At 69.6% G+C, this 114,459-nt stretch carries 92 protein-coding genes and 4 pseudogenes; 50 read left to right on the forward strand and 46 right to left on the reverse strand.

Going from position 1 to position 114,459, the window contains the following annotated elements:
* Positions 1 to 17: 17 nt before the first annotated feature.
* Complete coding sequence (bioB, locus tag MSPGM_RS20210; RefSeq protein WP_003597522.1) at positions 18 to 1,025, reverse strand: biotin synthase BioB; 1,008 nt, start codon at positions 1,023 to 1,025, stop codon at positions 18 to 20.
* 193 nt (positions 1,026 to 1,218) lie between these two features.
* Between bioB and MSPGM_RS20215 the strand changes: the two genes are divergently transcribed.
* Entirely contained in the window at positions 1,219 to 1,605 is a 387-nt protein-coding gene (locus MSPGM_RS20215; RefSeq protein ID WP_003597524.1) for a hypothetical protein, read from the forward strand.
* A gap of 85 nt (positions 1,606 to 1,690) precedes the next feature.
* Here the strand turns inward: MSPGM_RS20215 and MSPGM_RS20220 are convergent, their stop codons facing one another.
* Positions 1,691 to 2,575, reverse strand: a complete 885-nt coding sequence (locus MSPGM_RS20220) for a fumarylacetoacetate hydrolase family protein (RefSeq protein ID WP_003597525.1) — start codon at positions 2,573 to 2,575, stop codon at positions 1,691 to 1,693.
* 253 nt (positions 2,576 to 2,828) lie between these two features.
* Between MSPGM_RS20220 and MSPGM_RS20225 the strand changes: the two genes are divergently transcribed.
* Complete coding sequence (locus tag MSPGM_RS20225; RefSeq protein ID WP_003597526.1) at positions 2,829 to 4,154, forward strand: OmpP1/FadL family transporter; 1,326 nt, start codon at positions 2,829 to 2,831, stop codon at positions 4,152 to 4,154.
* A gap of 107 nt (positions 4,155 to 4,261) precedes the next feature.
* On the opposite strand, the gene MSPGM_RS20230 is transcribed toward MSPGM_RS20225, so the two are convergent.
* Positions 4,262 to 5,062: a prephenate dehydrogenase/arogenate dehydrogenase family protein gene (locus tag MSPGM_RS20230; protein ID WP_003597528.1), complete on the reverse strand. Its 801-nt coding sequence runs from the start codon at positions 5,060 to 5,062 to the stop codon at positions 4,262 to 4,264.
* Between the two features lie 400 nt (positions 5,063 to 5,462).
* Here MSPGM_RS20230 and MSPGM_RS20235 point away from each other — a divergent pair, with 400 nt between their 5' ends.
* Positions 5,463 to 7,916, forward strand: coding sequence for an EAL domain-containing protein (locus tag MSPGM_RS20235; protein WP_003597530.1), 2,454 nt, complete (start codon positions 5,463 to 5,465; stop codon positions 7,914 to 7,916).
* A 101-nt stretch (positions 7,917 to 8,017) separates the two neighbouring features.
* Here MSPGM_RS20235 and MSPGM_RS20240 read toward each other — a convergent pair.
* A pseudogene (locus MSPGM_RS20240) lies at positions 8,018 to 9,660 on the reverse strand (B12-binding domain-containing radical SAM protein).
* Positions 9,661 to 10,433: 773 nt separating this feature from the next.
* Between MSPGM_RS20240 and MSPGM_RS20245 the strand changes: the two are divergent.
* Positions 10,434 to 11,942 (forward strand): porin, encoded by a 1,509-nt coding sequence (locus tag MSPGM_RS20245; protein WP_003597532.1) that lies wholly within the window; start codon positions 10,434 to 10,436, stop codon positions 11,940 to 11,942.
* Between the two features lie 43 nt (positions 11,943 to 11,985).
* On the opposite strand, the gene MSPGM_RS20250 is transcribed toward MSPGM_RS20245, so the two are convergent.
* Positions 11,986 to 12,135, reverse strand: coding sequence for a hypothetical protein (locus MSPGM_RS20250; RefSeq protein ID WP_003597535.1), 150 nt, complete (start codon positions 12,133 to 12,135; stop codon positions 11,986 to 11,988).
* Positions 12,136 to 12,808: 673 nt separating this feature from the next.
* On the opposite strand from MSPGM_RS20250, the gene rplJ reads away from it, so the two are divergent.
* The 4 genes from rplJ to rpoC all read left to right on the forward strand — a co-directional run bounded on the left by rplJ (position 12,809) and on the right by rpoC (position 22,550).
* Positions 12,809 to 13,327, forward strand: a complete 519-nt coding sequence (gene rplJ / locus MSPGM_RS20255; protein WP_003597538.1) for a 50S ribosomal protein L10 — start codon at positions 12,809 to 12,811, stop codon at positions 13,325 to 13,327.
* 57 nt (positions 13,328 to 13,384) lie between these two features.
* The gene (gene rplL, locus MSPGM_RS20260) at positions 13,385 to 13,762 is read left to right on the forward strand and encodes a 50S ribosomal protein L7/L12 (protein WP_003597539.1); all 378 of its coding nucleotides are present in this window, start codon (positions 13,385 to 13,387) and stop codon (positions 13,760 to 13,762) included.
* Positions 13,763 to 14,023: 261 nt separating this feature from the next.
* Positions 14,024 to 18,154, forward strand: a complete 4,131-nt coding sequence (gene rpoB, locus MSPGM_RS20265) for a DNA-directed RNA polymerase subunit beta (protein ID WP_003597540.1) — start codon at positions 14,024 to 14,026, stop codon at positions 18,152 to 18,154.
* Between the two features lie 178 nt (positions 18,155 to 18,332).
* Positions 18,333 to 22,550: a DNA-directed RNA polymerase subunit beta' gene (gene rpoC, locus MSPGM_RS20270; RefSeq protein ID WP_012255172.1), complete on the forward strand. Its 4,218-nt coding sequence runs from the start codon at positions 18,333 to 18,335 to the stop codon at positions 22,548 to 22,550.
* Positions 22,551 to 22,783: 233 nt separating this feature from the next.
* Here the strand turns inward: rpoC and MSPGM_RS20275 are convergent, their stop codons facing one another.
* Positions 22,784 to 23,887 (reverse strand): polyamine ABC transporter substrate-binding protein, encoded by a 1,104-nt coding sequence (locus MSPGM_RS20275; protein WP_003597542.1) that lies wholly within the window; start codon positions 23,885 to 23,887, stop codon positions 22,784 to 22,786.
* The gene (locus MSPGM_RS20280) at positions 23,884 to 24,243 is read right to left on the reverse strand and encodes a RidA family protein (RefSeq protein WP_003597543.1); all 360 of its coding nucleotides are present in this window, start codon (positions 24,241 to 24,243) and stop codon (positions 23,884 to 23,886) included. The genes MSPGM_RS20275 and MSPGM_RS20280 overlap by 4 nt, the downstream gene beginning before the upstream one ends.
* A 250-nt stretch (positions 24,244 to 24,493) precedes the next feature.
* On the opposite strand from MSPGM_RS20280, the gene MSPGM_RS20285 reads away from it, so the two are divergent.
* A complete protein-coding gene (locus MSPGM_RS20285; protein ID WP_012255174.1) occupies positions 24,494 to 24,760 on the forward strand; it encodes a GlsB/YeaQ/YmgE family stress response membrane protein in 267 nt (88 codons plus the stop codon).
* A gap of 98 nt (positions 24,761 to 24,858) precedes the next feature.
* On the opposite strand, the gene MSPGM_RS20290 is transcribed toward MSPGM_RS20285, so the two are convergent.
* A complete protein-coding gene (locus MSPGM_RS20290) occupies positions 24,859 to 25,752 on the reverse strand; it encodes an SDR family oxidoreductase (RefSeq protein WP_003597545.1) in 894 nt (297 codons plus the stop codon).
* 77 nt (positions 25,753 to 25,829) lie between these two features.
* Between MSPGM_RS20290 and MSPGM_RS20295 the strand changes: the two genes are divergently transcribed.
* Complete coding sequence (locus MSPGM_RS20295) at positions 25,830 to 26,321, forward strand: winged helix-turn-helix transcriptional regulator (RefSeq protein WP_003597546.1); 492 nt, start codon at positions 25,830 to 25,832, stop codon at positions 26,319 to 26,321.
* A gap of 56 nt (positions 26,322 to 26,377) precedes the next feature.
* Here the strand turns inward: MSPGM_RS20295 and MSPGM_RS20300 are convergent, their stop codons facing one another.
* From MSPGM_RS20300 to rpsO, 5 genes are all read right to left on the reverse strand, one after another.
* Positions 26,378 to 26,602 carry a YgaP-like transmembrane domain gene (locus MSPGM_RS20300; RefSeq protein WP_210279257.1) on the reverse strand — a complete coding sequence of 75 codons (225 nt, stop codon included), beginning with the start codon at positions 26,600 to 26,602 and terminating at the stop codon, positions 26,378 to 26,380.
* A gap of 90 nt (positions 26,603 to 26,692) precedes the next feature.
* Positions 26,693 to 27,334 (reverse strand): glutathione S-transferase family protein, encoded by a 642-nt coding sequence (locus MSPGM_RS20305; RefSeq protein ID WP_003597548.1) that lies wholly within the window; start codon positions 27,332 to 27,334, stop codon positions 26,693 to 26,695.
* A gap of 92 nt (positions 27,335 to 27,426) precedes the next feature.
* Complete coding sequence (locus MSPGM_RS20310) at positions 27,427 to 29,694, reverse strand: TonB-dependent receptor (RefSeq protein WP_043766510.1); 2,268 nt, start codon at positions 29,692 to 29,694, stop codon at positions 27,427 to 27,429.
* Between the two features lie 220 nt (positions 29,695 to 29,914).
* Positions 29,915 to 32,152 carry a polyribonucleotide nucleotidyltransferase gene (gene pnp, locus MSPGM_RS20315; protein ID WP_003597551.1) on the reverse strand — a complete coding sequence of 746 codons (2,238 nt, stop codon included), beginning with the start codon at positions 32,150 to 32,152 and terminating at the stop codon, positions 29,915 to 29,917.
* Positions 32,153 to 32,421: 269 nt separating this feature from the next.
* Positions 32,422 to 32,691, reverse strand: a complete 270-nt coding sequence (rpsO, locus tag MSPGM_RS20320) for a 30S ribosomal protein S15 (protein ID WP_003597553.1) — start codon at positions 32,689 to 32,691, stop codon at positions 32,422 to 32,424.
* 299 nt (positions 32,692 to 32,990) lie between these two features.
* On the opposite strand from rpsO, the gene MSPGM_RS20325 reads away from it, so the two are divergent.
* The gene (locus MSPGM_RS20325) at positions 32,991 to 34,457 is read left to right on the forward strand and encodes an amino acid permease (RefSeq protein WP_015857360.1); all 1,467 of its coding nucleotides are present in this window, start codon (positions 32,991 to 32,993) and stop codon (positions 34,455 to 34,457) included.
* Positions 34,458 to 34,703: 246 nt separating this feature from the next.
* Here MSPGM_RS20325 and xth read toward each other — a convergent pair whose 3' ends face one another.
* The 5 genes from xth to MSPGM_RS20350 form a co-directional block, all read right to left on the reverse strand.
* Entirely contained in the window at positions 34,704 to 35,513 is an 810-nt protein-coding gene (gene xth / locus MSPGM_RS20330; protein WP_003597559.1) for an exodeoxyribonuclease III, read from the reverse strand.
* Between the two features lie 167 nt (positions 35,514 to 35,680).
* Complete coding sequence (locus MSPGM_RS20335; RefSeq protein WP_003597563.1) at positions 35,681 to 36,127, reverse strand: BLUF domain-containing protein; 447 nt, start codon at positions 36,125 to 36,127, stop codon at positions 35,681 to 35,683.
* A gap of 16 nt (positions 36,128 to 36,143) precedes the next feature.
* Positions 36,144 to 37,835, reverse strand: a complete 1,692-nt coding sequence (locus MSPGM_RS20340) for a putative bifunctional diguanylate cyclase/phosphodiesterase (protein ID WP_209688315.1) — start codon at positions 37,833 to 37,835, stop codon at positions 36,144 to 36,146.
* Between the two features lie 217 nt (positions 37,836 to 38,052).
* Complete coding sequence (locus tag MSPGM_RS20345) at positions 38,053 to 39,000, reverse strand: LolA family protein (protein WP_003606886.1); 948 nt, start codon at positions 38,998 to 39,000, stop codon at positions 38,053 to 38,055.
* 199 nt (positions 39,001 to 39,199) lie between these two features.
* Positions 39,200 to 42,478, reverse strand: coding sequence for a DNA translocase FtsK (locus MSPGM_RS20350; protein ID WP_261925899.1), 3,279 nt, complete (start codon positions 42,476 to 42,478; stop codon positions 39,200 to 39,202).
* A gap of 437 nt (positions 42,479 to 42,915) precedes the next feature.
* On the opposite strand from MSPGM_RS20350, the gene MSPGM_RS20355 reads away from it, so the two are divergent.
* Complete coding sequence (locus tag MSPGM_RS20355) at positions 42,916 to 44,988, forward strand: NAD(+) synthase (protein ID WP_003599662.1); 2,073 nt, start codon at positions 42,916 to 42,918, stop codon at positions 44,986 to 44,988.
* A 23-nt stretch (positions 44,989 to 45,011) separates the two neighbouring features.
* Here MSPGM_RS20355 and MSPGM_RS20360 read toward each other — a convergent pair whose 3' ends face one another.
* Positions 45,012 to 45,476: a response regulator gene (locus MSPGM_RS20360; RefSeq protein WP_003599660.1), complete on the reverse strand. Its 465-nt coding sequence runs from the start codon at positions 45,474 to 45,476 to the stop codon at positions 45,012 to 45,014.
* Between the two features lie 133 nt (positions 45,477 to 45,609).
* Positions 45,610 to 46,710 (reverse strand): histidine kinase dimerization/phosphoacceptor domain -containing protein, encoded by a 1,101-nt coding sequence (locus tag MSPGM_RS20365; RefSeq protein ID WP_003599658.1) that lies wholly within the window; start codon positions 46,708 to 46,710, stop codon positions 45,610 to 45,612.
* 391 nt (positions 46,711 to 47,101) lie between these two features.
* Between MSPGM_RS20365 and MSPGM_RS20370 the strand changes: the two genes are divergently transcribed.
* Both MSPGM_RS20370 and MSPGM_RS20375 read left to right on the forward strand, forming a co-directional pair.
* A complete protein-coding gene (locus MSPGM_RS20370; RefSeq protein WP_003599657.1) occupies positions 47,102 to 48,550 on the forward strand; it encodes an AmpG family muropeptide MFS transporter in 1,449 nt (482 codons plus the stop codon).
* The gene (locus MSPGM_RS20375) at positions 48,547 to 49,473 is read left to right on the forward strand and encodes an EcsC family protein (RefSeq protein ID WP_003599654.1); all 927 of its coding nucleotides are present in this window, start codon (positions 48,547 to 48,549) and stop codon (positions 49,471 to 49,473) included. Before MSPGM_RS20370 ends, MSPGM_RS20375 begins: the two co-directional genes overlap by 4 nt.
* Before the next feature lie 9 nt (positions 49,474 to 49,482).
* On the opposite strand, the gene MSPGM_RS20380 is transcribed toward MSPGM_RS20375, so the two are convergent.
* Entirely contained in the window at positions 49,483 to 50,667 is a 1,185-nt protein-coding gene (locus tag MSPGM_RS20380) for a hypothetical protein (RefSeq protein WP_015857367.1), read from the reverse strand.
* A gap of 80 nt (positions 50,668 to 50,747) precedes the next feature.
* Here MSPGM_RS20380 and MSPGM_RS20385 point away from each other — a divergent pair, with 80 nt between their 5' ends.
* The 4 genes from MSPGM_RS20385 (at position 50,748) to MSPGM_RS20400 (ending at position 54,853) form a co-directional block, all read left to right on the forward strand.
* Positions 50,748 to 51,353: an NnrU family protein gene (locus MSPGM_RS20385; RefSeq protein WP_003599651.1), complete on the forward strand. Its 606-nt coding sequence runs from the start codon at positions 50,748 to 50,750 to the stop codon at positions 51,351 to 51,353.
* A gap of 289 nt (positions 51,354 to 51,642) precedes the next feature.
* On the forward strand, positions 51,643 to 52,353 hold the full coding sequence (locus MSPGM_RS20390; RefSeq protein WP_003599650.1) for a tetratricopeptide repeat protein: 711 nt from the start codon (positions 51,643 to 51,645) through the stop codon (positions 52,351 to 52,353).
* An 86-nt stretch (positions 52,354 to 52,439) separates the two neighbouring features.
* Positions 52,440 to 53,780 (forward strand): ribosome biogenesis GTPase Der, encoded by a 1,341-nt coding sequence (gene der, locus MSPGM_RS20395; protein ID WP_003599648.1) that lies wholly within the window; start codon positions 52,440 to 52,442, stop codon positions 53,778 to 53,780.
* A gap of 170 nt (positions 53,781 to 53,950) precedes the next feature.
* The gene (locus tag MSPGM_RS20400) at positions 53,951 to 54,853 is read left to right on the forward strand and encodes a sulfite exporter TauE/SafE family protein (protein ID WP_003599646.1); all 903 of its coding nucleotides are present in this window, start codon (positions 53,951 to 53,953) and stop codon (positions 54,851 to 54,853) included.
* A 3-nt stretch (positions 54,854 to 54,856) separates the two neighbouring features.
* On the opposite strand, the gene MSPGM_RS20405 is transcribed toward MSPGM_RS20400, so the two are convergent.
* Positions 54,857 to 55,981 (reverse strand): carboxylate-amine ligase, encoded by a 1,125-nt coding sequence (locus tag MSPGM_RS20405; RefSeq protein ID WP_003599641.1) that lies wholly within the window; start codon positions 55,979 to 55,981, stop codon positions 54,857 to 54,859.
* Between the two features lie 240 nt (positions 55,982 to 56,221).
* On the opposite strand from MSPGM_RS20405, the gene mutM reads away from it, so the two are divergent.
* The 4 genes from mutM to MSPGM_RS20425 all read left to right on the forward strand — a co-directional run bounded on the left by mutM (position 56,222) and on the right by MSPGM_RS20425 (position 59,052).
* Entirely contained in the window at positions 56,222 to 57,121 is a 900-nt protein-coding gene (gene mutM / locus MSPGM_RS20410; RefSeq protein WP_003599640.1) for a bifunctional DNA-formamidopyrimidine glycosylase/DNA-(apurinic or apyrimidinic site) lyase, read from the forward strand.
* 220 nt (positions 57,122 to 57,341) lie between these two features.
* Entirely contained in the window at positions 57,342 to 57,545 is a 204-nt protein-coding gene (locus MSPGM_RS20415) for a hypothetical protein (protein ID WP_003599639.1), read from the forward strand.
* Positions 57,546 to 57,689: 144 nt separating this feature from the next.
* The gene (locus MSPGM_RS20420) at positions 57,690 to 58,154 is read left to right on the forward strand and encodes an Rrf2 family transcriptional regulator (protein ID WP_003599638.1); all 465 of its coding nucleotides are present in this window, start codon (positions 57,690 to 57,692) and stop codon (positions 58,152 to 58,154) included.
* Positions 58,144 to 59,052: an NAD(P)/FAD-dependent oxidoreductase gene (locus MSPGM_RS20425; RefSeq protein WP_003599637.1), complete on the forward strand. Its 909-nt coding sequence runs from the start codon at positions 58,144 to 58,146 to the stop codon at positions 59,050 to 59,052. Before MSPGM_RS20420 ends, MSPGM_RS20425 begins: the two co-directional genes overlap by 11 nt.
* Before the next feature lie 165 nt (positions 59,053 to 59,217).
* Here MSPGM_RS20425 and MSPGM_RS20430 read toward each other — a convergent pair whose 3' ends face one another.
* Positions 59,218 to 59,367 carry a hypothetical protein gene (locus MSPGM_RS20430; RefSeq protein ID WP_158022414.1) on the reverse strand — a complete coding sequence of 50 codons (150 nt, stop codon included), beginning with the start codon at positions 59,365 to 59,367 and terminating at the stop codon, positions 59,218 to 59,220.
* On the opposite strand from MSPGM_RS20430, the gene MSPGM_RS20435 reads away from it, so the two are divergent.
* Entirely contained in the window at positions 59,347 to 60,906 is a 1,560-nt protein-coding gene (locus MSPGM_RS20435) for a serine hydrolase (RefSeq protein ID WP_003599635.1), read from the forward strand. The two genes, MSPGM_RS20430 and MSPGM_RS20435, sit on opposite strands and share 21 nt — an antisense overlap.
* A gap of 93 nt (positions 60,907 to 60,999) precedes the next feature.
* Here the strand turns inward: MSPGM_RS20435 and MSPGM_RS20440 are convergent.
* The 6 genes and pseudogenes from MSPGM_RS20440 to MSPGM_RS20465 form a co-directional block, all read right to left on the reverse strand.
* Positions 61,000 to 63,350 (reverse strand): annotated as a pseudogene (locus MSPGM_RS20440) (PAS domain-containing protein).
* 105 nt (positions 63,351 to 63,455) lie between these two features.
* A complete protein-coding gene (locus MSPGM_RS20445; RefSeq protein ID WP_003599630.1) occupies positions 63,456 to 64,184 on the reverse strand; it encodes a glutathione S-transferase family protein in 729 nt (242 codons plus the stop codon).
* A 19-nt stretch (positions 64,185 to 64,203) separates the two neighbouring features.
* Positions 64,204 to 64,878, reverse strand: coding sequence for a YidB family protein (locus MSPGM_RS20450; protein WP_003599628.1), 675 nt, complete (start codon positions 64,876 to 64,878; stop codon positions 64,204 to 64,206).
* Between the two features lie 89 nt (positions 64,879 to 64,967).
* Complete coding sequence (locus tag MSPGM_RS20455) at positions 64,968 to 65,279, reverse strand: hypothetical protein (protein ID WP_003599626.1); 312 nt, start codon at positions 65,277 to 65,279, stop codon at positions 64,968 to 64,970.
* Between the two features lie 117 nt (positions 65,280 to 65,396).
* Positions 65,397 to 68,147, reverse strand: a complete 2,751-nt coding sequence (gene uvrB, locus MSPGM_RS20460; RefSeq protein WP_003599624.1) for an excinuclease ABC subunit UvrB — start codon at positions 68,145 to 68,147, stop codon at positions 65,397 to 65,399.
* Between the two features lie 206 nt (positions 68,148 to 68,353).
* The gene (locus MSPGM_RS20465; protein ID WP_003599622.1) at positions 68,354 to 69,265 is read right to left on the reverse strand and encodes a LysR family transcriptional regulator; all 912 of its coding nucleotides are present in this window, start codon (positions 69,263 to 69,265) and stop codon (positions 68,354 to 68,356) included.
* A gap of 122 nt (positions 69,266 to 69,387) precedes the next feature.
* Between MSPGM_RS20465 and MSPGM_RS20470 the strand changes: the two genes are divergently transcribed.
* The 10 genes and pseudogenes from MSPGM_RS20470 (at position 69,388) to MSPGM_RS20515 (ending at position 79,139) form a co-directional block, all read left to right on the forward strand.
* Positions 69,388 to 69,783: a DoxX family protein gene (locus MSPGM_RS20470; protein ID WP_003599620.1), complete on the forward strand. Its 396-nt coding sequence runs from the start codon at positions 69,388 to 69,390 to the stop codon at positions 69,781 to 69,783.
* A 25-nt stretch (positions 69,784 to 69,808) separates the two neighbouring features.
* Complete coding sequence (locus tag MSPGM_RS20475; RefSeq protein ID WP_003599618.1) at positions 69,809 to 70,291, forward strand: VOC family protein; 483 nt, start codon at positions 69,809 to 69,811, stop codon at positions 70,289 to 70,291.
* A gap of 78 nt (positions 70,292 to 70,369) precedes the next feature.
* Positions 70,370 to 71,047: a hypothetical protein gene (locus tag MSPGM_RS20480; protein WP_003599616.1), complete on the forward strand. Its 678-nt coding sequence runs from the start codon at positions 70,370 to 70,372 to the stop codon at positions 71,045 to 71,047.
* Positions 71,034 to 71,477 (forward strand): transcriptional regulator, encoded by a 444-nt coding sequence (locus MSPGM_RS20485; protein ID WP_003599614.1) that lies wholly within the window; start codon positions 71,034 to 71,036, stop codon positions 71,475 to 71,477. The genes MSPGM_RS20480 and MSPGM_RS20485 overlap by 14 nt, the downstream gene beginning before the upstream one ends.
* Before the next feature lie 71 nt (positions 71,478 to 71,548).
* A complete protein-coding gene (locus MSPGM_RS20490; protein WP_003599612.1) occupies positions 71,549 to 72,259 on the forward strand; it encodes a di-trans,poly-cis-decaprenylcistransferase in 711 nt (236 codons plus the stop codon).
* Between the two features lie 89 nt (positions 72,260 to 72,348).
* Positions 72,349 to 73,882, forward strand: a pseudogene (gene bchE / locus MSPGM_RS20495) (magnesium-protoporphyrin IX monomethyl ester anaerobic oxidative cyclase).
* A gap of 70 nt (positions 73,883 to 73,952) precedes the next feature.
* Positions 73,953 to 74,492: an ankyrin repeat domain-containing protein gene (locus MSPGM_RS20500; protein ID WP_015857375.1), complete on the forward strand. Its 540-nt coding sequence runs from the start codon at positions 73,953 to 73,955 to the stop codon at positions 74,490 to 74,492.
* Positions 74,493 to 74,579: 87 nt separating this feature from the next.
* Complete coding sequence (gene glpK, locus MSPGM_RS20505; RefSeq protein WP_015857376.1) at positions 74,580 to 76,085, forward strand: glycerol kinase GlpK; 1,506 nt, start codon at positions 74,580 to 74,582, stop codon at positions 76,083 to 76,085.
* Positions 76,085 to 77,248 carry an alpha/beta fold hydrolase gene (locus MSPGM_RS20510; RefSeq protein WP_043766516.1) on the forward strand — a complete coding sequence of 388 codons (1,164 nt, stop codon included), beginning with the start codon at positions 76,085 to 76,087 and terminating at the stop codon, positions 77,246 to 77,248. The genes glpK and MSPGM_RS20510 overlap by 1 nt, the downstream gene beginning before the upstream one ends.
* Positions 77,249 to 77,453: 205 nt before the next feature.
* Positions 77,454 to 79,139 (forward strand): methyl-accepting chemotaxis protein, encoded by a 1,686-nt coding sequence (locus MSPGM_RS20515; RefSeq protein ID WP_015824204.1) that lies wholly within the window; start codon positions 77,454 to 77,456, stop codon positions 79,137 to 79,139.
* A gap of 65 nt (positions 79,140 to 79,204) precedes the next feature.
* Here MSPGM_RS20515 and MSPGM_RS20520 read toward each other — a convergent pair whose 3' ends face one another.
* From MSPGM_RS20520 to MSPGM_RS20535, 4 genes are all read right to left on the reverse strand, one after another.
* Positions 79,205 to 79,966 (reverse strand): glycerophosphodiester phosphodiesterase family protein, encoded by a 762-nt coding sequence (locus MSPGM_RS20520; protein WP_209688313.1) that lies wholly within the window; start codon positions 79,964 to 79,966, stop codon positions 79,205 to 79,207.
* Positions 79,963 to 80,436, reverse strand: a complete 474-nt coding sequence (locus tag MSPGM_RS20525) for a RidA family protein (protein WP_003601986.1) — start codon at positions 80,434 to 80,436, stop codon at positions 79,963 to 79,965. The genes MSPGM_RS20520 and MSPGM_RS20525 overlap by 4 nt, the downstream gene beginning before the upstream one ends.
* Positions 80,437 to 80,708: 272 nt before the next feature.
* On the reverse strand, positions 80,709 to 82,880 hold the full coding sequence (locus MSPGM_RS20530; RefSeq protein WP_004447057.1) for a peptidase domain-containing ABC transporter: 2,172 nt from the start codon (positions 82,878 to 82,880) through the stop codon (positions 80,709 to 80,711).
* A complete protein-coding gene (locus MSPGM_RS20535; protein WP_004447061.1) occupies positions 82,877 to 84,166 on the reverse strand; it encodes an HlyD family secretion protein in 1,290 nt (429 codons plus the stop codon). Before MSPGM_RS20535 ends, MSPGM_RS20530 begins: the two co-directional genes overlap by 4 nt.
* A 476-nt stretch (positions 84,167 to 84,642) precedes the next feature.
* On the opposite strand from MSPGM_RS20535, the gene MSPGM_RS20540 reads away from it, so the two are divergent.
* The 5 genes from MSPGM_RS20540 to MSPGM_RS20560 all read left to right on the forward strand — a co-directional run bounded on the left by MSPGM_RS20540 (position 84,643) and on the right by MSPGM_RS20560 (position 88,785).
* The gene (locus MSPGM_RS20540) at positions 84,643 to 84,855 is read left to right on the forward strand and encodes a hypothetical protein (protein WP_004447062.1); all 213 of its coding nucleotides are present in this window, start codon (positions 84,643 to 84,645) and stop codon (positions 84,853 to 84,855) included.
* A 346-nt stretch (positions 84,856 to 85,201) separates the two neighbouring features.
* Positions 85,202 to 86,104, forward strand: a complete 903-nt coding sequence (locus MSPGM_RS20545) for a helix-turn-helix domain-containing protein (RefSeq protein WP_015857379.1) — start codon at positions 85,202 to 85,204, stop codon at positions 86,102 to 86,104.
* Between the two features lie 213 nt (positions 86,105 to 86,317).
* A complete protein-coding gene (locus MSPGM_RS20550) occupies positions 86,318 to 87,508 on the forward strand; it encodes an aspartate aminotransferase family protein (RefSeq protein WP_004447066.1) in 1,191 nt (396 codons plus the stop codon).
* 28 nt (positions 87,509 to 87,536) lie between these two features.
* Entirely contained in the window at positions 87,537 to 88,487 is a 951-nt protein-coding gene (argF, locus tag MSPGM_RS20555; RefSeq protein ID WP_015857380.1) for an ornithine carbamoyltransferase, read from the forward strand.
* 160 nt (positions 88,488 to 88,647) lie between these two features.
* Positions 88,648 to 88,785, forward strand: a complete 138-nt coding sequence (locus MSPGM_RS20560) for a hypothetical protein (protein ID WP_182568870.1) — start codon at positions 88,648 to 88,650, stop codon at positions 88,783 to 88,785.
* A 173-nt stretch (positions 88,786 to 88,958) separates the two neighbouring features.
* Here MSPGM_RS20560 and MSPGM_RS20565 read toward each other — a convergent pair whose 3' ends face one another.
* Both MSPGM_RS20565 and MSPGM_RS20570 read right to left on the reverse strand, forming a co-directional pair.
* Positions 88,959 to 89,426, reverse strand: a complete 468-nt coding sequence (locus tag MSPGM_RS20565) for an SRPBCC family protein (protein ID WP_004447069.1) — start codon at positions 89,424 to 89,426, stop codon at positions 88,959 to 88,961.
* 19 nt (positions 89,427 to 89,445) lie between these two features.
* A complete protein-coding gene (locus tag MSPGM_RS20570; protein WP_004447070.1) occupies positions 89,446 to 89,868 on the reverse strand; it encodes a VOC family protein in 423 nt (140 codons plus the stop codon).
* Positions 89,869 to 90,153: 285 nt separating this feature from the next.
* Between MSPGM_RS20570 and MSPGM_RS20575 the strand changes: the two genes are divergently transcribed.
* The 4 genes from MSPGM_RS20575 (at position 90,154) to MSPGM_RS20590 (ending at position 95,762) form a co-directional block, all read left to right on the forward strand.
* Positions 90,154 to 90,960 (forward strand): SDR family NAD(P)-dependent oxidoreductase, encoded by an 807-nt coding sequence (locus MSPGM_RS20575; RefSeq protein ID WP_004447071.1) that lies wholly within the window; start codon positions 90,154 to 90,156, stop codon positions 90,958 to 90,960.
* Positions 90,961 to 90,963: 3 nt separating this feature from the next.
* Positions 90,964 to 92,346: a dihydrolipoyl dehydrogenase gene (locus MSPGM_RS20580; protein ID WP_004447072.1), complete on the forward strand. Its 1,383-nt coding sequence runs from the start codon at positions 90,964 to 90,966 to the stop codon at positions 92,344 to 92,346.
* Positions 92,347 to 92,569: 223 nt separating this feature from the next.
* The gene (locus MSPGM_RS20585; RefSeq protein WP_004447074.1) at positions 92,570 to 95,197 is read left to right on the forward strand and encodes a histidine kinase dimerization/phosphoacceptor domain -containing protein; all 2,628 of its coding nucleotides are present in this window, start codon (positions 92,570 to 92,572) and stop codon (positions 95,195 to 95,197) included.
* Between the two features lie 7 nt (positions 95,198 to 95,204).
* Positions 95,205 to 95,762 carry a biliverdin-producing heme oxygenase gene (locus MSPGM_RS20590; RefSeq protein WP_004447075.1) on the forward strand — a complete coding sequence of 186 codons (558 nt, stop codon included), beginning with the start codon at positions 95,205 to 95,207 and terminating at the stop codon, positions 95,760 to 95,762.
* Positions 95,763 to 95,825: 63 nt separating this feature from the next.
* Here MSPGM_RS20590 and MSPGM_RS20595 read toward each other — a convergent pair whose 3' ends face one another.
* Together MSPGM_RS20595 and MSPGM_RS20600 are read right to left on the reverse strand one after the other, a co-directional pair.
* Entirely contained in the window at positions 95,826 to 96,989 is a 1,164-nt protein-coding gene (locus tag MSPGM_RS20595) for a lysylphosphatidylglycerol synthase domain-containing protein (protein WP_043766518.1), read from the reverse strand.
* Positions 96,982 to 97,464, reverse strand: a complete 483-nt coding sequence (locus MSPGM_RS20600; RefSeq protein WP_015857383.1) for a hypothetical protein — start codon at positions 97,462 to 97,464, stop codon at positions 96,982 to 96,984. The genes MSPGM_RS20595 and MSPGM_RS20600 overlap by 8 nt, the downstream gene beginning before the upstream one ends.
* A gap of 255 nt (positions 97,465 to 97,719) precedes the next feature.
* Here MSPGM_RS20600 and MSPGM_RS20605 point away from each other — a divergent pair, with 255 nt between their 5' ends.
* The 3 genes from MSPGM_RS20605 (at position 97,720) to MSPGM_RS20615 (ending at position 100,677) form a co-directional block, all read left to right on the forward strand.
* Positions 97,720 to 99,066 (forward strand): capsule polysaccharide transporter, encoded by a 1,347-nt coding sequence (locus MSPGM_RS20605; RefSeq protein WP_003605985.1) that lies wholly within the window; start codon positions 97,720 to 97,722, stop codon positions 99,064 to 99,066.
* A gap of 154 nt (positions 99,067 to 99,220) precedes the next feature.
* Positions 99,221 to 99,505, forward strand: a complete 285-nt coding sequence (locus MSPGM_RS20610) for a hypothetical protein (protein ID WP_003605983.1) — start codon at positions 99,221 to 99,223, stop codon at positions 99,503 to 99,505.
* A 191-nt stretch (positions 99,506 to 99,696) separates the two neighbouring features.
* Positions 99,697 to 100,677: a phosphatase PAP2 family protein gene (locus MSPGM_RS20615; RefSeq protein WP_003605982.1), complete on the forward strand. Its 981-nt coding sequence runs from the start codon at positions 99,697 to 99,699 to the stop codon at positions 100,675 to 100,677.
* 32 nt (positions 100,678 to 100,709) lie between these two features.
* Here the strand turns inward: MSPGM_RS20615 and MSPGM_RS20620 are convergent.
* From MSPGM_RS20620 to MSPGM_RS20655, 8 genes and pseudogenes are all read right to left on the reverse strand, one after another.
* A pseudogene (locus tag MSPGM_RS20620) lies at positions 100,710 to 102,082 on the reverse strand (sigma-54-dependent transcriptional regulator).
* Between the two features lie 153 nt (positions 102,083 to 102,235).
* Positions 102,236 to 102,583 (reverse strand): flagellar motor switch protein FliN, encoded by a 348-nt coding sequence (fliN, locus tag MSPGM_RS20625; RefSeq protein WP_003605979.1) that lies wholly within the window; start codon positions 102,581 to 102,583, stop codon positions 102,236 to 102,238.
* 5 nt (positions 102,584 to 102,588) lie between these two features.
* Complete coding sequence (locus MSPGM_RS20630) at positions 102,589 to 103,215, reverse strand: FliH/SctL family protein (protein ID WP_015857385.1); 627 nt, start codon at positions 103,213 to 103,215, stop codon at positions 102,589 to 102,591.
* Entirely contained in the window at positions 103,212 to 104,267 is a 1,056-nt protein-coding gene (gene fliG, locus MSPGM_RS20635) for a flagellar motor switch protein FliG (protein WP_012255236.1), read from the reverse strand. Before fliG ends, MSPGM_RS20630 begins: the two co-directional genes overlap by 4 nt.
* Before the next feature lie 43 nt (positions 104,268 to 104,310).
* A complete protein-coding gene (fliF, locus tag MSPGM_RS20640; protein ID WP_261925900.1) occupies positions 104,311 to 105,933 on the reverse strand; it encodes a flagellar basal-body MS-ring/collar protein FliF in 1,623 nt (540 codons plus the stop codon).
* A 260-nt stretch (positions 105,934 to 106,193) separates the two neighbouring features.
* Positions 106,194 to 106,469 carry a DUF1153 domain-containing protein gene (locus MSPGM_RS20645; RefSeq protein WP_003607245.1) on the reverse strand — a complete coding sequence of 92 codons (276 nt, stop codon included), beginning with the start codon at positions 106,467 to 106,469 and terminating at the stop codon, positions 106,194 to 106,196.
* Positions 106,470 to 106,610: 141 nt separating this feature from the next.
* On the reverse strand, positions 106,611 to 107,291 hold the full coding sequence (locus MSPGM_RS20650; RefSeq protein ID WP_003607243.1) for a flagellar hook assembly protein FlgD: 681 nt from the start codon (positions 107,289 to 107,291) through the stop codon (positions 106,611 to 106,613).
* 9 nt (positions 107,292 to 107,300) lie between these two features.
* A complete protein-coding gene (locus tag MSPGM_RS20655; protein WP_261925901.1) occupies positions 107,301 to 108,041 on the reverse strand; it encodes a flagellar hook-length control protein FliK in 741 nt (246 codons plus the stop codon).
* Positions 108,042 to 108,182: 141 nt separating this feature from the next.
* Here MSPGM_RS20655 and MSPGM_RS20660 point away from each other — a divergent pair, with 141 nt between their 5' ends.
* The 5 genes from MSPGM_RS20660 (at position 108,183) to MSPGM_RS20680 (ending at position 113,639) form a co-directional block, all read left to right on the forward strand.
* Positions 108,183 to 108,761, forward strand: a complete 579-nt coding sequence (locus MSPGM_RS20660; protein WP_261925902.1) for a hypothetical protein — start codon at positions 108,183 to 108,185, stop codon at positions 108,759 to 108,761.
* A gap of 263 nt (positions 108,762 to 109,024) precedes the next feature.
* Positions 109,025 to 110,182 carry a tRNA 2-thiouridine(34) synthase MnmA gene (gene mnmA, locus MSPGM_RS20665; RefSeq protein ID WP_003606503.1) on the forward strand — a complete coding sequence of 386 codons (1,158 nt, stop codon included), beginning with the start codon at positions 109,025 to 109,027 and terminating at the stop codon, positions 110,180 to 110,182.
* A 255-nt stretch (positions 110,183 to 110,437) separates the two neighbouring features.
* Positions 110,438 to 111,094: a class I SAM-dependent methyltransferase gene (locus MSPGM_RS20670; protein WP_003606502.1), complete on the forward strand. Its 657-nt coding sequence runs from the start codon at positions 110,438 to 110,440 to the stop codon at positions 111,092 to 111,094.
* Positions 111,095 to 111,132: 38 nt separating this feature from the next.
* Positions 111,133 to 111,981, forward strand: a complete 849-nt coding sequence (locus tag MSPGM_RS20675) for a TVP38/TMEM64 family protein (protein ID WP_012255241.1) — start codon at positions 111,133 to 111,135, stop codon at positions 111,979 to 111,981.
* 173 nt (positions 111,982 to 112,154) lie between these two features.
* A complete protein-coding gene (locus tag MSPGM_RS20680; RefSeq protein WP_015857389.1) occupies positions 112,155 to 113,639 on the forward strand; it encodes a sensor histidine kinase in 1,485 nt (494 codons plus the stop codon).
* A 65-nt stretch (positions 113,640 to 113,704) separates the two neighbouring features.
* On the opposite strand, the gene MSPGM_RS20685 is transcribed toward MSPGM_RS20680, so the two are convergent.
* Entirely contained in the window at positions 113,705 to 114,445 is a 741-nt protein-coding gene (locus MSPGM_RS20685; RefSeq protein WP_015857390.1) for a carbonic anhydrase, read from the reverse strand.
* Positions 114,446 to 114,459: the final 14 nt, after the last annotated feature.

Genomic DNA, 114,459 nt, shown 5'->3' on the forward strand with positions numbered 1-114,459 from the left:
TGCCCCTTACCGTGCCCCTACTCCGCGGCGGCCAGCGTCACCTCGGGCACCGGCACGCCGATGTCGCGCAGCAGCTCGGCGTCGGCATCCGCCTCGTTGTTGGCGGTGGTGAGCAGGCGCTCGCCGTAAAAGATCGAGTTGGCGCCGGCCAGGAAGCACAGGATCTGCGCCTCGCGGGTCAAGCTCTTGCGGCCGGCGCTGAGGCGCACGCGGGCCTTGGGCATGACGATGCGGGCAGTGGCGCACATCCGCACGAGGTCGAGCGGATCGATCGGCGGGCGGTCTTCCAGCGGCGTGCCCTCGACGGCGACGAGCGCGTTGATCGGCACGCTCTCCGGGTGAGGGGCGTGGTTGGCGAGCACGAGCAGCATCTCGGCCCGGTCGCGCACCCGCTCGCCCATCCCGACGATGCCGCCGCAGCAGACGCCGATGCCGGCCTGCCGCACATGCTCCAGCGTCTGGAGCCGGTCGTCGTAGGTGCGGGTGGAGATGATGTCGCCGTAGAATTCCGGGCCGGTGTCGAGGTTGTGGTTGTAGGAGGTGAGCCCCGCTTCCGCGAGGCGCTGCGCCTGGCTCTGGGTCAGCATGCCGAGCGTCACGCAGGCTTCCATGCCGAGCCCGCGCACGCCGCGCACCATCTCCAGCACCGCATCGAAATCCGGCCCATCCTTGGGCTTGCGCCACGCCGCGCCCATGCAGAAGCGGTGCGCGCCATTGGCCTTGGCGGCGGCGGCCTCCTTCAGCACCGCGTCGACCGGCATCAGCCGCTCGCGGGGGAGGTTGGCGCCCTTGTGGTGGGCCGATTGCGGGCAGTAGGCGCAATCCTCGGGGCAGCCGCCGGTCTTGATCGACAGCAGGGCCGCCCGCTGGATGTCGGCGGGGTCGTTATGCGCCCGGTGCACGACGCCCGCCCGATGCACGAGATCGAGCAGCGGCATGTCGTGGATCGCCTGGATCTCGGCCAGGGTCCAATCATGCCGGATGGCGGCGGGGGAGGCGGTGAGGGAGACTACGGTGTCGCTCATGCGCTTCTTTGAGGGCGAAGGCGCGGAAAAAATCAAGCCTTGCGGCGGGAGAGCCCGGTCGCGAAGCGCCCGGCACGCGTTGCGCTCTGCCCTGATTCAGCAGGCATGCGCGTCGATCACCACGTAAGCTTGACCGTCATCGCATCCACAGGCAGCATGATCGGAGAAATGCAGATTTTAGGCGAGTCTTCTGATGTTCGCGGCCGATCGTCTGATCCTCGCAACGGCCGTCGCGCTGCTCTGTCCGTGGGCGGCGCAGGCCGCGTCGCTCTGCGAGCGCGCCGTGCTGCCGTTCCGTGCCATGGTGGCGGCCCTTAAAACAGAGCCGGGTGCCCAGGTGCTGCGGGATAACGGCTCGGTCATCGAGATCGAGGACCCGAAGCGCTTCATCATCTGGACGCTCTACAAGGCCCACGGCGATCAACCGGACGCCTATATCTGCCGAAGGGTCGTGCAGGAGGACGGGCAGGTGAAGATCTGGATGTCGGCCGAGTGCGTCGGACGGACCTTGAACTGCGACGGCCTGATCGGCCGCCTCCTCTTGGAGCAAAACCGCGCGACGGCCCCGCTGCGCCGGTGACCGGTCCGCCGCCGAGGAAGACGACCGGGCCGGTTCGACGGGGCCAAAGCCTCGTCGGCCCCGTCGGAGAGGCCTGTGCCGTGCGTCAGTTCGTCGGTTCGCCGGCGGCGACCTTGGCGGTCCAGTCGTCGAAGGCCACGACCCGCTGGCGCTGCTCGCCGAGGCCGTCGATGCGCAGCACCATCTCGTCGTCGCTTCTGAGGTAGCGCGGCGGCTTCATGCCGAGGCCAACGCCCGGCGGGGTGCCGGTGGTGATGACGTCGCCGGGCTCCAGCATCATGAAATGCGAGACGTAGGCGACGATCTGCGCCACGTCGAAGATCATCGTCGCGGTCGAGCCGGTCTGCATCCGCCGGCCGTTGAGATCGAGGCTCATCGAGAGGTTCTTCAGGTCCGGAATCTCGTCGAGGGTGACGAGCCAGGGGCCGAGCGGACCGAAGGTCGGGCAGCCCTTGCCCTTGGTCCAGGTGCCGCCGCGCTCCATCTGGAATTCGCGCTCGGACAGGTCGTTGCAGATGCACACGCCCGCCACGTAGCGCAGCGCCTCGTTGGCATGGACGTAGGAGGCGCGGGCGCCGATCACCACGGCGAGTTCCACCTCCCAGTCGGTCTTGGCCGAGGCTTTCGGCAGGATCACCGTGTCGTTGGGGCCGACGATGCAGGAGGGCGCCTTGTTGAAGATGATCGGCTCGGCCGGGATCGCGGCCCCGGTCTCGGCGGCGTGGTCGGCGTAGTTCAGGCCAATCGCCACGAAGTTGCGGGTGCCGCCGACGCAGGGGCCGAGGCGGGTGCCGGGCGGCAGCAGCGGCAGGGTTTCGGGGTCGATCCGCGCGAGCCGGTCGAGCGACTCCCGTGAGAGGCCCGGTCCGGCAAGATCGCGTAGGGTTCCCGACAGGTCGCGCAAGCCGCCCTTCGCGTCCACGAGGCCCGGCTTCTCGTCACCGCTCGCTCCGTGCCGGATCAACTTCATCGTCGGCGTCTCCGTCCTGCTCGAGGCTCAACTAGAGGTGCGCGAGCATGGCCGCGACCGATCCGGGGTGCAAGCGGCACCGCGCGATGACATTCACCGCACGGACAAGGGGAGGACCCTGGTTCCGTGACATAAATTCCTCAATTGATATATAATTCAGTTTTCGGTTTTCTTCCCCTAGACCGAATGCGCGTGATCCTCTTCCATCCCGGATGGGACTTGGGTCGCTAAGAAAACGCTTCGGAGAAAACGAATGACTGGGGGGACGATCCGCGCGCTCGGGCTCGCGGGGGCTGTCGCGGCCGTTTCGATGGCGGGCGCGGGCGGGGCGCAGGCCGGTGCCTTCGGCCTGCGCGAGCAGAGTGCACAGGGGTTGGGCGTCGCCTTCGCGGGTGCGGCGTCGGGCGGGGCGGGCGTCTCGTCGATCTTCTGGAACCCGGCGACGGTGACGATGCGGCCCGGCTTTGCCAGCGAGCAGAGCCTGAGCTTCATCAACCTGTCGGGGGAGATCACGCCGACGGTGGGGACCGCGCCGGGCCTGCTGCCGTTCGGCGCCTCCGGCGAGGTCGGGCAGGGCGCCGTGGTGCCGTCGGGCGCCACCTCCTACCAGCTCACCGACCGTCTCTGGGTCGGCATCCAGACCGGCGCGCCCTACGGCCTCGTCACCAAGCCGCGCCAGGATTGGGCGGGCTCGGTCTATGCCCGCTCCTCGCGGATCTTCTCGCTGGCCTTCAACCCGGTGGTCGGCTTCAAGGTCAACGACTGGCTGTCCATCGCCGCCGGCCCGAGCATCGAGTATTTCCGCCTGACCCTGCGCGCGGCCGTGCCGGTGTCCGGCACCTTCCCGGGCCTCTACCCGTCGGGTTTCATCAAGGGCGAGTCCTGGGGCGTGGGCTTCACCGCCGGTGTCCTGGTCACCCCCGCCGCCGGCACGGCGATCGGCGTCGGCTACCGCTCCTCGGTCCACCACGACATCGCGGGCTCGATCGGCTTCCCCGACCCGCGGCAGGCCATCGCCCTGGGGCAGGTGCGGGCCAACCTCAACACGCCCGAGAAGGTCAGCGTCGGCCTGACCCAGGCAATCAACCCGGTCACCCGGATCAATCTCGGCTTCGAGTGGGACAACTGGTCGAGGCTCGGCGATGTCGGCATCGTCTCGCGGGCGCTCGGCGTGACGGTCAACCACCTGCCGCTCAACTTCAAGGACTCGTTCTTCTACTCGATCGGTGCCGAGTACGACTGGTCGCCGAACCTGACCCTGCGGGCCGGCTTCGGCTACGACAACGTGCCGATCGACTTCTCGAACCGCTCGGCGCGCCTGCCCGACAGCGACCGCTACGTCGTCTCGATCGGCGGCAGCTATCGCTGGAGCGAGAAGGTGCTGCTGACGGCCAGCTACGCCCACGCCTTCTTCGACCGCGGTCTTCTCCTGGCGGGCCCCGGCCGCGATTACAACATCGGCAACATCCCGCTCGCGGCCTCCACCGATGTCAGCGCCGACGTCGTTTCGGTCGGGTTCCGCTACCAGTGGGACGCTCCCGCCGCCGTCGCCCCGGCCCCGCTGGTGCGCAAGTTCTGATCGGCTGATCGGCCGCGACACGCCCCGCGCCAGCCCGGCGCGGGGCGTTTTGATTCTCGAGCATCGTCCCGAAAGGTGGTTGCCGGCTTTCGGAAAAGGGCGATGCTCTAAGAGGCGAGGCGGACCGGCGCGGCGGGAACCGCCTCCCCGGCCAGCTCGGCATCGAGTTGCCCGGCGAGCGCGAAGAAGCGCTGCCGCACCTGCGCCGCGTGCGGGTTCGCGCGCTCGATGGCGTGGAACACGTCCGGCGCATCGTCCCGCACCATGCCGACCGCCTGCATCAGCAGATCGAAGCTGCGCGTCGTCATCCGCGTCGGCAGCGGCTCCATCGCCACCAGCACCTTGGCGATCAGGTGGGTCAGACCCTGGACCGAGGCCATCGCCCGGTCATGCGCCTCCGGGGTGGTCAGGATCACATCGAGCCCGAGCCCGCGCCGCAGGAAGGCCGCCGCCCTGAAGGCGCCCCGTCCGCGGATCGGGCAGACCGCGATCTTCAGGCCACGGATGCCGTCGCCCGCGCTCTGCGGCCCGAACAGCGGATGGGTCGCGAGGATCTCGACATCGGCGGGCAATCCCGCCGCCAGGATCGCGGCCGGCCCCGTCTTCACCGAGCCGACATCGACCACCAGCGTGCCCGGCCGCAGATGCGGGGCGAGGGCGCGCACCGCCTCGTCGAGGCGCGTCACGGGGGTGGCGAGGATCACCACGGGGCAGGCTGCCACACGCCGCAGGTCGGCTGCGACCGCCTCCGGCCCCGCCTGCGCCGCGATCAGCCCGGCCGGCAGGTACGGGTCGTGGATCGTCAGGCGGGCATGCGGCGCGAGATGGCGGGCGATCAGGCGGCCGAAGGCACCGAAGCCGACGAGACCGACCGACGGGGCAGGGAGGGAGGGATGCAGGGCAGACACTTTGTGACCTCGGATAAGGGGCGAGGTCGGCGGTCCGTTGCGGGATGTTCCATGATCCTCAAGCCGCCGACGACGCAGCGGCTGAAGACATGACGAGTCCGATGCCGCTTAAGGGAGCGGCGCGCGATACGCCTCGGAGAGGAAGAAGCCCGTCATGATGGCGCGGCTCTAGGGCAGGCGCGAGTCCGCCGTCAAGCGGCCTGCGTCCGGACGGTGGCGTCATGATGCTGTGAGAAAAAGGAATCTTCGGATTCGCAGTGTGGCGGCAGTGTTAGTACATAACCCAAGTTACGATGTGTGTTTCCGGTGTAAGAACGATAAAATTGAGCGGAATACCAACAGCATCACCTTAATCGGCGCAGCCTAAGCCGGCCTTTGGTTATCAGGCTTGCCGGTCTTCATGCTCAAAATCGTCGCCTGTGTCGCGAGCCAGCACGATTTCGGCCTTGTTGCCGTTTCGGCTGGGATCTGTCTGCTCGGCTGCTTCTCCACTGTCACCCTGATGGCCGAGGCTGCCAGGGCCGAGCGCCGGTCCGTTTCCCCCTGGCTGATCGCGGCGGCGTTCGTGTTCGGCTGCAGCGTCTGGTCGCTGCACTTCGTGGCGATGCTGGCGTTTCAGCCGGGTGCGCAGGCAGCCTACGGCCTTCTTCCCACCGCAGCCTCGATCGGGATTGCGGTCGCCGGGGCGCTGATCGCCTTCCTGATCTGGTGTCGGGCGGACCACGACCCGCTCAAGGTGGCGGCGGCCGGCCTAGTGCTGGCGGCGGCGATTTCGGGCATGCATTACGCGGGTGTGGGCGCGATGGCGGCCAACAGCCTGCTCGCCTTCGAGGAGGCCCTTGTCCACGCTTCGCTCGGGCTGTGCGCGACCCTTGCGGTGATCGCCCTCGCCCGGGCCGGCGATCTCGCCGGGCTCGGCCGCCGCATTGAGGTCAGCCTGTGGCTGGCGCTCGCGATCTGCGGCCTGCACTTCACCGGCATGACGGCGCTCACCGTCGCGCCCGCCACCCCGGTGGCGGGGGGCGGGGCCGTCCTCGGTTCGACGCAGCTCGGTCTCGCGGTAGGGCTCGTGAGCCTCGCCGTCCTCGGCGCCGGGCTCACGGCGCTGCTGATGCAGCAGCATCTCATGCGCCGCCGCATGGACGAGCTGAGCCGCATGCGCCTGCTCGGCAACCTCGCCCACGAGGTGCTGTTCATCCACCGCGAGGGCCGGGTGGTCGAGATCAATCAGGCGGGCCTGCGCCTGTTCGGGGCCCCGGCCTCCGAGATCATCGGCCGGCCGCTGCTCGACCTGTTCGCGGAGGCCGACGCTCCGGTTCTTCTGCGGCGCAGCCGGTGCCACCCGGAGGATCTGTTCCCGGAGGAGTTCGAGGTCCGTACCGCCGCCGGCATCGCCGTGCCGGTGGAACTCACCTGCCGCGCCATCGACTATCTTGGCCGGCCCGCCACGGCGGTGGCCCTGCGCGACCTCAGCCGGCGCCGCCGCGACGAGGCGCGCATCCGCCACCTCGCCTTGCACGACGCCCTGACCGACCTGCCCAACCGCACCCTGCTGGAGGAGCGCCTGGGGCTCGCCCTGGAGAATGCGGCCGAGAACGGGACGAGCGTGGCCCTGGCCTATCTCGACCTCGACCGGTTCAAGCCCGTCAACGATTTCCACGGCCACGCCGCGGGCGACGCCCTGCTGGTCCAGGCGGCCAAGCGCATGCTGGCCGAGCTGCGCCCGACCGACACCCTCGCCCGGATCGGCGGCGACGAGTTCGTCATCGTGCTGGCCCATACCCGCACCCTTGCGCAGGTTGCCGAGACCGCCGAGCGTCTGGTCGCGGCGCTCGGCCGCCCGTTCCAGATCGAGGGCCAGATCGGAGGCTCGGTCGAGGGCTTGCGCGTCGAGATCGGCGCCTCGGTGGGCATCGCTCTCTATCCCAGCGACGGCAGCACCGCCGAGAGCTTGAAGCGCGCCGCCGACACCGCCCTGTACCGGGTCAAGGACGAGGGCCGCGGCGCGGTGCGCTTCTTCGAGGCCGCGATGGACGAGCAGCTCCAGGCGCGCCGCCGGATCGAGCACGAGCTGAGCGGGGCGATCGCGCGGGGCGAATTGGCCCTCGACTACCAGCCGATCGTCAACGGCCGCACCGGCGAGATCGAGATCTTCGAGGCGCTGATCCGCTGGCACCACCCGGAGCGCGGCTGCGTGTTCCCGGCGGACTTCATCCCGCTCGCCGAACAGACCGACCAGATCGGGCGGATCGGCGCCTGGGTGCTCGACACCGCCTGCGCCGCCGCCGCAGCCTGGCCGCATCCCTGGCGGGTCTCGGTCAACGTTTCGCCGAAGCAGTTCCGCCAGCCGGGCTTCGCCGCCGGTGTGGCGGCGGTCCTCGGCCGCCACGGGCTCTCACCGGGGCGGCTGGTTCTGGAGATCACCGAGAGCGTGTTCATCCACGACGCGGCGACGGCGCTGACGGTGCTCACGGCGCTCCGCACCCTCGGCGTGCGCCTCGCGCTGGACGATTTCGGCACGGGTTATTCGAGCCTGAGCTACCTGCAGCGGTTCCAGTTCGACAAGATCAAGGTCGATCGGTCCTTCGTGCGCGGCCTCGGGCAGCACGCGGACGCCCTGACGATCGTGCGCGCGATCACCCATCTCGGGCACAATCTCGGCCTCACGGTCACGGTCGAGGGGGTGGAGACGCAAGAGCAGCTCACGGTTCTGCGCGAACTCGGCTGCGACCAGATGCAGGGCTACCTGTTCGCCCGGCCCGCTCCGATGACGAACCTGTCGGAGACCGGCCCCTCGGATCGGGCGCGGCTGCGGGCCTTGTTCTCGAACGAGGCCGCCCGGGCCTACGCGTGAGGGATGGGCGGACGCGATGGTCCGCCCAAGTTTGATCGGGGCCTTTTCGATCGGAGCTTTGCCTCAGGGCGCGCGATGACGAGCGCCCTGCCGGGAAACGCTCAGGCCGCTTCCCGCTCCGGCGCCAGGCGGCGGCGGGCGTTCTCCCACCAGCTCCGCTCGCGCTGCGCCTCCGCTTCCGCCGCCTTGGCGGCGTAGAAGGACGCGTTGTGCTCGCCGCGCAGCGCCTCGCGGGTGAAGCGGATCAGGTGGTGGGCGACGAAGCCCATGTTGAACACCGCCTCGATCTGCCCGCGCTTCAGCGCGTGGCCCGCCGCCCGCCAGAACGGCCGGCGGTAATCGGAGAACAACCCCACCCGCGTGATGATGTTGAAGCCGAGGATCAGGCCGCGGCGCAGGTTGGTCTTGGTGAGCTTGCCCTTGGTCGGCGTGACGATGCGGTTGCCGTAGGTCACGTCGCACTGGTGCTTGAAGCGCTCGAACAGGTGCTCGGGGTGTAGGCGTGGGCGATGGCCCGGCGCCAGGAGTTCACCACCGTGTCGTGCGGGCGCTTGAACAGCACGTTCGATTCCAGGCTCGCATCGTGCAGGAGCCGGCCCTCGCGCTGCAGCCGGTCCCAGAGCGGCGTCTTGGGCAGCGCCTGGAGCAGGTTGATCGTCAGCACCGGGATCGCGGACTTGTCGATGAAGTCGATCAGGTTCTGCTCGGACTTGTCGGAATCCGAGTCGAGGCCGAGGATGATGCCCGAGGTCACTTCCAGCCCGTAGCTGTTGAGCGTCTCGATCGCCTCGTACATCGGCACGGCGGCGTTGTGGGTCTTGTCGATGCCCTTGAGCGCGTCGGCCTCCGGCGTCTCGATGCCGACGAACACCGTCATGAAGTTGGCTTGCCGCATCAGCTCGAGGATCTCGGGCTGCTTGGCCATGTTCAGCGTCGCCTCGCAGGCGAACTGGAGCGGGTAGTTGTTCTTCTTCTGCCATTCCACGAGATGCGGCAGCATCTCGCGGGTCGCCTTGCGGTTGGCGATGAAGTTGTCGTCGACGAAGTAGACCACCGCCGGGTGGCCCGGCTGGCTGATGATCGCGTCGAGTTCGGCGCACATCTGCTCCGGGCTCTTCAGCCGCGGCTGGCGGCCGTAGAGCTGCGGGATGTCGCAGAACTCGCAGCGATACGGGCAGCCCGAGGAGAACTGAAGGGAGCCGATCAGGTAGCGCTTGAGCGGCGCGGCCTCGTAGGCCGGGGCCGGGAAGTCGGACAGCGCCAGCCGCTCCTTGGTGTCGAGCACGACCTGCGCCGCCGGCCGCGACAGGTCGCGGTCGAGGATCTCGATGAGGCGGTCGGTGGCGTCGCCGATCTCGCCGACATGCAGGTAGTCGAAGTCCGGGTACTTCTCCGGCGCGCCCGACACCGAGGGGCCGCCGAGCGCCGCGACCTTGCCGGCGGCGTGCGCCCGCCGGCCGATATCGTGGATCTGGCCCTCCTGGATATGCATGCCCGAGACGAACACGGCATCGGCCCAGGCGAAGTCCTTGGCCGAGGCGGGCCGGATGTTCTCGTCAACGAAGCGGCATTCCCAGGTCTCGGGCATGTAGGCCGCGATCAGCAGGAGCCCCTGGGGCGGCATGAACGCCTTCACGCCGCCCATCAGTGGGTAGGCGTGGGAGAACGTCCCGAAGGACGGCGTGTAGGCGGGAAAGACGCACAGGATGCGCCGGCGGGACGAGACGGAAAGGGAGCATCGCATGGCTTCCTATCTAGCACAGCCCAGCCCGTTGGCGTCCCCTCTTTCCGCATCGAAGCGCGTTCAAGACCCCGTGCGATGCAACGTCGCCGGGTCCGCGCGGAGCGACTGCGAACCCTCCCGCGTATCGGGGCCGCCGACCTGTCCGCGTGCCCGCAATGCGTGTTGCGCGAAGGGCACAGTGAGGATCTCGGGGAGCACTGGAAACGCCGCCATGCGGTGAGCGCATCGGGCGAGGGTTCCGACCTGGGGGACGGCGCCGCGCCGGAGGCGGGCGCGAGGATTCTTCGCCCTCTCTCGCCGTTCCCTGAGGGCCGGCAAGGCCTTGCCACCGGACGGAGAGGGGGTGGCGCGGACAGCCCTGGCCGGACCGATGGCTTCAGAATAATCGACTATATAAAACACAAACTCACGTCACTTTTATGACGAAAAAATAGTGAAAAATATTGGATTAAGTCAGTCTAGCAGCCGTAATATAAGTAATGAGCCCGGAAATCCCTCGGGTTTTATTCAAGATAACTTTTAATCCTTCCGGCGGGGTGCTATCGGCCAAGCATGGCTGTGGGGCAGGCCGCCGGGATCGCTAAGCGATTGAGCCGACTAACGACTTCGCCGGGCGCCGCAGATGCTGCGGGCCGGTCGGCGCGGGTGGTTCGATCGGCCGTCCGGGGTTCGCGCTGCGCCAGAAGATCCGCAACCGAGGACTGGGCGCGTTCCAACACAACACGGCGAGCGTCATCACGCCGGCCCGGAACGCGGCAAAGGGGGTTCGAGAGATGAAACGACGTCTTCTGACCGCGCTGCTCTTATCGAGCGCTCTGGTGCTGCCATGCGCTCAGGCGCAGGCTCAGACAGTCGCTGAGCTTCAGCGGCAGATCAACGAACTCAAGGCGCTGATCAAGGCGCAGTCGGAGGCGCAGGGCAGAGGTGGGCGGGGGCCGCTACGGCAGGCGAACGCCCGCAACACCGATGCCGGCACCTTCCCGGCAGCCGGGCGCCCGAAGGAATCCGCGATCGGGCAGCCGGCCGCGCCCGGCCCGGTCCCGCACCGCTTCGCCATCGACGAGCCGGAGACGTGGTACGACGCGCTGGTGCCGCCCGCGCCGCAGCTGCTGGCCGACGGGCCGAACCACAGCGCCCGGCCCAAGACCTGGTTCGAGCGCCTCTCGCTGCGCGGCTACACCCAGCTGCGCGGCAACGAGTTCCTGTCCGGTGACGACACCGCGCCCTCCGGCGTCTCGCGCCTGCGCTCGGTCCACGACAGCGGCATCACCGACCGCAACAACTTCACCTTCCGCCGCGTGCGCTTGGTCCTGCAGGGCGACATCCACGAGCGGGTGTTCCTGTACATCCAGCCCGACTTCGCGGTCGGCGTGGGCGACCGCCAGCACTTCACGCAGCTGCGCGACGCCTATGCCGACGTGTTCCTCGACGACGAGCGCCGCACCAAACTGCGCTTCGGCCAGCAGAAGGTGCCCTACGGCTGGGAAAACCTGCAATCCTCGCAGAACCGCCTGACACTCGACCGTTCCGACGCGATCAACAGCGGCGTGCCCGGCGAGCGCGATATCGGTATCACGTTCTACTACACCCCTGCGCACGTGCAGCGCATCTGGGATCGTCTGGCCAAGGGCGGCCAGAAGCTGTTCGGCAATTACGGTGCCCTGGGCGTCGGTATCTACAACGGCCAGACCATCAACCGGGTCGAGGGCAACAACGACCTGATGACGGTCATGATGGCGACCTGGCCGTTCGAACTCGACGGGCTCGGCGAGGCGTTCAAGGGGCAGGTGGTGGAAGTCGGCGGCTCGGCCTACCGCAACCGCTTCCGGCCCGAAGCGACCTTCGGTTCCTCCACCGCCCTGGGCAACACCTTCGACGACGAGCGCGTCGGCGTGCACGCGATGCTGTACCCGCAGCCCTTCGGCCTTCAGGGTGAGTGGAACTGGGGACGCGGCCCCGAATTCGATCCCGTGGCCCGGGCGATCCTGACCAAGCCGCTCCAGGGCGGCTACGTCCAGGCGATGTACAAGGTCGACCATTCGCCGGTCGGCCCGTTCATGCCCTACATCCGCTGGCAGACCTATGATGGCGGCTGGAAGGTCGGGACGAACGCGCCGCGGCTCGACACCGATGAGTTGGAGCTCGGCGTCGAGTTCCAGCCGATCAAGTCGGTGGAGCTGACGCTCGCCTACGCCAACATGAAGCGCCGCGAGGCCAGCAGCAGCCGCTTCGGCCGGGCCGAGGGCGACCTGTTCCGCGGACAGCTCCAGATCAACTACTGATCGCGGAGCGGGGCTCAGCGAGCCGTCCTGGGCGGTTCGAGGCTCAGGCCTCGGACCGCTTCGACAGCAGCGCGGCGCGGCTCGCGCCCTTGCCGCCCTCGCTGTCCGGGTTACGCAACTCGCGCATCCCCGGCAGGTGGCCGTCCACGAGGAACACGAACACCACCAGCGCCAACAACACCTTCGAGGCCATCGCCCGCAAGATCCCCTGCTTTTGTGCGCTGCGGTGTAAGGCCGCCGCCCATGGTCGGGGATGCGCTGGCGCACACGGGCTCCGCGCCGCGGCGGACGCGGCGCGGGCAGAGTCAAGGATCAGTTAAGGCGAGGGCGTGCCTCCGGCCGGGGCCCATGCCTGCCCGCACACGCTCGGGCCCTCGTCTGCTTCCTTGCCTGCGACGGAAAAGTCGCATTGCGGGACTTGGCAGGCGGCTTGCACGCCGCTATAGACCGCGCTCCACGATTTCAACCATTGAAAGGGATCGGCCAATCGGTCGGTTTCCATTCGAGATGCCGTTCGGGCAACCGGACGGTGATGGCCGGGATGGTCTTGGAGCTTCTGCTCCGAGCGCCGTTTCCGGCTATGTCCTGTCCGAGACTGCAGGCGCCGGGCGACCGGCTTAATCGGCGACAGCCTGCACAGACGGGGAAGACCGAATTTTTCTACGTCTTCCTCCGGGGCCGTCAGGCGCCGGCGGGAGACCTCGGTTTGAACCAATCTCACCCGCGAGGGGCCCCAGCGGCGCTTCAAAGGGACAGGGCCGTGAGACGTCGTCCGCGACGGTTCCGGCTTCTACGCCGAGATCCGTTCCGGGCGGCAAGTGCAACCGGCGGGCCTGTCTCAGGTTCCGCCAACCGGAGAGAGCACAGTGGACCGGACAGCTAAAGCTGATCTCGTCTCGACGCTCAACGGCGTGTTCAATGCGAACGCCGTGGTCGTCGTGGCCCACTACAAAGGCCTCACGGTCGCCGACATGCAGAAGCTGCGCTCGCAGATGAAGCAGGCCGGCGCCACCGTGAAGGTCGCCAAGAACCGGCTCGCCAGCATCGCTCTCGATGGCACGGACGTCGCCTCCATCAAGCCCCTCCTGAAGGGCCCGACCCTGCTCGCTTACTCGAGCGATCCGGTCGCGGCCGCCAAGGTTGCGGTGGACTTCGCCAAGACGAACGACAAGCTCGTGATTCTCGGCGGCGCCATGGGAACGACTGCCCTGAACCCGGACGGCGTGAAGGCGCTCGCCTCGCTCCCGTCCCTCGACGAACTGCGCGCCAAGCTCGTGGGCCTCATCCAGGCTCCCGCGACCAAGGTCGCCCAGGTCGTCAACGCGCCGGCGGCCAAGCTCGCCCGCGTGTTCGGGGCCTATGCCAAGAAGGACGAGGCGGCCTGAGCCGTTTCTCCCCCATAAACCGACCCGTTCAAACCGATACACCAAAGGAACACGCACATGGCTGATCTCGCCAAGATCGTCGAGGACCTCTCCTCGCTGACCGTTCTCGAGGCCGCCGAGCTCGCCAAGCTCCTCGAAGAGAAGTGGGGCGTCTCGGCTGCTGCCGCCGTCGCCGTCGCCGCTGGCCCGGCCGCCGGTGCTGGCGCCGCTGCCGTCGAAGAGCAGACCGAGTTCACGGTCGTGCTCGCTTCGGCCGGCGACAAGAAGATCGAGGTCATCAAGGAGGTCCGCGCGATCACCGGCCTCGGCCTCAAGGAAGCCAAGGACCTCGTCGAGGGCGCGCCCAAGCCCGTCAAGGAAGGCGCGACCAAGGACGAGGCCGAGAAGCTCAAGGCCCAGCTCGAGAAGGCCGGCGCCAAGGTCGAGCTCAAGTAATCCGTCGATGGGCCGAGACCGGCCCATCGCATCCGGCGCGCGCTCTTCGAGGGCGCGCCGGCCAGACGCCCGCGGGCTCCGGCTCGCGGGCTAACGCTGCTTCGGGCGGCCGTCGTTCCTGAAGGCAGGAATGGGCGGCGAACGGAGACAAATTCGGTTCGGGTGGGCTGATCGTCCGGCGGGACGGCCCTTCGGGTCCGGTGATGGGAGGCGGTCCGCCTTCCCCGGGCACCCTACGCTGAGGTGGTGGAGCGAGGTCTCATGGCCAATACGCTGGTCGGTCGCAAGCGCATTCGCAAGTTCTTCGGTAAGATCCGGGAAGTCGCCGAGATGCCGAACCTCATCGAGGTTCAAAAGGCGTCCTACGACCAGTTCCTGATGGTGGACGAGCCCGAGGGCGGGCGTGCCGACGAGGGCCTGCAGAGCGTCTTCAAGTCGGTCTTCCCGATCTCCGACTTCGCCTCGACGGCGCTGCTCGAGTTCGTGCGGTACACCTTTGAACAGCCGAAATACGACGTCGACGAGTGCCGCCAGCGCGGCATCACCTTCGCGGCCCCGCTCAAGGTGACGCTGCGGCTCATCGTGTTCGATGTGGACCCCGATACCGGCGCCAAGTCGGTCAAGGACATCAAGGAGCAGGATGTCTACATGGGCGACATGCCGCTCATGACGGACAACGGCACCTTCATCGTCAACGGCACCGAGCGCGTCATCGTCTCGCAGATGCACCGCTCGCCGGGCGTGTTCTTCGACCACGACAAGGGCAAGACCCATTCGTCCGGCAAGCTGCTGTTCGCCGCCCGCATCATCCCCTACCGGGGCTCCTGGCTCGACGTCGAGTTCGACGCCAAGGACATCGTGCACGTCCGCATCGACCGCAAGCGCAAGCTGCCGGTCACCTCGCTGCTGTTCGCGCTCGGCCTCGACGGCGAAGAGATCCTCTCGACCTTCTACAACCGCGTCGCCTACCAGCGTGACGGGGCGGATTGGCGCGTGCCGTTCGACGCCGAGCGCCTCAAGGGCTTCAAGGCCTCGGTCGATCTCATCGACGCCGATTCCGGCGAGGTCGTGCTGGAGGCGGGCAAGAAGCTCAACGCCCGCAACGCGCGTCTGATCGGCGAGAAGGGCACCAAGTTCCTGCGCGCCGCGGACGAGGATCTGATCGGCCAGTACATCGCTGAAGACCTCGTCAACATGAAGACGGGCGAGATCTGGGCCGAGGCCGGCGACGAGATTTCCGAGAAGCTCCTCAAGAGCCTCGACGATGTCGGCGTCACCGAGCTGCCTGTGCTCGACATCGACCACGTCAATGTCGGCCCCTACATCCGCAACACGCTGGCGGTGGACAAGAACTCCGCCCGCGAAGGCGCGCTGTTCGACATCTACCGGGTCATGCGTCCCGGCGAGCCGCCGACGCTCGACACCGCCGAGGCGATGTTCCACTCGCTGTTCTTCGATTCCGAGCGCTACGACCTCTCGGCGGTCGGCCGCGTGAAGATGAACATGCGCCTCGACCTCGACGCCGCCGACACCGTGCGGACGCTGCGCCGCGAGGACATGCTCGCGGTCGTCAAGGCGCTGGTCGATCTGCGCGACGGCAAGGGCGAGATCGACGACATCGACCACCTCGGCAACCGCCGTGTCCGCTCGGTCGGCGAGCTGATGGAGAACCAGTACCGTCTGGGCCTCCTGCGGATGGAGCGCGCCATCAAGGAGCGCATGTCCTCGGTCGATATCGACACGGTGATGCCGCAGGATCTCATCAACGCGAAGCCCGCCGCGGCGGCGGTGCGCGAGTTCTTCGGCTCGTCGCAGCTCTCGCAGTTCATGGACCAGACCAACCCGCTGTCGGAAGTGACGCACAAGCGCCGCCTCTCGGCGCTTGGCCCAGGCGGTCTGACCCGCGAGCGCGCCGGCTTCGAGGTGCGCGACGTGCACCCGACCCATTACGGCCGCATCTGCCCGATCGAGACCCCGGAAGGCCCGAATATCGGCCTGATCAACTCGCTGGCGACCTTCGCCCGCGTGAACAAGTACGGCTTCATCGAGACGCCGTTCCGCCGGGTGAAGGACGGCGTGGTGACCGACGAGGTCGCCTACCTCTCCGCCATGGAAGAGGCGAAGTACTACGTCGCCCAGGCCAATGCTGGCATGGACGAGGGCCGCAAGCTGACGGACGACCTCGTGGTCTGCCGCCGCGCGGGCGAGGTCATCGTGGTCGCCCCCGACCGCGTCGATCTCATGGACGTCTCGCCGAAGCAGCTCGTCTCGGTCGCCGCGGCGCTGATCCCGTTCCTTGAGAACGACGACGCCAACCGCGCGCTGATGGGCTCGAACATGCAGCGCCAGGCGGTGCCGCTGGTTCGCGCCGACGCGCCCTTCGTCGGCACCGGCATGGAGGCCGTGGTCGCCCGCGACTCGGGTGCTGCCATCGCCGCCCGCCGCTCCGGCATCGTCGATCAGGTGGACGCCACCCGTATCGTCATCCGTGCCTCGGAAGAGACCGACCCGACCAAGCCCGGCGTCGACATCTACCGCCTGCAGAAGTTCCAGCGCTCCAACCAGTCGACCTGCATCACGCAGAAGCCGCTGGTGCGCGTCGGCGAGCCGGTGAAGAAGGGCGAGATCATCGCCGACGGTCCCTCGACCGAGTTCGGTGAGCTCGCGCTCGGCCGCAACGTGCTCGTCGCGTTCATGCCGTGGAACGGCTACAACTTCGAGGACTCGATCCTGCTCTCCGAGCGGATCGTGAAGGATGACGTGTTCACCTCGATCCACATCGAGGAATTCGAGGTGATGGCCCGCGACACCAAGCTGGGTCCGGAGGAGATCACCCGCGACATCCCGAACGTCTCGGAAGAGGCGCTCAAGAACCTCGACGAGGCCGGCATCGTCTATATCGGCGCCGAGGTGCATGCCGGCGACATCCTCGTCGGCAAGATCACGCCGAAGGGCGAGAGCCCGATGACGCCGGAGGAGAAGCTCCTGCGCGCCATCTTCGGCGAGAAGGCGTCGGACGTGCGCGACACCTCGCTCCGGGTTCCCCCGGGCGTGACCGGCACGATCGTCGAGGTGCGGGTGTTCAACCGCCACGGCGTCGACAAGGACGAGCGCGCCCAGGCGATTGAGCGCGAGGAGATCGAGCGTCTCGCCAAGGACCGCGACGACGAGCAGACCATCCTCGACCGCAACACCTATGCCCGCTTGGCCGAGGTGCTGATCGGTCAGTCGCCGATCGCCGGCCCGAAGGGCTTCCGCAAGGACACCACGCTGACCCGCGAGATCATCAGCGAGTATCCCCGCTCGCAATGGTGGCAGTTCGCCGTCGTCGACGACCGTATGATGACGGAAATCGAGGCGATGCAGAAGCAGTACGACGAGTCGAAGAAGCGCCTCGAGCAGCGCTTCCTCGACAAGGTCGAGAAGCTGCAGCGCGGCGACGAGCTTCCGCCCGGCGTCATGAAGATGGTCAAGGTCTTCGTGGCGGTGAAGCGCAAGATCCAGCCCGGCGACAAGATGGCCGGCCGCCACGGCAACAAGGGTGTCGTGTCGCGCATCGTGCCGATCGAGGACATGCCGTTCCTCGAGGACGGCACGCATGCCGACATCGTGCTCAACCCGCTCGGCGTGCCCTCGCGCATGAATGTCGGCCAGATCCTGGAAACCCATCTGGGCTGGGCGGCTGCGGGCTTGGGTCGCAAGGTCTCCAAGGCGGTCGATGCCTATTTGAAGAACCAGGACATCGCGCCGCTGCGGGCTGAGATGGAAGCGATCTACTCGCCGTCCGAACTCGAGGGGCTGTCCGACGAGGCTCTGGCCGAGGCGGGCAACAACGTGCGCCGCGGCGTGCCGATGGCCACCCCGGTGTTCAACGGCGCCAAGGAAGCCGACATCGAGACGATGCTGGAGATGGCCGGGCTCGACCGCTCGGCGCAGTCGACGCTCTACGACGGTCGCACCGGCGAGCCCTTCGACCGCAAGGTCACCATGGGCTACATCTACATGCTGAAGCTGCACCACCTCGTGGACGACAAGATCCACGCGCGCTCGATCGGCCCGTACTCGCTCGTCACCCAGCAGCCGCTGGGCGGTAAGGCGCAGTTCGGCGGTCAGCGCTTCGGTGAGATGGAGGTTTGGGCGCTGGAGGCCTATGGCGCGGCCTACACGCTGCAGGAGATGCTCACGGTGAAGTCGGACGACGTGGCCGGCCGCACCAAGGTCTACGAGGCGATCGTCCGCGGCGACGACACGTTCGAGGCCGGCATCCCCGAATCCTTCAACGTGCTCGTCAAGGAGATGCGCTCGCTCGGCCTCAACGTCGAGCTCACCTCCTCCAAGCAGCAGCAGGCGGCCAACGACCAGATCGAGCCGCCGGCCGACGCCGCCGAGTAACGACAGCCATCACCTCCCGCGGCGGTGCCTTTCCCGAGGCCCCGCCGCGGTCGAGCAGGAAGGGGCGGGGCCTTCCCAAGCACGACGACGGCCAGCGGCGCTCCGGACGAGCGCGGCGCCATGAGGATCAAGCCGTGACTGCCCAGGCGCGGGGCAGCCGGCGAGCAAGGAGCGGATCATGAACCAAGAGGTCATGAACCTTTTCAATCAGCAGGCCCAGCCGCAGAGCTTCGACCAGATCAAGATCTCGATCTCGTCGCCCGAGAAAATTCTGTCTTGGTCCTACGGCGAGATCAAGAAGCCCGAGACGATCAACTACCGTACCTTCAAGCCCGAGCGCGACGGCCTGTTCTGTGCGCGCATCTTCGGGCCGATCAAGGATTACGAGTGCTTGTGCGGCAAGTACAAGCGCATGAAGTACAAGGGCGTCATCTGCGAGAAGTGCGGCGTCGAGGTCACCCTCGCGCGCGTCCGTCGCGACCGCATGGGCCATATCGAACTGGCCGCCCCCGTCGCACATATCTGGTTCCTGAAGTCGCTGCCGAGCCGCATCGGCCTGCTGCTCGACATGGCGCTCAAGGACCTTGAGCGGATCCTGTACTTCGAGTCCTACGTCGTCATCGAGCCGGGCCTCACCCCCCTGAAGGAGCGTCAGCTCCTCTCGGAGGAAGAGTACCTGCGCGCGCAGGAGGAGTACGGCGAGGATTCGTTCACGGCGATGATCGGCGCCGAGGCGATCCGGCGCATCCTGATGGAACTCGACCTCGAGGGCATCGCGACGTCGCTCAAGGAGGAGATCGCGACGACGACCTCCGAGCTGAAGCCCAAGAAGCTGATGAAGCGCCTCAAGATCATTGAGGCGTTCCAGCTCTCGGGCAACAAGCCCGAGTGGATGATCCTGACGGTCGTGCCCGTCATCCCGCCGGACCTGCGCCCGCTGGTCCCGCTGGACGGCGGCCGCTTCGCCACGTCCGACCTCAACGACCTCTATCGCCGCGTCATCAACCGCAACAACCGCCTCAAGCGGCTGATCGAACTGCGCGCGCCGGACATCATCATCCGCAACGAGAAGCGCATGCTTCAGGAAGCGGTCGATGCACTGTTCGACAACGGCCGCCGCGGCCGCGTCATCACGGGTGCCAACAAGCGTCCGCTGAAGTCGCTCGCCGACATGCTGAAGGGCAAGCAGGGCCGCTTCCGCCAGAACCTGCTCGGCAAGCGCGTCGATTACTCCGGCCGTTCGGTCATCGTGGTCGGTCCCGAGCTGAAGCTGCACCAGTGCGGCCTGCCCAAGAAGATGGCGCTCGAGCTGTTCAAGCCGTTCATCTACGCGCGCCTCGACGCCAAGGGTTTCTCCGCCACCGTCAAGCAGGCGAAGAAGCTCGTCGAGAAGGAGAAGCCCGAGGTTTGGGATATCCTGGATGAGGTCATCCGCGAGCATCCCGTCATGCTCAACCGCGCGCCGACGCTGCACCGCCTCGGCATCCAGGCGTTCGAGCCGAAGCTGATCGAGGGCAAGGCGATCCAGCTTCACCCGCTGGTCTGCGCCGCGTTCAACGCCGACTTCGACGGCGACCAGATGGCCGTGCACGTTCCCCTGAGCCTCGAGGCTCAGTTGGAGGCGCGCGTCCTGATGATGTCGACCAACAACATCCTGCACCCGGCCAATGGTCAGCCGATCATCGTGCCGTCGCAGGACATCGTGCTGGGCCTCTACTACCTCTCGATCGTCGCCGACGGCTCGGTCGGTGAGCACAAGGCCGACGACAAGAACAACCCGATGCAGGGTGTGTTCGGCGATATCGGTCAGCTCGAGCACGCGCTCGCAGCCAAGTCCGTCTCGCTGCACTCGAAGATCAAGTGGCGCTGGCGCGGCCTCGGTCCCGATGGCGAGCCCGTCTCCCGGATCTACGACACCACGCCGGGCCGCGTGATCCTGTCCGGTGTGCTGCCGATGCACCCGAAGGTGCCCTTCGACGTCGTCAACAAGCTGATGACGAAGAAGGAGATCTCGGCGATGATCGACACCGTCTACCGCCACTGCGGTCAGAAGGAGTCGGTGATCTTCTGCGACCGCATCATGGCGCTCGGCTTCAGCCACGCGTTCAAGGCCGGCATCTCGTTCGGCAAGGACGACATGGTCGTGCCGGAGAACAAGTGGTCGATCGTCGAGGATACCCGCACGCTCGTGAAGGATTACGAGCAGCAGTACAACGACGGCCTGATCACCCAGGGCGAGAAGTACAACAAGGTCGTCGATGCCTGGGCCAAGTGCTCGGACAAGCTCGCTGCCGAGATGATGGGCCGGATCTCCGCCGTCCAGAAGGACGAGAACGGGGCCGACAAGCAGGTCAACTCGATCTACATGATGAGCCACTCGGGCGCCCGTGGTTCGCCCGCGCAGATGAAGCAGCTCGCGGCGATGCGCGGCCTCATGGCCAAGCCGTCGGGTGAGATCATCGAGACGCCGATCATCTCGAACTTCAAGGAAGGCCTCGACGTTCTCGAGTACTTCAACTCCACCCACGGCGCCCGTAAGGGTCTCGCGGACACGGCGTTGAAGACCGCGAACTCGGGCTACCTGACGCGTCGTCTGGTCGACGTGGCGCAGGACGCGGTCATCCGCGAGGTCGATTGCGGCACGACCAACGGCATCAAGATGCGCGCCATCATCGATGCCGGCCAGGTCGTCGCCCCGCTCTCCATCCGTATCCTGGGCCGCGCCACGGCCGAGGATCTGGTGGCGCAGGACGGCACCGTCATCGTCAAGACGAACGAGACGATCGAGGAGCGTCACCTGCCGGCGATCAACGCCGCCGGCATCCAAGAGGTGAAGATCCGCTCGGTGCTGGTGTGCCAGACCAAGAGCGGCGTCTGCGCCACCTGCTACGGGCGCGATCTGGCCCGCGGCACGCCCGTCAACATGGGCGAGGCCGTCGGCGTCATCGCGGCGCAGTCGATCGGCGAGCCGGGCACCCAGCTCACCATGCGCACCTTCCACATCGGCGGTGCGGCGCAGATCGCGGATTCGTCCTTCGTCGAGTCGAGCTTCGAGGGCACGATCAAGATCCGCAACCGCTCGCTCGCCAAGAACTCGGACGGCGACCTCATCGCCACCGGCCGTTCGGTCGCGGTGGTGATCGTCGGGCCGGACGGCACCGAGCGGGCGGTTCACCGCCTGCAATACGGTGCCCGCGTGCGCGTGGACGAAGGCGACACGATCAAGCGCGGCCAGCGGATCGCGGAGTGGGACCCCTACACCCGTCCGATCGTCGCCGAGGTGGACGGCATCGTCGGCTACGAGGATCTCTATGATGGTCAGTCCATCACCGAGACCACCGACGAGTCGACCGGCATCGCCAAGCGCGTCGTCATCGACTGGCGCGGTTCGTCCCGCACCTCCGACCTGAAGCCGGCCATGCTCGTGCTGGATCAGGACGGCAAGCCGGTGAAGCTGGCCCGCGGTTCGGACGCCCGCTACTACCTGCCGGTCGATGCCATCATCGGTCTCGATCCGGGTGCGAAGGTGCGGGCCGGCGACGTGCTCGCCCGTGTCTCGACGGACTCGGCCAAGACCCGCGACATCACCGGCGGTCTGCCGCGGGTGGCGGAGCTGTTCGAGGCGCGTCGTCCGAAGGATGCGGCGATCATCGCCGAGAAGTCGGGCTCGATCGCCTTCGGCCGCGACTACAAGAACAAGCGTCGTCTGACGCTGACGCCGCACGACGGCTCCGATGCCGTCGAGTACCTGATCCCGAAGGGCAAGCACATCCACTTGCAGGACGGGGACGTGGTGGAACTCGGCGACTACATCGTCGACGGCAACCCGGCGCCGCACGACATCCTGGCGATCAAGGGCGTGGAGGAGCTTGCTGCCTACCTCGTCAACGAGATCCAGGAGGTCTACCGGCTCCAGGGCGTGTCGATCAACGACAAGCACATCGAGGTCATCGTCCGGCAGATGCTGCAGAAGGTGGAAATCACCGACGGCGGCGACTCCGACATCCTCACGGGCGATCAGATCGACCGCACCGAACTGGCCGACTTCAACGAGAAGCTCCTCGCCGAGGGCAAGAAGCCGATCCAGGGCGTGCCCGTCCTGCTCGGCATCACCAAGGCGTCGCTGCAGACGAAGTCGTTCATCTCAGCGGCCTCGTTCCAGGAGACCACCCGCGTCCTCACGGAGGCGGCGGTCAACGGCAAGGTCGATACCTTGGACGGCCTGAAGGAGAACGTCATCGTCGGCTCGCTCATCCCGGCCGGCACCGGCTCGCTCGCGGCGGACATCCGCTCCATCGCGCGCCGCCGTGACAACCTGATCCTTCAGCAGCGCTCCGCCGAGAACGCGGCCAACGCCGCTGAACTCAGCGAGCTGCCCCCGGCGGCGGCCGAGTAATCGGCCGCTCCTGTCCGGAGCCACGACATGAGAAAGGCCCCGGCTCGGAAGAGCCGGGGCCTTTCTCGTTCGGGCGGGGCGCTGCCCCGGCACCCCCGCCGAAGGGGTGATTGGGCTCCGAGAGAGGGCGCTTAGAGCATCGTCCTGGATATCAGATCCAGGACGATGCTCTAAGCTTTTGTTCTTGCATCATCTTTTTCCGAAAGCCGGCAACCACCTTTCCGGATGATGCTCTAGCGGCCGGTGCGCACCCGCGTCCAGGCTCGGGTGACGAAGCGCTGGGTCGAGTCGTTCCAGGCGGTGTTGACCGAGAGCCGCTGCATCGTCGTCTCGTCCGGGTAGATACCGGGATTGTTGAGAAGCTCCGGCTTCACGAGCTTGCGCGCGGCGAGGTTGCCGTTGGCGAAGGAAACGAAATTGGTGTTGGCCGCCGCCACTTCGGGGCGCATCATGTAGTCGATGAAGGCGTGCGCCTCGGCCGGGTGGGCGGCATCCTTCGGGATCGCGAAGGCGTCGAACCACATCAGCGCGCCTTCCTTCGGGATGAAGTAGGCGATCTCGATGCCGTTCTTCGATTCCTCGGCGCGCTTCTTCGCCTGCATCACGTCGCCGGAATAGCCGACCGCGAGGCAGACATCGCCGTTGGCGAGCCCATTGACGTATTCCGAGGAGTGGAATTTCCGCACCGCGCCGCGGACCTTGTAGAGCGCGTCGGTCACCGCGGTGATGTCGTCCCAACGCTTCGAATCCGACTTGAAGCCGTAGAAGGGCAGGATCGAGGGAATCAGATCCTCGGGGGAGTCGAGAAGCATGACTCCGCAATCCTTCAGCTTCGCGATCGAGCCGGGATTGAGCACGAGGCTCCAGCTATTCAGGGGGGCGTTGGCGCCCAGCCGCTCGCGCACGGCGGTCACGTTCACGCCGATGCCGGTGGTGCCCCACATGTAATCGACGGCGAACGTGTTGCCCGGATCATAGGCTTGAAGCCGGGTGCTGATCTCGGGCCAGGCGTGTTTGAGGTTCGGGATCTTCGCCTTGTCGAGCGGCAGAAACACGCCCGCCTTGATCAGGCGCTGAAGGAAGGGGCCGGAGGGCACGACGATGTCGTAGCCGGACTTGCCGGCCAAGAGCTTCGTCTCGAGGATCTCGTTGTTGTCGTAGGTGTCGTAGACGACCTTGATCCCCGTCTCCTTGGTGAAGTCGTCGAGCACCTTCGGGTCGATGTAGTCCGACCAGTTGTAGATGTTGACGACCCGCTCCTCGGCCCGCACCCCGCCGGCCGCGCAGAGGAGGAGGGGGAGGGCGGCGAGCCCTCCCAGCAGAAGCCGCCGGATCACGATTTGCCCCGGACAGCCGTGACCACGATCTCGACGAGGTATTCCGGCCCGGCGAGCCGCGCCTCGACGGTAGCGCGGGCGGGCGGGTTCCCCTTGTCGACCCAGGCGTCCCAGGCGGCGTTCATCTCGGCAAAGCTTCCGATATCGGCGAGATAGACGGTCGCCGAGAGGATGCGGGCCTTGTCGCTGCCCGTCGCCATCAGCAGCCGGTCGATCTGTTCCAGGATCTGCTGCGTCTGTGCGGTGACGCCGGTGCCGACCACGTCGGCGGCCACCTGACCCGCCAGGAACACGAGGTCGCCATGGGCGACCGCCTGGGACATGCGCGGGCCGGTCTCGTAGCGTTCGATGGTCATCGTAGGGTCGCCGGTCTCGATTCGTGAAGGAAGCGAACCCTTCTGCCGCCCGGAGCGGTACCCCGTAAAGGGGTTCGAGCGGCGCGTCGGAATGCCGGAGGCGGGGCCGGTCGCGCAGGCCCGGATTTTTTGGACGGTCCCGCATTTCCCAAGGCAACCGGCGTCGTCGCTCGCGCGTTTGTCATCCGAATACGGCCAAGTCTTCCGGCCGGAGCTTCAGATCGACGACGACTTTCGGGGTTGGGACGACATGGAAATTCTCTGGACCATCATCATCGGCTTCGTGGCCGGCATCATCGCCAAGTTCATCATGCCCGGTGACAAGGAGCCGTCCGGCTTCATCCTGACGACGATCCTCGGCATCGTCGGCGCCTTCGTCGCGACCTTCATCGGTCAGGCGGTCGGCTGGTACGGGCCCAACGAGGGCGCGCGCTTCATCGGCTCCATCGTCGGCGCCTGCGTGGTGCTGGCGATCTACGGCTTCATCGCTGGCCGGACCAGCAGCCGGTCGCTCTGACAGGCGGCAGCCCGCTTTGAAGAGAAATGAGGCGCTCCTCGCGGGGCGCCTCTTTTTCGTTGGGCCCGGAAGCCGCGGCCACCGGCGCGCCGGAAGCGTCAGGTCTGGGCCGCCGTCCCGCTGATCGTTCCGGCGATCGTGGTCCGATAGGGGGTCGTCGGCCGGCCGATCAGCCCGCTCAGCTGGCGGTTCGTATCGTTGAGTCCGCCCTTGGCCGCTGCCATATCCGAATCGGCGAGCAGCGCCGCGAAGTCCTCCGGCAGGCCGGCGGCGACCAGGGCCGCCTTGAACGCATCCTCCGTCAGGTTCCGGTAGACGATCGTCCGGCCGGACAGCACGCTCACCGCTGCCGCGAACTCGTCCAGGGTGTAGGCGTCATCCCCCGCCAGTTCGTAGACGCGTCCGTCATGGCCGTCAGTCGTCAGCACGACGGCGGCGGCCTCGGCGAAGTCCGCCCGCGCGGCGGAGGCGATCCGGCCCTCGCCCGCACTGCCCAGAAGTACCCCGTGGGCCAGGGCCGGCGCGATCGAGGCCGCGTAGTTCTCGGTGTACCAGCCATTGCGCAGCACGGCGAAGGACAAGCCGGAAGCCTTCAGCGCGTCTTCCGTCCGCCGATGCTCGTCCGCCAGGGCGAGTGGCGAGGTGTCGGCGCGAAGCAGGCTGGTATAGGCGATCAGGTTCACGCCGGATTGCCGGGCGGCTTGGATGACGTTCCGGTGCTGGGCAACGCGCTGGCCGATTTCGCTGGACGAGATGAGGAGCAGGCGGTCGATGCCGCGAAAGGCTTCCGCCAATGTCTCGGGACGCGCGTAGTCGGCCACGCGGAGCGTGACGCCTTGCGCGCGCAGGTCCTCAGCCGCAGCACTCTCCAGCGAGCGGACACCCGCCACGATGGTGTCGGCCAGCACCCTCTTCAGCAAGGCTTCGATCACCAGCCGGCCGAGCTGGCCGGTGGCACCGGTCACGAAGAGACGCGGCTCGGATGTGGTCATGACGGTGGTCCCACTCGGTTCCCATGCGGTACAAGGTACCTAATTGAGACCGCGTGAGCCGTGAAGGAGGCACTTCTTTGGGACAAGGTAACAGTGACGGAACCGCCCTCCGGCCGGGTCAAATCGAACTGGCACGGCGGTTTGCCGTTTGGCAGTCCAGTTTCGCGAAGATCGCGTCATGTCCGGTCCGCGATGTGCTGGATCGGGTCGGCGACAAGTGGTCGATGCTGATCTTGATCGCATTGGCCGCAGGGCCGGGCCGGTTCAGCGCGGTTGCCCGCATGATCCCCGACATCTCCAAGCGGATGCTGACGCAGACGTTTCGCGACCTCGAACGGGACGGCCTCATCGCACGGACGGTGTTCCCGACGAAGCCGCCGAGTGTCGAGTACAGGTTGACGCCGTTGGGAAGCGCGCTCCTTGATCCGCTCGCTCACCTCGTCGGCTGGGCCGAGCAGAACCATGCGGCCATTCAAGAGGCGCGGAGGCGCTTCGAGGCCGGCTCCGTTCCAGACGGGAAACCGGACGCGTTCGCGCCCCGGTCTTCGGCCGACGTCTCGGCCGATTGAGGCTGCGCCTGATCGCGTCGCGACCACGCGCAGCTTCGATCGCGAAACGCGCGAGATCAGCCGGTCAGGTCGCGCCCGCCCGCGGTGACCGCCTTGACCGCGCAATGGCCGGTGGCACCGCGCACGGCGAGCCCGACGCCGACCACCAGGGCGGCGAGGCTCAGGAGCTTGTTCGGCCGGGGCTGGGCCGCCGCGGCGGCGATGCCGAGCCCCAGCGCGACGGAGACCGCCCGCTCGGTCATGCTCAGGTTCGGCTCGCCCGAAAAAATGTCCTCGATCATCTCGTTCACGGTCAACGCACTCCTTCTCGACGCTCGTGCGACTTCGCGGGGCGAACGCGGGGCGGGCGGGGCCGTTCCGTCGGTCGGCGACTATGACGCCGCCTGCGCCTCGGCGAGCAAAGCGTCATCGATCGCCCGCGCCCGCGCGGCCGCCTCGCGGGCGAGGTGGCGCCCGGCATAGGCCTCGAAGGCCGGGCGCTTCGGGATCGTACCGAACTGCATGCCCCAGCCGAGATGCGCGGCGACGTAGAGGTCGGCGGCGCTGAACCGGTCGCCCGCCACGAACTCCACCCCGGAGACGGCTGTTTCGAGCGTGTCGAGGGCCGTCTCCAGGCTGCCGTAGCCGACCATGCCCTGCATGCGCGGGTCGTCGGGGACGCTCACCTTGAGCACGCCGTTCGTGACCGCCGCCTCGAGCGGCCCGGCGCAGAAGAACAGCCAGCGGTAATAGGGGCCGCGGTCGCGGTGGCCCGGCGCGGGGGCGAGGCCGGCCTGCGGGAAGGCGTCGGCGAGATAGGCGAGGATCGCGGGGCACTCGGTCACCACCGTCGCGCCGTGGCGCAGCGCCGGCACCTTCCCCATCGGGTTGATCGCCCGGTAGGCCGGCGCCTTCATGGAGGTGCCATAGCCGAGGATCTCGGTGCGGTAGGGCGCGCCGACCTCTTCCAGCATCCAGCGGACGATCCGGCCGCGGGACATCGGGTTGGTGTAGAAGACGAGATCGTCGGACATGGGGGCTCCGGGGCGAGGCACCCGCAGGGCGGGCGTCGCCCCGGTGTTAGGGGAGGGCGCGCGGGCGCGGAAGCCTCGGGCGCCCCCGCGGGTCAGAACCGCGCGATGAGCTGGAAGCGCACGGTCCGGGGCGCGCCGGGCAGGATGTTGTTGTTGTTGTGCGCGGAGATGACGTAGCGCCGGTCGAACAGATTCTCGATGTTGACCTGAGCGCGCATGCTCTCGCTGAACGCGTAGAACACGCCGGCATCGAAGCGCGAGAAGCTCGGCAGGCGCACTGCGTTGTCCGACGATGCGAAGCTGGCATCCTGGTAGAGGTAGCCGACGCCGACGGAGAATCGCTCGCCGATGTCGAATTTGTTCCACAGGCTGAAGGTGTTGAGCGGAACGCCGCCGACAAGGTTGCCGGCCTGGATCACGTCGCCGTCGTCATCGATGTCGGCGACGATGCGCGGCTCGGTATAGGCGTAGCCGCCGGAGATCTGCCACCAATCGGTTGCGTAGCCGGTGATGCCGATCTCGCCGCCCCTTGTGTTCGTCTTGCCCGGGCCGGCGGAGAAGCCCGCTTCGGTGGATGACGGGATCGGCTGGTTGTCGCGATCGAGGTTGAACAGCGCAGCGGTGAGGATCAGGGCCGGCGTGATCTCGTATTTCACGCCGATTTCCGCGTTCTCGAACCGCTCGGGTGCGGACAAAGCGGTCGTCGGGTCCAGCACGCGGAACTGATCGCCCGCGCTCGGCAGGAAGGACACCGAATAGCTGCCGTAGAAGGCGAGATTGGGCAGCGGTTTCACCACGACGCCGACCCGCGGCGAGACGAGATTGTCGATGCGGCTGTTCGGTTGGGCAGGGAGGCCGGTCGCGGCGTCGGGACGACGGTCGCGCGATTGGAAATCGAAGCGGTCGAAGCGTGCGCCGACGATGAACTGCAGATGCTCGTCGATCTCGATCTGGTCCTGGGCGAAGGCGGAGAACACGCCGAGCCGATAGGTGTTGTTGCGGCCCGACGCGAGATTCCGCAGCGTTGCACCCTCGGTCGTGGTCGGCGCGAAGGGATTGACGGGGAGGTTGCGGGTGCCGGTCGAATTCCAGATGAAGTCGCGCCGGAAGTCGATCCCCTCCTGAAAACCGAGTTCCAGGCCGGCCACCACGGTGTGGGCGAGGGGGCCGGTGTTGAATTTGTAGGTAAAGTCGGTCTGGTTGAAGGTGTTCGTGCGGTCAGTCTGGCTGCCGTAGCCGCGCATCACGAACGAGGTCTCGTCGGCACTGACCGGACTGTTGGGGTAGGCGTTCTGATGGTACTTCGCGTAGTCGGCGATCCGCGTCTGGCTGCGCATCACGACGCCGCTCTCGAAGACGTGGTCGAGCTGCGCGTTGCCGATATGGGCATCGACGGAGCCGTTCGAGATCAAGGGCGCGCCGAACAGCGTGCTGGTGTTCTCGCGATAGCGCCAGGGGCGCCCGAACTGCGAGGGGATGCCGCGGTCGGCGATGCGGTTGTCGGAGAAGAACTCGTAGGACAGGCGCAGGGTCGTCTGCGGCCCGAGCAGGAAGGTCATCGTCGGGTTCACGCCGTAGCGGCGGATGTCGATGAAGTCGCGATAGGTGCCGGTATCCTCGAACACGCCGTTGAGGCGAAAGAAGGCGGTGTCGGAGACGCGGTCGCCGAGATCGACCGCCATGCGCTTGTTCCCGAATTGGCCGCCCTGCACCAGCACCTCGCGGATCGGCACCCCGTCGGCTTCCTTGAGCACGCGGTTGACCACGCCGCCGCCGCCGCCGCGGCCGAAGATCATCGCGTTGGGGCCCTTCAACACCTCGATGCGCTGGGTGTTGTAGAGGTCGCGGAAGTAGCGCGCGTCGTCACGGATGCCGTTGACGAAGAAGTCGGCGGTCGTGCGCTGGCCGCGGATCAGGATCTCGTCGCGGTGGCCCTCGCCCTGGGCGATGGCGACGCCGGGGACGTAGCGCAGCGCCTCGCCGATGCTCTGCACGTTCTGGTCGCGGATCTGCGCCTCCGTCACCACCGAGATCGCCTGCGGCGTGTCGATCAGCGGCGTGTCGGTCTTGGTCGAGGAGCGAAGGCGCCGGGCGAGGTAGCCGACCTGCGAACCCGAGCTGTCGACGACGAGGCCGCGCCCGGCCCCGGACCCGGCGACGCTGATCATATCGAGGGTGACGCCGCCGACCGCGGGGGACGCGGCGAGCAGATGGACCGCCTGAGCGGTCGGCAGGCCGGTGTTGATGTCCGTGACTTGCGCCCGCGCCGGGTGGATGAAAGCCGCAGCGATGCTTGTACAGGCAACGGAGCCAAGCAGCATCGGCCGCAGCACAGCGCGGCTCTGGCGAGCGTTTCTCATAAGCTTCCCCCTTATTTTATTAGAATAGACGGGGAAGTCTTGGCCCTAATCCGGCTCAGCTTGGCGAAGGTTGAATTATTCCAGTTTTGCCGATTTCATATGGAAAATAGGCAGTCGATACTTTGCCATTGCGCAAAATGGCCGAGGGCCACAAGCAAAGAGCGCGGCCCCCGGAGGGACCGCGCTCTTCAAACGTCCGGTATGGCGTGCGGGACGGGGCTTACTCGCCCGACGATTCCCGGCGGCGCTCGCCGCGGTCGCGGCGGGGGCCGCGGTCGCCACGATCACCGCGGTCGCTGCGCTCCTCGCGCTCCGGCTCGCCGCGCTCAGCCCGCTCGGCCTTCAGCTTCTCGGTGAGGTCCTCGCCGGTCTCCTGATCGACGACCTTCATCGAGAGGCGGATCTTGCCGCGCTCGTCGGCACCGAGGAACTTCACCTTGACCTTCTGGCCTTCCTTCACGACGTCGCCGACCTTGGCGACGCGCTGGGCAGCGAGTTCCGAGATGTGGACGAGGCCGTCCTTGGCGCCGAAGAAGTTCACGAAGGCGCCGAACTCCATGATCTTGACGATCGTGCCGTCGTAGATCGTGCCGGCCTCGGGCTCGGCGACGATGGAGCGGATCCAGTTATAGGCCGCCTTGATCGCCTTGCCGTCGGAGGAGGCGATCTTGACGATGCCGGTATCCTCGATGTTGATCTTGGCGCCGGTCTTCTCGACGATCTCGCGGATGATCTTGCCGCCGGTGCCGATCACGTCACGGATCTTGTCGGTGGGGATCTGCATCGTCTCGATGCGCGGCGCGTATTCGCCGAGCTCCGGACGGGCCGCGGTCAGGGCCTTGGACATCTCGCCCAGGATGTGGGCGCGGCCGTCCTTGGCCTGGGCGAGGGCGATCTTCATGATCTCCTCGGTGATGCCGGCGATCTTGATGTCCATCTGGAGGGAGGTGATGCCCTCCTCCGAGCCGGCCACCTTGAAGTCCATGTCGCCGAGGTGATCCTCGTCGCCGAGGATGTCGGACAGCACGGCGAAGCGCTCACCTTCGAGGATGAGGCCCATGGCGATGCCGGCGACCGGGCGGCGCAGGGGCACGCCCGCATCCATCAGCGACAGCGAACCGCCGCAGACCGAAGCCATCGAGGACGAGCCGTTCGACTCGGTGATCTCGGAGACCACGCGGATCGTGTACGGGAACTCGTGGGCCGGCGGCAGAACGGGCCGGATCGCGCGCCAGGCGAGCTTGCCGTGGCCGATCTCGCGGCGGCCGGGCGAACCCATGCGGCCGGTCTCGCCGACGGAGTAGGGAGGGAAGTTGTAGTGGAGCAGGAAGCGCTCCTTGTAGGTCCCCTCCAGCGCGTCGATGAACTGCTCGTCCTCGCCGGTGCCGAGCGTGGCCACGACCAGCGCCTGGGTCTCGCCGCGGGTGAACAGCGACGAACCGTGGGCGCGGGGCAGCACGCCGACCTCGGAGACGATCGAGCGGACGGTCTTCACGTCACGGCCGTCGATGCGGCTTCCGGTGTCGAGGATGTTCCAGCGGACCACCTTCGACTGCGCTTCCTTGAAGGCCGCCTTGACCTTCTCAGGGCTGAACTTCTGCTCGCCCTCGGCCGGGCAGAGCGCGGCCACGACCTTCGCCTTCACGGCGTCGACGGCGGCGTAGCGCTCCTGCTTGACCGTCTTCTTGTAGGCCTCGCGTAGCTCGGTCTCGGCGACCGCGAGAACGGCGGCCTCGACGTCGGCGTTCTCCGGCGGGGTGAAGTCGCGCGGCTCCTTGGCGGCCTTCTCGGCCAGGCGGATGATCGCCTCGATCACCGGCTGGAAGTGCTTGTGGCCGAACATCACGGCCCCGAGCATCACGTCCTCGGAGAGCTCCTTGGCCTCGGACTCGACCATCAGCACCGCGTCCTGGGTGCCGGCGACGACGAGGTCGAGGGTCGATTCGGCGATTTCCGTCACCAGCGGGTTCAGCTTGTAGCCGCCGTTGAGGTAGCCGACGCGAGCCGCACCGATCGGGCCCATGAAGGGCACGCCCGAGAGGGTGAGGGCGGCGGAGGCCGCGACCATCGCGACGATGTCGGGATCGTTCTCGAGATCGTGGGAGAGGACGGTGACGACGACCTGGGTGTCGTTGCGCCAGCCCTCGACGAAGAGCGGACGGATCGGGCGGTCGATCAGGCGGGAGACCAGTGTCTCCTTCTCGGAGGGACGGCCTTCGCGCTTGAAGTAGCCGCCGGGGATGCGGCCGGCAGCGTAGGCGCGCTCCTGGTAGTTCACGGTGAGCGGCAGGAAGTCGATGCCGGCCTTGGGCTCCTTGCCCGCGACCACGGTGGCGAGCACGGTGGTCTCGCCGTAGGTGGCGACCACGGAGCCGTCCGCCTGGCGAGCGGTCTTGCCGGTCTCGAGGACGAGCTTGCGGTCGCCCCAGATCAGCTCTTCACGTTGTACGTCGAACATATGTCTCTCGCCTTCAAACATGCGGTGGGCTGAGCCCGGCGCCGCCAGAGGCAAGACGGCGAGACGCTTCGTCTTAAGGAAGCGTCTCGCGATCCTGCCCTGGCGCCCTGCGCCTTCAAGCCGCCCGGATCGGACCGGCCGGGCCCCATGCCCGAGCGATCCTTCTTGGTCTGCCGCGCTCTTCGACGCCGAACCGGCGTCCACTTCGTGCGAAGCGCGGCTTGTGAAAACGCGGCCCCGTGGGGGACCGCGCGAAGGTTCGGCAGGCCTTAGCGGCGGATGCCGAGGCGCTCGATGAGGGTGCGGTAGCGCGCCTCTTCCTTGCGCTTCAGGTAGTCGAGCAGCGAGCGGCGCTGCGAGACCAGCTTCAGGAGGCCGCGGCGGGAGTGGTTGTCCTTGCCGTGGGTCTTGAAGTGGGCGGTCAGGTTGGTGATCCGCTCGGTGAGGATGGCGATCTGGACCTCCGGCGAGCCGGTGTCCTTGTTGCCCTTGGCGTAGTCCTTGATGAGCGCGGTCTTGCGCTCTGCCGTGATCGACATCGCAGGCCTTTCAGATGGAGGTTTGGTCGGAGGCGCCGCCCATGGGAGGGAAGGGCACCTTTGAAAAACTCGCGGTCGGGCCGGTGCCGGGATGTCGTCCAGCACGGTCAGCCGCAAGCGGCACAAGCCCCGCCCGGTAACCGGGTCGAGGCGGCGCGGACCATACACGAAATCGCGGGATGTGCCAGTGGCGCCGCCCGTCGAGGCGAAATCCGCCCCATACTGCTTCCCGATCCCGCCCTGCATCCGGCCCGGCTTTCGCTTCGCCGGATGCAGTCCGGTCAGGCACGTGAGACCCTATGCCCCGTTCCGCCCTCGGCGCCCGAAAGCCCATCGCCGCCCTCGTCGCGGACGCCGCCGATTCGGGCGGTCCGGCGCTCGCCCGAAACCTCTCCGCCTTCAGCCTCGTCTGCATCGGCGTCGGCGCAACCGTCGGGGCGGGCATCTTCGTGCTCACCGGCACGGCGGCAGCGAATTATGCCGGGCCGGGGCTGATGCTCTCCTTCGTGCTCGGCGCGGTCGCAAGCGGGCTGGTGGCCTTGTGCTACGCGGAACTCGCCGCGATGATCCCCGTGGCCGGCTCGACCTATTCCTACACCTACGTCACGCTCGGCGCCCTGCCGGCCTGGATCATCGGCTGGGATCTGGTTCTCGAATTTGCCATGGCGGCGGCGACCATCGCCGTCGGCTGGTCGGGCTATGCGCAGAGCCTGCTCGCCGATGCGGGCCTGCGGCTGCCGGCGTGGCTGGCCGCGGGGCCGGGGGAGGGCGGGATCGTGAACCTTCCGGCGGCGCTGGTCGTGCTGGCGCTCACCGCCCTGCTGATGCGCGACAACCGGGAGGCGGCCCGCACCAATGCCGTGCTGGTGGCGCTGAAGGTCGCGATCATCCTCGCCTTCCTCGGCCTCGGCGCGGGGCATCTGCGACCCGAACTGTGGCAGCCGCTGGTGCCCGCGAATGAGGGTACGTTCGGCGCCTTCGGCTGGAGCGGCATCTTTCGCGGGGCGGGGGTCGTGTTCTTCGCCTATGTCGGCTTCGAGACCATCTCGACCGCCGCCGGCGAGACCCGCAATCCGCAGCGGGACGCGCCCCTGGGCTTGATCGGTTCGCTCCTCGTCACCGCGGCGCTCTACGTGGCGGTGGCCGCCGTGCTCACCGGGCTCGTGCCCTATCGCGACCTCGACGTGGCCGACCCGATCGCGCGGGCCATGGCGGTGACGGGACTGACCGGCTTCTCCGCGGCGATCAAGGCGGGCGCGTTGATCGGGCTCACCACCGCGGCGCTCACCGCGCTCTATGGCCAAGCGCGGATCTGCTACGCCATGGCCCGCGACCACATGCTGCCGGATCTGTTCGCCCGGATCGGGGCACGGAGCCGGACGCCGTTCGTCGCGCAAGGGGTGATCGGTCTCGCTACAGCCGTGGTGGCGGCTTTGGTGCCGATCGACATCCTCGGCGAACTCGTCAGCATCGGGACGCTGTTCGCGTTCATCCTCGTCTGCGCCAGCGTGCTGATCCTACGCCGTACGGAGCCGGAGCGGGCACGGCCCTTCCGGGTGCCGGGCGGCGCGATCGTGCCGGTGCTCGGCATCCTCGCCTGTCTCGCTCTGATGGCGAGCCTGCCCGGCGATACGTGGCTGCGCCTGCTGGCCTGGCTCGGCCTCGGACTGGCGATCTGGTTCGGCTACAGCCGCCGACGCGTCGCAGCACATTCAGGTTTTGAAAGGACGAGTCCTTTCACGGGTCCAGGGCAGCGCCCTGGTTGAAGGGAGGCCGGGGCTCAGCCCCGGCCTCGCACCAAAGGGATGATCCCTTTGGAAACCCCGGACTCAGTACGAGCGGTGCGAACCCGCCGCCCGTCCGCCGCCGAAGCGGCGACGCAGGTAGCCGATGGCCTTGGGTAGCAGGAAGACGACGACGATCTGGCGCAGGATCGAGCGCATGCGGTGGGACTCCATTGCGAAAGCTCAGATTGGAGACCCAATGCCTGGACGGGCGTCTGCGTTCCCGGCTCAGAGCTCCAACGTCAACGTCACCGGGACGTGATCGGACGGCTTCTCCCAGCCGCGCGCCTCGCGGAACACCGCGACCCGGCGCACAGTGCCGGCGAGATCGGGTGAGACCCAAGTGTGGTCGAGGCGCCGGCCCTTGTTGGCGAGTTCCCAGTTCGGCGAGCGGTAGCTCCACCACGTGTAGATCTTTTCCGGCTCCGGGGTGAGGAGCCGCGCCGCGTCGATCCAGCCGGCCTCGCCCCGCAGTGTCTCGAGCGCCTCGGTCTCGACGGGGGTGTGGCTCACCACGTCGAGGAGCTGCTTGTGCGACCAGACGTCATGCTCCAGCGGCGCGACGTTGAGGTCGCCCACCAGGATCGCCGGCCCGGAGACCCGCCGTCCGCCCCAGACTCGCAACTCCGACAGGAAGTCGAGCTTGTGCGCGAATTTCGGGTTGAGGTCGCGGTGGGGCATGTCGCCGCCCGCCGGCACGTAGAAATCGTGCAGCACGATCCCCGCCGCCGGTCCCGCCTCCGGCCCGAGCACAGCCGAGATGTGGCGCGCATCGGGCCGCTCGCAGAAGCTCATCACGTCGCGGGTCAGCAGCGGAAACCGCGAGATGATCGCGACGCCGTTATAGCCCTTCTGCCCGGCGAAGACGATGTTCTCGTAGCCCGATCCCTTGAACGCCTTGAGCGGGAACAGGTCGTCGGGGCACTTGGTCTCCTGCAGGCACAGCACGTCCGGTTGCGCTTCACGGAGGAAGCGCAGCACGGACTCGATGCGCAGGCGCACCGAGTTGATGTTCCAGGTCGTGACGGTGAGGCGCACGGGGATTGCCTGAGAAGCGTGGCGTGAAGAGCCGCTTCGATAAAGCGCATTCCGACGAAGTGGAAACCGGTTCGTCGAAAGAATGCGCGTTGAAACAGGAGCTGGAGGCGCCGACCTGATGCGATCAGGTTGGCGTCTCTAGCTCAACCTGCGCGCCTCGCAAACCGTCAGGCCTCGGCCGCCTCCTCCTCCAGGGCGAGCCCGTGCAGCATGGCGCAGAGCCGGTCTCCGGTCATCCGCGAGAGGTCGAAGCCGCTCTCGCCGGCCACGTCGCCGTAGCGGGCCGCGTCGTCCGGCGAGGCCCCGACATAGGCCATCGACCAATCGGTGAAGAGGCGCGTCTCCACCGCCTCGAAGGCAAGCAGCGAGACCTCGCCGTGGCGCTCGTCCTGCTGGATGCGCTCGAAGGTGGCCTCGACCGCGTCTTCCGGCCCCTCCAGCACCTGCGCGAAGCAGCCGGCGTTGAACATCAGCGCCCCGGTGACGTCGATGCGGGCGTTGTTGGTGCGGCTCGCGGCCAGGATGCCGCGGATCGTCTCGTCCATCGCCGCGGGGGCACCGGCGACCCGGTTGCGGCTGTAGTAGACGAGGCGGCGCAGGTCTTTCGGCTTCATTCGGCGGGCTCCTGGATCAGGCGGGCAAGGTCGAGGGCGAGGCCGACAACAGGGCGGCGGCCTGGGCGGCCGGCATCGGGCGTCCGGTCAGGTAGCCCTGGACCTCAGTGCAGCCCTCGGCGCGGATGGCGTCGAGCTGCGTTGCCGTCTCGACGCCCTCGGCGGTGGTGCGCATGCCGAGGCTGGCGCCGAGCCGGGCGATGGCCCGCACGATCGCTCCACACTCGGCATTGCCCTCCATGCCGCGGACGAAGGACTGGTCGATCTTGATCTTGTCGAAGGGGAATTTCTGCAGGTAGCTCAGGGACGAGTAGCCGGTGCCGAAATCGTCCATCGAGATCTTCACGCCGAGCGCGCGCAGGCCGTTCAGCACGTCGAGCACGCTGTCGGTGTTCTCGAGGAGCGCGCCTTCGGTGATCTCCAGTTCCAGCCGGGCCGGGTCGAGGCCGGTCTGGGCCAGCACGTTCGTCACCGTCTCGACCAGCCGGCCGCCACGGAACTGCACGGGCGAGAGATTCACGGCGATCGATGCGGGGTGCGGCCAGCGCGCCGCCTCGCGGCAGGCGGTGCGCAACACCCACTCGCCGATGCCGACGATGACGCCGATCTCCTCGGCCAACGGGATGAACAGGGCCGGCGAGACCGGTCCGCGCTCGGGGTGGTTCCAGCGCAGCAGCGCCTCGAAGCCCGTCACGTCCCCGCTCTCCAGCTGGATCTGCGGCTGGAAGGCGAGATCGAACTGCTTGAGGGCCATTGCCCGGCGCAGGTCGATCTCCAGGCCGCGGCGCGCCTGCATCTGCGCGTTCATCGCCGGCTCGAAGAACCGGTAGGTGCCCCGGCCCGCGGCCTTGGCCCGGTAGAGCGCGAGGTCGGCGTGTTTCAGCAGGTCGTCGGCGTTCTGGCCGTCGGCGGGGGCGATGGCGACGCCGACGCTGACGCCGACATTGAGCATGTGGCCATCGACGACGTAGGTGCGCCCGACGAGATCGACGAGGCGGCGTGCCAGCGCCTCGGCCGCGTGCGGCTGCTCGACCCCGATATGGGGGCTGCCTTGGGGACCAACTTGGGGATCGACTTGGAGGATGGCGAACTCGTCGCCGCCGAGCCGTGCGACCAGATCCCCGCTGCGGGTGGCCCGGCGCAGGCGCTCGGCGACCTTGCGCAGGAGCGCATCGCCGACCGGATGCCCGAGGGTGTCGTTGACCGTCTTGAACCGATCGAGGTCGAGCATCAGCACCGCGAGCGGTGCCCCCGTCCGGGCCGCCTCGATCAGCGCCGCGTCGAGGCGGTCGTGCAGGCCGACACGGTTGCACAGGCCGGTGAGCGGCTCCTGCCGGGCCAGGGCCGCGCCGCGGAGTTGCTCGGTCACGTCCTCGAAGGTGAGGGCGAAGCCGCCGGCCGAGAGCGGCGCCAGCGCCGCCTCGACGCGGCGGTCGCCGCCGAGGGTGAGCCGCACCCGGACGGGGCGGGCGGCGCGCACAGCCTCCAGAATGGGCTCGGCCTCCGGCTCCGCGGCGCCGAAGGGCACCAGCAGGGCGGGGAGGGGAAGGCCGACCGGTTCGGCGCAGGCGAGCAAGGCCGCCGCGTGGGCATTGGCGAAGACAACGCTGCCGCCCGCATCGAGCAGGAGCAGGGGCGCGGCCATCTCGGCCAGCGCCGCCTCGAACGGCAGGGCGATCGACAGCGACGGAGCGGCGAGGGCGGACATGCGGCCGGACAGCGTCCCATGGAGGCCGCCCCACCTGGACGGCCCACCTATAGGCCTGCTTTCCTCTCAACGGATGCTTAAAGCCGGGATGCGCCTGAGCGTATCCGGGGAATTATTCAAAGAATTTGAGAGCACTCAACACGAGGTGGGACAACACATTTCGGTGATGCGGAGGGGGGAGCAATCCATGTTGTTGCCGTCCCTCATCGCGCTCAGCTCAGGGGTTTCGTCCCTCGATCTGCTGCTGCATCGCCTTGTCCTCGGACCGGCCGTAATTGATGAAGAACAGCGACCCATCGACCGCCTTGCCCTTCTGCAGGTTCGAGAGCTGCACGGTGGTGAGATAGCCCTGCGGGTCGGTGATCCGCCATTGCGACAGGGTCTTCATCTCGGCGTCGAAGAAGAGCTGGATCTTCGAGGTGCCGCCCAGCGTCGAGCGGTCCTCCAGCCCGATGCGCACGCCGCCCGGATCGTTGGTCACCTCGCTCACCGTCAGGTCGCGGGCGAGGTCGATCTTCTCCCGCAGCAGGAATTTCAGCGGCGTCTGCGAGATGAAGTAGAGATCCTGGGTGCCGAGCTTGCGGTCGCGCACCGCGACCGAGGTGCCATCGGCCACCACTTCGAGCGGGGAGGGCTGGTCGTACTCGAAGCGCAGCCGTCCGGGCTTGGCGAGCGTGAGCTTGCCGCCGATGCGCCGCCCGTCGGCGCCGATCTGGATGAAGCCGCCGGTCAGGGTCTGGAAGCCGTTGAAATAGCTGTTGGCCGCCGCCACGACGGTGGCCGGGTCGGCGTCCTGCAGCGAGACGCCGAGGGACGGCGCTCCGACCGCCGCAACCCGCGTGCCGGACGGGGCTGCCGGGGTCGCCGAAGCGGGCGCGCCGGGCTTGGCCGCCGCCTTGATGCTGCCGGTCTTCTCAGCGGGTTTCTCTGAGCTCTTCTCGGCCGCCTTGTCCGTTCCTTTGCCGGGCTTGGCCGCCGCCTTCTTGGCCGGGGCCGGGGCGGCCTCCGGCTCGGGCGCCCGGGCCGGAGGGGCCGGCGGCTCCTCCTTGCGGCCGAACAGGCCGTCGAGGAAGGAGGAGACCTGCGCCTCCACGGGCTGCGGCTGGAGCGCCAGCGCGGCGACGAGCAGCGGACCGGCAGCGAGGGAGAGGCGTCGGCCAGTCATCGTGTGGGCATCTCCGAAAGCTTGCGGGTGCGCGGGGCACTTGCCGTCCCGGTGGGGCTCTTGCCGTCCCGGTGGGGCACTTACCGTCCCGGTGCGGACGCGCGCGATGGCGGCGCGTCCGGATGTCGTGTTCGCGGGTAGACCCGGCCCCTGTGGCGAATATGCGACGGGGGCCGGATCTGCGCGGTCGTGAGAGGTCTCAGTCGTCGTCGTAGCCGCTGGAGGGTGCGCTCGCGAGGCCCTCGACCAGGATCTCGCGCTTGCCCGCATGGTTGGCCGGCCCGACGATCCCCTCGATCTCCATCCGCTCCATGATCGAGGCGGCGCGGTTGTAGCCGATCTGGAGACGGCGCTGGATGTAGCTCGTCGAGGCCTTGCGGTCGCGCAGCACCACGGCGATGGCCTGCTCGTAGAGTTCGCCGCCCTCGGCGCCCGCGGTGGCCGCGAAGGCACCGATGTCGAAGACCGGAGCGTCGGACTCCTCGGCTTCGGCAAAATCGTCCTTCTCGGCCTTGGCCGTGGCCCGCCCGCCCTTGGCCGGCTTCTCCGGCTGCTCGGAGGAGCCGTCGTCCGCCGTGACCGCTTCGAGGTAGGACGGCCGGCCCTGGCGCTTGAGGTGGGCGACCACGGTCTCGACTTCCGAGTCCGAGCAGAACGGCCCGTGCACGCGCGTCGTGCGCCCGCCGCCGGCCATGAACAGCATGTCGCCTTGGCCCAGCAACTGCTCGGCGCCCATCTCGCCCAGGATTGTGCGGCTATCGATCTTGCTCGTCACCTGGAAGGAGATGCGGGTCGGGAAGTTCGCCTTGATCGTGCCGGTGATGACGTCGACCGAGGGACGCTGCGTCGCCATGATGAGGTGGATGCCGGCCGCACGCGCCATCTGGGCGAGCCGCTGGATCGCGCCCTCGATGTCCTTGCCCGCCACCATCATCAGGTCGGCCATCTCGTCGACCACGATCACGATGTAGGGCAGGGCCGAGAGGTCCATCTCCTGCTCTTCGAACACCGCCTCGCCGGTGGTGCGGTCGAAGCCGGTCTGGATCGTGCGGGTGATGATCTCGCCCCGCTCGCGCGCCTCCTTCATCCGGGCATTGTACCCGTCGATGTTGCGCACGCTGATCTTCGACATCTTCTTGTAGCGCTCCTCCATCTCGCGCACGGCCCACTTCAAGGCGATGACCGCCTTCTTCGGGTCGATGACGACGGGGGAGAGCAGGTGCGGGATGCCGTCATAGACCGACAGTTCCAGCATCTTGGGATCGACCATGATGAGGCGGCACTCCTCCGGCTTCAGCCGGTAGAGCAGCGACAGGATCATGGTGTTGATGGCGACCGACTTGCCGGAGCCGGTGGTGCCGGCCACCAGCAGGTGCGGCATGCGGGCGAGGTCGGCGATGATCGGCTCGCCGCCGATGTTCTTGCCCAGACACAGGGCGAGCTTGTGCTTGGTCTCGACGAAATCGACCGAGGCCAGCAGTTCGCGCAGGTACACGGTCTCGCGCACCGGGTTCGGCAGTTCGATGCCGATCACGTTGCGGCCGGGGACGACGGCGACACGGGCGGAGATGGCGGACATCGAGCGGGCGATGTCGTCCGACAGGCCGATGACGCGGCTCGACTTGGTGCCGGGCGCCGGCTCCAGCTCGTAGAGGGTGACGACGGGGCCGGGGCGCACGGCGAGGATGTCGCCGCGCACGCCGAAATCCTGCACGGTCTGCTGGAGGTTGAGCGCGTTCTGCTCCAACTCGTCCGCATCGACCTCCTCGCCGTCGTTCAGCGGCGGCTCGGCGAGCAGTTCCAGGTCGGGCAGTTCGTAGTCGGCATTGCCGACGAACGACGCCTCCAGGTGGCGGCCGGCGGGGATCAGCATCGGACGCTCGGGCAGGATCGCCCGCGGACGGTTTTCGGGTTCGGGCTCGATGGCCGCCACGGGCTCGGCGGCTTCCGCCTCGAACGCGTCGGCGGTGTCGAGGGCGGCCTCCTGCATCGTCTCGGCAGCCGGCTCTTCGACAAGATTCTGGGCAAAATCCTCGGCCAGATCTTCGCTCGGCTCGACCTCGGCACCGGGCTTGGTGCGCAGCAGGACCGGCCGGGCCGGGATGGTCAGCGGCGCCGTCGTCATCCCCTGGGGGGCAGGGGAGGGGGCCTGCGGGGCAGGCTGCACCGGGGCGGGGGCCGGAGCCGGATAAGCTGTGAAAGGCCGCGCGGCGACGGGCGCCGCCGCCATGGCGGAGACCGGGGCTGGGGCGGGCGCCACGGCTTGCGGTGCGACGGCTTGCGGTGCGGCCTCAAAGGCGGGCTGCGGCGCGGCCTCGGTGAAAGCCGAACGGGCCGGACGGATCGCGGCGCGGGCGGCCATGGCGTTCAGCACCGGGCGGGGCGCGGCGGGCGCGACCGGCTCGGCGACCTCGACCACCGACTCGGCCGGGCCGAACCAGCCGTGCAGGGCCGACCAGTCCGGCACGTCCGACCAATCGGACGGCTCGGCCGGGACCGGCGGGATGAAGGGCGCGTAGAATGCCGCGAAGAGGGCGGCCTCCGGCGTTTCCGCCGGGGCGGGGAGCGGCGCGACCGGCAGGGACTCGGCGGCGACGGCCTCGAAGCGCATCGCGTCGAACCGGATCTCCTCGATCGCCCGCGCGGGCTGCGATGCGATCTCGGCCTGCGGCAAGACCTCCGCCTGTTGCACTTGAACGACGGGCTTCTGCCGGCGGTCGGGGGTGCGGAAGAAGCTCACGCCGGGCGGCGGCACGAACGGGCGGCGCCAGCTCGGCACCTCGGAGGCGGCCTGCTCGGCGCGCAGCCGGGCGGCCTCGTCGCTCTCGGCACTGCGCTGCGCCGCGCGCTCGGCGGCTTCGCGCTCCGCTGCCTCGCGGGCCCGCTGCGCCTCCAGCGCCGCGGCCTCTGCGGCGGCCTGGGCGTCGAGCAGGGCCTGGGCCCGGAGTTGCGCCTCGCGCTCGGCTTCCAGGGCCTGGCGGCGGCGCTCCATCAGAACGGTGTCGGGGGTGCGGGTGAAGCGCACCGCCTCGGGCAGCGCAGCCTGCGGCACGCCGTAAGACCCATCCTGTGAAGCGGGCAGGGCGTGGGCCGCCGGGATCACACCGGCCTCGGGCGCGATCGCCGCCGGGCGGCGCGGTGTGCGCACGAGGACGCCGGGACCGGAAGCGCGGGGATCGATGCGGCTCTCGAACGGCATCTCCGGCTGAGCGCCGTAGGGCAGGGCGGGCGCGGGCATCTCGAACAGCCCCTCCTCCGTTTCGGGTGCCCACGCTTCCGAACCCCAGTCCTCCGGCGCGGCTGGCGCGCGGCCGAGCATCGCCCCCGGCGGCACCAGCCAGCTCGGCACGTTGCCGGCTTCGAACCCGTCCGTGCCGGGCTGCGGCAGCGCCGGATGCGGCAAGGCGTGCGGGAGCGCCCGCGGCGGGGCCGGCGGCGCCCCGGCGATGCGCCGGGCAAGGTTGGAACGCAGGCTCATCAGCCGATGGGCGATACCGCCGATCGACCGGTCCAGGCGGTCGCCGCCGCGGCTCGGCCGCGATGGATCACGATGGGAATGGGGAGGCCGTCCCGATGCGCGCATGATCTGTGAGATGACTCGAAACAAGGTCCGGCTCCTGCGGAGCGGTTCGAGCCCCAAGGTAGGCGAATCGTCGTTAACGAACGCTTGCCTCAACCTTGGCCCACGCTCGTCCCACAGGCGCCCTCCCCTCTTCCGGGGCGCCCCGGACCCGCCGGTGCAAGCGTGGCATGAACCGGATATCATCGAGCGCAGTTGGCTCTTGGCGGTGATGTTTCGAGGCCCGGTGACAGAGGGCGGCCCGGTCGCGGGCATCCCCTGAATTAGGCTTGAAATCGTGCTCTGAGAGGCGCTTGGCAGGGTTTCCTGCCGTATCAGGTGAGCTGCGAGATCCGGTGACGAATCCGAGCCAAGAGACCTTGAGTCCGAAAAACTTCCGCTCCCTCTACCGGCACGGCTTTGCCCGCGTGGCCGCCTGCACCGGCCGCAGCCATCCGGGCGACCCGGCGGCCAATGTCGCCGACATCTCAGGCCTCGCGCGGCAGGCGCATGGGGCCGGGGCGGCGCTCGCGGTCTTCCCCGAACTCTGCGTCTCCTCCTACGCCATCGAGGATCTGCTGTTGCAGGCCACCCTCCTCGACGCGGTCGAGACGGGCGTGGCGCGGCTGGTCGAAGAGAGCGCCGGGCTCACGCCGCTGCTCGTCGTCGGCGCGCCCCTGCGCTGGCGCAACCGGCTCTACAATTGCGCCGTGGCGATCCGGGGCGGGCGGCTGCTCGGCGTGGTGCCGAAGAGCTACCTGCCGAACTACCGGGAGTTCTACGAGAAGCGCCACTTCGCCTCCGGCGCCGGCATCACGGCTGAGACGATCCGCCTCGGCGGGCTTGAGGCGCCGTTCGGCACCGACCTGATCTTCGCCGCCGACGATCTGCCGGGCTTTCGCCTCGCGATCGAGGTCTGCGAAGATCTCTGGGTGCCGCAGACGCCGGGCATGGACGCGGTGCTTGCCGGCGCCACCGTGATCGCCAACCCCTCGGGCAGCCCGATCACCGTCGGCCGGGCCGATTCCCGCGCCCTGCTGACCCGCGCCGCCTCGATGCGCGGCCTGTGCGCCTACGTCTACGCAGCGGCCGGGACGGGCGAATCCACCACCGACCTGTCCTGGGACGGGCAGACCAGCATCGACGAGAACGGCGTGCGGCTGGCCGAAGGGCAGCGCTTCCCTCAAGCGCCGGTCGTGACGCTCGCCGATATCGACCTCGACCTCATCGCTCAGGAGCGGCTTCAGGCCGGCAGCTTCGACGACAACGCCCGCCGGCACGGCACCCCGTCCTGGCGCACGATTCCCTTCCGGCTCGATCCGCCGGAGAGCGATCTGGGGCTCGAGCGCCGGGTCGAGCGCTTCCCCTTCGTGCCGGCCGACCCCGCACGCCTCGCGCAGGATTGCTACGAGGCCTACAACATTCAGGTCGCCGGCCTCGCCCAGCGGCTTGCCGCAACCGGCACGAAGCGGGCGGTGATCGGCGTCTCTGGCGGCCTCGACTCGACCCATGCGCTGATCGTCGTCGCGAAGGCCTTCGATCGGCTCGGGCTGCCGCGAAAGGACATCCTGGCCTACACCCTGCCGGGCTTTGCCACCTCCGACGAGACCAAGACCAACGCCCACGCCCTGATGCGGGCGCTCGGCACCACGTCGGAGGAGATCGACATCCGCCCGGCCGCCCGGCAGATGCTGGCCGATATGGGCCACCCGTTCGGGCGCGGGGAGGCGGTCTACGACGTCACCTTCGAGAACGTGCAGGCGGGCCTGCGCACCGATTACCTGTTCCGGCTGGCCAACCAGCACGGCGGCATCGTGATCGGCACCGGGGATCTCTCGGAGCTGGCGCTCGGCTGGAGCACCTACGGCGTTGGCGACCAGATGAGCCATTACGGCGTCAATGCCGGCGTGCCCAAGACGCTGATCCAGCACCTGATCCGCTGGGTGATCGCGTCCGGGCAGTTCGGCGAGGCGGAGAACCGCACGCTCCGGGCGGTGCTCGACACCGAGATTTCGCCTGAACTGGTGCCGGCCTCGGAAGGCGAGGGGCCGCAGAGCACGGAGGCCAAGATCGGCCCCTACGCCCTCCAGGACTTCAATCTCTGGTTCACCCTGCGCCACGGCTTCCGGCCGTCGAAGATCGCCTTCCTCGCGCTCCATGCCTGGGGCGACGCGGCGGCCGGCGACTGGCCGCCGGATTTCCCGCAAGCCAAGCGCGTCGCCTACGATCTGCCGGAAATCCGGCGCTGGCTCGGCGTCTTCCTCGATCGCTTCTTCCGCTTCAGCCAGTTCAAGCGCTCGGCGCTCCCCAACGGCCCGAAGGTCTCGGCCGGCGGCTCGCTCTCGCCCCGCGGCGACTGGCGCGCACCGTCGGATGCCAGCGCCCGGGCGTGGCTCGACGAGCTGGAGCGGAACGTGCCGAAGGCGTGAGGGGGCGGCGCGGCGCCCGTCTCTTACGGCGCTCCGCCGGTCCAATCCCCGCCACCTGCGGCCGGAGCGAGGTGGAAGCCGTCGAGGGTCTCGGCGGAGGGCGGGTGGCCGGCACGGCGCTGGGCGACGTAGTCGAGGGCGCCCGCCACGGCGCGCTCGGAATAGGGCTTCGCGATCACCCCGAGCGCGCCCGCGAAATCCGGCGGGATGCGCTTGGCGTTGGCGGTCATGAACACCACGGTGACCCGCGGGTCGCGGCTCAACTGGCGCGCCACCTCCACCCCGGTCGGCCCGTCGATGAGGTGAATGTCCACCAGCGCCACGTCCGGCAGGGCGGTGCGGCCCAGCGCGATGGCGTCCGCCGAGGAGCCCGCGACGCCGACGCTGACATGACCGAGGTCTTCCAGCAGGCATTCCAGTTCGAGGGCGATCAGCACCTCGTCCTCGACAACGAGAATGCGCAGGGGCCCCTCCCTCACCTCGGGCATCGCGGTTCTCCCGGCGTCGTTTGTACCCCCGCCCCGAATCGATCCGCCGGATTGGCGGCTGAGGGAGCGGGCCCGGCCCGTCGCGGGGCCGGTTTCCGGTGGAAACGGCCCGGAGTGAAGAAACGCATGTCCGTCACAATGCGTCGGTCCCGACCAGCGGGATCGTGATCGTGATCCGGGTGCCGGGCCCGGCATCCGACCATTCGAGGGTGCCGCGCAACTGGCGCACCACCATCTCGACCAGGGTGCGGCCGAAGCCTGCGGGGTTGGACGGCACCGCGGCCATGCCGATGCCGTCGTCCTGAATGACGAGGCGCATCCCCGCCTCGAAACGGTGTGCCTCGATCGCGACTCGGCCGCGGCGCGCCTCCGGGAAGGCGTGGTGCAGGGCGTTCGTCGTCAATTCGTGGATCAGCAGCGCCAGCGGGGCAGCCATGGCGGCGGAGAGCGCCAGCGCCTCGATCTCCGTCTCGATCCGGGTGCGGTCCCCGTCGAGGCCGGCGGCGAGGTCGGCGATCAGGTCGGCGGTGAACTCCCGGAAGTCGAAGCGGGTGACGTCGCCCTCCGAGTACAGCATCCGGTGGGCCGTGGAGAGGGCGCCGATCCGGTCAGCCATGGCCTGGAGCGCGTTGCGGGCGTCGCCCTCCGGCGTGCGGCGGGCCTTCAGCAGCATCAGCGAAGAGATGACCTGGAGGTTGTTCTTGACCCGGTGATCGACCTCGTGGAGCAGCGCGGTCTTCTGCTCCAGGGCCGAGCGCAGGTCGGCGGTGCGCTCGCTCACCTCGCGCTCCAGCGCGTCGTTGGCGTCGCGCATCGCCAGTTCCAGGCGGTGCTTGTCGGTCATGTCGGCCTGGGCCGAGAAGAAGAACAGGACCTTGCCCGCCTCGTCGCAGACGGGGTTGATCGTCATGCCGTTCCAGAACGACGTGCCGTCCTTGCGGTAATTGAGCAGCTCGCCCTCGAAAGGCCGGCCTGTGGCGAGCGCCGACCGCATCGTCTGAAGCACCGCCGCATCGGTGAGGGGACCTTGCAGCATGCGGCAATTCTGGCCGTAGAGTTCCTCGCGGGCATAGCCCGTGAGCCCGAGAAAGGCGCCGTTGGCCCAGACGACCGGGTTGTCGCCCCGCCGCGGATCGGTGACCACCATCGGCGTCGGGCTGGCCTCGAAGGCTGCCGCGAAGACCTCCACCGTGACGCCCGAGGGCAGGCTCGCTCCTTTGGGAAAACCCGTCATCTCTACGCCAACACAGGCATGCCGCTCTCGATCGCGGCACGCGAACCGGAGTCACCCGACGCATTCCGTAGCGTCCGGCCCCGCGACTCCAACGAGCCGGCCCCTCCCCCGTTCCGTGCGGTGAAGCACGGAGCACCCTGCGGACCTGTCATCGTGCCGGAGCCTGCAATTACGGTTCTATCAACCATGTTGGCTCTATACGGGGGCCAGGATTCCGACTTTGCGCGGGACTCGCAAGAGACATGACGGGGGCTGCGGGCCGCAAGTCCGTCATGTTTTCTGCGGAGATCGGGATCAAAGATGCGCGAGTGTCCGGGCGCCCGGCTCCGCGCGGCGTCCCAGATCCATGCAACCCTGCCCGACGGGCGGGGGCTCCAGGGAGTTTTACGCGATGGCGGATGCGGCGAACTCCAAGACGTTTCCTAAGGATACGCCCCTGAAAGCGCAGCCGCGCAAGCTGCGCCTGCGCGACATCACCGAGGACAAGCGCGTCGCGCAGATGCTGGCGCTCGGCTTCTCCTCCGGCCTGCCGCTCCTGCTCGTGCTCGGCACCTTCACCCTGCGGCTCGCCGATTCCGGCATCGACATCAAGACGATCGGCCTGTTCAGCTACGTCGCGCTGCCCTACTCGCTGAAGTTCCTCTGGGCGCCCTCGATCGACCGCGTCGACGTGCCGTTCCTGGCCCCGCGCCTCGGCCGCAAGCGCGCCTGGATGATCGTGACGCAGATCGCCACCGCCCTGGCGCTGGTCCTGATGGCCTTCGCCGACCCGAAGGACCATCTCGCGCTCATCGGCCTCGGCGCCTTCCTCGTCGCCTTCTGCGCCGCCACCCAGGACGTGGTGATCGACGGCTGGCGCATCGAGGCGGCGGGCACAGACCTGCAGGGCATCATGGCCGCCACCTCGAACCTCGGCTACCGGTTCGGGCTGATCCTGGCCGGCGCCGGCGCGCTCTACGTCGCGGCCTATGGCGGCTGGACGCTCGCCTATCTCTGCATGGCCGCGCTGATGGGCGTCGGCCTGATCGCGGCCCTGCTCGCCACGCCCTATGACCGGCCGCGCGAGGCGGCGACGGGCAAGCGCGACCTGCCCGCCGCCGTGCGCCGCGCCGTGCTGGAGCCGCTGACGGAACTCTACGCCCGGATGGGCAAGGCCCTGTTCGCGGTGCTGGCGCTCGTCGCGCTCTACCGGATGCCGGACTTCGTCTCCGGCGTGATGGCCAACCCGCTCTACATCACGCTCGGCTACGGCAAGGCGGAGATCGCCACCATCGTCAAGCTGTTCGGCATCTGGGTCGGGATCGCCGGGGGCTTTGCGGGCGGCTGGTCGATCGCCCGGCTCGGCATGTTCCCGACCCTGGTGATCGGCGCCTTCATCGCCGCCGCCTCGCACCTGTCGCTGGCGTGGCTGGCGCTGGGCGAGCCGGAGCAATGGCGGCTCGCCATCGCGGTCTCGATCGAGAGCCTTTGCGGCTCCTTCGCCGGCATCGCGCTGATCGCCTACATGTCGAGCCTGACCACGCCGGGCTTTGCGGCCACGCAATACGCCCTGTTCTCCTCGCTCTACGCCCTGCCGGGCAAGCTGGTCGCCGGCACCTCCGGCTTCGTGGTGGCGGCTTATGGCTTCCCGGCCTTCTTCGCGATGACCGCGGCGGTCGGCATCCCCGTCGTCGCCCTGTGCTTTGCCGTGGGACGCATCCCGCAGCGCACGGCGCCCGCGGAAAGCCCGGCCGAGGCCACGCCCGAGGCCGTGCAGGGGAACCCAACCGGCCCCGTCGGTCTTGCCTCAGCCGAAGCGGGCCCCGAGATCCCGCCCAAAGTCGCGAGGGCGCAGACGTGAACGACCTTGCCGTTGTTGGAGAAACCCTGCCGGTTCCGATCGACCCGCCGGCCGGAAAGCCCCTGTCGGAGGAGGACCGTGCCGTCCTGCGGCGCGCGGTGACCGTATTGGAGAAGCCGGGGCTCGCCTCCCGGCTCTCGGCGGCCGCGGGCGCGCCCCTCGACATGATCGGCCGCGCGCTGCCGGCGCCCATTACCGAGACGGTGGCCAGCGCCACAGAAGGCGCGATGCGCACGGCCCTTCGGGTCGCGCTGGCGACCCTGCCGGACAAGGACGTGAAGCCCGCCGGCACGGCGCTGGAGCGCATCGAAACCGAGGCCGGCGGGCGCCTGAGCCGCCTGCTCGGGTCGAGCGAAACCCGCCACAAGGCGCTCGCCGCGGTGACCGGCGCGGTCGGCGGCGTGCTCGGCCTCGCGACGCTGGCGGTCGAGCTGCCGGTCTCCACGACGCTCATGCTGCGCTCCATCGCCGAGATCGCCCGGGAAGAGGGCGAGGATCTGAGCGATCCCGAGAGCGCGCTCGCCTGCGTGCAGGTCTTCGCGCTCGGCGGACGGGCCGGCGCCGAGACGACGGTCGCCGATAGCGGCTACTTCGCGGTGCGCGCCGCACTCGCCAAGACCATGTCGGAGGCCGCCCGCTACGCCGCCCACCGCTCGCTGCTCGATGCCGGCGCGCCGCCGCTGGTGCGGCTCACCGCGCAGATCGCCGCCCGCTTCGGCCTCGTCGTCTCGCAGAAGGTCGCAGCCCAGGCCGTGCCGGTGATCGGGGCACTCGGGGGCGCTGCCGTCAACGCCGCCTTCATGGATCACTTCCAGTCCATGGCCCGCGCCCACTTCACCGTGCGCCGGCTGGAGCGGGCCTACGGCAAGGACGCGGTGCACGCGGCCTATCTCGAGGAGAAGGCAGCGCTCGGCCTCGGCTGAGGCGAGCGCTCACGGCCAGACCTTGATCGATACCGGCCGTCGCACGAGGTCGCGGTCTGAGGTGATGGTGCAGCCCTCAAGGCGCTGGGTCGCGAAGGTGAGGAGCGCGCCTTCGCCGACATCGTCGAAGTTGCGGCCCTTGGCACCCGGATCGAGCAGGGACGGGTAGGCGATCAGCCTTCCCTTGGCCTTGCACGGATCGTCGTAGAGCGTGGCTCCGGCCAGCAGCAGCCGCGGCACGTCCCAGGTCAGCAGGTCGCGCGACGTGCTCCAGTAGAAGCCCGATTCCGGAAACACGCCGCCCTTGGCCGCCATGAACACCGCGATCCAGGCCCCCGTGCCGCGGTGGCGCACCACCGCGCCGACGGGGGCGGGGAATGGCCCGACCGGCCGGCAGGTGTCGGCGATCTTGGCCGTCTTGCGGTAGGGGTCGGGGAAGGCGGCGGTAAAACCGGTGCCGGTCCAGGCGCGCCAGCTTGTGGGATCCTCCGGCCGCTCCGTACGGAACAGGCAGACGCCCGCCGCCTGATCGCTGCCGGGCCGGTCCCAGCCCGTGGTCGAGGCGAGGAAGTAGCGGGTTCGCCCCTCACTGACGATGTTCGAGGGGTTGAAGAAGCCCCTGTGCCGACCCTGGCCCTCCTCCTGCCGGAACGGTGCGCCCGCCACCACCGCGGGCGGCGCCGCGCGGGTAAAGCTCAGGCCCCCGTCGCGGGAAAAGGCCGCCGTGACCGTGTTGTACCAGCACTCCCTATAGACCTTGGAGCGGCAGCGGCCCTCATGCTCGTTGGCCTGGTACTCGTGGTGGAGGAGGGCGGCGACGTTAGTGCCGTCCTCGGTCCAGGTGGCGGTGATCCACGAGCGGTCGTCGTAGAGCGCCGGGTCGGGCTTCTCGCCGGAATCGAGCACCACGCGGCAATCGATTGTGAGGCGCTCGAAGTCGGGGCCGCGCAGGGCCCGGTTGCGGTAGTGCAGGCCGAAGACCGCGATCTGACCTGACGCGTCGCGAATGGCGCGGGCGGGCGCATCGGGCACGTCGGCGTCGTCGCAGGCGTCGCGGGAGGCGGAGAACAGCGTCCGCTCCGGCCCCGTTAGGGTCAGCGCCGAGAGTGGCGGCTCCGCGGCGGCGCGGGCCGGCGGCACGGCGCCGCAGGAGAGCGCGAGCGCTGCGACGAGGAGGCGAGTCAGTCTGGACATCGCGAAAAGATTGCGTTTTGAACCGTTACAGGGAGCTTGTCCGCATCCGCCGGAGCGAGCGCCGTCCACAGGCTGCCCCCATGCTGGTTATGATCCTCGGCCTCGTGCTGTTTCTCGGCACGCACGCCTTCTCCATGGCTCGAGCCAAGCGCGGGGAGGTGATCGGCCGGATCGGCGAGGGCCGGTTCAAGCTCGGTTACACCCTGCTCTCGGTGCTCGGCCTGATCCTGACCATCTATGGCTACGGCCTCTACCGGCAGGAGGGCATGATCCCGGTCTGGTCGCCGCCGCTCTGGACCCGGCATCTCGCGGTGCTGCTGACACTGTTCGCCTTCATCAGCCTCGCAGCGGCCTACCTGCCTGGCCATCTCCGCGCCCGGCTCAAGCACCCGATGCTGCTGGCCGTGAAGATCTGGGCGACCGCTCACCTCCTGGCCAACGGCGATCTCGGTTCGATCCTGCTGTTCGGCTCCTTCCTCGCCTGGGCGGTGGTCGCCCGCATCAGCGCCAAGCGCCGCGCGCTCACGGCCGGCCAAGTGGCGCAGCAGCATGGCGGGCAGGCCGCGCCGGCCGGCTGGCGCAACGACGCCATCGCCGTGGTCGTCGGCGTCGTGGCGTGGTTCGTGTTCGGCAAGTACCTGCACCCGCTGCTCATCGGCGTCGCCGCCTGGCCGGGGCAGGCCTGACAGGGCGATCGCTCGAAGCGATCACCCTGGTTTGCCTCCGGCCTCAAGCGCCGGCGGTCGCCTCCGTGACCTCAGGCTGTCGCTCCGCTCGATGCTTTCCGAGGCTAAAGCCCCGAAAAGCCCGCTCCGCGCGGCGCTCTTCGCGCCGCGCAACCGCTCAAGCGGCTTCGAGCGATGGCCCTGACAGACTTGAGCCCCCTATTCGCCAAAGCGGGGGCGCTGTGCTAGGCGCCCTCGATACGACGACGAGCGAGGCGAGCGCGCTCCGCGAGGAGCGCCCGGATTTGTCATGGCCGAGAACAACGAGTTCATCCGCGAGGTCGACGAGGATTACCGCCGCGACCAGATCGCCAACATCTGGAAGCGCTACAACGCGCTGATCATCACCCTGGCGGTCCTCCTCGTGGCCGGCGTCGGCGGCTACAATTACTGGCGCCATGCCGAGCGCACCCGCGCCGAGGCGGCCTCCGTGCGTTTCGACAAGGCCAACCGCCTCGCCAAGGACGGCAAGGCGGAGGAGGCGGACCGCGACTTCGCCGCGATCCAAGCCGACGGGCCGGGGGGCTACGCCCTGCTCGCCCGCTTCCGCCTCGCCGCCGAGGCGACCAAGCGTGATGCGGCCGCCGGAGCCGACGCCTACGACAAGCTCGCCGCCGACACCGGCATCGGCGATGCCCTGCGCGACCTCGCCCGCCTGCGCGCGGCGCTGCTGCGCCTCGACGGCACCGATCCGAACGCGGCGCTGACCAGCCTCCAGGGGCTTGCCGCCCCGACCAACGCCTTCCGCCACACCGCCCGCGAGATGCTCGGCCTGACGGCGCTCAAGCGCGGCGACATCGAGGGCGCCGGCCGCTGGTTCGACCAGATCAGCGCCGACGGCGAGACGCCCCAGGGCCTGCGTCAGCGGGTCGAGATCTACCAAGCGCTTGTGGCCGGTGGCGCCGTCACCGTGACGGAAGCCAAGCCCGAGAATGCCGCGCCGCCGCCGATCACCCGCTGACGGCGCGGCCGGAACCGCCTATCTTCGAACTGGATGTTGCGCGTCGGGCTCCCTTGCCCGCGCGCCTGACGAGACTGTTATTTCCCATGGATCTGCCGACCGTCGCGATCGTCGGACGCCCGAATGTCGGCAAGTCGACCCTGTTCAACCGGCTGGTCGGGCGCAAGCTCGCCCTGGTGGATGACCGCCCCGGCGTGACCCGCGACCGCCGCGAGGGCGAGGGCTTCATCGGCGACGTCGCCTTCCGCGTCATCGACACCGCGGGCCTCGAAGAGGCGGACGCCGACTCGCTGCTCGGCCGCATGCGCGCCCAGACCGAGGCCGCCATTCTCGAAGCCGACGCGGTGCTGTTCGTCATCGACGCCCGCGCCGGCGTCCTGCCGTCCGACCGGCCCTTCGCCGAACTGGTGCGCCGCTCCGGCTGCCCCGTCATCCTCATCGCCAACAAGGCCGAGGGCGGCGCCGGCATGGCCGGCGCCTACGACGCGTTCTCGCTGGGGCTCGGCGATCCGATCCCGTTCTCGGCCGAGCACGGCGAGGGCCTGGGCTCGCTGCAGGATGCCCTGCGTGAGGTTCTGCCCGAACCCGACGAGGAGGACGAGGACGGGGAGGGCGGCAAGGGCCTGCGCGTCGCCATCGTCGGGCGCCCGAACGCCGGCAAGTCCACCCTGATCAACCGGATGATCGGCGAGGACCGCCTGCTGGTCGGCCCCGAGGCCGGCATCACCCGCGATTCGATCTCCCTCGATTGGGAGTGGCGCGGGCGCCGGATCAAGCTGCACGATACCGCCGGCATGCGCCGCCGGGCGCGCATCGACGACAAGCTCGAAAAGCTCGCGGTCTCGGACGGCCTGCGCGCCGTGCGCTTCGCCGAGGTCGTGGTCGTGCTCCTCGATGCGACGATCCCGTTCGAGAAGCAGGATCTCACCATCGTCGATCTCGTCGAGAGCGAGGGCCGCGCGGTGGTGATCGGCCTCAACAAGTGGGATCTCGTCGCCGACCAGCCGGGCCTGCTCAAGACCCTCCGGGAAGACTGCACCCGCCTGCTGCCGCAGGTGCGCGGCGTCTCGGTGGTGTCGCTCTCGGGGCTCGCCGGCGACGGCATCGACAAGCTGATGCAGGCCGTGGTCGATGCCTCCGAGGTGTGGAGCCGGCGCGTCTCGACGGCGCGGATCAATGCGTGGCTCACCGACGCGCTCCAGCGCAACCCGCCGCCCGCGGTCTCCGGCCGGCGCATCAAGATCCGCTACGCGACCCAGGTGAAGAGCCGCCCGCCGCACTTCGCCCTGTTCGGCAACCAGCTCGACGCCCTGCCGAAATCCTACACCCGCTACCTCGTCAACGGCCTGCGCGAGGCCTTCGATCTGCCCGGCACGCCGATCCGGCTGTCCCTGCGCACCACGAAGAACCCGTTCGAGAAGGGCTGAGACAGCCGCTCCGTCCGGGAAAGCGCGATCCTTGCGGGAAGGACATTCCCCCGCAGGGGAGCGAGGGAGAGCTTCGGCCTTGGCGCGCGTTGAACTTGGGAACTCCGCTCCCTTGCTCGCGCCGCCCGAGTCCTTAGCCTGTCGGCTCCCTCTCGCATGGATCGTTTCCGATGGCCGGATCGTCCTCCGCCGCCGCGCGGCCGACGAAGCGCGTCGAGCCGCGCACGCTGGCCCTGATCGGGCTCGCGGGCCTCGCTGTCGCCGCCGCCGCGGCCCTGTTCGCGACATTGGCCGATGCCGGCACCGTCCAGGCGGTCCGAGAGGGCCTCAGCAGTCGCGGCTTCTGGACCGCGGCGGCGGTCGGCCTCGCGGCGCAGACCGTCGATGGCGCGCTCGGCATGGCCTACGGCATCACCTCGACCACGTTCCTGCTGTCCACCGGGGTGCCGCCGGCGGCAGCCTCGGCCTCCGTGCATGTGGCCGAGATCTTCACCACCGCCTTCTCCGGCCTCTCGCATTGGCGGCTCGGCAATGTCGACGGGCCGCTGTTCCGGCGCCTGCTGATCCCCGGCGTGATCGGCGCGGTGGCGGGGGCGACCCTTCTCACCTCGGTCGATGGCGAGACCATCAAGCCGTTCGTCTCGGTCTACCTGCTCGGGATGGGGCTCTACGTCCTGTCGAAGGCGTTCCGCACCCTGAAGGCCAACCGCGCGCCGCCGCGTGCCGTGGTGCCGCTGGCGCTCGGCGGCGGCTTCGTCGATGCGGTCGGTGGCGGCGGGTGGGGCCCGGTGGTGACGGCCACGCTGGTCGGCGGCGGTCAGGATCCACGCACCTCGATCGGCTCGGTCAACGCGGCGGAGTTCTTCGTCGCGGTGGCGAGCGGGTTGTCCTTCACCCTGCTCGGCGGGCTGACCCACTGGACCACCATCGCCGGCCTCGTCGTCGGCGGGTTGTTCGCGGCACCCATCGCCGCCCTGCTGGTGCGGGTGATCCCGGCGCGGGTGCTGATGGTCGTAGTGGGCCTCCTGATCGCGAGCCTCAGCCTCGTGAGCCTCGCGGAGCTGTTCGGTTAGCCGTCACCCGTCCCGCGTGGTCTCGGCGAGCCAGTCCACCACCGCGTCGAGGGCTTGGCGGTTGCTGGTGTCGCCGCCGCGGGTGCCCTCGAACGCGGCGATCTGCCGGTCGGCGCTGGTGCCCTCGCGCAGGATGCGGCGGGCGTCGGCCACCTCTTCGGTGCAGCCCAGCGCCTCGGCATCCTCCGCGATCAGCGAGAGCAGCGTGTCGAGGGCGGCGTCGAAGGGGAAGGCCTGCTCGGACGCCTCGTCGATCAGCTCGGCCTCGATCCCGCTGCGCTGGGCCCGCCACAGGTTCTCCGCCGCGATCGCCCGCGAGACGCCGGTGAGCCCCGCATTGATGTCGGGCCGGCGCTCGATCAGCCGCACGAGGCAGCGGAACAGGGCCGCGACCACGATGGCGTCAGCGAGCCGGGTGCAGGAATCGGCGATGCGCAGTTCGAGCGTCGGGAACTTGATCGAGGGGCGCAGGGACCACCACAGGAAGCTCGCATCCTGGATCGAGCCGGCATTGGTCATGATCCGCACGTAGCGCTCGTAGGCTGCCGCGTCGCCCATCAGGTCGGGCAGGCCGGTGCGCGGCAGCTCGCCGAAGGCGCTGAGGCGGTAGGCGGCGAGCCCCGTCGGCTTGCCCTGCCAGAACGGCGAGGAGACGGAGAGGGCCAACAGCAGCGGCTGGAACGGCAGCAGCCGGTCCATCAGCGCGACGCGCCGGTCGGGGTCGGCGACCTCGACATGGACGTGCATGCCGCAGATCAGGCTGCGCCGCCCGGCGAGGCCGACATCGCGCAGGATGCCGCGGTAGCGGTCACCCTTGGTCGGCAATTGCCGCGCCCAGTCGGCGATGGGGTGGGTGCCGGCGGCAAAGACCAGAAGCCCGTGCTCGCGGCCCAGCTCCGCCAGCGCCTGCCGCTGCTCCCGCAGCGCGGCATGGGCGGCCGGGAACGCCGTGGAGGGCGGGGTGCAGACCTCGACCTGGCATTGCAGCAGCTCGCGCCCGATCTCGGGCAGCCGCTCCCCGGCCGCCTGATGGAACGGCTTGACCGAGCGGCGCGGCGTGCCGCGGGTCTCGGCATCGGCGAGGAAATACTCTTCCTCGATCCCGAACCGGTAGGGGTGGGCGCTCATGCCGTGCTGACTCCGACGATCGGCTGACGCGCTCTCACCGGAGGGGAGGCCGCTCCAGCCAGAGAGGCGCACCGAAAGGACCTTGGCCGGGAGCAAGCCGTGAGCCCCGATATCGGTTCCCGGGGAGGCCCGGCGGCAAGCGCGACACCGTGGCCCCCCGGCACGGGCCGGCGGGGCTCGCGCCGGGGCCGGGGAGGGCGCTACAGCTCTCTTTCCCGCCGCCGCTTCTCTCCCACGACCATGCCCGAACTGCCCGAAGTCGAGACCGTGCGCCGGGGGCTCGCCCCCGCGATGGTCGGGGCGCGCGTCGCCCGCGTCACCCTGCGCCGGCCGAACCTGCGCTTCCCCTTCCCCGAGCGCTTCGCCGAGCGGCTGGAGGGCACCACGGTGCTGGAGCTGGCGCGCCGGGCCAAATACCTCACGGCGCATCTCGATTCCGGCGAGAGCCTGATCCTGCATCTCGGCATGAGCGGGCGCTTCGATGTGCGGCTGCCCGACGGCTCGAACCTCTCGCCGGGCGACTTCTACCTCGAGGGGGCGCTCGGCACGCCCAAGCACGACCACGTGGTGATGGTCTTCGCCAACGGCGCCACCGTCACCTACAACGACGCCCGCCGCTTCGGCTTCATGGACCTCGTGGCCACGCGCGATCTCGAGACCTGCCGCCACTTCGCCAGCATGGGCGTCGAGCCGCTCTCCGACGCCCTCGACGCGCCCCTGCTCGCGCGCCTGTTCGCCCGGAAGATCACGCCGCTGAAGGCAGCACTCCTCGACCAGCGCCTGATCGCGGGCCTGGGCAACATCTATGTCTGCGAGGCGCTGCACCGCTCGGGCCTCCACCCGGCCCTGCCGGCGGGCGCCCTCGCCAAGCCCGACGGTTCGCCGGCACCCAAGGCGAAGAAACTCGTCAAGGAGATCAAGGCGGTGCTGACCGAGGCGGTGGCGGCCGGCGGCTCCACATTGCGCGACTACGCCCGGCCGGACGGGGAGCGCGGCGCCTTCCAGCACGGCTTCCGCGTCTACGACCGGGTGGGCCATGCCTGCCCGACCAAGGGCTGTACCGGCCGAGTCGGCCGGATCGTGCAGGGTGGACGCTCGACCTTCTTCTGCGAAACCTGCCAGGTCCTGCCGGTCCGGTAAGGTCTGAACGGCGGGGCCGCCGGTTTCATCCCGCTTATGTCTCCCTGAAATTCGGCGCTCATCCCCCGTTCTTCGGCTCACCGCCCACGCGAATGTTGAACGGTTCAGGGCCGCAACGCGTTCTCAGCTTTGCCACAGCACGGCAAAGACCGTTTCCGCTCTTCCGATGCGCCGGCCGTTCGCGGCAGCGCCTCAAGAGCTCAACGACACGGAGGAACACATGCGCGCCATCAAGCTGATCCCGGTTCTCGGCCTGCTCGCCCTCGGCCTCGCAGCCTGTAAGGACGAGAAGAAGGACACCACGGGCACGACCACGCCTCCGGCCAACACTACGACCACCGCCCCCGCGACGCCGCCCGCCGCCGGCCAGACCACGGCGCCGACCACCCCGCCCGCGACCAACAAGCCCGCTGGCCAGCCGTAGCTTTAGCGGATTTGCGACGTCGCCCGGTCGGTGACCGGGCGACATGAAAGGAGGAAGGCTCGCCGGGAGGCGGGCCTTCTTGCGTTCGGGGCCTGCCACCCGACGCGCTTGACAGCCGCCGTCTCATGAAACATGTAAAGTTACATGAGACGAGACAGCAAGCTTTCGGGCGTCCTCCACGTGCTCCTGCACATGGCCGAGATCGAGGGGCCGGTGACCTCCGAGTTCCTGGCCGGCGTGATGCAGACCAATCCCGTCGTGGTCCGGCGCATCATGGCGGGCCTCCGCGACCGGGGTTACGTCCGCTCGGAAAAGGGGCATGGCGGCGGCTGGCAGATCGCCTGCGATTTCGGGGCCGTCACCCTGCGCGACATCTACGACGCGCTCGGCGCGCCCGAAATCTTCGCCATGGGCAACCGCAGCGAGGCGCCCGGCTGCCTCGTCGAACAGGCGGTCAATGCCGCGATGGACGAGAGTTTTCGCGAGGCGGAGGCGCTTCTGATGGCGCAGCTCGGCCGGATCACCCTCGCCGCGCTCAGCGCCGACTTCCATGCCCGCCTCGCGGCGCGCGGCGGCGACTTCAACCTGGAGACGGCCCATGCGGTATGATGCGATCATCGTCGGCGGTAGCTTCGCCGGCCTCTCCGCGGCGCTCTACATCGCCCGAGGGCGCCGGAAGGTCTGCGTCATCGATGCCGGCGCGCCCCGCAACCGGTTTGCCGCCGCCTCGCACGGCTTCTTCGCGCAGGACGGCGAGAATCCCCTGGCGATGATCGCGACGGCCCGCGCGCAGCTCGCGGGCTACCCGAACGCCACCTTCGTCACGGGGGAGGCGGTGTCGGCGCGAGCCGCAGGCGACGGCTTCGCCGTCTCGCTGGCCGGGGGGCAACGCCTCGCGGCGTCTAAGCTCGTCCTCGCCTTCGGCATCAGCGATATCCTGCCCGATCTTCCCGGGCTTGCGGAGCGGTGGGGCGCGAGCGTGCTGCACTGCCCCTACTGCCACGGCTTCGAGTTTTCCGGGCGCGTCCTCGGCGTGCTGTCGGCCGGCGCCCTATCGGTCCATCAGGCCGAACTGGTCGCGGAATGGGGCCCGACCACGCTCTTCCTGAACGGACACCCGGCGCCCGACGCGGAGGCCTGCGCCCGGCTCGCCGCCCGCAACGTCGGAATCGAACCCGGCCCGATCCGGGCGCTTGCGGGCGAGGGGCGGGCCCTCTCGGCACTCGTTATGGCGGACGGTCGGACGCTCCCGCTGGAGGCCCTCTTCGCCGGCCCCCGCTATCGCCTGAACAGCCCGCTCGCCGAACAACTCGGCTGCGCCGTGGATGAGGGCATGCTCGGGCCGGTGATCCGCACCGACGCGATGAAGGAGACGACGGTTGCCGGTGTCTACGCGGCCGGGGACGCGGCACGGTCTCCGCATAGCGTGGCCTGGGCCTCGGCCGACGGCGTGACGGCCGGCGTGGCCCTGCATCAGACGCTGGTGTTTCCGCGCATGGCGGCGTGAGGGGAGCCGATCGGACGAGGCCGGGCCTCGGGACCGGCGACTGCGGTGCCCCTCCCGACGCTCGTCAGGGGTATGCGGCAAGCCGTTGTTGCTTTTCTCCGAGGCGACCCCGTCTCGACGCGGCCTCGCCGTGCAGGCCGGCACCGAAGCCGAGACGGCCCAAGTTCAGTTCGATCCCCCTTCAAGCGGAGCGACTGATTTCGGCTTGTCAGCAATTGTCGCGGCGATCAGTTTGGGGGCGGCTTCGGCGCGATTCTCTTTGCCCGAGCCGTCCTTGATGGGATCGACGATCAGATGCAGCGGCTTCGATCCCATCGGCGCATCGCGCCGGTCTGTGTCGCGCTCGGCGTCATCTCGGGCTGTTCCGGAAGCGCGTTCGGCCAAGCCGTCACCCGTGCGCAGGTCGAGGCGCGTTTGCCGGCGCTCGAAGCGCTGGCGCAGCAGGCCATCGATGCGGGCGACGTGCCGGGTCTCGCGATCGCGATTGTCTACGGCGACGAGACCCTCTTCCTGAAAGGCTTCGGCCACAGGGAGATCGGAAAGCCCGACTTGGTCGGGCCGGAGACGGTGTTTCAGATCGCCTCCCTGTCCAAGCCCGTCACCTCGACCGTGGTGGCCGCCCTCGTGGGCGAGGGTGTCGTCGGCTGGGATTCGCGCGTCGCCGATCTCGACCCCGGCTTCCGGCTTCACGAGCCCTATCCGGCCTCGCAGGTCACGGTGCGCGATTTTCTCAACCACCGCAGCGGGTTGCCGGGCAGCGCCGGGGACGACCTCGAAGGGATCGGATACGGACGCGACGACATCCTCCGCAGGTTGCGCCTCGTGCCGCCGTCCTCCAGCTTCCGTGCGGGCTACGCCTACAGCAATTTCGGGTTCACCGAGGGAGCCGTGGCCGCCGCGAGGCCGACCGGCAAGCGGTGGGATGTCGTGGCCCAAGAAAAGCTCTTCGGCCCGCTGGGGATGACCTCCACGAGCACGCGGCATGACGACTTCCTGACGCGGGCCGACCGGGCCGCACTCCATGTCAGGCGCGACGGCGTCTGGACGGCCGGGACCGAACGCGATCCCGACGCGCAGGCGCCGGCCGGCGGCGTCAGCTCGAATGTCCGCGACCTCGCCCGCTGGGTGCGGCTCGAAATCGGAAACGGCCTGTTCGAGGGCACGCAACGGGTTGCCGGCGCGGCCCTCGCTCAGACGCATGTGCCGCTCACCGCACGCGGCACCAATCCCGTGACGGGAGGCGCCTCCTTCTACGGCCTGGGCTGGAACATCGAGTACGGTCGCCACGGCCTCGTCTGGGGCCATGCCGGCGCCTTCAGCGTCGGCGCGCAGACCCTCGTCTCGATCCATCCGGAGGCGAAGCTCGGCATCGTCCTGCTCACGAACGCCTTCCCGTCCGGCGTCCCGGAGGGATTGGCCGACAGCTTCGCGGATCTCGTCTTCGACGGCCGGATCCGCAAGGATTGGCTGAAGGATTGGGGCGAAGCCTACACGAGCCTGTTCGGGCCGGGCGCGGCGGCGAACCGCGCCGTCTACGGCCGGCCTCCGGCGAACGCCTCGGCGTCGCTTCCCCTGGCGGCCTATACGGGGCGTTACGCCAACGCGTATGTCGGCAATGCCGAGGTGGCGGAGATCGACGGTCGCCTGACCCTCACGGTCGGGCCCGGCGGGGCGCGGACCTATCCGCTGCGCCACTTCGATCGCGATCTCTTCCTCTGCTTTCCCGATGCGGAGGCGCCGGACAATCCGTCGGCCATCCGTTTCGCGATCGGAAGCGGCGGCAAGGCCGATGCGGTGACGCTCGACGCGTTGAACGCGAACGGTCTCGGCACCCTCGATCGGGCGAGCGAGTGAGCGCCGAGGCGCGAGGCTGCGCCAGCGGCCGGACGTGGTCCGCTTCGTTGGAAGCACTCGCGGGATGGATGGCCGCGCGTCCGGCTTCGGCCGTTAGCGCGAGGCCGTCTCCCGCCTCCCCCGCCGCCCCGCCATCTCCCGCAGCACCCGCCCCAGCTCCTGCGCCGAGTAGGGCTTCCTCAGCAGCTCGAACCCGTGCGCGTCGTCCTGGGCCAGGACGTGGCTGTAGCCGGAGGTGAGGACCACCGGCAGATCGGGGTAGCGCTCGCGCAGGATGCGGGCGAGGGCGATGCCGCCCATTCCGGGCATCACGACGTCGGAAAAGACCGCCTCGAACGGCGTCTCGGTGCGTTCCAGCTCGACCAGAGCCGCCTCGGCGTTCTCGGCCCAGACCGGCTGGTGGCCGAGTTCTTCCAGGATCTGGGTGCAGAAGCGGCCGACTTCGAGGTTGTCCTCGACCACGAGGATCCGCAGATGCGCCTCGGCATCCGCATCCGGCCTCGGCCGGGTGGGGGCGGGGGCTTCGAGGGGGCGGCGACCTCGGGCAGGTAGAGGGTGAAGGTGGTGCCCTCGCCCGCGCGGCTCCACACGTCCACGTCTCCGCCGGATTGCTTGGCAAAGCCGATCACCTGGGAGAGGCCGAGCCCCGTGCCTCGGCCGACCTCCTTGGTGGTGAAGAACGGCTCGAAGATGCGGCCGAGGTCGGCGCTGGCGATCCCGGTGCCGGTATCGACGACCGAGACCGCGACGAAGGGCCCGGCCGCGCCGGCATGGCCGCGGATCGGCGGCATCGGGACGGCGCCGTCGAGGCGCAGGGTCAGGCGGCCCTCGCCGTCCATGGCGTCGCGGGCGTTGACCGCCATGTTGACCAGGGCCGTCTCGAACTGGCTCGCATCGGCGCGCACGAAGCAGGGGGCGCCGGGCAGGTCGGTCACCACGCGGATGCGCGCGCCGGTCACCGAGTCGAGCATCTCCGAGATGCTGCGCAGCCGCTCGCCGACATCGAAGGTCTCGGGCTTGAGCGCCTGCCGCCGGGCGAAGGCGAGGAGTTGACCCGTCAGCTTCGCCGCCCGGTCCACCGTGTCGGAGACCGCGTCGAGGTAGCGGCGCTTGCGCTCGGGCGCGAGGTCGGGCCGGCGCAGGAACTCGACCGAGGAGCGGATGATGGTGAGCAGGTTGTTGAAGTCGTGGGCCACGCCCCCGGTGAGCTGGCCCACCGCCTCCAGCTTCTGCGACTGGCGCAGGGCCTCCTCGGCGTGGCGCTGCTCGGTGATGTCGCGGCCGAAGCCGTAGAGCAGGCCGTCGGCCGGCACGATGGTCCAGAGCACGCGGCAGGTGCCGCCGTCCTTGGTCAGGCAGGTCAGTTCGAGATCGGTCGAGGCGCCGGCCGCGAGCCGTTCCAGCGCCGCTTCGGCGGCCGCGCGCTCCTCGGGCGCGAAGAAGTCGGGCACGTAGCGGCCCACCGTCTCGGCCGGCGACCAGCCCAGCGTCCGGCCCCACGAGGGGTTCACCGCCTCGATCCGCCCGTCGGGGGTGGCCACGACCTTGAGGACCGGCGAGAGCGTCCAGACGCGGTCGCGGTCGCGCCGTTGCGCCACCACCTCCGCCTCCAGGTCGGCAGCCTTGGAATGGAGCAGGTGCTCCACGCGCCGCCGGGCCGTGATGTCCTGGAACAGCACCGCGACCTGCCGCCGCGACGGCGGCTCGATGCGGAAGGCGGCGAGTTCGAGGTAGCGCCCGGTGGCGACCAGCTCGCGCTGGAAGCGGATCGGCCGGCCGGTGCGCAGGACGTCGCCGTAGAGCGCGAGCCAGCCCTCGGCCTCCTCGCCGACGATCTCGCGCAGGCGCTTGCCGGCCACGTTCTCGATGCCGGCATGCTGGGCGTAGGCGCGGTTGGCGGTGACGTGAACGTAGTCGCTCAAGGGGCCGTGCGGGCCATCGATGAACTCGATGACGGAGTAGCCCTCGTCCATCTGCTCGAACAGCGTGCGGTAGTGCTGCTCGCTCTCGGCCAGCGCCGTGCCCTGGGCCCGCTGCTCGGTCACGTCCCGCACCACGCCTGCGAGCCGCAGGGCCGCGCCGTCCGCATCGCGCTCGATCTCGAGGGTGCGGGCAATCCAGCGCGACGCCCCGGTCCGGGAATCGCGGACGCGGTAGACCGCCTCCTCGGACGACGTACCCGAGGGGATCGCTGTATCCTCCGCCGGGAAGCGCTCGGCGAGCGCGGCGAGGGCGTATCGCTCGCGCACCTCCAAGCCGTGCAGGCGGCAGAAGGCGGGGCTCGGATGCAGCACGCCCTCGCGCAGGTCGAGGGTGAAGACACCGATCCCGGCGGCATCCTGCACGCGGGCGAGCTGTTCCTGCGCCGCCCGCAACGGCTCCAGGATCCGAAAGCGCGCCGATTCGGCGTCGGATGGCACGGGAGAGGGAAGACTTTCGGGCATGTTCACAAGAGCACATGTAGCACGCCGCCAGCGGGCACAAGCGCGACGGTTTGGACAAAACGGCCTTCGTCGCTCCGCCCCGGCGCCGTGACCGGCACCGGCAGGTTAGCGGGCATCGAGTTCCGGATAATGCCGGAAGATGCCCTCTTCGTTGAAGGGGAGGCAGCGCTCGCTGGCCCGGTAGGCGGCGATGCGCGGCAGCCGCCCGATCCGCTCCGCGTGGGCGACGACATGCGGCGTCTGCGCCAGCGCCCGGGCCGCGGCCTTCGGAAAGGCGTAGCGAAGACCTTCCACGAGCTGGAACAGCGAGGTGTCGGCGTAGCTCACCGCGCCGCCCACCAGATGCTCCGGCCCCGCCGGGTTGCGGGTAAGCACGCGCTCGAACCAGTCCAGGAATTTCGGGATGCGGTTCTTGCAGAAATCCTCGGCGCGGCGGCGCGCCTCCGGCCGCTGGTCCTCGTAGTACAGGCCGACGCCGACCGGGTGATGGGTGTCGTGCGCCTCCGCCACCATGTCGGCGATCGTGAGCTGGATCTGGTGCGTCCAGATTCGGTCGGCCTCATCCGCTCCGACCAGGCCGAGGCGCGGCCCGAGATAGAGCAGGATCGCCGCGGTCTGGCCGATCACGCGGTCGCCGTCCTTGAGGAAGGGCGGAGCGAAGGGCGGGCGGATCGGCTCGTCCTCCAGCCGGTCCATCATCGCCGCGATGCCGCCGCCCGCCTCCACGGGCTGGCGGGCGACATCGACGTAATCCGCCCCGGCCTGTTCGAGGGCGAGCCGCACGAACTCGCCGCGGCCGGGGATCATCGGCCAGTAGTGCAACTCGTAGGCCATGACGGAAGCCTTCCTCGGACTACCAGCCGCCGCGCTCCTCGCGGCTCGGCGCCCGGCCCTGGGGTGTCAGCGCGTCGATCACGCCGGGCAGGGCCTGCGCCAGTTGCGCGAGCAGATCCTCGCGCGGCAGGCCGGTCTCGCGGCTCAAACTGTCGAGGGTGCCCGGGCCCAGGGCATCGGCGAGACGGTTCGGCGCGATCTCGCGGTTGGGGCCGTGGCCGATCCACGAGCCAATCACGTCGCCGAGACCGCTCCGCTCGAAGCTCTGGATCAAGCCGTCGAGCCCGTGGGAGGCGGCGCCGCTTCCGTCATCCGGCTCACGGTCGAGCCCGGCATAGGGGCCGCCTCCGGGCGAACGGCTGCCGGAGGCACCCCCGCCGGGACCGTCGAGCATGCCGGCAAGGTCGCCGAAATCGCCGCCGAGGTCGTTGCCGGCCTCACTTGCCTGAGACGGCGGCCCGCTGCGGCGGCCCTGGTTGAACCCGCCGAGATCGCCGTCGTCTTCGCCCGGGCCGGGGAAGGGTCGGCCGCCGGATTCCGGTGATCCGCGGCCGAGGATGTCGCCGAGGCCGCCGCCGCCCTTGGCGAGCAGCATGAGGAGCGCTTTCACCACCGGCGAGGCCAGCGCTCCGCCGCGTCCGCCCCCTAAAACCTGTCCGACGACTCCGCCGATGACCTGATCGAGCAGCCCCATGCGTTTCCTCCCGCCGGTTCACGCCGCCCTTCACGCCCCGTGTGGCGGCCGTGCCGGTCCAACGGCGAATGCGGGGGTGGGGTTGCGGATCAGTTTTCGTGGTTCGAGCGGAACGGCTTCGAGAGGTGATCGGACGGGTTGGTGCGCACGGTCTTTCCGCTCTTGCCTTCCGGCACCACCGCGGTCGAGGAGCGGATCGCGCTCGGGGGCGAGACCTCGCCGCTCGGCCGCTCGGCGGAGCGGTCGTTACCGCGCACCGTATCGGTGCCGGAGGGCAGGGTGCCGGCGGTGGGCTGGTCGTTGGGGTTGGCCGCGCTCTGGGCCAGGGCCGGCGCGGACAGGAGCAGGCTGCCGAGGAGGGCGCCCAGGGCGGCCCGGCTGAGGGGGGAGGGGGATCGCATCGGTCGGCTCCATCACGCTTGGCGCCGCCGGCCGGGCTCACGGCGGAGCGGACCGACGGTTGCAGGATCTGAAGAGCCAATCGCAGGCGACGGCCGAGGTTCCGCCGTCGCGCGCCCTCACCCCCGCTTGCGTCCACCGCCGCCCTTGTAGCGGGGCTTCTGGCCGCCGAGTCCTTGCGTCGAGCGCGCCTTCGGCCGTTCCTGCCAGGGCACGGCGTCGGCCGGGAGTTCGCGGTCGGTGCCCGGGCCCATATTGTCGAGGGTGGGCTTCGAGATGCGGCTGCCCTTCTGACCGTAGCGGCCGGCCTCGCGCTCGATGTCGCCCTGCCGGGCCATGGGATCGTCGGAGACCATGAGTTCGGTCGCCTGCAGGCGCTTGAGCTCGTCGCGAAGCCGCGCCGCCTCCTCGAAGTCGAGATCGGCGGCGGCTGCGCGCATCCGCTTCTCGAGGTCGGCCATGACCGCCTTGAGGTTGTGGCCGACGGTGATCGCGTCCTTGGCCAGCCCCGTATCGACGCGAACGTGGTCGCGCTCGTACACGCTCTCGAGGATGTCGCTGATGCCGCGCTTGACCGATTGCGGCGTGATGCCGTGTTCCTCGTTGTAGGCGAGCTGCTTCTGGCGGCGGCGCTCGGTCTCGGCCATCGCCCGCTCCATCGAGCCGGTGATGTTGTCCGCGTAGAGGATGCAGCGGGCATCGGCGTTGCGGGCCGCGCGGCCGATGGTCTGGATCAGCGAGGTCTCGGAGCGCAGAAACCCTTCCTTGTCGGCATCGAGGATGGCGACGAGCGCGCATTCGGGGATGTCGAGACCTTCGCGCAGCAGGTTGATGCCGATCAGCACGTCGAAGGCGCCGAGGCGCAGGTCGCGAATAATCTCGATGCGCTCCAGGGTGTCGATGTCGGAGTGCATGTAGCGCACCCGCACCGAGTTCTCGTGCAGATACTCGGTGAGATCCTCGGCCATGCGCTTGGTCAGCGTGGTCACCAGAGTGCGGTAGCCGGCCTGGGCGACTTCGCGGACTTCGCCCAGCAGGTCGTCGACCTGGGAGCGAGCCGGGCGGATCTCGATCACCGGATCGACCAGGCCGGTGGGGCGGATGACCTGCTCGGCGAAGACGCCGGCCGTGCGCTCCATCTCCCACTTGGCCGGGGTCGCCGAGACGTGGACTGATTGCGGGCGCATCGCGTCCCATTCCTCGAACCGCAGGGGGCGGTTGTCGAGGCAGGAGGGCAGGCGGAAGCCGTACTCGGCCAGCGTCGCCTTGCGGCGGAAGTCGCCCTTGTACATGCCGCCGATCTGCGGAACCGTGACGTGGCTCTCGTCGGTGAAGACGAGGGCGTTGTCGGGCAGGTACTCGAACAGGGTCGGCGGCGGCTCACCGGGTTTGCGGCCGGTGAGGTAGCGCGAATAGTTCTCGATGCCGTTGCAGGCGCCGGTCGCCTCGATCATCTCGATGTCGAAGGTGCAGCGCTGCTCCAGCCGCTGCGCCTCGATCAGGCGGCCCATCCGGGTCAACTCCTCGACGCGGAGCTTGAGCTCGGTCTTGATGCCCTTGATTGCCTGCTGGAGGGTGGGGCGCGGCGTGACGTAGTGCGAGTTCGCGTAGATTTTGACGAACTTCAGCTCGTTGAGCTTCTTGCCCGTCAGCGGATCGAACTCGACGATGGATTCGATCTCGTCGCCGAACAGGCCGATGCGCCAGCCGCGATCCTCCAAGTGGGCCGGCCACAGCTCGATCACGTCGCCGCGCACCCGGAAGGTGCCGCGGGCAAAGTCCGACTGGATGCGCTTGTACTGAAGGGCCACGAGGTCGGCGATGAGCTGGCGCTGCTCGATCCGCTCGCCGAGGCTTACGGTGAACGACATCGCCGTGTAGGTCTCGACCGAGCCGATACCGTAGATGCACGAGACCGAGGCGACAATGATGACGTCGTCCCGCTCCAACAGAGCGCGGGTGGCCGAGTGGCGCATCCGGTCGATCTGCTCGTTGATGGAGCTTTCCTTCTCGATGAACGTGTCGGACCGCGGCACGTAGGCCTCGGGCTGGTAATAGTCGTAATACGAGACGAAGTACTCGACCGCGTTGTCCGGGAAAAAGCTCTTGAACTCGCCGTAGAGCTGCGCCGCCAGCGTCTTATTGGGTGCCAGGATCAGGGCCGGGCGTTGCGTCTCCTCAATGACCTTGGCCATCGTGAAGGTTTTTCCCGAGCCGGTGACGCCGAGCAGCACCTGATCGCGCTCGGCGGTCCGGACGCCCTCGACCAGGGCGGCGATGGCGGTGGGCTGGTCACCGGCGGGCGTGAACTCGGATTTCAGCGTGAACTTCACGCCGCCCTCCGACTTGGCCGGGCGCTCGGGCCGGTGCGGCACCCAGGCCTCGCCGTTCTTGAACAGCGGGTTGCCCTCGACGAGCAGCCGCTCCAGCGCCTCGACCGTGGCCGAGACGCCCTCCGTCGCAAGCGAGGGCGTCTCGGCATCGGGCGCGGTTTCCGGTGCCGGGCCGTCGTCGGGCGGGACGAGGCCCAGCGCCTGGGCCAGCCGCGGATCGACGTCGGCCGCGTCGCCGATGGCGAAGCCCGCCTGCGGCGCCTCGGCGAAGCCGTCCTGCGCAATCTTCTTGTAGGCCTTCGCCTCGCCCTTCTGTCCGCGTCCCTTCCGGGGCGTCTCCGGCTCGGGCTCGACCGCCTTCAGGCGGTTGCGGTTGAGGGCCGGGTTGAGCAGCGCGGCGAGATGCTCGTCGAGCGGCATCAGCTCGGGCCGGTCGGCCTTCGCCGTCGTCTTCGAGGTCGCCTTGGCGGGCGCTTTGGCCGTTGCTTTGGCAGGCGCTTTGGCCGGACTCACGCGCGGTGTCTTGGGTGCGGGCATGGCGGCAATATGGGCCCGTCGGGCGGTCTCCGGAAGAGTCCGAACGGCCCAAGATTGTCCCGGCTTGCGGCCGTTTTGGGCCAGACCGGCTTCGGGACAATCTCACATCGGGTCAGGCGCCATGAAAATGGTCGATCTCGGCCTGACCGAGGCGGAGCGGCCGCGGCGGATCGCGGCAGATGCGGCGTGATCACCGGCCGATGGCCTCACCGCCGCACCGCCTCCGGCAGATCCCGCTCCCAGGCGGGCTCGCCCGCGAACCGCTGCACCAGAAACTCCACGAAGGCGCGCGTCTTGGCCGGGCGCCGGCCCGGCGGCATCAGGGCGTGGATCGGCAGAACCGGGGAGGGGGTGCCGAAATCGAGGGGGACGAGCGTTCCCGCCCGCAGGGCCTGCGCCACCAGAAAGGTCGGCTGGTAGATCAGCCCGAGGCCGGCCACGGCCGCAGCCGTCAGGGCGGCGCCGTTCGGCGCCCGCAGGTTGCCCGAGACCGGGTAGGCCTGCTCGCCGAAGTGCCAGCCGCTGGAATCCGACAGGGTGTAGCCCAGGCAATTGTGGTTCTTCAGCTCCTCGGGCCGGCGCGGCGTGCCGTGCCGCTCGAAATAGGCGGGCGCGCCGCAGGCCACGAGGCGGCTGGATGTGAGACGCCGGGCGATCAGCCCCGAATCGGCGAGGGTCCCGATCCGCACGGCGAGATCCCACCCCTCCTCGATCAGGTCGACCCGCCGGTCGTTGAGGCCGAGTTCGATCGTCAGCGCCGGATGCGCGGCGGAGAACGCCGCGAGCGCCGGGGCGATCTCCCGCACGCCGAAGGAGAGCGGCACGTTGAGCCGCAGGGTGCCGTGGGCCTCGACCCCTTCGGCACCGACCGCCGCCTCCGCGTCGTTGATCTCGGCGAGAATACGCTCGCAGGCCTCGAGATAGGTCCGGCCGGTTTCGGTGAGCGTCAGGCGGCGGGTCGTCCGGTGCAGGAGCCGCGTTCCGAGCCGCGCCTCCAGGGCCGCGACATGCTTGGTCACCCCGGTCTGCGAGAGGCCGAGCGCCCGCCCGGCGGCCGAGAAGCTGCCGAGTGCGGCGACGCGGCAAAAGACCTGCATTCCCGTCACGCGGTCGAGCACGACAGCCTCACTCTCTCAGAGTGAGGTGAATGGCAGCGAACGCGAATTATCGCAATCGCCTGAGAAAGGCATGGTCCGGTCACCGTAAACGCCCGCGATCGCGGCACACCTTCGAGACGATCATGACCGACACCCGCACTGCCCCCTACGCCGCCCTGCTGCTGCGGCTCACCCTCGGCGGCCTGTTCCTGGCCCATGCCGGGCTGAAGCTGTTCGTGTTCACGCCCGCGGGCACCGCCGCCTTCTTCGGCTCGCTCGGCCTTCCGCCCGCGTTCGGCTATGGGGTGATCGCCGCGGAAGCCGTCGGCGGCCTCGCCCTGATCCTCGGCCTCTACGCCCGCTTCGTCGCCCTGGCCCTGGTCCCGATCCTGATCGGCGCGATCGTCACCGTGCACGGCGCCAACGGCTTCTTCGCGCAGAATCCGGGCGGCGGCTGGGAGTTCGCGGGCTTCTGGGCGGTGATGCTGCTGGTCCAGGCCGGGCTCGGCGACGGCGCCTACGCCCTGCGGCGGGCGTGAGACGAAACCCATCGGGAGAGGGACCATGAGCGAACCGATCCATCCCGGCACCCGCATCGGCCACGTTCACCTCAAGGTGGCCGATCTCGAACGGGCACTGGGCTTCTATTGCGGCGTGCTCGGCTTCGCCCTCATGCAGCGCTTCGGTGCCCAAGCCGCCTTCGTCTCGGCCGGCGGCTATCACCACCATATCGGCCTCAACACTTGGGAGAGCGCGGGCGGCCCTCCGCCGCCGCCCGGCACGACCGGGCTCTACCACCTCGCGATCCTCTACCCGAGCCGGGCGGCCCTGGCCGACGCCCTGCGCCGGGTCGAGGCGGCCGGCCTCTCCCTCGACGGGGCCAGCGACCACGGCGTGTCGGAGGCGCTCTACCTGCGCGATCCCGACGGGAACGGGGTCGAACTGTACCGCGACCGCCCGGAGGCCGAGTGGCCGCGGGACGGGAAGGGCGATCTCACCATGGTCACCCGCCGGCTCGACCTCGCGGGCCTGCGGGCGGAAGCCTGACGCTTCTCCGCTTGACGGCTCTGCACCCGCGTGTACTTTGCAATGCAAAGCACGCTTCGACGCGGGAAGCTGAACCCCATGCGTGAGACCCACGGCGACCTCGACAGGGCCCTGGCCGACATCGTCGCGATCCGGATGCAGATCGCGCGGGACACGGCGTTCCGCGGGCTCGGCTCTGCCACGCTCGCGGCCACCGGCGCTCTGGCCCTCGTCGTCGCGGGGGCCCAGGCCCTGCTGCTCGACGACCCGACCGCGCGGCCGGTCGTCTTCTTCGGCCTGTGGGTCGCCGCCGCCGTCACCGCCTGCCTCCTGATCGGGTTCGAGGCGGTGCGCCGCTCGCGCCGGGTCCATTCGGGGCTGGCCGACGCGATGGTATTCAACGCCATCGAAGGCTTTTTGCCCGCGGGCGGGGCGGGCCTCTGTCTGGGGCTCGTCTTCGCCCGTTTCGCGCCGGACCAGCTCTGGATGCTGCCGGGCCTGTGGCAGGTTCTGGTCGGGCTCGGCCTGTTCGCCTCCGCCCGCATCCTGCCCCGCTCCGTGCCGCTGGCGGGAGCGTGGTACCTGCTGGCCGGACTCACGGTGCTGGCGCTCGCCAGCGAGACGCGCCACCTCTCGCCCTGGCTGATGGGCGTGCCCTTCGCGGTGGGGCAGGGGCTCGTCGCCATCATCATCCACCGCCATTCGGGCCCAGGTGACGGATCGACTGACGGATCGACTGACGGATCTGCCGACGGAGACGCCGATGCCGACCTCTGATCGCAGCGACGCCCGCTTCTCCTACGAGGGGCTCGACCGGATCATCCACGAGCGGGCGCGGCTCTCGGTGCTGACCTCCCTGGTCTCGCATCCCCGCGGCCTCGCCTTCCCCGACCTCAAGCGCCTGTGCGGGCTCACCGACGGCAATCTCAGCCGCCACCTCGCCGTGCTGCAGGAGGCCGACCTCGTCAGCCTGGAGAAGGGCTACGACCAGAACCGGCCGCAGACCCTCTGCCGCCTGACGCCCTCCGGGCGCACCCGCTTCCTCGATTATCTCGGGGTGCTGGAGCAGGTGGTGCGCGACGCCGCGCAAGCCGCTGGCAGGCCACAGAATGCCGCCGGCAGGCCGCAGAACGCTGCCGGCCGGTCCCAGGCCGCCGACGACCGGCCCGCCGGCCACGACCGTTCCGGCCTCGCCAAACCGGTCTGACGACCGCACTCCGACATCCCACCGAACGCCGCATCCCCCGCCTGTCCCGCACCTCGCCCGGAGACTTTACGATGCAAAGCCCTCTCGATCGCAGATCAGGCCTCCACGCGGCGATCATCATGGACGGCAACGGTCGGTGGGCGAGCGCCCGCGGCCTGCCGCGGGGTGCGGGCCACCGGGCGGGCGTCAAGACGATCCAGCGGGTGGCGGAGGCCGCCCCCGCTCTCGGCATCGGCACGCTGACGCTCTACGCCTTCTCCAGCGACAACTGGCGCCGCCCGGCCGAGGAGGTCGGCGGGCTGATGCGTCTGTTGCGGGCCTATCTGCGCGGCGAGACCGATCGGCTCGCCCGCAGCGGCACCCGCCTCACGGTGATCGGCCGCCGCGACCGCCTGCCGCCCGGCATCCCGGAGGCGATCGAGCGGGCCGAGGCCGCGACCGCGTCGGGCGACCGGCTGCACCTGCGCATCGCCGTCGATTACTCCTCGCGCGATGCGATCCTCGCCGCCGCCGCCCGGCTCGGGCCGGAGGGGCTCAGCCGCGAGGGCCTGAGCGAGGCCCTGGGGGCGGACGGGGATGTCGATCTCCTGATCCGGACGGGGGGCGAGAAGCGGCTCTCCGACTTCCTCCTCTGGGAGGCGGCCTACGCGGAGCTGCACTTCACCGACCGGATGTGGCCCGATTTCGGCGCCACCGACCTCGCTGCGGCCGTCGCCGACTTCACCGCCCGCGACCGGCGGTTCGGCGGACTGAACCCGCCCGCGGTGCCGCAGGCCGCCTGACACGCCCCAGCCACGGCCCGGCTGCCCGGGTGGTCTCGACGCAGGATTCGTCCGGTTCTGCGAACCCTCGCTCATGTCCGGTGCACACGATGAAGATCTTGCTCGTCAACGTGCCCCATCCGGCGATCGGCAGCCGGATCCCCGACGACCATCTGCCTCCGCTGGGTCTTCTCGCCATCGGCGGCCCGTTGATCGATGACGGGCATGCCGTCTCGCTCATCGACGCCGAGTTCGGACCCGTGCCGCTGCCGGACCTCGTCCGGGAGATCGTGGCGCAGGCACCCGAGGCGGTCCTGTTCGGTCATTCCGGCTCGACCTCGGGGCACCCGGTCATCGCGGAGGTGTCGTCGCGGGTGGCCGCGGCGATGCCGGGCGTGACGATCGTCTACGGTGGCGTCTTCCCAACCTATCACGGGCGCGAGATTCTCGAGGCCGAGCCCCACGTCGCCGCGATCGTGCGCGGGGAGGGCGAGGAGACTGCCCGGCGGCTCATGGCGGCGCTCGCGGCGGGACGGCCCCTCGGCACCGTGCCCGGCCTCGCCTACCGCGATGGCGACGCGATCCGCGATCCGCGAGACGGCGCCGGCCCGGCTGATCCGCGATCTCGACGCCTACCGGATCGGCTGGGAGCTGATCGACCATGCCCGTTACAGCTACTGGGGCGGCCTGCGTGCGGTCGTCGTCCAGTTCTCCCGCGGCTGCCCGCATCCCTGCACCTATTGCGGCCAGCGCGGCTTCTGGACCCGCTGGCGCCACCGCGATCCCGTCCGCTTCGCCGCCGAACTCGCCCGGCTTCACCGCGAGCACGGCGTGCGGGTGATCAACTTCGCCGACGAGAATCCGACCGTCTCGAAAAAGGTCTGGCGCACCTTCCTGGAAGCGCTGATTGCGGAGAACGTCGATCTCATCCTGGTCGGCTCGACGCGGGCGGACGACATCGTGCGCGATGCCGACATCCTGCCGCTCTACAAGCGGGCCGGGTGGGAGCGCTTCCTGCTCGGTCTCGAGAGCACCGATACGGCCACCCTCGACCTGATCCGGAAGGGCGCCACCACGACGACCGACCGCGAGGCGATCCGCCTCCTGCGGGCGAACGGCATCCTCTCCATGGCGACCTGGGTGGTGGGCTTCGAGGAGGAGCGCGACCGCGACTACTGGCGCGGCCTGCGGCAGCTCCTCGCCTACGACCCCGACCAGATCCAGATGCTCTACGTCACGCCGCATCGCTGGACGCCCTATTTCCGGCTTGCCGAGGAGCGCCGCGTGATCCAGCTCGACCGGCGGCGGTGGGACTACAAGCATCAGGTGCTCGCCACCCGTCACATGCCGCCCTGGCGGGTGCTGCTCTGGTTCAAGCTGATCGAGGTGATCCTTCAGGCCCGCCCGAAGGCGCTGGCGCGCATCTACCTGAACCGCGATCCCCGCCTGCGCCACGCCATGCGCTGGTACACGCGGATGGGCCGGCGGGTCTGGCCCCACGAGATCCTGGCTTGGCTGCGCGATCCGCTGACACGGACGGGCCCGACGGTCGCGGCGTTCTGGGGCAGGGGGCAAGAGCGGGAGGAGGCGATGGCCGTGCGCGCCGCGGCCCGATCCCATCCGGCTGGTCGCGAGGCCGCCTGACTGGACGAAGCCCCGCAAACGCCACATGCACGGGACCAATCCCGTCCCGAAGCTTCCAAAAAAGATTCCGATGCAGGCCGATCCGAACGCTGCGCCCCCCGCCCTCGACGACGAGACCCTCGCCTTCGCGGCGCGCCTCTTCCAGTACGCCCGGATGGGCCATGCGGAGGAACTGGCCGAGCTGTTCGGCCAGGGGCTGCCGGCGAACCTGCGCAACGACAAGGGCGACAGCCTGCTGATGCTCGCCGCCTATAACGGCCAGGCGGCGACGGCCCGGGTGATTCTGGAAGCCGGGGGTGATCCCGAACTCGCCAACGATCGCGGCCAGACCCCGCTCGCCGGCGCTGCGTTCAAGGGCGATGCGGACATCGTCCGGCTGCTGCTGGAGCACGGCGCGCAGGTCGACGGGGCCGGCGACGGCACCCGCACCGCGCTGATGGTGGCGGCGATGTTCGACCGCACCGAGATCGTCGATCTGCTGCTCGCCCAAGGCGCAGACCCGTCCAGGCGCGACGCTTCGGGGATGAGCGCCGCCGACATGGCCCGGCAGATGGGGGCGCAGAACACGCCGGCTCAGTTGGAACGGGCGCAAGGGGACCGAGCGGGCTGACCGGTTTCGGCGCGCCCAGCCTCGTGTAGGATCGGGCGCGAGCCGGGCGAAAGAACCCCGGAGGCGAGACACGCCGGGAGGGACGCCATGCCGGATGCGGTCGGGGCGATCGACCAGGGCACCACGAGCACGCGCTTCATCGTGTTCGACCGCCGGGGCACGATCCTGGCGCAGGCCCAGCGCGAGCACGAGCAGATCTTTCCCCGTCCCGGCTGGGTCGAGCACGACCCGCGGGAGATCTGGCGCAACACCCATGCGGTGATGCGTGAGGGGCTGGCCCGCGCCGGGCTGGCGCCGGGGGATTTGGCCGCCATCGGCATCACCAACCAGCGCGAGACCGCCGTGCTCTGGGACCGGCGGACCGGCGAGCCTCTGCACGATGCCATCGTCTGGCAGGACACCCGCACCGACCGGTCCGTCGCCGCGCTCGCCCGCGACGGGGGGCGCGACCGCTTCCGCGCCGTCACCGGCCTGCCGCTCGCGAGCTACTTCTCCGCCTCCAAGCTCGCTTGGCTGCTCGACCACGTGGAGGGCGCGCGGGCGAAGGCCGAGGACGGCACCGCCCTGTTCGGGACGATCGATTCCTGGCTCGTCTGGAATCTCACCGGCGGCCCGGATGGCGGGCTCCACGTCACCGACGTGACCAATGCCAGCCGCACGCAGCTCATGTCGCTCGCGACCCTCGATTGGGACGAGGCGATGCTCGGCGTGTTCCGCATCCCGCGGGCGGTGCTGCCGACGATCGTCTCCTCCAGCGCCGTGCTCGGCGAGGCCCGTGACCCGTTTCCCGGCGTGCCGCTCGGCGGCATTCTGGGCGATCAGCAGGCGGCGCTGTTCGGGCAGACCTGCTTTTCGGCGGGCGAGGCCAAGAACACCTACGGCACCGGCTGCTTCGCGCTGATGAACACCGGCCCCGCGCCCGTCGCATCGAGCGCCGGGCTCATCACCACCGTGGCCTACCGGCTCGACAGGCGCCCGCCGGCCTACGCGCTGGAGGGCTCCATCGCCATCACCGGCGCCCTGGTGCAGTGGCTGCGCGACAATCTCGGGCTGATCGGCGCGTCGAGCGAGATCGAGGGGCTGGCCCGCAGCGTCGAGGACAATGGCGGCGTCTACGTGGTGCCGGCCTTCTCCGGCCTCTACGCCCCGCATTGGCGCGACGACGCCCGCGGCCTCATCATCGGCCTGACCCGCTACGCCAATCGCGGCCACATCGCCCGCGCCTGCCTGGAGGCCACCGCCTACCAGACCCGCGAGGTGCTGGAGGCGATGGAGCGCGATTCCGGTTGTCCGATCGCCGAACTACGCTGCGACGGCGGCATGACCGTCAACGACCTGCTGATGCAGTTCCAGGCCGACATCCTCGACCGGCCGACCCTGCGCCCGAAGGTTTCGGAGACGACGGCCCTGGGCGCGGCCTATGCCGCCGGCCTCGCCACAGGGTTTTGGAAGACACTCGAAGATCTTCGCGACAACTGGGCCGTGGACAAGCGCTGGCATCCGCATATCCAGGCAGAAGAACGTCGGGCACTGTTCGCCGGCTGGAGCCGGGCCGTAGAACGCTCGTTCGGATGGGTCGAGGAGAACGCTTGATGGGTGCTCGGATACGCTCGCTTCGGACCGCTCTACTGGTATCGGCCTTGGCGCTGACCCCGCTCGCCGCCGGCCTTGCTCCGATCGCGGCCATGGCCGCGCCGGCCGCCGCCTATCCCGGCCAGCAGGAGGGCGACCACGTCGTCGAGAACTTCAAATTCGCGAGCGGCGAGAGCCTGGATCGGGTCAAGCTGCACTACACCACCCTCGGCACGCCGCATCGCGGCGCGGACGGCGAGATCGACAACGCGGTGCTCGTCCTGCACGGCACCACCGGCACGGGCAAGAGCTTCCTGATTCCGACGCTCGGGCCGGAGCTGTTCGGCGAAGGCGCGCCGCTCGACGCGCGGCGCTGGTACGTGATCCTGCCCGACGGGCTCGGTCGCGGCGGCTCCTCGAAACCCTCCGACGGCCTCAAGGCGCATTTCCCCCGCTACGGCTATGGCGACGTCGTGGAGGGCCAGCACCGGGTCGTCACCGAGGCGCTCGGCGTCAAGCATCTGCGCCTCGTGCTCGGCACCTCCATGGGCGGGATGCAGGCCTGGATGTGGGGCGAGCGCTATCCCGGCGAGATGGACCTGCTGATGGCGGTGGCGAGCCAGCCGATCCCGGTGAGCGGGCGCAACGCCCTGTGGCGGCGCCTCCTGATCGAGGGCATCCGCACCGATCCCGACTGGAAGGGCGGCGAGTACACCGCGCAGCCGCGCAGCTTCGGCCGCATCCTGCCGATCTTCAACATCATGACCGAGAGCGTGCTCGGCCTTCAGAAGCAGGCCCCGACCCGCGCGGCGGCCGACACCGCCTACGACAAGATGATCGCCGGCTACGAGAACAAGGCCGACGCCAACGACTGGCTGTACTGGTTCGATTCCTCCTACGATTACGACCCCTCGCCGGACCTCGAAAAGATCACCGCGAAGGTGCTCGCGGTGAACTTCGCCGACGACGAGCTGAACCCGCCCCAGCTCGACGTGATGAACGCAGCGCTGGCGCGGGTGAAGGACGGCCGCTTCGTGCTGGTTCCGACCTCGCCCGAGACGCACGGCCATCAATCCCTGCGCTTCGCGGGTCTGTGGAAGGGCTACCTCGCCGAATTCGTGAGACAGCCCGAGGCGACGACGGAGAAGGAGAGCTCGTCGGAGCGGCCGGAGGGCAGCCGGTAGAGGGGCCGGGCCGCCGGCCGAGCGGAGCCGGCGCCGAAAGCCATCCATCGGAGCCTGCCACAGGCCGTCGTGATACGGCGGCCAGCCTATCCGAGCCGGTGGCGCCGGCCGCCGCATGCACTTTCTTGCAGAAATCGAGAGAACCTTAAGTATTGCGTTGCAGGGTGGGGCATCTCAAGAGGCCAACCACACCCCCGGATCCATAATGCGCGTTTCCCTCAAGGCTGCCCTGGCGGGCTCGTTCAGCCTTCTGGCCGTGGTTGCTGCGGCCCAAGGCGGGATGAGCGTCATCAAGCTCTCGAACATCGATCACGAAGTCCGCGACATCGCCGACAATTGGCTGCCCTCGGTGGGATTGCTCGGCGACATCAGCACCGCGACGCGGGACGAGCGGGTGAAGACCTACCGCTACGTCGCCGCCTCGCCGACGGACCAGCTGCTCGCCGAGAACGAGAAGAGCGTGCGGGCGAGCCAGGCGGCCCTCGAAGCCCTGCGGCGCGCCTACGAGCCGCTGATCGCCTCGCCCGAGGAGCGGGCGCTGTACGAGCGCTTCGCCTCGACCTGGACGACCTATTCGGGTCGGGTCGAGGCGATCGTCGCCCTGATGCGAGAGGGGCGGCGGGCCGAGGCGCTGGCCCTGCTCACCGGGCCCGAGGCTCTGGGCCTCGCGCAATCCGCGACCAAGGCGCTTCAGGAAAATCTCGCCCTCAACAAGCGGGGCGCCAAGCAGAGCGTCGAGGGCGCCGTCGGCAGCGCGGCCTCCGCCACCGCCTCCGCCTGGATCGCCATGGCCGTGACCCTGCTCTCGGCGCTCGCCGCCGCCCTGTTCGGCTGGTTCGGGATCTCGCGGCCGATCACGCGGATGACCGGGGCGATGGGCGCGCTCGCGGCGGGCGACGCGGCGGTTGCCGTACCGGGACGGGGGCGCGGCGACGAGATCGGCGCCATGGCCGCAGCGGTGCAGGTGTTCAAGGACAACCTGCTCCGCACCCGCGCCCTGGAGGAGGAGACGCAGGCCGCCCGCGCCGGCGCCGAGGCGCAGCGGCGGGCCGCCGCGCGCGCCCTGGCCGACGACTTCCAGCGCGCTGTGGGCGGCATCATTGCGGGCGTGACCGCCGCCGCGACCGAGCTTCAGGCCACCGCCCAGCAATTGACCGCCAATGCCAGCCAGACCGCCGGGCAATCCGGCACGGTGGCCGCCTCCGCCGAGGAGGCCGCCTCCAATGTCGGCACCGTCGCCGCCGCGGCCGAGGAACTCGGCGCCTCGGTGCAGGAGATTGGCCGGCAGGTCGACGGCTCGGCCTCCCTGGCGCAGGCCGCGGTGGCCGAGGCCGGGCAGACGGCGATCCTCGTGCGCGACCTCTCCGAGGCCGCCGCGCGGATCGGCGACGTGGTGGCGATGATCTCGACCATCGCCGGCCAGACCAACCTGCTCGCGCTCAACGCCACGATCGAGGCGGCGCGGGCCGGCGAGGCCGGCCGCGGCTTCGCCGTGGTCGCGGCGGAGGTCAAGGAACTCGCCAACCAGACGGCGCGGGCCACGGACGAGATCACCGGGCAGATCGGGCGCATCCAGGGCGCGACGGGTCAGGCGGTCGCGGCCATCGACAGCATCAGCGGGCGCATCCGCGAGATCAGCGGCGTCGCCACCGGCATCGCCGCCGCGGTCGAGGAGCAGGGCGCGGCGACCCAGGAGATCGTGCGCAACGTCGCCCAGGCCGCGGGCGGTACGGAATCCGTCACCCGCACCATCGCGAGCGTGGCGGGTGCCGCCGAAGAGACCGGGGCGGCCGCCGCCCAGGTGCTGGCCTCCGCGACCGAGCTGTCGCGCCAGTCCGAGCATCTCGGTGCGGAGGTGTCCCGGTTCCTCGATACGGTTCGCGCGGCCTGAGGCGGGAACCGCTTTTCCAGGGCTCTGCCCTGGACCCGCCGAAGGGCATGCCCTTCGGGAACCCGTTACGGGCGAAAACCCTCGAAGATCATCTGGTCCGCGTGCTCGCGGGCCAGCGCCCGCTGTGCCTCGGTGCGCACGGTCCAGGTCATCACCGGCATGTTCCCGAGCCGGCGGCAGAGATAGGGGACCGGACCCGGCAGGTCGCCGACACGCCAGGACAGGAAGTGCGGGCGGCTCACATGGAGGTGGAGCAGGCCCGACAATTCGGCCCGCGCTGACGGCGCCAGCAGGGCGTAGTGCGGATCGTCCTGGCTCGCCTCGGCGACGATGCCGCGGGGCAGGCCCGGCACGATCTCGGCCAGCGTCGCGACGATGCCCGGATCGAACGACTTCAGCGCCACCGGGGCGTCGAGCCCGGCGACGATCTCGGCGGCGCGGCGGGTGAGCCGCCGGTCGCCGTCGAAGCGCGACTTGATCTCGACGATAACGGGGACGCGGCCCGCGACCCGCGCCAGGAAGTCCGGCAGCGTCGGGATGCGCTCCCCCGAACCGGCCACGGTCAGCGTGCCGAGTTCGGCCGCCGTTCGCGATTCCACCGGCTCGGATGCCTCGGTGAGACGCCCGAGCGCCTCGTCGTGGAACACCATCGCCTCGCCGTCGGCGCTGAGCTGCACGTCGCACTCGATGGCGTAGCCGCCCGCCACCGCCGCCTCGGCCGCGGCCAGCGTGTTCTCCGGGATGCCGGCGGCGCGGTCGTGCAGGCCGCGGTGGGCGATCGGACAGGCAATGAGCCAGTCCGGCGCCCGGTCCAGGGTCGCGCTCACGCGACCTCGAACATCGCCTCGACCTCGACCGCCGCGTCGAGGGGCAGTTCGGCGACCCCCACGGTCGAGCGGGCATGGCGACCACGATCGCCGAGGATCGCGACCATCAGGTCGGAGGCGCCGTTCATGATCGGGGCGAGGCCAGCAAAGCTCGGCACCGCGTTGATGAAGCCGCCGAGCCGCACGCATTGCACGACGCCGTGGTCGAGGTCGCCCACCGCCGCCTGGACCTGGGCCAGCACGTTGAGCGCGCAGAGCCGGGCCGCCGCGATGCCCTGCTCGGCCGAGACCTCGGCGCCGAGCTTGCCCTTGTGCGCCGGGTCGAGGGTGCCGTCCGGGCCGAAGCAGATCTGGCCGGAGATGACGACGAGGTTGCCGGTGCGGATATAGGGCACGTAGTTCGCGACCGGGGCCGCCGCCTTCGGCAGCTTCAGGCCGAGCGCTTCCAGACGTTCCTTGACCGAGTTCATCGCCGTCTCCCGCATGATGCTGCGGGGGTCTGAGCATGGGGGAGGGGCGACTCGCAAGGGGGAAGGGCGGAAGCCATCAGGGCAATCGGTCGAAGCCGCCTGAGCGGCTTCGCGGCGCGAAGAGCGCCGCGCGCAGCGGGCCTTTCAGGACCTCAGTCCTGAAAGGCGTCGAGCGGAGCGAAAGCCTGAGCCCGCGGAGGCGGGCGCCGGTGACTGAGGCAAGCAAAAAACCAGGGCGATCGCCTTTAAGCGATCACCCTGGCAAAGCCCTCTCAACCGGCGGTCTCCGTCGCCTGAGGCTCGACCCGCGGTGCCTCCGCGGAAAAATCGTAGCGCAGGTCGGCATGGGCCACGGTCGCCGGACGGTGGGCGACGATGACCCGCGTCATCTTCAGGTCGCGCAGCGCGGCGGCGATGACCGCCTCGGTCGGCTCGTCGAGCGCGCTCGTCGCCTCATCCAGAAACAGAATCTCCGGGCGCCGGTAGAGGGCGCGGGCGAGGATCACCCGCTGGCGCTGGCCGCCCGAGAGGGTCGAGCCCATGTCGCCGACCAGGGTCTCGAAGCCCATCGGCGTGCGGGCGATGTCGTCGAGGATCGCCGCGCGGGCGGCGCATTCGCGGATCCAGCCGGGATCGGGCCGCTCGTCGAAACAGGCGATGTTCTCGGCGATCGAGCCGGCGAACAACCCGTCATCCTGCATCACCCCGGCGATGCGGGCGCGGTAGGCCGCCAACCCTCCGGAGCGGATATCGCGGCCATCGACCAGCACGGCGCCTTCGGAGGGCGGCAGCAGACCCATCAGGATCTTCATCACCGAACTCTTGCCGCAGCCCGAAGGGCCGGTGATGGCCAGGCTTTCGCCCGGCGACACCGCCAGGCCGAGATTGCGGAACACCCAGGGCTCGTCGTCGCCGTAGCGCAGGGACAGGCCGACGGCGCGCAAGCCCGCGCCGCGCACCGGCGGACGCTCGCCGGAGGGAAGGAGGGCGGGGGCCGCGATCGGCGCCGCCGCGGCGGGCATGGGGGCTGCGGCCTCCTCCGGCTCGGTCATGACGATGTCCGAGAGGCGGTCGGTCTGCACGTTGAGCATCCGCAGCTGGAAGCCCGATTGGATCAGGTTGCCGATGCGGGTCGAGAACTGGTCGCGATAGGCGAGGAAGGCGACCAGCATGCCGAGCGTCATCGACTGGTCGATCACGGCGCGCGCCCCGAGCACCAGCAGGATCAGCCGGTCGGCGCCGAACAGGAACTCGTTGCCGCGCCCGAACACAAGGTCGAGCCGCTGCAGCCGCAGCCGGGCGTTCAGCGCCTGGACGAACTGGTTCATCCACGTGCCGCGGCGGCGCTCGCGCAGGTTCAGGAGCTTGACGCTCGCCATGCCGCGCACGGTCTCGATGAAGTGGCTCTGCTGGCGCGCCTCCGCGACGATCGCCTCCTCGGTGCCCTCGCGATAGGCCTTGTAGGCGGCGATCCGTAAGCCGGCGTTGAGCGCGGTGGCGGCGACCGCCACCAGGGCGAGCCAGCCGCCGTAGAGGAACAGCATGATCAGCATGCCGACCGACATCAGCCCGTCGAGCAGCGCCTGGACGAGATCGGTGGTGATGCCCTTCTGGATCGTCGCGAGCGTGCCGAAGCGCGAGATCACGTCGCCGACATGCCGCTTCTGGAAATAGTCGAGCGGCAGCCGCGAGAGGTGGTCGAACAGCGAGCCGGACCATTGGTAGTTCAGCTTCGTGCCCGTGAGCATGATCGCCCAGCTCCGGGCGACGCCGAGGCCGAGTTGCAGCACGAGCAGCAGGGCGAGTCCGAGCGCCACGACCAGCAGCAGATCGAGATCGCCGTTCACGATGACCTCGTCGATGACGATCTGCGAGGCGATCGGCATCAGGATCGCGACGAGTTCGATCCCGAGCGACAGGGCCAGGATCTGCATCATCGCCGCGCGGATGCCGGCCATGCCCCGGAACAGGTCGGAGAGCGCGAGGCCGCGCGCCGCCCGCTCACGCACGAAGCTCTGGTTCGGCGCCACCTCCAGGGCGACGCCGGTGAATTCGCGCGAGGCTTCCGCGAGGCTCAGGGTGCGGCGCCCGCGGGCGGGATCGTGGATCACGATCTCCCGGCGCCCGACCCGCGCTAGCACGACGAAGTGGTTGAGCCCCCAATGCAGGATGCAGGGCAGGCGCAGGCGGCCGAGATCGGGCAGTTCCACCCGCAGCGCCCGCGTCGAGAGCCCCAGGGTGCCGGAGAGATCCATGAGGTTTCGCAGCGTCATGCCCTTCAGCGAGAGGGCGTGGCGGGCGCGCAAGCTTCCGAGATCGACCCGGCGGCCGTGGTAGCCCAGCACCATGGCGAGGCAGGCCATGCCGCACTCGGCGGCCTCCGCCTGGAGCACGACCGGCAGGCGCCGCCGGAAACCGAATTGAAGATCCGACAGCAGGCTCAACGTGTCCCTCCTTCGGTGACGAGATCGACGCTGCGCTTGACGTGGTAGAGGGGGTCGAGGAGCCAGCGGTAGAGCGGGCGCTTCTCGAGCGCGATATCGGCCTCGACCCGCATTCCGGCCTCCAGCCGGCGTTGCTCGCCATAGGCCGTCACGCTGTCGGCATCCGGCCGCACGATGATGCGGTAGACGCCCCCGTTCCCCGCATTTTTGGCCGTGTCCCGCGCCGCCTCGGGCCGGGCGTCGCCTTCGAGCGGCGCGCGGGTCACCTCCGTCACCGTGCCCCGGTGCAGGCCGAAGCGCTGGAACGGGAAGGCGGCGTAGCGCAGCATCACGCTGGCGCCGGGCTCGATGAAGCCGATCGCCGAGGAATCGACGAACAGGTTGGCCTGCAGCCGACCCTCGCTCGGCAGCAGGGTGAGCAGGTTCGCCCCCGCCGCCACGGTCTGCCCGGCCTGCGCCCGGATCGAGGTAAGGATGCCGCGCTCCGGCGCGCGCACCTCGATGGCGCGGCGCGCCTCGCTCTCGGCCCGCTGCTGTTCGAGCTGCGCGGCGGTGCGGTCGAGTTCGGCGAGATCCCGGGCCAGGGTCTCGTCGAAGGTGGCGAGTTTGGCGCGCAGATCCCCGAGCTTGCCCTCGACCTGAAGCCCACCCTGGCGGAACTGCGCGAGTTGCGAACTGGCCTGGAGATAGAGGTAGTTCTGGCTCTGGAAGTCGGCCGCGCGGGCAAAACCGCGGGTCACGAGGTCGGCGAGTTCGTCGGCGCGGGATTTGAGCGGCGGCACCAGCTTTTCCTGGAGCGCGAGCTGCTCCTCGATCCTGGCGCGCTGCGCCTCCAGGTTGGCGACCTGCTCCCTCAAGCCCTCCTTCTCCGCGGTGGCCATGGCCGCGCGGGCGGCGCGCTGGCGCTCCACGCTCTCCCGCTGACGGCCGAGCTGGGCGATCACCCGCTCCTGCGTCGGGCCGCTCGCCGAGACCGCGTCGAGGTCGATGGTAAAGAGGAGCTGGCCGCGCTCGACCCGGTCCCCCTCCTTGGCGCCCGACGCGCTGACCCGCCCCGCCAACGGGCTCGCCACGGTGATGAGGCCGATATCGGGCGCGAGCAGGCCGTCGGCATGGACTCGGCGGGTGTAGCTGCCGAGCCAGGCGTAGACGCCGACGAGGACGGCGAAGGCGAGGCACAGACCGACCACGACGCGGATCGCCAGGGGCTGGATCACCTGGGCCTCGCCGAGCCAGGCGCTTCGCCGTGCCTCCACGACCTCGCGACGGAACAGGGGCGCGTTCACCGGGAAGCCTCCTCCGGGGTAGCGATCGAACGATCAGGTGCGTTGTTCTGACGCATGCAGGGCGTAATCCGCAACAGCATCAAATTCTTAGCCGGTCCGGCGGCGCGGACGGCCGGCTCCCCGGCCGGCACGTCAATTTTTGTCCCCCGCGCGGGCGGCGGCCCGTCCCGCCACACCCGTCCCGCGAGGGTCGATCGCGTGGGTCGGCCGAAGGGAAGGGGAGCGGCGCACGCGTAGGGCCGGGGGCGGCGCGCGGAGTCCGGATACGACCGTTGGTCGTGCTGTGAGAGAGCAAGATCTGTCCATCCGAGAGGTCCTGAGCCGATCACCCCGGACCGTATAACGCAGCCCGGGTTGCCTGCCGGAATAATATCCGTACCTTATCCAGCAGAGCGACGCACACCGGCGCTCTTATTCCACAGGAAGACAGAAATACAGAACGTTCTTCCAGTACCATTCGGACAAAGGAGAAAACCATGCAGCAGAACATTGATACGGTCCGCGAGCTGAACGCTGCGGAGCTGGATCAGGTCGGCGGCGGTCTGTCTCTCGGCCTCGATCTCGATCTCAGCAGCGAACTCGGGGCCGTGTCCGGTGTCGTCGATCAAGTGGGCGGCCTCGTCGGCGGCACGCTCGACACCGTGCTCGGCGCGGTGGGCGGTCTGCTCGGCGGCCTGCTCGGGAAGTAATCCGATTTCCTGACACGTCCTCCCACGGAAGCGGCCGCCCCCACCGCTTCCGTGGGCCTCGTGCGGGACGCGACGACCGGATGCGCCCTCGACGGGCGCTTCCGCCGCCGGCACGATCGACCCCGCGGGCCGAGGGAACAGCAGAGGGAACGACCGCGTAGGCGGGTCGTTCTCATCCGTTCGGATCGAAGCGTCGCCGTGACGGCGCCGTCGCCTCGGCTCCGGCGCAAGGCCGTCAATTGGCGGCCAAAGGGCGGCGAAGACCGCCCAGGCAACAAGAACACGGCAACAAGAATTCGAAGCGCGCCCCGGAGGCGCGTCAGCGAGAGGGAGAACGACGCGGCCGATGAGCGTTCCGTTCGTCAACGCCTCGGTGCAGGGCGATCTCAGCGCCCCGCCGGACCGAATTTTCGGCCAGATCCCCGCCAGCGGCCTCGACGGCATCGCCTTCCTCGATTTCGCCTACGAGACGGCGGGTTTCAGCACGCACCGGGTCGGTGGCCTTCTCGTCGGCACGTGGCACGGCGGCTGGTACGGCCTGAGCCGGACCACGCTCACCTTCAGCGACGGCCCGACCGGCAATGAGCCCTGCGACGAGCGCACCGGGGAGGCCTTCGTCCTGCGCGGGCCCGGCTATGCCGGCCGCACGCTCTGGAGCGGGCCATGCCGCGGGCGCTATCTCGCCTTCATGCCCGCCGCGGTGGAGCGGATGATCGAGGCGCCGCTCTCGCATCTCCGGATCGATTCGATCACCTGCGATCTCACCGAGCGGATGACCGTCTCCCACCTCCTGGCCGCCCTGGGGCAGGCGGCCAGCGGCCACGACAGCGCCGCGGACGCGCTTCTGGTCGACAGCGTGGCGCTCGCGGTGCTGCGCGCCTCCGGCGCCCTGTCGAGCCCGCCCTCCCGCAAGAGCGCGGCGCTCACCGCCCGGCAGGCGCGGCGGGTGCGCGACCTCGTCGCCGAGCGGATCGATGCGCCCCTGTCGCTCGGGGAGATGGCGGCGGTGGCGGGCCTCAGCGAGGGCTATTTCGTACGTGCCTTCAAGGGCACCTTCGGCGTGACGCCCTATCAATATGTGTTGCGCGAACGCGTGACGCTGGCGCAGTCGCTGATCCGCTCCGGCACGGTCTCCTTGAGCGAGGCGGCCCTGCGCGCGGGCTTTCCCGATGCGCGGCGGATGGGGCGGACCTTCCGCAAGATGATCGGGCGCTCGCCGACGGAAGCGACCCGGCTGCAGCGGGCCTGAGCCTCAAAAGCGGGTGCCGGACGGCACCGCGGCGCGTCGATTTCGGGCGGATCGCGGCGGCGCGGGCCGCCCCGGCGCCGTCCTGCGATTGACAGAAGCGCCTCGTTTCTTAGTAATCGCGCCCGTGCCGCCCGTCCCCCGAGGCGGCACTTTCTTTTGGCGACTTCGGGAGCCATTGCGTTCCCTGGATCGAGCCCGAGGAGACGGACCCGCGTGACCTCCGCCCTGCTGCCGACCTATGCCCGCGCCCCGATCGCTTTCGAGCGAGGCGAGGGCGCATGGCTGGTCGCCGAGGACGGCGACCGCTACCTCGATTTCGGTGCCGGCATTGCCGTCAACGCGCTCGGCCACGCCCATCCGCACCTGGTCGAGGCGCTGACCACCCAGGCGCAAAAGCTCTGGCACACCTCGAACCTGTTCCAGATCCCGGAAGGGGAGCGGCTGGGCCAGCGGCTCGTGGACGCGACCTTCGCCGACGTGGCCTTCTTCGCCAATTCCGGTGCCGAGGCCAACGAGGCCGCCATCAAGATGGCGCGCAAGTATCATGCGGCGGGCGGCCATCCCGAGCGCTACCGCATCATCACCTTCGAGGGCGCCTTCCACGGCCGCACGCTCGCGACCATCGCGGCGGGCGGCCAGCAGAAGTACATCGAGGGCTTCGGTCCGAAGGTCGAGGGCTTCGATCAGGTGCCGGTCGGCGATTTCGCTGCGCTGGAAGCCGTGATCGGCCCGGAGACCGCCGCCCTGATGATCGAGCCGATCCAGGGCGAGGGCGGCCTGCGGGTGATCTCCGGCGAGATCCTGCGGCGCCTGCGCGCGCTCTGCGAGGCGCACGGCCTGCTCCTGATCATGGACGAGGTGCAGACCGGCGTCGGCCGCACCGGCAAGTTCTTCGCGCATGAATGGTCGGGCGTCACGCCGGACATCATGAGCGCGGCCAAGGGCATCGGCGGCGGCTTCCCGCTCGGCGTCTGCCTCGCCACGGCCGAGGCCGCCCGCGGCATGACGGCCGGCACCCACGGCACCACCTTCGGCGGCAACCCGCTCGCCATGGCGGTCGGCAACGCCGTGCTCGACGTGGTGCTGGGTGACGGCTTCCTGGCTCATGTCGAGCGCATGGACCTGCTGCTGACGCAGAAGCTCGCGGGCCTGATCGACCGGCACCCCCACGTCTTCGCCGAGTTGCGCGGGCAGGGGCTGATGCGGGGCCTGAAGCTCAACCTGCCGAACACCGCGTTCACGGCGGCCGCCCGCGCGCGGCATTTGCTGGTGATCCCGGCCGGCGACAACGTGGTCCGCCTCCTGCCGCCGCTGATCGTCGGCGAGACGGAGGTGGACGAGGCCGTGGCCCGTCTGGAGGCCGCGGCGACCGATTTGGAGGCGCAGATGCGTGGGGCCGCCTGAGGGCGGCACCGCGAGCGTAGATTTTGAGATGACCACGACCCTGAACGGCAGCGGCCCGCATGTCCGCCACTTCCTCGACCTGAAGGATCTCTCCGCCGAGACCCTGCGCGGTGTCCTCGACACCTCCGCCGCGATGAAGCGCGTGCGGGTGAAGGGCCAGCGCGCGGTGGAGCGACCGCTTACCGGCAAGATGCTGGCGATGGTGTTCGACCGGCCCTCGACCCGCACCCGCGTCTCCTTCGACGTGGCGATGCGCGAACTCGGCGGCGACACCCTGATGCTGACCGGCAAGGAGATGCAGCTCGGCCGCGGCGAGACGGTGTCCGACACCGCCCGGGTGCTGTCGCGCTTCGTCGATGCGATCGTGATCCGGACCCTCGACCACGGCCTGGTGATGGAGCTGGCCGAGCATGCCGAGGTGCCGGTCATCAACGCGCTGACCAAGGCCTCGCATCCCTGTCAGATCATGGCCGACCTGCTGACCTTCGAGGAGCATCGCGGGCCGATCCGGGGTCGCACGGTCGCGTGGTCGGGCGACGCCAACAACGTGCTGGCGAGCTGGGTCCACGCCGCCGCCCGCTTCGACTTCACCCTCAACGTCGCCGCGCCGCGGGAACTGGCGATGCCGCCGGCCCTCGTCGATTGGGCCAAGCGCGAGGGCGCGCGGGTCAACGCCACCACCGACGCCTACGCGGCGGTCGAGGGGGCCGATCTCGTGGTGACCGATTGCTGGGTTTCCATGGGCGACGACGACGAGCATTTCCGCCACAACCTGCTCTCGCCCTACCGGGTGGATGCGGCGCTGATGAAGGCCGCGTCCAAGGACGCGCTGTTCATGCACTGCCTCCCCGCGCATCGCGGCGAGGAGGTCACCGCCGAGGTGATCGACGGTCCGCAATCGGTGGTGTTCGACGAGGCCGAGAACCGCCTGCACGCGCAGAAGGGCATCCTGGCGTGGTGCCTGGGCGAAGCGGCCTGAGCCGAGCCATCGATCGATCGTAAGCCGCCGCCCGGCCGTGCCGGGCGGCGGCGGTGCGTCAACGCTGATGGGTCCGTCGCGCGCGGCTGCGCTTCTTGTGCTCGCCCCGCACATGCCCACGGTCCCGCACATGCCCATGGTCATGCACGTGCGAGTGCCCGTGCCCGCGGTAGTGGCGGTGACGCTCCGGGTGATGTGCGTGGAAATGATGATCGTGGTGGCGGGTGTTCGGGTGCCAATCCACGGCTCCGACCGGACTGCCGGCCAGGACACCGCCGAACACCACGCCGGCTGCTAGCATGAGGACAAAACGCATCGGTCGCTTCCCGCTGTCGCACGGAGGTCGTGCACAGGCTCAAACGCGCGCCCCGATGTCATATTCCGCGCCGATTTCGGTTCGCGGCGCGTGTTCTCCGTCGAGCTCCCTTCAACCCTGGGTTTGGGAGGCTGGAGATCGTCGCCCCCGCGTCCTCAGAGGCCGCGGGCCAGCTCGGTCAACTGGTCGGCGCAGATGCCCCAGCCCTGTTCGAACCCCATCGCCTCGTGCGCTTGGCGGTCCTCCAGCGTCCAGTGGCGGGCGCGCGCCGTGTAGCGGGTGCCGCCGGCCTCGTCGGCGAAGGTGAGGATCACTGTCAGGAACGGTTTTTCGGACGGCACCCAGGCCGAGCGGTAGGCATCGGTGACGACGAGGCAGGTATCCGGCACAACCTCCAGATAGACGCCCCGGTTGGGCAGATCCTGCCCGTCGGGACTGCGCATCACGATGAGATTCGACCCACCCGGCCGCAGGTCGAGTTCGACGACCGGCGTCGTGTAGGGTTTCGGGGCGAACCAGCGCTTCACCAGCTCCGGCTCGGTCCAGGCGCGCCAGAGCGCCCGGCGGGGTGCCGGGATCAGGCGGGTGAGGACGAGGTCGCGGGGATCGTCGGCGTCGCTCATGCTGTGTCTCTCCGATCTCTCAGGCCGGGCGCTTGGCTTGGTTCATCGCCCAGATCACGCCGAACGGGTCGCGGAGCTGCCCGTAGACGTCGCCCCAGAACATTTCCTGGTAGGGCGTCACCACCTCGGCACCGGCCGCGACCGCCCGGTTCCACCACGCGGCGATGTCCTCGACCGGCAGGAGCAGGCTGAAGGATTGCGGCGCCTGGAGCGGGTGGCCGTATTCGGGAAAGGCATCGGAGAGCATCACCGAAGTCCCGTTGACGACGAGGTGGACGTGCATGGTCCGCCCCTTCTCGTCCGCGGGCACGGAGGCGACGATCTCGGCGCCGAAGGCGTTCCGGTAGAATTCGGCCGCCCGCAGGGCACCGTCGAGGGTGAGATAAGCGACCACGCCGCCCTTCGGGGGCACAGCGGGTGACGTCGCCTCAGTCTCGCTCATCGCCGCTCTCCCTATGCGCGTCTCGGATGTCGGAGTGCGGAGGGTGCCGTGCGTCGCCGAGTCGCGCAAAGACTTTTTGAAGACCCGCTTTCCAGGGTCGCCGCGTCGTCGGGTGCGGCCCCGGCCGCGTTGTCGTCTCCTCCGCGCGAGCGGTCGGATCGCCGCAGTCCGGGGCCCGGCTGGAACGATCCCCGACGCCCTCCGTTGGCCCGCGGTTTTAGCAAATGGTCACCGCGCCGAGGTCGCACGGTCGAACCGGACGCCGCCAGGGAAGAGGATCGATTCATGGATCTCGGCATCAGCGGTCGCGTCGCGGTCATCACCGGCGGCGATTCCGGTATGGGCTACGCGAGTGCGGAATATCTGCTGCGCGAAGGCGTCAAAGTCGTCCTCTCCGACCTGAAGGAGAAGGAACTGGAGGAGGCGGCCGCGCGGCTCGCGGCGCTCGGCCCGGTCAAGTTCTGCCAGGCCGACCTCTCGTCGGATGCGGGGGCACGCAAGTTGCGCGACTTCGCCGACCAGGCCTTCGGTGAGACACCCACCATCCTCGTCAACGCCGCCGGCGTTACCGGCGCCACCGGCGACTTCCTGGAGATCGATGACGAGGGCTGGATGTCGACGATCCAGGCCGACCTGATGGCGGCGGTGCGGATGGCGCGCGCCTTCATCCCCGGGATGCGGACCCAGAAATGGGGGCGGATCGTGTTCTTCACCTCCGAGGACGCGGTGCAGCCCTATGTCGAGGAACTGCCCTACTGCGCCGCCAAGGCCGGCCTGATGAACCTGACCAAGGGCCTCTCCAAGGCCTACGGGCCGGATGGGGTGCTGGTGAACTCGGTGGCGCCCGCCTTCGTCGCCTCGCCCATGACCGATGCGATGATGGAGAAGCGCGCCGGGGAACTCGGCGTCTCCTTCGACGAGGCGATCGAGAGCTTCCTCGAAGAGAAGCGCCCCGGCATCGTCGTCAAGCGCCGCGGCCGGGTCGAGGAGGTCGCGTCGGCGGTGGCCTTCCTGTGCTCGGAGCAGGCGAGCTTCATCACCGGCGAGAACCTGCGCGTCGATGGCGGTGCCGTCCTGACCATGGCGTCCTGAGCGATGCGGGACCTCTCCTGCGACGTCGCGGTGATCGGGGCCGGCACCGCCGGCATCGCCGCCCACCGCGCCGCCCTCGATGCGGGCGTCCGCTCCGTGCTGATCGAGCAGGGCCCCGGCGGCACGACCTGCGCCCGCGTCGGCTGCATGCCCTCGAAGCTGCTGATCACCGCGGCCGAGGCGGCGCAGGAGGCCCGCGCGGCGCACCGGCTCGGCATCCGCATCGGCGAAGTGCGGGTCGATGGCCCGGCGGTGCTCGCCCGGATGCGGCGCCTGCGCGACCGCTTCGTGGAATCCGTCTTCGAGGGGGTCGACACCTTCCCCGACGAGACGCGCCTCACAGGGCGGGCCGTGTTCGAGGGGCCGGATGCCTTGCGCATCGACGACCACACCCGCCTGCGTTTCAAGGCGGCGGTGCTGGCGACCGGCTCCAGCCCGAGCGTGCCCGAGCCGTTGAAGGGGCTGGGCGACCGGGTTCTCACCACCGACACTGTGTTCGAGATCGAGGATCTGCCAGCCTCGCTCGCCGTGCTCGGCGCCGGCCCGGTCGGGCTGGAACTCGCCCAGGCCATGGCCCGGCTCGGTGTGGCGACCAGCGTGTTCGATCCCGGCGACAGTCTCGGCGGCTTGCGCGATCCCGATCTGAAGCGGGCCGCCCGCGAGATCTTTTCGGAGGCCTTCGATCTGCATCTCGGCGCGAAGGTCGAGAGCGGTGAGATCGCGGGCGAGGGCGCGCGACTCGGCTGGGACGGAGCCGGGGGCAAGGGAGACAAGACGTTCGATCGGGTGCTCGCCGCCGCGGGCCGTCCGCCGAACGTTTCGGGAATCGGCCTAGAGCACACCGGTGCGACCCTCAACGACAAGGGCGGCCCGGTCCACGATCCCCGCTCGCTGCTCTGCGAGGGCGCGCAGATCCTGATCGCGGGCGACGCCAACGCCGACCGCCCGGTTCTGCACGAGGCGAGCCGTCAGGGCCGCATCGCCGGGCGCAACGCCGCGCGGCTCGCCCGCGGCGAGGGGGCCGAGCGGCCGGAGCGCTGGGTCGCACTCACCATGGTGTTCAGCGATCCGCAAATCGCCGTGATCGGCGGCGGCTTCGACCCGCAAGCGGATCACCGCGTCGGCCGCGCCGATTTCTGCGACCAGGGCCGGGCTCGGGTGATGGACCGGGCGCAGGGCGGCGTCCGCCTCTACGCGGAGGCCGACGGGCGCCTTGCCGCCGCCGAGCTGATCGGCCCGGAGTCGGAGCATCTCGGTCATCTCCTGGCCTATGCGGTGCAGGACGGGCTGGACGTGCGGCGTTTGCGCGACCGCCCGTTCTATCATCCGACTCTGGAAGAGGGCCTCGACACGGCGCTTTCGAATCTCGGCGATCACCTCAAGTAACCATCGCGCGCCGGGGCTGCCATCTTGCCTTCATCGAGACGCGAGGTCGTCGCTTTGCCGCCGCTACGTCCGGCTACCCACTGTGTCGCGGAGGACTGTATGTTATCAGACAAAGTTCGGTCTTCTCAGGCACTTGGTCCGACTTTCGGGGGGACCGAAATGCGTGGCGAAGGCAGACCCGGCATTGCTTAACCGGGGCGTGGCAGGCATACCGGCTGCCGTAATGGTCGATCCGTCGCAGATGCATGCCGTGGGGCCGAACGGTGGTCCGGTCGACCTTCCGGTCGATCTCGATGCCTTGACCGCCGAGCAGCGGGATGAATTCGGCGTGGGCATTCTTGCCCTCGACGCCGCCGGAATCGTGCTCGCCTGCAATCGGGCCGCGGGCGCGCTGTGCGGCCTGCCGCCCAATACGATGATCGGGCGGAGTTTCTTTCGCGAACTCGTGCCGAGTGCCAACGTGCCGAGCTTCTACGGCCGCTTTCTCAGCGGCCAGCGCCGGAGCGTGGCCGATCAGGCCTTCGAGTTCGTGTTCGGCCGCATCCCGGCCCCCCTGCGGGCGCGAATCGGCCTGCGGTCCGGGGCGAACGGGCACATCTGGCTGACGATCACCCCCCTGGAGCAGATCGCCGCCGGCCCCTCGCGCGAGGCCGTCCTCGCGGCGATCGCCCAGCGCAGCCGGGCCGAGCCGGTCGATCCGAGCCTGTGCGAGCGTGAGCCGATCCACATTCCCGGCTCGATCCAGCCGAACGCGGTGATGCTCGCCGCGGACGCCGCGAGCCTCGAGATCCTGGCCTTCAGCGCCAACGCCGCCGACGTGCTGGCGCCCGATCTCTTCCCGCCCAACGGCCTCAACCTGGAGGCGGTGCTGCCGGGCGCGATCGTCTCCGCGATCCGCGACGGGCTCGCCGCCCACACCCTGACCGACGGGCGGCTCCTGCGCCGCTCGCTCACGCTTCCGCCGCGGGGGGAGCGCTTCCACCTCGTGGCCCATGCCCATCTCGGCCGGGTGATCGTCGAGCTGGAACTGGCGCCGGAGCGCCCCGAGGACTTCCTCGCCGCGAGCCCGCTCGACGCCGAACTCGCCATGATGCGGCTGCGCGCCGCCGAGTCCCTGACCGAGGCGGCGCAGATCGCCGCCCTCGAAATCCGCGCCATGACCGGTTTCGAATCGGTGCTGGTCTACCGGTTCGACACGGATTGGAACGGCGAAGCCATTGCCGAGGACATGGTGCCGGACTGGCAGCGCCCGCTGATCGGCCTGCGCTTTCCCGCCTCCGACATCCCGGCCCAGGCCCGCGCCCTCTACACCAAGGCCAAGAGCCGCTTCGTGATCGACCGCGACTGCGTGCCCGTGCCGCTGGTGGCCGACCGCGCCGCGGGCAACGCGCCGATCGACCTCACCTTCGCGCAGAACCGCACGCTCTCGCCGATCCACCTCGAATACCAGCGCAATCTCGGCGTCGACGGTTCGATGTCGATCTCGATCATGGTCGAGAACCGGCTCTGGGGCCTGATGATCGGCCATCACCGTCGGCCGCACTACGTCGCGCCGGAGACCCGCGCCGCGGCCACCGTGCTCACCGACGCCTTCGCTATGCGGGTGCAGGAGATCGAGGGCAAGGCGCTGTGGGGCGAGCGGCAGCGCCATCTCGACGTGCAGGGCCGGCTGGTGCGCGGGCTCACCCGTTCCGACGACTTCGTCACCTCCCTGACCCAGGGCGATCCGACTCTGCTCGACCTGTTCGGCGCCACGGGCGCGGGCATCGTCTCGGACGAGGCCGTCTGCCTCGTCGGCGTCACGCCGGAGGCGGCGAAGGTGCGGGCGCTCGCCGATTGGCTGCGGGAGAGCCTGCCGCCCGACGAGACCACCTTCGTCACCGACACGCTGGTGCTGCATCACGCGCCGGCCGCGGATTTCACGGAGATCGCCAGCGGGCTGCTCGCGGCCTTCGTCGGCACCTCGCGCCAGCATCTGCTGTTCTGGGTCAAGCCGGAAGTGCCGAGCACGGTGACCTGGGGCGGCGATCCGCGCAAACCCGTCCTGCCCGGCAGCGGCCCGGTGGCGGTGCTGCCGCGGCGCTCGTTCGAGCGCTGGATCGAGGAGCGCCGTGGCCATTCCACGCCCTGGGCGACGTGGAAGGTGGCGCTCGCCGCGCAGCTCGCCGACGCCGTGGACGGCGTGGTGCTGCGCCAGCGCCGCAAGATCGACGAGCTGACGGGGCTGCTCGCCGACAAGGAGCGCCTGCTGGAGCAGAAGGATCTGCTCACCCGCGAGATCGACCACCGGGTGAAGAACTCGCTGCAGATCGTAACGGCCTTCCTACACATGCAGCGCCGGCAGATCGCCGACCCGGAGGCGCGCCAAGCCTTCTCCGAGACCTCGGCCCGCGTCATGAGCGTCGCGCGGGTGCATGACAGCCTGTACCAGGGCGAGAGCATGGAGCAGGTCGATCTCGGCCAGACCATCCAGACCCTGTGCAGCGACCTCGCCGGCATGGCCGGCGACGAGCACAGCGTCGAGCTGACCGCCGAGCCCGGCCTGATGGTGCCCTATCGGCACGCGGTGGCGCTCTCGCTGATCACCACCGAACTCGTCACCAACGCATTCAAATATGCCGGCAAGCCCGAGAAGGGGGCGCGGATCAGCGTCTCCGTGGCCGGCGGCGAAGGGGCGGCCGTCCGCCTCAGGATCTGCGATGACGGCGAGGGCATGCCGACGGGCTGGGAGAACGCCAAGGCGCGGGGCACCGGGCTCGGCATGAAGCTGATCCGCGCCATGCTCGACCAGATCGGCGCCCGCCTCGACGTCGAGAACGCCGACGGTGCCTGCTTCACCGTTCACGCCTGAGCCCCACTTGATCGACAGCCTGCACGCCCGCCTGCGGGACGCCACGCAAGCGGCGCATGAGGCGCTGGAGCGCGACCTCGATTGGGAGGCGCGCGTGGCGACGCTGCCCGGCTATCGGGCCCTGCTGGTCCGCCTGCGCGGCTTCCACGCCGCCTACGAGCCGGCGATTGCGGCCGCGCTCGCGGACGCAGCCTTCTTCGATCCGCGCCGACGGCTCCCGGCGCTCGATGCGGATCTGCACGCCCTCGATCGCGCGGCACCCGATACCGTACCGGCACCCGCCGCGCCCCGCCTCGACGGGGCGGGCGCGGCTCTGGGTGCGCTCTACGTTCTGGAAGGCTCGACGCTGGGTGGCGCCGTCATCGGCCGCCACGTCGCCCGCCTGCACGGGGAGGGCGTGCCGCTGGCCTATTATGCCGGCCGCGGCCGCGCGACCGGGCCGCTCTGGCGGGAATTCCGCAAGCGGCTGGACGGGCTGCCGGAGGCGGAGGCCGCCGCCGCCTTCGCTGCCGGCATCGCGACGTTCGAGGCGATGCGTGGGTGGCTGACGATGAGCGAGGGCTGAATCGCCCGCTTCCAGGGGTCTGCCCTGGACCCGCGAAAGGACCTGTCCTTTCGAAACCCGGATTCAGCGTGGCGGCAGCACCTGCGCCCGCTTGGCTTCCAGGGTCTGCCAGACGATCAGCGAGGGCAGGCCCAGCGCCACGTCGGGGACGCGCTTGGCGAGCGACAGAGCGATGGCGGTGCCCGCATCGAGCCCGAACAGGGCGCCCACCACGACGAAGCCGCCCTCCTGCACGCCGAGCCCGCTCGGGACGGCGAAGGCCGCCGACTTGATCGCCTGCGAGAGCGATTCCAGCACCAACACCTCGGTCAGGCTCACCTCGACCCCGATGCAGGCGAGCACGATCCAGATCTCGGCCGCGCCAAGCCCCCAGGCCACGGCGTGCAGGGCGACCGATTGAGCGATCGGCCCGCGGCGCTCGCGGGCCCAGACCACATCGAGGGCCTCCTGCACGGAGAGGATGCCTGCCGCGCTTGCCTCCGGTTTCGCCCCCTCCGGGGCCGCCGAGCGCAGGAAGCGGCGCCCGAGGGCGGCGAGGCGCCGCTCCAGCCCCCGCGCCGCGCCGAGCGTCTGCAGGGCGAAGAAGGCGGTGACTGCCGCCACCGCCACCACGGCGGCCTGCGTCGTCCACCATGCGAGCACGGCGGCGGCCTCCCCCGGCAGCCGCCAGAGCAGGCCGGCGCCGAGCCCGGTGAAGGCCACCTGCGTCGCGACCTGGATCAGCATGTCGGCCAGCAGCGAGGCGGCCGCGAGGCTGCCCGCGACGCCCCAGAAGGTCAGCAGGCGCCCGCCCACCACCTCACCGCCCACCGAGGCGACCGGCAGGAGCACGTTCACGCCCTCCCGCACGAAGCGCAGGATCACGAAGGCGCCGGTCTCGACAGGGGGCTCGGCGGCGGCCTTCGCGGGATGGGCGTGACGTCCCGACGGCGGGATGCCGCGCAGCACCCGCGCCCAGGCGAGCCCGCACAGCAACACGATGACGGCCCGCACCCCGACGATGGCAGCCAGTCCCGCCGGACCGATCCGCCCGAAGGCCGCACCGATCGCCGCAAGGTCGTTGGTGGCGACGAGCCAGACGCCCAGCCCCAGCCCAACCAGGGTGCCGACGAGGGGCAGCCGGCGCAGCAGCCCGCGCAGGAGACGCCCCGGTCGCGCCTGTTCGGCGGGTAGGTCCGAGGAGGGATCTACCCGCTGATCCCCACGGCGAGCGGGTGCCTCAACCATTGCCCGCTCCATCGGCCGGGGCTGCCGGGCCCGTCTCGGACGCTGTGAACGCCACGACGGGTGCGGCCGGCGACGGCACCACCGCGGCGAGGGTGAGGGCCGCGGGGCCGATGGCATCGAGCGCCGGATCGACGAGGATGACGCGGCGGCGCGCCAGGGATTCCGGTGTGGCCAGCGTCAGCATCCGCTTGGGGCAGGGCCCGAGACAGCCCGTCTCCAGCACCCGGACCTTGCCGGCGCCCTTGCCGGCGGCGGCGTCGCGCGCGCCCGGCCGGAACGCCCGCTTGACGGCACGGCCGAGCTGCTTGCGGTCCACGCCCTGGCGCTTGGCGCATTTGCGGCAGACCAGCACGAGGTCCGTGAAGCCCGCGTTGGCCGTCTTCACCTTGGTCGTCTCGACCCGGGCCGATTCAACCCGGTCCGATTCGACCTCGTCCTCTCGGGCCGCCCCGCCCGGATCCTGCCGCCGTCCCACATGTCCCCCCGTCCGGCCCTTCGATTCGGGCCGCACTCCGTTTCGGGGGCGGTATCGCAGTCCCCCGGCCCGGGGCGCAATCCCGGCGGATCGCCGCGCCTTAAAAAGGGCCGAAAAGAACGTGACCTGAACCACCAGACAGGATGCCGCCCCGAGCTTGCCGAAGCGTCTGGTCCGAGCGTATCGCGCGTGGCCAGGCGCGAGGCCCCTCGTGCGGGCGTGCTCCGGCCGCGGATCCGTGAGGACCCCCATTCGATGAGTTCCGACGACGAGGTCAAGCAGGCGACGCGGGTCCGGCCGAGCCCGAGCGTTCAATCGCTCATGGATCTTGCCCGGCGCTCCGTGCCGGACCTGCGGCGCAACGCCGAGACGATCGAGCCGGTCTCCCCGGGCAAGGGCCGCTTCCCCGGTCGGGCGCTGGTTGAGCGGGCACGCCGCGGCCTCGAATGGACCCGGCTGCCCGGTCTGCGGCCGCGGCAGGCGCGTCCGCCCGAGCGGATGGCCAAGCGACTGTTCCGCAGCTACTGCCTGTTCGCGCTGGCGCCGACCGCGGTGGTCGGCCTCTACGTCTTCGCGATCGCCAGTCCGCAATATATCGTCGTGTCGCAGTTCGCCGTGCGCGGCAACGTCGAGCCGATGGCCAGCGCCGAACTCGGCCTGCACAGCGACCTGATCCAGAAGCACAACAGCCAGGACAGCTTCATCCTGCGCGACTACATCGGCAGCCGGCCGATGGTGGAGGCCGTCGATGCCAAGCTCGGCCTCGAACGGATGTTCTCGCAGGACGGGATCGATTTCTGGGCCGGCTACGGCGCGGGTCAGCCGATCGAGAAGCTGGTGCGCTACTGGCGCCGGCAGGTGATCCCGCACATCGATGCGATTTCCGGCGTGATCCACCTGAAGGTGCGCGCGTTCAAGCCCGAGGACGCGGTCGCGATCTCGGAAGAGGTGATTGCCCGCTCCGAGACCTTGATCAACAGCATCTCGCGCCGCGCCCAGAGCGACATGATCGCCAACGCGAAGAAGGAGGTCGAGCAGTCGTTCGAGCGGCTCAAGCAGGCGCGGGTCGCGATGCAGGAGTTCCGCAACCGCTGGGGCATCATCGATCCGGTGAAGTCGGCCGAGGCGGCCGTGACCACGATCGAGCTCCTGCGCAAGGACAAGATCAAGGCGGAGAACGACCTGCGCGTGCTGCGCGACTCCAAGCTCGACGAGAAGAGCCGCGGCATCCAAGTGCTCGTGGCCACCCTCGGCGCGCTGGACGGGCAGATCAAGGATCTGCAGGGCCGCCTCACCACCGACGGCATCGTCTCGAATTCCGAGCACAACCTCACCCAGGCCCTGCTCGAATACGAGGGCCTGATGGTCGAGCAGACGGTGGCGGAGAAGCTCAACGCCTCGATGCAGATGATCCTCGACCGCGCCCGGGTCGCGGCGGCCAAGCAGCAGATCTATCTGGCCACCTTCGTGCCGCCCCTGCTGCCGACCTATTCGGAATACCCGGCCCCCTTCTACGCCCTGTTCGCGGCCCTGTTCTGCTTCACCGTCCTGTGGAGTTCGGTCTCGCTCGTGACCGCAGCGGTCAACGACAACCGGCTCTAGGGCCGTATCCGACCCCATTGCATCAGGCCGGCGTCTCCAGGCCTTTGATTGAACGCGCATTCTTTCGACGGACCGGCTTCCCCTCCGTCGGAATGCACTCTAAGCGGCGCCGGACAAACGACTTTTAGCGAACGGCTTTCATCGAACGGTTTCCATGGCGGATTTCACCGATCTCATCGCGCGCGCCGTCAGTCCGTCCATGAGTCGGGAGGAGCGCGATCAGGTCTACACCGTGGTTCGCCAAGCGGTGCAGCGGCTCCAGGACCGCGAGGGCCTGGCCGGTGACGATCCTCGCATCCTGCTCCAGCGCCACCTGATCGAGGAGACGATCCGCGACGTCGAGTTCGACATCGTCCGCTTCCTCACCCTGCGCAAGATCGAGCAGGCGCGCGCGGCGCAGAACGCCGAGTACGAGGCGCAGTTCACCGAGAAGCCGTGAGGGGGCCGGTTGCTCGCCGGCAGTCGCGCGCAAGACGGCAAGCCACGTCTCCCGCGTGTCACACACGGACACGGCGAAGCGGCCATCCCGATGAGGGGCGGCCTTCGGAAACGCCATAAACGGGCAGGTTGTCTTCATTTGATGGAAACAGCTCATGCGGGAAGCTTCGGCCTCCTGCGAGCGAGCGTTCCATGCCTTTCCTGCGCACCTTTCCGACCAGGGCGGCGGATGCCGCCGGCCCGTCACCATCGACCTACGGCCTACTGCTCCTGTCGGTTGCAGCTGCCATGTGCGTTCAGAGTCTGACGGACGTCTGGCTTCACACCTCCGTTGTGCAGTGGCTTGCTCCGCTCTCGATGCTGGCTGGAGCTGTCTACTTCAACACCCGCCCGATCTCTCGCCGTCGCTTCGGCGCAGGACTCGCCCTGCTGGCCGTATTGATCATACAGCTACCCACGACCAGCGCTCTCGCCTACGGCGTTCAAGCCTTCGGCCTGCCGCTGCGCGACGACTGGTTCATCGGAATTGATCGCGCCTTCGGCTTCGATTGGCTGACGTTCCAGACCTCCATGGTCGAGCGACGGGCTTTGATGGAGATCCTGAGTCGAGCCTACGAGACATTCTTTCTGCAACTCGGCCTTACGCCCGTCCTTCTCGCAGCTCTGGGCGAAGTGCGTCGCTCCGATCGTTTCGTATCGTCCTTCATCCTCTGCGTGACGATGACGACAATCATCAGCGCCGTGTTGCCGGCAGAGGGCGCGGCAGGCCTCCTCGGGCCGGACGAGGCGCATCTGCTCTTCCAGGGCGCGACGCCGCTCGTGGATCTGCATGCGTTGCGTGACGGCACGATGCGCGCCCTGCCACTGAACGAAGTCGGGCCGCTGATCTCCTTTCCGTCACTTCACTGCGCTGTGGCCTACCTTGTGACGGCTGCGATCTGGCCGTTGCAGCGCTTGCGCTGGGTCGTGCTCCTCTTGAACGCCGTGATGACGGTTTCGGCCGTGACACATGGTGCTCACTATGCCTGCGACTGCGTCGCGGGCTTGCTCGTCGCTGCGATTTCGTTCCACCTCGCCGGGCAACTGGGGCCTTGGAGCGAGAGAATGTTCGCGCGGATGCGCGGTGTGGCGGTGCTGCCGGCCGCCACTGCTCCGACCGTGCTGACTCCGTAGAATCGGCCCGGCGTCTTTCGACGCCGCCGAGCTCAGCCATAGGCCGCCATGGCCCGGACGCCGCCGGGCTCGGCCACCTTCACGCCCGCCTCGACATACTCGTTGAGCTTGTTGCGCAGCGTCCGGATCGAGATGCCGAGGATGCGCGCCGCGTGGGTGCGGTTGCCGAGGCAATGGTCGAGAGTGTCGAGGATCAGGTCGCGCTCGACATCCGCCACGGTGCGTCCGACCAGCCCGCGGGTCGCGGCCTCCGCCGCGCTCGCCGCCCGCTCGACCGGGCCGGAGGCCGCCGTCGGCGCTGCGAGCGATTCGCCCTCCGGGCTCAGGATCGCCTCCGGACCGATCTCGGCCCCCTGCGCCAGGAGCACCGCGCGGTGGATCGTGTTCTCCAACTCGCGCACGTTGCCGGGCCAGGGGTTGCGGGCGACCAGAGCCTGCGCCTCGCGGGCCAGCGGACGCAGCGGCAGCCCGTTCAGCTCCGCGTATTTGCGGGCGAAATGGGCGGTGAGTTCGAGGATGTCGGCCAGCCGCTCGCGCAAGGCGGGCAGGCGCAGATGCACGACGTTGAGGCGGTAGTACAGATCCTCGCGGAACGTGCCCTTCTTCACCTCGTCGGCGAGGTTGCGGTTGGAGGTGGCGAGCACGCGGATATCGACCTTGACGGGGGCCGCGCCCCCGACCCGGTCGATCACCCGCTCCTGCAGCGCGCGCAGCAGCTTGGATTGCAGCCGCACGTCCATCTCGGAGATTTCGTCGAGGAGCAGCGTGCCGCCATTGGCCTCCTCGAACCGGCCGATGCGCCGGGCGACCGCGCCGGTGAAGGCGCCCTTCTCGTGGCCGAACAGCTCGGATTCGAGCAGGGCCTCGGGGATCGCCGCGCAGTTGACCGAGACGAACGGGCGGCCCGCCCGGTTCGACTTGGCGTGGACGTGACGGGCCAGCACCTCCTTGCCGGTGCCGCTCTCGCCGGTGATGAGCACGGAGGCTTCCGAGCGGGCGACCTGCTCGGCGAGCCGCACCACGCGCTCCATGGACGGATCGCGCCAGATGAAGCTGCGGGCGTCCGCTGCCACGGCCTCCAGGACCGCTGCGATCAGTTCGGGATCGGGGGGAGGGGGATGTACTCCTTGGCGCCCGCCTGGATCGCCGCCACCGCGGCGCGGGCGTCGGAGGCGATGCCGCAGGCCACCACCGGCGTGCGGATGCGCTCGTCGGATAGGGCCTGCACCAGCCGGCGGATGTCGAGGCCGACATCGACCATGACGAGGTCGCCGCCCTTGGCGCGCAGGGTCGCGAGCCCCTGGTCGATCCCGTCGGCATGGGTGACCGAGGCGCCCCGGTTCATGGCGATCTTCGAGGCGGTGACGAGTTCGCTCGAGAGCCGTCCGACGATGAGCAGCCGCATGGCGTGGTGTCTCCGAAAATTCATCCGGTTCGGATGGCCGCCCCGGCCCGCGATGATCTCTCATCGCAGGCCGGCCCCCGCGAAGGCGGGGCGGCGGCCGTCCGCCGGACGTGTCGATCCCGACCCGCAGGCCGGGATCGACACACCAAAGGGTCAGTGATCGTTCTTGATGATCTCGGTCATGGTGACGCCGAGGCGCTCCTCGACCAGCACGACCTCGCCGCGGGCGACGAGGCGGTTGTTGACGAAGATGTCGATGGCCTCGCCGACCTTGCGGTCGAGTTCGAGCACGGCGCCGGGGCCGAGCCGCAGGAGGTCGCCGATCGGCATGCGCGAGGAGCCCAGCACCGCCGAGACCACCACCGGCACGTCGAAGACCTGTTCGAGGTCCGCCGCATTCTTCGGGCTCGTCGGCGCGTCGCGGACGGAACCGGGGCCGCCCTCGTCGTAGGGCAGGTCGCCCTCGTTGAGCTGGGGCAGGCTGAAATCGTCGCTCGACATCGGGCTCAGGCCTCTGCGCTGGCGAAATTGGGGGAAAGGGCGGCGTCGACCGCGGCCTCGATGCGGGCGCGCTCGCGCACGACGCCGCCGTCGGCCCATTCGAGCCGGGCATCGCCCGGCGCCATGTCGGGTTCGCCCAGCACCACGAGGCGGCCTTCGAAGCCGTTCTCGCGCGACAGGCGCCGCATCAGCGTCTCCGCGTCATCGACGAGTCCTTCGTTCACCCGCAGCACGAGGTGGGGCACGCCGCGCAGGTGCCGCAGCGCCGAGCGGGCCGCCTCCTCCACCGTCGCCAGCGGCCGCGCATCGAGGGCCTCGCCCGCGATGCGCCGGGCGAGTGCGGCCGCGAAGGCCAGCGCCTGCGCCTCGCGCTCGCCGTCGCGGGCATCGGACTGGTTGAGGAGGCCGGCCGCGGCGAGCCCGACCCGGGTCAGCGCGTCGGCGAGCCGGGCCTGTTCCTGGAGCGCGGCCTCGGCCCGGCCGTCCTGCAGGCCGCGGGCATAGGCGGCCGCCTCGATGGCGGCCCGTTCGGCCTCTGCGCGGGCCGAGGCCTCCGAATCGGCGGCGGAGGGCCCGCGCGGGCGGCCGAAATCTGTGTCGAACAGGAAGGGGCGGGAGGCGCGCGTGCTCAATAGACCAACTCCTCCTCGCCGCCGTTCTTGGCGATCATGATCTCGCCCTTCTCGGCCAGCTCCTTGGCCAGTTCCGTCATCTTGGCCTGCGCCTCATCGACCTCCTTGAGGCGGATCGGGCCCATCGAGCCCATCTCGTCGGTGAGGTTCTTGGCCGCGCGGGTCGACATCTGGCGCATGAAGAAGGCGCGCACCCGCTCGTCGGCGCCCTTGAGCGCGCGGCACAGGGTGTCGTTGTCGACCTTGCGCATCAGGGTCTGGACCGAGCCCGGATCGAGCTTCAGGAGATCCTCGAAGGTGAACATGAGCTGGCGGATCTTCTTGGCCGAGCCACGATTGGCCTGGTCGATCGCCGCGAGGAAGCGGGTCTCGGTCTGCCGGTCGAAGGCGTTGAAGACCTCGGCCATGAGTTCGTGCGCGTCGCGCCGCGTGGTCTGGGCGATGGTCGAGACGAACTCCGTGCGCAGCGTTTCCTCGATGTGGCGCAGGGCCTCCTTCTGGACGGTCTCCATGCGCAGCATCCGGTTGAGCACGTCGATGGCGAACTCCTCCGGCAGGATGGTGAGCACCTTGGCGGCGTAGTCGGCCCGCACCTTCGACAGCACGACGGCGACGGTCTGCGGGTACTCGTTGCGCAGGAAGTTCGCGAGGATCTCGGGGTCGATCTGGGTCAGGCTCGCCCAGACGCGCTTTCCGGAGGCGCCCTTGATCTCCGCCATGATCGACGAGACCTGCTCGGGCGGGAAGATCTTGAGCAGCAGCGACTCGGTGCGCTCGAAGTTCGAGGTGATGCCGCCGCCCGAGGACAGCCGCGAGACGAAATCGACGATCAGCCGCTCGACGGTGGCGGCCTCCAGCGAGCCGAGCTGCACCATGGCGTGGCTGACGAGCTTGATCTCGTCCTCGTCGAGGCGCTGCCAGATCGGCGCACCCTCCTCCTCGCCGAGCAGCAGCAGGAGGGCGGCGGCGCGCTGCGGGCCCGGCATCTCGGCGAACGCCTTCGACGCATCGAGGCTCTCCATGGCAGCGTTGAAGTTTACGCCCGCGGACACGAATTCCCTCCTCTCTTCCGGTTCTGCCTGGTGTCAGCGTCCATCAGGAATCGTGGATCCAGTTGCGCAGCACCTCGACCGTCTCGGTCGGGCTTGCCCGCACCATGTCGACCACGCGCTCGACCGTCTCGGCTTGGATCTGGCCGTTGATCTTGGCCGACTCGAGGAACTTGTTGGTGCTGTTCTCGCGGACCGCGATCTCGACCGGCGCCTCGCCGCCCGCCGCCCCGGCCAGCGCGAGCGCTCCGGCCGGGCCGGCGAGCGCCATCGGCGCGTCGGATTCGAGCACGCGGCGCAGGAGCGGACGCACCACCGCCATCAGCACGACCAGGGTGAGCAGGCTCAGCACCGTGAGCTCGACGAGGCGCATCACCTCCTCCTTGGTCGGGCTCAGGAAGGACTGGATCAGGCCGGGCTCGGAAAATTCCGCGGCGGTGGGGGTCTCGGCAAAGCGCAGGTTGACCACCTCGACCTGATCGCCGCGGACCTTGTCGTAGCCGACCGCGGTGCGCACCAGCGCCGTGATCCGCGCGATCTCGGCGTCGGAGCGCGGCTGGTAGGCGGGCTTGCCGTTGGCGCCGGGCGCGTAGACGCCATCGACCAGCACCGCCACCGACAGCCGCTTGAGGCGGCCGCCCTCCAGGGTCTCGACCTTGGTGACGCGGGAGATCTCGTAGTTTGTCGTCTCCTCGTTCTTCTGCGAGGAATCCTTCTGCTGCGGCGCGGGCTGGTTCTGGTTGGCGCCCGGCAATTCGTTGCCGACGGTAACCTGCCCCTCCGCCCCGCCGGTGAGCGAGTTCTCGGAGCGCGTCTGGGTCGAGCGGACGACGCGGCTCTCGGGGTCGAAGCTCTCGGAGCGGCTCTCGACCCGGTTGAGGTCGAGTTCGGCGGTGACCTGCACCCGGGCGCGGCCCTGGCCGACGATGCCGGCCACGATCTCCTCGATCTGCGAGCGCATCCGCCGTTCGATGCCGGCCTGCCGCTCCTCCAGGGCGCCCGCCCCGTCGGCTTCCGCGCCGCGGGCGCCGTCGGCGAGGAGCCGCCCGCGCTCGTCGACGATCGAGACGCGCTCCGGCTTCAGGCCCTCCACCGCGGAGGCGGCGAGATGCCGGATCGCGCGCACCTGGCTCGCATCGAGGTCGCCCATCAGCTTGACGACGATGGCGGCCGAGGGCGCCTCGCGGTCGCGCTCGAACAGGCGGCGCTCGGGGATGACGAGGTGGACGCGCGCCGCCTGGACCCGGCCGATGGCGCGAATCGAGCGGGCGAGTTCGCCCTCCATCGCCCGCAGGTGGTTCACGTTCTGGACGAAGCTCGTGGAGGAGAAGGCGTCGCCCTTGTCGAAGATTTCGTAGCCGATGCCCCCTTGGGACGGCAGGCCCTTGCCGGCGAAGTCCATGCGCAGCTTGGCGAGGTCGGCGCGGGGAGCGAGCACGGTCTGGCCCATCTCACCCTTGGCCTCGTAGGTGATGCCGCGCGCGTCGAGCTCGCGGATCACGGACGAGGAATCCTGCAGCGACAGGTCGGAGAACAGCACGCCCATATCGGGCCGCGAGACCCGCAGGATCACGAAGGCGAAGAAGCCGACCAGCGTCAGCGTCACGGCCGCCATCGCGGCGATGCGCGCGGGCCCGAGCTTCGTCACCAGATCGAGGATGGGTTTCACGGACGGGCACGCCTGCGCACAGCGGTGCGGCCGCGAGGGATGCGCGGTCGCCCGGCAAGAATTGCCCGGTGCGTGGTTAGCGAGGCGTTAACGCCAGAGCAGTGTCCTTCACCAATGCCGCCGCGGAGAGCGCCGAGGCGCGGGAAGCGGACGCTGCGCGGGGCCCGAAAACGACGAGAGCCGCCCCGGTGCTCCGGAGGCGGCTCCTCATGCGTTGCGCGAACAGGTCATGCGCAACGTACGGGTCGAACTGGCGAAGTTCAGTGACGGTAGTGCTGGATGCGCGTGGTGCGCAGGCCGGCGAGTCCGTGCTGGTCGATGGAGTACTGCCAGCTCAAAAATTCTTCCGTGGTCAGGGTGTAGCGTTGGCAGGCCTCCTCCAGGCTGAGCAGGCCGCCGCGCACCGCGGCCACGACCTCGGCCTTTCGGCGGATGACCCAGCGACGGGTGGTGATGGGGGGAAGATCGGCGATCGTCAGGGGGCTGCCGTCGGGCCCAATCACATACTTCACGCGGGGCCGGGGTGTTTCGGTCATGATACGCTCTACACTCGACTGACCTGTCGAGAGAGAAGCTACTTGCACCCGCTTAAAAGTTCTTGAAGTCGGCCGCTCGAATGCGATTCGATTGTTGTGCGCAGATGTGGACAATTCCGGATCCATCGATGCTGCAGCGCATCAAGAGGTTGGCGCAGAAAGGGTTTTCACGCTCGAGGCCGGCACGCGGGCCGTGCCGATCGTCAGCACGGGTTCGGAGCCGCTGAGGTCGACGCCGTCCACGACGCCCGAAACCTTGGTATCGACGGCCACCTTCGTCCCCGTCGTGTCGAGGGCATCCACGGTGATCGTGTAGCGCCCGTCCTTGGCCGAGAGGCCCGAGGTCCCGGTGCCGTCCCATTCGAAGGGTTGCGCGCCGGCCTTGAGCGTCGTGGTCTTGGTGGCCACCACGGTGCCGTCGCTGGCCTTGAGGGTGATGACGGCCCTGGCGGCGGCCCGGTCCGGGGTCAGCGTCCAGGTCGCCTTGCCGTTCGTCAGATCGGTGGCGGCGCCGTCCGCGGTGATCGTCCGGCCGATCAGGCCGGAGGCGGACGAGGCCGATGCCGCCTTGGAGTTGGTCAGGATCGTGTCGAGCGAGGAATTGGTCTTGAGCTGCTGCTCGACGCCCGCGAATTGCACGAGCTGCTGGGTGAACTGGTTGGTGTCGAGCGGATCGAGCGGGTTCTGGTTCTTGAGCTGCGTGGTGAGCAGCGTCAGGAACTGCGTGAAGTTGCCCGCGATCGACTTCGTGTCGGTGGTCGAGGCGGCACTCGTCCCGGTGATGCTGGTGCTGCTCGTATTGCTCGTGATGCCGGCGGCCATGGCGTCGTCCTAAATCCGGATGTCGAGATTGCCGACGGCACGGAGCTGCCGCAGGGGAATGGCGTCGAGCGGGGAGGGGCGGGCGTCCCGTCCGCCCGGCCCGCCGTCGGAGCGGTCGCGGGACGCGGATTCGCCGTCCCGCCCGCCCTGGGATCCGGTCTCGCCGCGCAGGGACAGGTCGATCCCGCCCCCGCCCGCCTCGGCGCCGACGTCGAATCCCGCCTGCGCCAGGGCCTGCTGCAGAGAGCCCGCATCGCGCTGGAGCAGGGCCAGGGTCTCGGGACGGTCCACCACGAGATGCGCCCGCGCCCTGCCGCCCGCCTTGTCGAGGTCGAGCGACACGTCGATGCGGCCGAGTTCGACCGGGTCGAGGCGGATCGCGAAGCGGTTCATGCCCGAGAGCGAGCGCAGCCCGATCGTCATCGGAACGGCGCCCAGCGGGATCGGCGGCGTCGCCGGCTGGGGCGCCGCCGCCGCGGCATCCGCGGCCTGGGCTGCCTGCGGGCCCTGCGCGGCGCCGACGCCGCCGGGCGGGGTGAGCGCGGTTGTGGGGCCGGCGGGAGCCGGAATGGGTGAGGCGGTCGGCGCCACCGCTTCGGTGAGCGCCGCCTCGAAGCCGGCCGTGCCCGCGGCGGCGGAGACGGGGGCATCCCCCGTACCGGCCTTCGCGACGTGACCGGTTGCCGTCGCATCGCCGGGCAGGCCCGTGACGGGCTGATTCGCGTCGAGCCCGCCCTCGCCCGCGGACACACCCGCCGCATTCGTCGGCGCTGGCGCCGGAGCGGGGGCGGGGCGAGGAGGGGGGTGGGAGCGGCGGCCTCCGGCGATGCGGGATCGGTCTCGTCCCGCTCCCGTGCCTCGTCCTCGGACACCACCGCGGCACCGGCTTCTTTGGCGGCGACCTCTTCCGCTGCGGCTTCCTGGGCCGGTTCCGCGCTGTCGGCGGCCGGGCGTTCCGGCCGCTGCGCGGCGGAATTCACAGTCTTCGCGGCGCCCGGATTTCGGGCGGAGGCGGCCTCCGCGCCGTCCCGCACCGTCCTGGCCGCGAGCGGCTTGCTGCGGGCCGAGGCAGCCTGGGCGCGGCTTTCCTGCAAAGCCCCGGACGGCCCACTCTCGGCCTTGCCGCTTTTCGCCCTGTCGCTTTTGGCCGTCTCAGTTCTGGCAGCCCCGATCTTGGCGTTCTCTGTTCTCCCCGCGTCCATCCTATCCGCCCTGATGGCATCGCTGCGGGCGGAGGCGGTGTCGTCGCGGCGGGATGCGGGCCGGGCCGGTGCCGCCGGCCGCTGCTCTGCGGCTTCCAGGCTGAACCGCGCCGTGCCCTCGGCCCCCCGCGCCGCGGACGAGGCGGGCCGCAGGGTCTGCCTGAAAAACGCCTCCGCCAGATCTGCGCGCGAAACCACGATGCCGTCCCTCTCCTTCGTCGCCGAAGCCGCAGGAGACCAGAGCAAGCCGCGCACCATCTGCCGATGACGGGCAAGTTGCTGATAAAAAACAAGAAAAGTTTTAGCGGTGAAGGCCGCCTCGCGTCGGCCCGGCGGGATCTGCCGGCCTCCCGGCAGGATTTGCCGGCCGCTCGGGGCCACGATCCGGGCTTTGAACCGGCTCTCGTCGTCCCCATCCCTGGAAAGTCGGGGCCGGGATCGCTATAGACACCGGACATGCGCCCGGACCCCACGGTCCGGCGCGCGCCCGAAGGCTCCGCCAACGGCCGGCACCCGGCCCCATCACCGGCCATGAACTCGCTGGATCTCCCGAAGCCCCCGCACGAGACGCGCGTCGTCGTTGCCATGTCGGGCGGCGTCGATTCGTCGGTCGTGGCCGGCCTGCTGAAGCGCGAGGGCTACGACGTCGTCGGCGTCACGCTCCAGCTCTACGATCACGGCGCGGCGACCCATCGCAAGGGCGCCTGCTGCGCCGGCCGCGACATCCACGATGCGCGGGCGGTGGCCGAGACGCTCGGCATTCCCCATTACGTCCTCGACTACGAGGACCGCTTCCGGGAATCGGTGATCGACCGTTTCGCCGAGAGCTATCTCTCAGGTGAGACGCCGATCCCCTGCGTCGAGTGCAATCGCTCGGTGAAGTTCCGCGACCTGCTCGGCCTCGCCCGCGAGCTCGGGGCGGAGGCTTTGGCGACCGGCCATTACGTGGCGAGCCGGGCGCGGCCGGAGGGCGGACGCGCACTCTACCGCGCCCTCGATCCGGCCCGCGACCAGAGCTACTTCCTCTACGCCACGACCCCGGAACAGCTCGCCTATCTGCGCTTTCCCCTGGGCGAGCGACCCAAGGACGAGACCCGTGCCTTGGCACGGGAACTGGGCCTCGCCGTCGCCGACAAGGCCGACAGCCAGGACATCTGCTTCGTGCCCCAGGGCGGCTATGCCGACGTGATCGCCAAGCTCCGGCCGGAGGCAACCCGCCCCGGCGAGATCGTCGATCTCGACGGCCGGCGCCTCGGTGAGCACGAGGGCATCATCCATTACACGGTGGGCCAGCGCCGCGGCCTCAAGCTCTCGGCCGGCGAACCGCTCTACGTGGTGCGGCTGGAGCCGGAGACCGCCCGCGTCGTGGTCGGCCCGCGCGCCGCGCTCGCCACCCGCCGCATTCGGCTCACCGATCTCAACTGGCTCGGCGACGGCGCGCCGGAGGACATCGTGGAGCGGCCCGTGGCCGTGCGCGTGCGCTCGACTCGCGAGCCGCGGCCCGCGCGCCTGTCGTGGAACGCGGCCGAGGCCTGCGCCGAGGTCGAACTGCTCGTCCCGGAGGACGGGGTCTCACCGGGCCAGGCCTGCGTGATCTACGCCGATGACGACCCGCGTGCGCAAGTGCTCGGCGGCGGCACCATCCGGCGCATCGGCGCGTTGCAGGCAGGCGCCGCCGAGGCCGCCTGATGGGGTTGCTTCGCGCTGGGCTGATTTCGGTTTTCCCAGACCCCGCGATCGCTCTTCGAGCGGTTGCACCGCTCGACAGGCACGAAGAGCGCCCGCGAAGCGGCCTCGGCCATGCCGAGGGGGCTCAAGCATCGTCCCGAAAGGTGGTTGCCGGCTTTCGGGAAGGGACGATGCGGAACGAAATAGCGAGAGCCAAAGCCGCGCAGGCGGCTGCCGGCGCTTGAGGCCGGACATAATTGAGAGGGTGACAGTGAGATGCTGAGCGAGCGGGCGCCCGAGGCCGGGCCCACCACCGAGCTGATGCGCAAGGCCTATGCCCGCTGGGCGCCGGTCTACGATGTCGTCTACGACAAGCTCACTGAGCCGGCCGCCCGCGCCGCCGTCGAGGCCGCCGTCGCCCACGGGCCAAGGGTGCTAGAGGCCGGCGTCGGCACCGGCCTGTCGCTCGGCTACTATCCCCGCGACAGCTTCGTCTGCGGCGTCGATCTCTCCGAGGACATGCTCAAGCGCGCCCGCGGCAAGGTCCGCCGCAAGGGGCTGACCCACGTGAAGGGCCTCCAGGTCATGGATGTGTGCCGCCTCGGCTACGCCGATGCGAGCTTCGACGCCGTGGTGGCGCAGTTCCTCATCACCCTGGTGCCGAACCCGGAAGCCGCGCTCTCCGAGTTCCTGCGCGTGGTGCGCCCCGGCGGCGGCATCGTGCTCGCCAACCATTTCGGCCAGTCGAACGGGCCGGTGGCGCGGGTCGAGGAGATCGTCGCGCCGCTCTGCACCAAGATCGGCTGGTCCTCGGACTTCAAGGCGACCCGGATCGAGGCCTGGGCCCAGCGCAACGGCGTCGAGGTCGTCGGCCTCGCGCCGACCTTCCCCGGCGGCTTCTTCAAGATCCTGCGCATGCGCAAGCGCGGCTGAGGACGGACACGCGACATCCGTCCGGCGGAGGCAGGCCGATGACGCCAGGGGGCGGGGAGGGCGATCGTCCGAAGGACCGGCGCGACGACGCGGCGATCCGGCCGGATCCTGCGGCCGGGCCGCCGGGGCCGCGCCGGCCCTGGCTGCGCTGGCTCCCGCTCCTGGTGCTGGCCCTGCTCTCCGTCGGCATCCTCGCCTCGGGCGGGGCCCGCTTCCTCGATCTCGACCGGCTCTCCGAATCGCGGGTCTGGCTCCAGGGGCTCATCGCCGAGGACCGGGTGCGGGCGATCGCGCTGGCCTGCCTCGCCTATGTCGGCTCGGTGGTGGTCTCGCTGCCGGCGACGCTGGTGCTGACCGTGCTGGCCGGGCTGCTGTTCGGCCCCGTGACGGGGGCCCTGATCGCCATCGCCTCCTCCACGACGGGGGCGGCGATCGTGTTCTCGGTCGGGCGCTACGCCGCCGGCGACCTGATCCGGCGCAAGGCCGGCCCGCGGGTCGGCCGCTTCGCCGACGGGTTTCGCCGCGACGGCTTCGGCTACATCCTGATCCTGCGGCTGCTGCCGATCTTCCCCTACTGGATCACCAACCTCGCCCCGGCGGCCTTCGGCGTGCCGCTGCGCACCTTCGCGCTCGCCACCCTGCTCGGCCTCACCCCGGGGGCCTTCATCTATGCCGGTCTCGGTGCCGGCCTCGAAGACCTGCTGGCCACCCGCGACGAAGTGAAGGCGGCCTGTCTCGCGGCCGGGGGGGCGGATTGCTCGAAGGGCATCGATCTCCGCGCGCTGGTCACGCCCGGCATGGTGGCCGCGCTGGCGGCCTTGGCTGGATTTGCTCTTTTGACAGTTTATCTCCGTCGATGGCTTGAGCGGCGGACGCTTCGCGCATAAGACTTGCGCACAAGCGAATGGCGCGTCGCCGGATCGTCGTGCAACTTGTGCGACACAGGAGAAGCCGATGGCAGAGGCGCGCCCTCCGAACCACAATGGGACGATACAACGAAGGGTGATGCTTGAGACGGCCCCGCCTTCCGTTTCCCGGCCGGCAGCCCGAGTCGGCGGACATGGCGCAGAATGATCTGGCGGCGATCGCCGCCCTGCCATGGCATAGCGAGGCAACGGCTACGACCGCGCGGTCGCCCGGCCGGCTCGGCCTGTCCGGCCGCCTGTTCCTGCTGACGGTCGCCTTCGTCGTCCTGGCCGAGATCCTGATCTACGTCCCGGCGGTGGCGACCTACCGGATGTCGCGGCTCTCCGACCGCGTCGCGGCGGCACGGGTCGCCGCCCTCGTGCTGAACGCCGCCCCCGAGGGGCAGGTCCCCGACGAGACCGCCCGGCGCCTGCTCATGGGGGTTGGCGCCCGCGCCATCGCCGTGCGGGTCGGCGAGACGTGGCGCTACCTCACCGACGGACCGGTGCCGTCGGTGGTCGCCGAGACGGTCGATCTGCGTGAGCGACGCCTGACGGGCTCGGTCGCCGGCACCTTCCGGACGCTGTTCCTGTCCACCGAAGCGCCGATCCGGGCGATCGGAGCCGGCCAGGACGGCTTCGACGCCGTCGAGGTTCTGCTCGACGAGGGGCCCCTGCGGGCGGCCCTGGCGGATTTCTCGCTCCGGCTGCTCGTCGCCTGCCTCATCATCGCGGCCCTGGCCGCCGGGCTCGTGTTCTTCGTGCTCCAGCGGGCGATCGTGCGGCCGGTGGTCCGGCTCGCCCGCGACATCGCCGCCTTCGCCGACGACCCCGAGCGGACCGACCGGGTCGCGCGGCGCACGGCGCGCACCGACGAGATCGGGGAGGCGGAGAACGCGCTCGCCCGGATGCAGGTGGCGCTCGGCGGCGAGCTGCGCCAGCGGCGGCGGCTGGCCGAACTCGGCCTCTCGGTGAGCAAGATCAACCACGAACTGCGCAACCTGCTGACCACCGCCCAGCTTCTCGGCGACCGTCTGGAAAGCGTCTCCGATCCCCTGGTGCAGCGCGTCGCGCCGCGCCTCGTCGAGACCCTCGACCGGGCGATCCGCTTCTGCGAGGCGACGCTCGCCTATGGCCGCGCCACGGAGCCGAACCCGCAGCGGCGCATGGTGGCGCTCGGCCCCCTGCTCGAGGAGTTGACCGACCTCGCCGACCTGATGCCGGCCGCCCGCATCCGCGTGGAGGTGCGCGCGACGCCGGATCTCGAGATCGACGTCGATCCCGAACAGCTCCTGCGGGCGCTGACCAACCTCGTGCGCAACGCGGTCCAGGCCCATGCGGCGGCTCGGACCGCGGAGGGCACCGTGCTGATCGAGGGCGTCCGCAGCGGGGCGCCCGGCGCGGGTTCGGTCACGATCCTCGTGAGCGATAACGGCCCCGGCGTGCCCGAGCGGGCCAAGGCCAACCTGTTCGCGGCCTTTCAGGGCTCGACCCGGGCCGGCGGCACCGGGCTGGGCCTCGCGATCGCCTCGGAGCTGGTGCGCCTCAACGGCGGCACCCTCTGCCTCGACGAGACCGCGGGCGGTGCCCGCTTCCGCATCGTCATCCCGGATCGCGCCGCGCGCGTGAAGGCGGCCTAGAGACGATCGTCTTCATCCCCCGCGGTGCGGGCCACCGCTCCGGGATGCCGGGTGCGGACGGCGTCTCAGATATCCTCCATCCACTCGACCTGACCGTCGGAGAGGCCGTAGCGGGAACCCACGACCTTCACCTTGCCCTGCTTGAGCGCGTCCTGAATCACCAAGCTCTGCGTCGTGAGCCGTTTGGCGACGCGGCGTGCGTTGCTCCGCACCGACGCTTCGAGGAGGTCGCCGCCCTGGCTCCTGGCCTCCAGCACCGCCGGCACGATGGGCTGCACCATCTCCCCGATGACGCCGGGGAAGGTTGCGTTCTTCTCGACGACATCGACGGCGGCCGCGACGGCGCCACAGGACTGATGGCCGAGCACGACGACGAGGGGCACCCCGAGGACCCCGACGGCATACTCGATACTGCCCAAAGCCGCCGTATCGACCGTGTTGCCGGCGTTCCGGACGATGAACAGCTCGCCGAGCCCGCGGCCGAACAGGATCTCCGGCGAGACCCTGCTGTCGGAGCAGCCTACCAGAACGCAGAAGGGGGCTTGGCCGCGGGCGAGTTCGAGCCGGCGTTCGCGCCCGTTGGCGGCCAGGGAGGGCGCCTCGTTCCTGAAGTTCTCGTTGCCTTCCTTCATCAGCCGGAGCGCGTCGGCCGGAGACAGCGACGTCTTCGCCATGGGCGTCGCAGCCTGCACGACACCATTCGGCAGAGCGGTCGCAGCGAGGAGGCCCGCTGCTCCGAACAGGAGACGTCGGCGGCCGGCATGCGGCGGACGTGTCTCGGCGCAGCAATCGCAAGTGGCGTGCATGACGGCGGATCCCC

Origin of the sequence: Methylorubrum sp. GM97 (genome assembly GCF_024347855.1) — a bacterium.
GTDB lineage: Bacteria > Pseudomonadota > Alphaproteobacteria > Rhizobiales > Beijerinckiaceae > Methylobacterium > Methylobacterium extorquens.

Excerpts from the sequence above, each read along its gene's own strand:
- bioB (WP_003597522.1), bottom strand. The coding sequence starts at position 1,025 with ATGAGCGACACCGTAGTCTCCCTCACCGCCTCCCCCGCCGCCATCCGG.
- MSPGM_RS20215 (WP_003597524.1), top strand. The coding sequence starts at position 1,219 with ATGTTCGCGGCCGATCGTCTGATCCTCGCAACGGCCGTCGCGCTGCTC.
- MSPGM_RS20220 (WP_003597525.1), bottom strand. The coding sequence starts at position 2,575 with ATGAAGTTGATCCGGCACGGAGCGAGCGGTGACGAGAAGCCGGGCCTC.
- MSPGM_RS20225 (WP_003597526.1), top strand. The coding sequence starts at position 2,829 with ATGACTGGGGGGACGATCCGCGCGCTCGGGCTCGCGGGGGCTGTCGCG.
- MSPGM_RS20235 (WP_003597530.1), top strand. The coding sequence starts at position 5,463 with ATGCTCAAAATCGTCGCCTGTGTCGCGAGCCAGCACGATTTCGGCCTT.
- MSPGM_RS20245 (WP_003597532.1), top strand. The coding sequence starts at position 10,434 with ATGAAACGACGTCTTCTGACCGCGCTGCTCTTATCGAGCGCTCTGGTG.
- MSPGM_RS20250 (WP_003597535.1), bottom strand. The coding sequence starts at position 12,135 with ATGGCCTCGAAGGTGTTGTTGGCGCTGGTGGTGTTCGTGTTCCTCGTG.
- rplL (WP_003597539.1), top strand. The coding sequence starts at position 13,385 with ATGGCTGATCTCGCCAAGATCGTCGAGGACCTCTCCTCGCTGACCGTT.
- rpoB (WP_003597540.1), top strand. The coding sequence starts at position 14,024 with ATGGCCAATACGCTGGTCGGTCGCAAGCGCATTCGCAAGTTCTTCGGT.
- rpoC (WP_012255172.1), top strand. The coding sequence starts at position 18,333 with ATGAACCAAGAGGTCATGAACCTTTTCAATCAGCAGGCCCAGCCGCAG.
- MSPGM_RS20280 (WP_003597543.1), bottom strand. The coding sequence starts at position 24,243 with ATGACCATCGAACGCTACGAGACCGGCCCGCGCATGTCCCAGGCGGTC.
- MSPGM_RS20285 (WP_012255174.1), top strand. The coding sequence starts at position 24,494 with ATGGAAATTCTCTGGACCATCATCATCGGCTTCGTGGCCGGCATCATC.
- MSPGM_RS20290 (WP_003597545.1), bottom strand. The coding sequence starts at position 25,752 with ATGACCACATCCGAGCCGCGTCTCTTCGTGACCGGTGCCACCGGCCAG.
- MSPGM_RS20300 (WP_210279257.1), bottom strand. The coding sequence starts at position 26,602 with ATGATCGAGGACATTTTTTCGGGCGAGCCGAACCTGAGCATGACCGAG.
- MSPGM_RS20305 (WP_003597548.1), bottom strand. The coding sequence starts at position 27,334 with ATGTCCGACGATCTCGTCTTCTACACCAACCCGATGTCCCGCGGCCGG.
- MSPGM_RS20310 (WP_043766510.1), bottom strand. The coding sequence starts at position 29,694 with ATGAGAAACGCTCGCCAGAGCCGCGCTGTGCTGCGGCCGATGCTGCTT.
- pnp (WP_003597551.1), bottom strand. The coding sequence starts at position 32,152 with ATGTTCGACGTACAACGTGAAGAGCTGATCTGGGGCGACCGCAAGCTC.
- rpsO (WP_003597553.1), bottom strand. The coding sequence starts at position 32,691 with ATGTCGATCACGGCAGAGCGCAAGACCGCGCTCATCAAGGACTACGCC.
- MSPGM_RS20325 (WP_015857360.1), top strand. The coding sequence starts at position 32,991 with ATGCCCCGTTCCGCCCTCGGCGCCCGAAAGCCCATCGCCGCCCTCGTC.
- MSPGM_RS20335 (WP_003597563.1), bottom strand. The coding sequence starts at position 36,127 with ATGAAGCCGAAAGACCTGCGCCGCCTCGTCTACTACAGCCGCAACCGG.
- MSPGM_RS20340 (WP_209688315.1), bottom strand. The coding sequence starts at position 37,835 with ATGTCCGCCCTCGCCGCTCCGTCGCTGTCGATCGCCCTGCCGTTCGAG.
- MSPGM_RS20345 (WP_003606886.1), bottom strand. The coding sequence starts at position 39,000 with ATGACTGGCCGACGCCTCTCCCTCGCTGCCGGTCCGCTGCTCGTCGCC.
- MSPGM_RS20350 (WP_261925899.1), bottom strand. The coding sequence starts at position 42,478 with ATGAGCCTGCGTTCCAACCTTGCCCGGCGCATCGCCGGGGCGCCGCCG.
- MSPGM_RS20360 (WP_003599660.1), bottom strand. The coding sequence starts at position 45,476 with ATGCCCGAGGTGAGGGAGGGGCCCCTGCGCATTCTCGTTGTCGAGGAC.
- MSPGM_RS20365 (WP_003599658.1), bottom strand. The coding sequence starts at position 46,710 with ATGACGGGTTTTCCCAAAGGAGCGAGCCTGCCCTCGGGCGTCACGGTG.
- MSPGM_RS20370 (WP_003599657.1), top strand. The coding sequence starts at position 47,102 with ATGGCGGATGCGGCGAACTCCAAGACGTTTCCTAAGGATACGCCCCTG.
- MSPGM_RS20380 (WP_015857367.1), bottom strand. The coding sequence starts at position 50,667 with ATGTCCAGACTGACTCGCCTCCTCGTCGCAGCGCTCGCGCTCTCCTGC.
- MSPGM_RS20385 (WP_003599651.1), top strand. The coding sequence starts at position 50,748 with ATGCTGGTTATGATCCTCGGCCTCGTGCTGTTTCTCGGCACGCACGCC.
- MSPGM_RS20390 (WP_003599650.1), top strand. The coding sequence starts at position 51,643 with ATGGCCGAGAACAACGAGTTCATCCGCGAGGTCGACGAGGATTACCGC.
- der (WP_003599648.1), top strand. The coding sequence starts at position 52,440 with ATGGATCTGCCGACCGTCGCGATCGTCGGACGCCCGAATGTCGGCAAG.
- MSPGM_RS20400 (WP_003599646.1), top strand. The coding sequence starts at position 53,951 with ATGGCCGGATCGTCCTCCGCCGCCGCGCGGCCGACGAAGCGCGTCGAG.
- MSPGM_RS20405 (WP_003599641.1), bottom strand. The coding sequence starts at position 55,981 with ATGAGCGCCCACCCCTACCGGTTCGGGATCGAGGAAGAGTATTTCCTC.
- mutM (WP_003599640.1), top strand. The coding sequence starts at position 56,222 with ATGCCCGAACTGCCCGAAGTCGAGACCGTGCGCCGGGGGCTCGCCCCC.
- MSPGM_RS20415 (WP_003599639.1), top strand. The coding sequence starts at position 57,342 with ATGCGCGCCATCAAGCTGATCCCGGTTCTCGGCCTGCTCGCCCTCGGC.
- MSPGM_RS20420 (WP_003599638.1), top strand. The coding sequence starts at position 57,690 with ATGAGACGAGACAGCAAGCTTTCGGGCGTCCTCCACGTGCTCCTGCAC.
- MSPGM_RS20425 (WP_003599637.1), top strand. The coding sequence starts at position 58,144 with ATGCGGTATGATGCGATCATCGTCGGCGGTAGCTTCGCCGGCCTCTCC.
- MSPGM_RS20435 (WP_003599635.1), top strand. The coding sequence starts at position 59,347 with ATGCAGCGGCTTCGATCCCATCGGCGCATCGCGCCGGTCTGTGTCGCG.
- MSPGM_RS20430 (WP_158022414.1), bottom strand. The coding sequence starts at position 59,367 with ATGGGATCGAAGCCGCTGCATCTGATCGTCGATCCCATCAAGGACGGC.
- MSPGM_RS20445 (WP_003599630.1), bottom strand. The coding sequence starts at position 64,184 with ATGGCCTACGAGTTGCACTACTGGCCGATGATCCCCGGCCGCGGCGAG.
- MSPGM_RS20450 (WP_003599628.1), bottom strand. The coding sequence starts at position 64,878 with ATGGGGCTGCTCGATCAGGTCATCGGCGGAGTCGTCGGACAGGTTTTA.
- MSPGM_RS20455 (WP_003599626.1), bottom strand. The coding sequence starts at position 65,279 with ATGCGATCCCCCTCCCCCCTCAGCCGGGCCGCCCTGGGCGCCCTCCTC.
- uvrB (WP_003599624.1), bottom strand. The coding sequence starts at position 68,147 with ATGCCCGCACCCAAGACACCGCGCGTGAGTCCGGCCAAAGCGCCTGCC.
- MSPGM_RS20470 (WP_003599620.1), top strand. The coding sequence starts at position 69,388 with ATGACCGACACCCGCACTGCCCCCTACGCCGCCCTGCTGCTGCGGCTC.
- MSPGM_RS20475 (WP_003599618.1), top strand. The coding sequence starts at position 69,809 with ATGAGCGAACCGATCCATCCCGGCACCCGCATCGGCCACGTTCACCTC.
- MSPGM_RS20480 (WP_003599616.1), top strand. The coding sequence starts at position 70,370 with ATGCGTGAGACCCACGGCGACCTCGACAGGGCCCTGGCCGACATCGTC.
- MSPGM_RS20485 (WP_003599614.1), top strand. The coding sequence starts at position 71,034 with ATGCCGACCTCTGATCGCAGCGACGCCCGCTTCTCCTACGAGGGGCTC.
- MSPGM_RS20490 (WP_003599612.1), top strand. The coding sequence starts at position 71,549 with ATGCAAAGCCCTCTCGATCGCAGATCAGGCCTCCACGCGGCGATCATC.
- MSPGM_RS20500 (WP_015857375.1), top strand. The coding sequence starts at position 73,953 with ATGCAGGCCGATCCGAACGCTGCGCCCCCCGCCCTCGACGACGAGACC.
- glpK (WP_015857376.1), top strand. The coding sequence starts at position 74,580 with ATGCCGGATGCGGTCGGGGCGATCGACCAGGGCACCACGAGCACGCGC.
- MSPGM_RS20510 (WP_043766516.1), top strand. The coding sequence starts at position 76,085 with ATGGGTGCTCGGATACGCTCGCTTCGGACCGCTCTACTGGTATCGGCC.
- MSPGM_RS20515 (WP_015824204.1), top strand. The coding sequence starts at position 77,454 with ATGCGCGTTTCCCTCAAGGCTGCCCTGGCGGGCTCGTTCAGCCTTCTG.
- MSPGM_RS20525 (WP_003601986.1), bottom strand. The coding sequence starts at position 80,436 with ATGAACTCGGTCAAGGAACGTCTGGAAGCGCTCGGCCTGAAGCTGCCG.
- MSPGM_RS20540 (WP_004447062.1), top strand. The coding sequence starts at position 84,643 with ATGCAGCAGAACATTGATACGGTCCGCGAGCTGAACGCTGCGGAGCTG.
- MSPGM_RS20545 (WP_015857379.1), top strand. The coding sequence starts at position 85,202 with ATGAGCGTTCCGTTCGTCAACGCCTCGGTGCAGGGCGATCTCAGCGCC.
- argF (WP_015857380.1), top strand. The coding sequence starts at position 87,537 with ATGACCACGACCCTGAACGGCAGCGGCCCGCATGTCCGCCACTTCCTC.
- MSPGM_RS20565 (WP_004447069.1), bottom strand. The coding sequence starts at position 89,426 with ATGAGCGACGCCGACGATCCCCGCGACCTCGTCCTCACCCGCCTGATC.
- MSPGM_RS20570 (WP_004447070.1), bottom strand. The coding sequence starts at position 89,868 with ATGAGCGAGACTGAGGCGACGTCACCCGCTGTGCCCCCGAAGGGCGGC.
- MSPGM_RS20575 (WP_004447071.1), top strand. The coding sequence starts at position 90,154 with ATGGATCTCGGCATCAGCGGTCGCGTCGCGGTCATCACCGGCGGCGAT.
- MSPGM_RS20580 (WP_004447072.1), top strand. The coding sequence starts at position 90,964 with ATGCGGGACCTCTCCTGCGACGTCGCGGTGATCGGGGCCGGCACCGCC.
- MSPGM_RS20585 (WP_004447074.1), top strand. The coding sequence starts at position 92,570 with ATGGTCGATCCGTCGCAGATGCATGCCGTGGGGCCGAACGGTGGTCCG.
- MSPGM_RS20595 (WP_043766518.1), bottom strand. The coding sequence starts at position 96,989 with ATGGTTGAGGCACCCGCTCGCCGTGGGGATCAGCGGGTAGATCCCTCC.
- MSPGM_RS20605 (WP_003605985.1), top strand. The coding sequence starts at position 97,720 with ATGAGTTCCGACGACGAGGTCAAGCAGGCGACGCGGGTCCGGCCGAGC.
- MSPGM_RS20610 (WP_003605983.1), top strand. The coding sequence starts at position 99,221 with ATGGCGGATTTCACCGATCTCATCGCGCGCGCCGTCAGTCCGTCCATG.
- MSPGM_RS20615 (WP_003605982.1), top strand. The coding sequence starts at position 99,697 with ATGCCTTTCCTGCGCACCTTTCCGACCAGGGCGGCGGATGCCGCCGGC.
- fliN (WP_003605979.1), bottom strand. The coding sequence starts at position 102,583 with ATGTCGAGCGACGATTTCAGCCTGCCCCAGCTCAACGAGGGCGACCTG.
- MSPGM_RS20645 (WP_003607245.1), bottom strand. The coding sequence starts at position 106,469 with ATGACCGAAACACCCCGGCCCCGCGTGAAGTATGTGATTGGGCCCGAC.
- MSPGM_RS20650 (WP_003607243.1), bottom strand. The coding sequence starts at position 107,291 with ATGGCCGCCGGCATCACGAGCAATACGAGCAGCACCAGCATCACCGGG.
- mnmA (WP_003606503.1), top strand. The coding sequence starts at position 109,025 with ATGAACTCGCTGGATCTCCCGAAGCCCCCGCACGAGACGCGCGTCGTC.
- MSPGM_RS20670 (WP_003606502.1), top strand. The coding sequence starts at position 110,438 with ATGCTGAGCGAGCGGGCGCCCGAGGCCGGGCCCACCACCGAGCTGATG.
- MSPGM_RS20675 (WP_012255241.1), top strand. The coding sequence starts at position 111,133 with ATGACGCCAGGGGGCGGGGAGGGCGATCGTCCGAAGGACCGGCGCGAC.
- MSPGM_RS20680 (WP_015857389.1), top strand. The coding sequence starts at position 112,155 with ATGGCGCAGAATGATCTGGCGGCGATCGCCGCCCTGCCATGGCATAGC.
- MSPGM_RS20685 (WP_015857390.1), bottom strand. The coding sequence starts at position 114,445 with ATGCACGCCACTTGCGATTGCTGCGCCGAGACACGTCCGCCGCATGCC.